The 106817-nt window shown below is 65.7% G+C and carries 114 protein-coding genes and 2 tRNA genes (2 of these 116 running past the window's edge); 48 read left to right on the plus strand and 68 right to left on the minus strand.

Annotation, left to right across the window (positions count from 1 at the left end; genetic code table 11):
- Positions 1-501: the 5' portion of a pyridoxamine 5'-phosphate oxidase family protein gene (locus ShzoTeo12_RS16775; protein ID WP_318910531.1), read on the minus strand. Its footprint begins 222 nt before the window's first position; only the first 501 of its 723 coding nucleotides appear in the window; the start codon lies at positions 499-501; the stop codon falls past the left edge of the window.
- Positions 502-542: 41 nt separating this feature from the next.
- Between ShzoTeo12_RS16775 and ShzoTeo12_RS16780 the strand changes: the two genes are divergently transcribed.
- The gene (locus tag ShzoTeo12_RS16780; RefSeq protein ID WP_318910533.1) at positions 543-1982 is read left to right on the plus strand and encodes a PLP-dependent aminotransferase family protein; all 1440 of its coding nucleotides are present in this window, start codon (positions 543-545) and stop codon (positions 1980-1982) included.
- Here the strand turns inward: ShzoTeo12_RS16780 and ShzoTeo12_RS16785 are convergent.
- From ShzoTeo12_RS16785 to ShzoTeo12_RS16795, 3 genes are all read right to left on the minus strand, one after another.
- A complete protein-coding gene (locus ShzoTeo12_RS16785) occupies positions 1957-2682 on the minus strand; it encodes a type 1 glutamine amidotransferase (RefSeq protein WP_318910535.1) in 726 nt (241 codons plus the stop codon). The genes ShzoTeo12_RS16780 and ShzoTeo12_RS16785 overlap by 26 nt on opposite strands.
- A gap of 73 nt (positions 2683-2755) precedes the next feature.
- Positions 2756-3184, minus strand: a complete 429-nt coding sequence (locus tag ShzoTeo12_RS16790) for an RbsD/FucU family protein (RefSeq protein ID WP_318910537.1) — start codon at positions 3182-3184, stop codon at positions 2756-2758.
- The gene (locus ShzoTeo12_RS16795) at positions 3184-4413 is read right to left on the minus strand and encodes an ROK family transcriptional regulator (protein WP_318910538.1); all 1230 of its coding nucleotides are present in this window, start codon (positions 4411-4413) and stop codon (positions 3184-3186) included. The genes ShzoTeo12_RS16790 and ShzoTeo12_RS16795 overlap by 1 nt, the downstream gene beginning before the upstream one ends.
- 286 nt (positions 4414-4699) lie before the next feature.
- Between ShzoTeo12_RS16795 and ShzoTeo12_RS16800 the strand changes: the two genes are divergently transcribed.
- From ShzoTeo12_RS16800 to pyrC, 5 genes are all read left to right on the plus strand, one after another.
- Positions 4700-5725: a sugar ABC transporter substrate-binding protein gene (locus ShzoTeo12_RS16800; protein ID WP_119257288.1), complete on the plus strand. Its 1026-nt coding sequence runs from the start codon at positions 4700-4702 to the stop codon at positions 5723-5725.
- Positions 5726-5985: 260 nt separating this feature from the next.
- Positions 5986-7086 (plus strand): ABC transporter permease, encoded by a 1101-nt coding sequence (locus tag ShzoTeo12_RS16805; protein ID WP_318910540.1) that lies wholly within the window; start codon positions 5986-5988, stop codon positions 7084-7086.
- Positions 7086-7862, plus strand: coding sequence for an ATP-binding cassette domain-containing protein (locus ShzoTeo12_RS16810; RefSeq protein WP_318910542.1), 777 nt, complete (start codon positions 7086-7088; stop codon positions 7860-7862). The genes ShzoTeo12_RS16805 and ShzoTeo12_RS16810 overlap by 1 nt, the downstream gene beginning before the upstream one ends.
- Complete coding sequence (locus ShzoTeo12_RS16815; RefSeq protein ID WP_119257291.1) at positions 7859-8482, plus strand: nucleoside triphosphate hydrolase; 624 nt, start codon at positions 7859-7861, stop codon at positions 8480-8482. The genes ShzoTeo12_RS16810 and ShzoTeo12_RS16815 overlap by 4 nt, the downstream gene beginning before the upstream one ends.
- Before the next feature lie 58 nt (positions 8483-8540).
- Positions 8541-9581, plus strand: coding sequence for a dihydroorotase (gene pyrC, locus ShzoTeo12_RS16820; protein ID WP_318910544.1), 1041 nt, complete (start codon positions 8541-8543; stop codon positions 9579-9581).
- Positions 9582-9584: 3 nt separating this feature from the next.
- Here the strand turns inward: pyrC and ShzoTeo12_RS16825 are convergent, their stop codons facing one another.
- Positions 9585-10346, minus strand: coding sequence for a Crp/Fnr family transcriptional regulator (locus ShzoTeo12_RS16825; protein ID WP_318910545.1), 762 nt, complete (start codon positions 10344-10346; stop codon positions 9585-9587).
- Between the two features lie 177 nt (positions 10347-10523).
- On the opposite strand from ShzoTeo12_RS16825, the gene ShzoTeo12_RS16830 reads away from it, so the two are divergent.
- The gene (locus ShzoTeo12_RS16830; RefSeq protein ID WP_318910547.1) at positions 10524-10895 is read left to right on the plus strand and encodes a hypothetical protein; all 372 of its coding nucleotides are present in this window, start codon (positions 10524-10526) and stop codon (positions 10893-10895) included.
- A gap of 17 nt (positions 10896-10912) precedes the next feature.
- Here ShzoTeo12_RS16830 and ShzoTeo12_RS16835 read toward each other — a convergent pair whose 3' ends face one another.
- Positions 10913-11362: a DoxX family protein gene (locus ShzoTeo12_RS16835; RefSeq protein WP_119257295.1), complete on the minus strand. Its 450-nt coding sequence runs from the start codon at positions 11360-11362 to the stop codon at positions 10913-10915.
- Between the two features lie 179 nt (positions 11363-11541).
- On the opposite strand from ShzoTeo12_RS16835, the gene ShzoTeo12_RS16840 reads away from it, so the two are divergent.
- Positions 11542-11841, plus strand: a complete 300-nt coding sequence (locus ShzoTeo12_RS16840) for a SelT/SelW/SelH family protein (RefSeq protein ID WP_318910549.1) — start codon at positions 11542-11544, stop codon at positions 11839-11841.
- 56 nt (positions 11842-11897) lie between these two features.
- Here ShzoTeo12_RS16840 and ShzoTeo12_RS16845 read toward each other — a convergent pair whose 3' ends face one another.
- The gene (locus ShzoTeo12_RS16845; RefSeq protein ID WP_119257297.1) at positions 11898-12284 is read right to left on the minus strand and encodes a BA14K family protein; all 387 of its coding nucleotides are present in this window, start codon (positions 12282-12284) and stop codon (positions 11898-11900) included.
- A gap of 147 nt (positions 12285-12431) precedes the next feature.
- Between ShzoTeo12_RS16845 and ShzoTeo12_RS16850 the strand changes: the two genes are divergently transcribed.
- Together ShzoTeo12_RS16850 and ShzoTeo12_RS16855 are read left to right on the plus strand one after the other, a co-directional pair.
- Positions 12432-13862 (plus strand): phosphomannomutase, encoded by a 1431-nt coding sequence (locus tag ShzoTeo12_RS16850; RefSeq protein WP_318910551.1) that lies wholly within the window; start codon positions 12432-12434, stop codon positions 13860-13862.
- 91 nt (positions 13863-13953) lie between these two features.
- Positions 13954-14040: transfer RNA gene (locus tag ShzoTeo12_RS16855), tRNA-Leu, on the plus strand.
- A gap of 29 nt (positions 14041-14069) precedes the next feature.
- On the opposite strand, the gene ShzoTeo12_RS16860 is transcribed toward ShzoTeo12_RS16855, so the two are convergent.
- A complete protein-coding gene (locus tag ShzoTeo12_RS16860) occupies positions 14070-14231 on the minus strand; it encodes a hypothetical protein (RefSeq protein ID WP_162911416.1) in 162 nt (53 codons plus the stop codon).
- 1 nt (position 14232) lies between these two features.
- Between ShzoTeo12_RS16860 and ShzoTeo12_RS16865 the strand changes: the two genes are divergently transcribed.
- Complete coding sequence (locus ShzoTeo12_RS16865; protein WP_245424849.1) at positions 14233-15375, plus strand: HPP family protein; 1143 nt, start codon at positions 14233-14235, stop codon at positions 15373-15375.
- 90 nt (positions 15376-15465) lie between these two features.
- Entirely contained in the window at positions 15466-16818 is a 1353-nt protein-coding gene (gene gdhA / locus ShzoTeo12_RS16870) for an NADP-specific glutamate dehydrogenase (RefSeq protein ID WP_318910552.1), read from the plus strand.
- A 79-nt stretch (positions 16819-16897) separates the two neighbouring features.
- Here gdhA and ShzoTeo12_RS16875 read toward each other — a convergent pair whose 3' ends face one another.
- Positions 16898-17422 carry a hypothetical protein gene (locus ShzoTeo12_RS16875; RefSeq protein ID WP_318910554.1) on the minus strand — a complete coding sequence of 175 codons (525 nt, stop codon included), beginning with the start codon at positions 17420-17422 and terminating at the stop codon, positions 16898-16900.
- A 154-nt stretch (positions 17423-17576) separates the two neighbouring features.
- Positions 17577-18002 carry a nucleoside diphosphate kinase regulator gene (rnk, locus tag ShzoTeo12_RS16880; RefSeq protein WP_119257301.1) on the minus strand — a complete coding sequence of 142 codons (426 nt, stop codon included), beginning with the start codon at positions 18000-18002 and terminating at the stop codon, positions 17577-17579.
- Positions 18003-18337: 335 nt separating this feature from the next.
- Between rnk and ShzoTeo12_RS16885 the strand changes: the two genes are divergently transcribed.
- The 4 genes from ShzoTeo12_RS16885 to ShzoTeo12_RS16900 all read left to right on the plus strand — a co-directional run bounded on the left by ShzoTeo12_RS16885 (position 18338) and on the right by ShzoTeo12_RS16900 (position 21280).
- Complete coding sequence (locus ShzoTeo12_RS16885) at positions 18338-18940, plus strand: carbonic anhydrase (protein WP_318910556.1); 603 nt, start codon at positions 18338-18340, stop codon at positions 18938-18940.
- 2 nt (positions 18941-18942) lie between these two features.
- A complete protein-coding gene (locus tag ShzoTeo12_RS16890; protein ID WP_318910557.1) occupies positions 18943-19290 on the plus strand; it encodes a DUF488 domain-containing protein in 348 nt (115 codons plus the stop codon).
- A gap of 107 nt (positions 19291-19397) precedes the next feature.
- Positions 19398-20564, plus strand: coding sequence for a cystathionine gamma-synthase (metB, locus tag ShzoTeo12_RS16895; protein WP_318910559.1), 1167 nt, complete (start codon positions 19398-19400; stop codon positions 20562-20564).
- A gap of 11 nt (positions 20565-20575) precedes the next feature.
- On the plus strand, positions 20576-21280 hold the full coding sequence (locus tag ShzoTeo12_RS16900) for a 5-formyltetrahydrofolate cyclo-ligase (RefSeq protein ID WP_318910560.1): 705 nt from the start codon (positions 20576-20578) through the stop codon (positions 21278-21280).
- Here ShzoTeo12_RS16900 and ShzoTeo12_RS16905 read toward each other — a convergent pair.
- From ShzoTeo12_RS16905 to ShzoTeo12_RS16915, 3 genes are all read right to left on the minus strand, one after another.
- On the minus strand, positions 21244-22521 hold the full coding sequence (locus tag ShzoTeo12_RS16905; RefSeq protein WP_119257306.1) for a CynX/NimT family MFS transporter: 1278 nt from the start codon (positions 22519-22521) through the stop codon (positions 21244-21246). The two genes, ShzoTeo12_RS16900 and ShzoTeo12_RS16905, sit on opposite strands and share 37 nt — an antisense overlap.
- Complete coding sequence (locus tag ShzoTeo12_RS16910; RefSeq protein WP_318910561.1) at positions 22518-23195, minus strand: FadR/GntR family transcriptional regulator; 678 nt, start codon at positions 23193-23195, stop codon at positions 22518-22520. Before ShzoTeo12_RS16910 ends, ShzoTeo12_RS16905 begins: the two co-directional genes overlap by 4 nt.
- A gap of 199 nt (positions 23196-23394) precedes the next feature.
- On the minus strand, positions 23395-24426 hold the full coding sequence (locus tag ShzoTeo12_RS16915; RefSeq protein ID WP_318910562.1) for a trans-3-hydroxy-L-proline dehydratase: 1032 nt from the start codon (positions 24424-24426) through the stop codon (positions 23395-23397).
- Positions 24427-24612: 186 nt separating this feature from the next.
- On the opposite strand from ShzoTeo12_RS16915, the gene ShzoTeo12_RS16920 reads away from it, so the two are divergent.
- Complete coding sequence (locus ShzoTeo12_RS16920) at positions 24613-25278, plus strand: GntR family transcriptional regulator (protein WP_119257309.1); 666 nt, start codon at positions 24613-24615, stop codon at positions 25276-25278.
- Positions 25279-25399: 121 nt separating this feature from the next.
- The gene (locus ShzoTeo12_RS16925; protein ID WP_318910563.1) at positions 25400-25933 is read left to right on the plus strand and encodes a TIGR02281 family clan AA aspartic protease; all 534 of its coding nucleotides are present in this window, start codon (positions 25400-25402) and stop codon (positions 25931-25933) included.
- Here the strand turns inward: ShzoTeo12_RS16925 and deoA are convergent.
- Genes deoA through ShzoTeo12_RS16960 form a run of 7 tightly spaced genes read right to left on the minus strand, consistent with a single transcriptional unit; the run spans position 25923 to position 32840 of the window.
- On the minus strand, positions 25923-27239 hold the full coding sequence (gene deoA, locus ShzoTeo12_RS16930) for a thymidine phosphorylase (protein ID WP_318910564.1): 1317 nt from the start codon (positions 27237-27239) through the stop codon (positions 25923-25925). The genes ShzoTeo12_RS16925 and deoA overlap by 11 nt on opposite strands.
- A 1-nt stretch (position 27240) precedes the next feature.
- Positions 27241-28002, minus strand: a complete 762-nt coding sequence (gene deoC / locus ShzoTeo12_RS16935) for a deoxyribose-phosphate aldolase (RefSeq protein ID WP_318910565.1) — start codon at positions 28000-28002, stop codon at positions 27241-27243.
- The gene (locus tag ShzoTeo12_RS16940; RefSeq protein ID WP_318910566.1) at positions 27995-28807 is read right to left on the minus strand and encodes a purine-nucleoside phosphorylase; all 813 of its coding nucleotides are present in this window, start codon (positions 28805-28807) and stop codon (positions 27995-27997) included. The genes deoC and ShzoTeo12_RS16940 overlap by 8 nt, the downstream gene beginning before the upstream one ends.
- Positions 28804-29196 carry a cytidine deaminase gene (locus ShzoTeo12_RS16945; protein ID WP_318910568.1) on the minus strand — a complete coding sequence of 131 codons (393 nt, stop codon included), beginning with the start codon at positions 29194-29196 and terminating at the stop codon, positions 28804-28806. Before ShzoTeo12_RS16945 ends, ShzoTeo12_RS16940 begins: the two co-directional genes overlap by 4 nt.
- A 1-nt stretch (position 29197) precedes the next feature.
- On the minus strand, positions 29198-30169 hold the full coding sequence (locus ShzoTeo12_RS16950; RefSeq protein WP_318910570.1) for an ABC transporter permease: 972 nt from the start codon (positions 30167-30169) through the stop codon (positions 29198-29200).
- A 5-nt stretch (positions 30170-30174) separates the two neighbouring features.
- On the minus strand, positions 30175-31308 hold the full coding sequence (locus ShzoTeo12_RS16955; RefSeq protein WP_119257316.1) for an ABC transporter permease: 1134 nt from the start codon (positions 31306-31308) through the stop codon (positions 30175-30177).
- Entirely contained in the window at positions 31305-32840 is a 1536-nt protein-coding gene (locus tag ShzoTeo12_RS16960) for an ABC transporter ATP-binding protein (RefSeq protein WP_119257317.1), read from the minus strand. Before ShzoTeo12_RS16960 ends, ShzoTeo12_RS16955 begins: the two co-directional genes overlap by 4 nt.
- A gap of 157 nt (positions 32841-32997) precedes the next feature.
- Between ShzoTeo12_RS16960 and ShzoTeo12_RS16965 the strand changes: the two genes are divergently transcribed.
- A complete protein-coding gene (locus ShzoTeo12_RS16965; protein ID WP_318910572.1) occupies positions 32998-33222 on the plus strand; it encodes a SlyX family protein in 225 nt (74 codons plus the stop codon).
- Between the two features lie 57 nt (positions 33223-33279).
- Here the strand turns inward: ShzoTeo12_RS16965 and ShzoTeo12_RS16970 are convergent, their stop codons facing one another.
- From ShzoTeo12_RS16970 to ShzoTeo12_RS16980, 3 genes are all read right to left on the minus strand, one after another.
- Positions 33280-34272: a BMP family lipoprotein gene (locus ShzoTeo12_RS16970; protein ID WP_119257319.1), complete on the minus strand. Its 993-nt coding sequence runs from the start codon at positions 34270-34272 to the stop codon at positions 33280-33282.
- A 231-nt stretch (positions 34273-34503) separates the two neighbouring features.
- Positions 34504-35154 carry a peptide-methionine (S)-S-oxide reductase MsrA gene (gene msrA / locus ShzoTeo12_RS16975; protein WP_318910575.1) on the minus strand — a complete coding sequence of 217 codons (651 nt, stop codon included), beginning with the start codon at positions 35152-35154 and terminating at the stop codon, positions 34504-34506.
- Positions 35155-35179: 25 nt separating this feature from the next.
- Positions 35180-35494 (minus strand): hypothetical protein, encoded by a 315-nt coding sequence (locus ShzoTeo12_RS16980; protein ID WP_318912469.1) that lies wholly within the window; start codon positions 35492-35494, stop codon positions 35180-35182.
- Positions 35495-35729: 235 nt separating this feature from the next.
- Between ShzoTeo12_RS16980 and ShzoTeo12_RS16985 the strand changes: the two genes are divergently transcribed.
- Both ShzoTeo12_RS16985 and ShzoTeo12_RS16990 read left to right on the plus strand, forming a co-directional pair.
- Positions 35730-35819: transfer RNA gene (locus ShzoTeo12_RS16985), tRNA-Ser, on the plus strand.
- A gap of 102 nt (positions 35820-35921) precedes the next feature.
- Positions 35922-37091 (plus strand): nucleotide sugar dehydrogenase, encoded by a 1170-nt coding sequence (locus ShzoTeo12_RS16990; protein WP_318910577.1) that lies wholly within the window; start codon positions 35922-35924, stop codon positions 37089-37091.
- Here ShzoTeo12_RS16990 and ShzoTeo12_RS16995 read toward each other — a convergent pair whose 3' ends face one another.
- From ShzoTeo12_RS16995 to ShzoTeo12_RS17025, 7 genes are all read right to left on the minus strand, one after another.
- The gene (locus ShzoTeo12_RS16995) at positions 37092-38774 is read right to left on the minus strand and encodes an aconitase X (RefSeq protein ID WP_318910578.1); all 1683 of its coding nucleotides are present in this window, start codon (positions 38772-38774) and stop codon (positions 37092-37094) included.
- 16 nt (positions 38775-38790) lie between these two features.
- Positions 38791-40041: an NAD(P)/FAD-dependent oxidoreductase gene (locus ShzoTeo12_RS17000; RefSeq protein ID WP_318910580.1), complete on the minus strand. Its 1251-nt coding sequence runs from the start codon at positions 40039-40041 to the stop codon at positions 38791-38793.
- A 7-nt stretch (positions 40042-40048) separates the two neighbouring features.
- Positions 40049-40771 carry an amino acid ABC transporter ATP-binding protein gene (locus ShzoTeo12_RS17005; protein ID WP_119257324.1) on the minus strand — a complete coding sequence of 241 codons (723 nt, stop codon included), beginning with the start codon at positions 40769-40771 and terminating at the stop codon, positions 40049-40051.
- Positions 40764-41414 (minus strand): amino acid ABC transporter permease, encoded by a 651-nt coding sequence (locus tag ShzoTeo12_RS17010; RefSeq protein ID WP_318910583.1) that lies wholly within the window; start codon positions 41412-41414, stop codon positions 40764-40766. The genes ShzoTeo12_RS17005 and ShzoTeo12_RS17010 overlap by 8 nt, the downstream gene beginning before the upstream one ends.
- A gap of 12 nt (positions 41415-41426) precedes the next feature.
- Positions 41427-42092, minus strand: coding sequence for an amino acid ABC transporter permease (locus ShzoTeo12_RS17015; protein WP_318910585.1), 666 nt, complete (start codon positions 42090-42092; stop codon positions 41427-41429).
- 70 nt (positions 42093-42162) lie between these two features.
- A complete protein-coding gene (locus ShzoTeo12_RS17020) occupies positions 42163-42972 on the minus strand; it encodes a transporter substrate-binding domain-containing protein (protein ID WP_318910587.1) in 810 nt (269 codons plus the stop codon).
- 179 nt (positions 42973-43151) lie between these two features.
- Positions 43152-44669, minus strand: a complete 1518-nt coding sequence (locus ShzoTeo12_RS17025; protein WP_318910589.1) for an aldehyde dehydrogenase (NADP(+)) — start codon at positions 44667-44669, stop codon at positions 43152-43154.
- Positions 44670-44816: 147 nt separating this feature from the next.
- Between ShzoTeo12_RS17025 and ShzoTeo12_RS17030 the strand changes: the two genes are divergently transcribed.
- Positions 44817-45854 carry an Ldh family oxidoreductase gene (locus ShzoTeo12_RS17030; RefSeq protein ID WP_318910591.1) on the plus strand — a complete coding sequence of 346 codons (1038 nt, stop codon included), beginning with the start codon at positions 44817-44819 and terminating at the stop codon, positions 45852-45854.
- A 254-nt stretch (positions 45855-46108) separates the two neighbouring features.
- Here the strand turns inward: ShzoTeo12_RS17030 and ShzoTeo12_RS17035 are convergent, their stop codons facing one another.
- From ShzoTeo12_RS17035 to ShzoTeo12_RS17070, 8 genes are all read right to left on the minus strand, one after another.
- Positions 46109-47071: a dihydrodipicolinate synthase family protein gene (locus tag ShzoTeo12_RS17035; RefSeq protein ID WP_119257331.1), complete on the minus strand. Its 963-nt coding sequence runs from the start codon at positions 47069-47071 to the stop codon at positions 46109-46111.
- A gap of 123 nt (positions 47072-47194) precedes the next feature.
- A complete protein-coding gene (locus ShzoTeo12_RS17040) occupies positions 47195-47899 on the minus strand; it encodes a GntR family transcriptional regulator (RefSeq protein WP_119257332.1) in 705 nt (234 codons plus the stop codon).
- Positions 47900-48084: 185 nt separating this feature from the next.
- Positions 48085-48714, minus strand: a complete 630-nt coding sequence (upp, locus tag ShzoTeo12_RS17045) for a uracil phosphoribosyltransferase (protein WP_064332141.1) — start codon at positions 48712-48714, stop codon at positions 48085-48087.
- 105 nt (positions 48715-48819) lie between these two features.
- Positions 48820-49776, minus strand: a complete 957-nt coding sequence (locus tag ShzoTeo12_RS17050) for an adenosine deaminase (RefSeq protein ID WP_413251158.1) — start codon at positions 49774-49776, stop codon at positions 48820-48822.
- A gap of 8 nt (positions 49777-49784) precedes the next feature.
- Positions 49785-51014, minus strand: a complete 1230-nt coding sequence (locus tag ShzoTeo12_RS17055) for a phosphopentomutase (RefSeq protein WP_318910596.1) — start codon at positions 51012-51014, stop codon at positions 49785-49787.
- Positions 51015-51122: 108 nt separating this feature from the next.
- Positions 51123-51710, minus strand: coding sequence for a TadE/TadG family type IV pilus assembly protein (locus ShzoTeo12_RS17060; protein ID WP_245424850.1), 588 nt, complete (start codon positions 51708-51710; stop codon positions 51123-51125).
- Positions 51710-52318 (minus strand): TadE/TadG family type IV pilus assembly protein, encoded by a 609-nt coding sequence (locus ShzoTeo12_RS17065; protein WP_318910599.1) that lies wholly within the window; start codon positions 52316-52318, stop codon positions 51710-51712. The genes ShzoTeo12_RS17060 and ShzoTeo12_RS17065 overlap by 1 nt, the downstream gene beginning before the upstream one ends.
- A 122-nt stretch (positions 52319-52440) precedes the next feature.
- Entirely contained in the window at positions 52441-52854 is a 414-nt protein-coding gene (locus ShzoTeo12_RS17070) for a pilus assembly protein N-terminal domain-containing protein (protein ID WP_318910600.1), read from the minus strand.
- Between the two features lie 321 nt (positions 52855-53175).
- On the opposite strand from ShzoTeo12_RS17070, the gene ShzoTeo12_RS17075 reads away from it, so the two are divergent.
- From ShzoTeo12_RS17075 to ShzoTeo12_RS17115, 9 genes are all read left to right on the plus strand, one after another.
- Positions 53176-53379, plus strand: a complete 204-nt coding sequence (locus ShzoTeo12_RS17075; protein ID WP_119257337.1) for a Flp family type IVb pilin — start codon at positions 53176-53178, stop codon at positions 53377-53379.
- Between the two features lie 112 nt (positions 53380-53491).
- The gene (locus ShzoTeo12_RS17080; RefSeq protein WP_318910602.1) at positions 53492-53998 is read left to right on the plus strand and encodes a prepilin peptidase; all 507 of its coding nucleotides are present in this window, start codon (positions 53492-53494) and stop codon (positions 53996-53998) included.
- A 111-nt stretch (positions 53999-54109) separates the two neighbouring features.
- On the plus strand, positions 54110-54928 hold the full coding sequence (gene cpaB, locus ShzoTeo12_RS17085; RefSeq protein ID WP_119257338.1) for a Flp pilus assembly protein CpaB: 819 nt from the start codon (positions 54110-54112) through the stop codon (positions 54926-54928).
- A gap of 14 nt (positions 54929-54942) precedes the next feature.
- On the plus strand, positions 54943-56400 hold the full coding sequence (locus ShzoTeo12_RS17090; RefSeq protein WP_119257339.1) for a type II and III secretion system protein family protein: 1458 nt from the start codon (positions 54943-54945) through the stop codon (positions 56398-56400).
- Positions 56401-56435: 35 nt separating this feature from the next.
- Positions 56436-57149: a CpaD family pilus assembly protein gene (locus ShzoTeo12_RS17095; protein WP_318910604.1), complete on the plus strand. Its 714-nt coding sequence runs from the start codon at positions 56436-56438 to the stop codon at positions 57147-57149.
- Between the two features lie 2 nt (positions 57150-57151).
- A complete protein-coding gene (locus ShzoTeo12_RS17100) occupies positions 57152-58438 on the plus strand; it encodes a CpaE family protein (RefSeq protein WP_318910606.1) in 1287 nt (428 codons plus the stop codon).
- Between the two features lie 38 nt (positions 58439-58476).
- Positions 58477-59964 carry a CpaF family protein gene (locus tag ShzoTeo12_RS17105; RefSeq protein WP_318910608.1) on the plus strand — a complete coding sequence of 496 codons (1488 nt, stop codon included), beginning with the start codon at positions 58477-58479 and terminating at the stop codon, positions 59962-59964.
- An 18-nt stretch (positions 59965-59982) separates the two neighbouring features.
- Positions 59983-60993: a type II secretion system F family protein gene (locus ShzoTeo12_RS17110; RefSeq protein ID WP_119257343.1), complete on the plus strand. Its 1011-nt coding sequence runs from the start codon at positions 59983-59985 to the stop codon at positions 60991-60993.
- 10 nt (positions 60994-61003) lie between these two features.
- Entirely contained in the window at positions 61004-61978 is a 975-nt protein-coding gene (locus ShzoTeo12_RS17115; protein ID WP_318910610.1) for a type II secretion system F family protein, read from the plus strand.
- An 82-nt stretch (positions 61979-62060) separates the two neighbouring features.
- Here ShzoTeo12_RS17115 and ShzoTeo12_RS17120 read toward each other — a convergent pair whose 3' ends face one another.
- The gene (locus ShzoTeo12_RS17120; protein ID WP_318910612.1) at positions 62061-62876 is read right to left on the minus strand and encodes a tetratricopeptide repeat protein; all 816 of its coding nucleotides are present in this window, start codon (positions 62874-62876) and stop codon (positions 62061-62063) included.
- A 132-nt stretch (positions 62877-63008) separates the two neighbouring features.
- Here ShzoTeo12_RS17120 and ShzoTeo12_RS17125 point away from each other — a divergent pair, with 132 nt between their 5' ends.
- From ShzoTeo12_RS17125 to ShzoTeo12_RS17135, 3 genes are all read left to right on the plus strand, one after another.
- Positions 63009-64400, plus strand: a complete 1392-nt coding sequence (locus tag ShzoTeo12_RS17125; RefSeq protein WP_318910613.1) for a M17 family metallopeptidase — start codon at positions 63009-63011, stop codon at positions 64398-64400.
- 91 nt (positions 64401-64491) lie between these two features.
- Entirely contained in the window at positions 64492-64842 is a 351-nt protein-coding gene (locus ShzoTeo12_RS17130) for a MarR family transcriptional regulator (RefSeq protein ID WP_119257347.1), read from the plus strand.
- Positions 64843-64861: 19 nt separating this feature from the next.
- The gene (locus ShzoTeo12_RS17135) at positions 64862-65719 is read left to right on the plus strand and encodes an NlpC/P60 family protein (protein WP_318910614.1); all 858 of its coding nucleotides are present in this window, start codon (positions 64862-64864) and stop codon (positions 65717-65719) included.
- On the opposite strand, the gene ShzoTeo12_RS17140 is transcribed toward ShzoTeo12_RS17135, so the two are convergent.
- Genes ShzoTeo12_RS17140 through ShzoTeo12_RS17150 form a run of 3 tightly spaced genes read right to left on the minus strand, consistent with a single transcriptional unit; the run spans position 65716 to position 67905 of the window.
- Positions 65716-66060, minus strand: coding sequence for an ArsC family reductase (locus ShzoTeo12_RS17140; protein ID WP_318910616.1), 345 nt, complete (start codon positions 66058-66060; stop codon positions 65716-65718). The two genes, ShzoTeo12_RS17135 and ShzoTeo12_RS17140, sit on opposite strands and share 4 nt — an antisense overlap.
- A gap of 47 nt (positions 66061-66107) precedes the next feature.
- Positions 66108-66728 (minus strand): YitT family protein, encoded by a 621-nt coding sequence (locus ShzoTeo12_RS17145; protein WP_318910617.1) that lies wholly within the window; start codon positions 66726-66728, stop codon positions 66108-66110.
- Positions 66729-66735: 7 nt separating this feature from the next.
- Entirely contained in the window at positions 66736-67905 is a 1170-nt protein-coding gene (locus tag ShzoTeo12_RS17150; protein ID WP_318910618.1) for an amino acid aminotransferase, read from the minus strand.
- 208 nt (positions 67906-68113) lie between these two features.
- Between ShzoTeo12_RS17150 and ShzoTeo12_RS17155 the strand changes: the two genes are divergently transcribed.
- Complete coding sequence (locus tag ShzoTeo12_RS17155; protein WP_245424851.1) at positions 68114-68956, plus strand: endonuclease/exonuclease/phosphatase family protein; 843 nt, start codon at positions 68114-68116, stop codon at positions 68954-68956.
- On the opposite strand, the gene ShzoTeo12_RS17160 is transcribed toward ShzoTeo12_RS17155, so the two are convergent.
- Both ShzoTeo12_RS17160 and ShzoTeo12_RS17165 read right to left on the minus strand, forming a co-directional pair.
- Positions 68928-70388 (minus strand): phospholipase D-like domain-containing protein, encoded by a 1461-nt coding sequence (locus tag ShzoTeo12_RS17160; protein WP_318910620.1) that lies wholly within the window; start codon positions 70386-70388, stop codon positions 68928-68930. The two genes, ShzoTeo12_RS17155 and ShzoTeo12_RS17160, sit on opposite strands and share 29 nt — an antisense overlap.
- A gap of 119 nt (positions 70389-70507) precedes the next feature.
- On the minus strand, positions 70508-71566 hold the full coding sequence (locus ShzoTeo12_RS17165) for a succinylglutamate desuccinylase/aspartoacylase family protein (RefSeq protein ID WP_318910621.1): 1059 nt from the start codon (positions 71564-71566) through the stop codon (positions 70508-70510).
- A gap of 130 nt (positions 71567-71696) precedes the next feature.
- On the opposite strand from ShzoTeo12_RS17165, the gene ShzoTeo12_RS17170 reads away from it, so the two are divergent.
- A complete protein-coding gene (locus ShzoTeo12_RS17170; protein WP_318910623.1) occupies positions 71697-72266 on the plus strand; it encodes a methylated-DNA--[protein]-cysteine S-methyltransferase in 570 nt (189 codons plus the stop codon).
- Here ShzoTeo12_RS17170 and ShzoTeo12_RS17175 read toward each other — a convergent pair.
- The 4 genes from ShzoTeo12_RS17175 to ShzoTeo12_RS17190 all read right to left on the minus strand — a co-directional run bounded on the left by ShzoTeo12_RS17175 (position 72263) and on the right by ShzoTeo12_RS17190 (position 75340).
- Complete coding sequence (locus ShzoTeo12_RS17175) at positions 72263-73129, minus strand: sigma-70 family RNA polymerase sigma factor (protein ID WP_318910624.1); 867 nt, start codon at positions 73127-73129, stop codon at positions 72263-72265. The genes ShzoTeo12_RS17170 and ShzoTeo12_RS17175 overlap by 4 nt on opposite strands.
- Positions 73119-73580, minus strand: coding sequence for a carboxymuconolactone decarboxylase family protein (locus tag ShzoTeo12_RS17180; protein ID WP_318910625.1), 462 nt, complete (start codon positions 73578-73580; stop codon positions 73119-73121). The genes ShzoTeo12_RS17175 and ShzoTeo12_RS17180 overlap by 11 nt, the downstream gene beginning before the upstream one ends.
- 173 nt (positions 73581-73753) lie before the next feature.
- Positions 73754-74953: a CmlA/FloR family chloramphenicol efflux MFS transporter gene (gene cml / locus ShzoTeo12_RS17185; RefSeq protein WP_318910627.1), complete on the minus strand. Its 1200-nt coding sequence runs from the start codon at positions 74951-74953 to the stop codon at positions 73754-73756.
- Positions 74954-75100: 147 nt separating this feature from the next.
- On the minus strand, positions 75101-75340 hold the full coding sequence (locus ShzoTeo12_RS17190) for a hypothetical protein (protein ID WP_318910628.1): 240 nt from the start codon (positions 75338-75340) through the stop codon (positions 75101-75103).
- 206 nt (positions 75341-75546) lie between these two features.
- Here ShzoTeo12_RS17190 and ShzoTeo12_RS17195 point away from each other — a divergent pair, with 206 nt between their 5' ends.
- The 6 genes from ShzoTeo12_RS17195 to ShzoTeo12_RS17220 all read left to right on the plus strand — a co-directional run bounded on the left by ShzoTeo12_RS17195 (position 75547) and on the right by ShzoTeo12_RS17220 (position 82388).
- On the plus strand, positions 75547-76176 hold the full coding sequence (locus ShzoTeo12_RS17195) for a DUF6088 family protein (RefSeq protein WP_318910630.1): 630 nt from the start codon (positions 75547-75549) through the stop codon (positions 76174-76176).
- Positions 76177-76555: 379 nt separating this feature from the next.
- The gene (locus tag ShzoTeo12_RS17200) at positions 76556-76894 is read left to right on the plus strand and encodes a hypothetical protein (RefSeq protein WP_318910632.1); all 339 of its coding nucleotides are present in this window, start codon (positions 76556-76558) and stop codon (positions 76892-76894) included.
- A complete protein-coding gene (locus ShzoTeo12_RS17205) occupies positions 76891-79986 on the plus strand; it encodes a class I SAM-dependent DNA methyltransferase (protein ID WP_318910633.1) in 3096 nt (1031 codons plus the stop codon). The genes ShzoTeo12_RS17200 and ShzoTeo12_RS17205 overlap by 4 nt, the downstream gene beginning before the upstream one ends.
- Positions 79983-80639, plus strand: coding sequence for a hypothetical protein (locus tag ShzoTeo12_RS17210; RefSeq protein ID WP_318910634.1), 657 nt, complete (start codon positions 79983-79985; stop codon positions 80637-80639). The genes ShzoTeo12_RS17205 and ShzoTeo12_RS17210 overlap by 4 nt, the downstream gene beginning before the upstream one ends.
- A gap of 28 nt (positions 80640-80667) precedes the next feature.
- Positions 80668-81471: a hypothetical protein gene (locus ShzoTeo12_RS17215; RefSeq protein WP_318910635.1), complete on the plus strand. Its 804-nt coding sequence runs from the start codon at positions 80668-80670 to the stop codon at positions 81469-81471.
- Positions 81472-81548: 77 nt separating this feature from the next.
- Positions 81549-82388 carry a hypothetical protein gene (locus ShzoTeo12_RS17220; RefSeq protein ID WP_318910636.1) on the plus strand — a complete coding sequence of 280 codons (840 nt, stop codon included), beginning with the start codon at positions 81549-81551 and terminating at the stop codon, positions 82386-82388.
- A gap of 588 nt (positions 82389-82976) precedes the next feature.
- Here the strand turns inward: ShzoTeo12_RS17220 and guaA are convergent.
- The 13 genes from guaA to ShzoTeo12_RS17285 form a co-directional block, all read right to left on the minus strand.
- The gene (gene guaA / locus ShzoTeo12_RS17225; RefSeq protein WP_318910637.1) at positions 82977-84539 is read right to left on the minus strand and encodes a glutamine-hydrolyzing GMP synthase; all 1563 of its coding nucleotides are present in this window, start codon (positions 84537-84539) and stop codon (positions 82977-82979) included.
- Between the two features lie 54 nt (positions 84540-84593).
- The gene (locus ShzoTeo12_RS17230; protein ID WP_318910639.1) at positions 84594-85238 is read right to left on the minus strand and encodes a 5'-methylthioadenosine/S-adenosylhomocysteine nucleosidase; all 645 of its coding nucleotides are present in this window, start codon (positions 85236-85238) and stop codon (positions 84594-84596) included.
- Positions 85235-85684 carry a PaaI family thioesterase gene (locus ShzoTeo12_RS17235; RefSeq protein ID WP_318910641.1) on the minus strand — a complete coding sequence of 150 codons (450 nt, stop codon included), beginning with the start codon at positions 85682-85684 and terminating at the stop codon, positions 85235-85237. The genes ShzoTeo12_RS17230 and ShzoTeo12_RS17235 overlap by 4 nt, the downstream gene beginning before the upstream one ends.
- 94 nt (positions 85685-85778) lie before the next feature.
- Complete coding sequence (locus ShzoTeo12_RS17240; RefSeq protein WP_318910642.1) at positions 85779-86234, minus strand: TspO/MBR family protein; 456 nt, start codon at positions 86232-86234, stop codon at positions 85779-85781.
- Between the two features lie 44 nt (positions 86235-86278).
- Positions 86279-87373: a DUF1513 domain-containing protein gene (locus ShzoTeo12_RS17245; protein ID WP_318912470.1), complete on the minus strand. Its 1095-nt coding sequence runs from the start codon at positions 87371-87373 to the stop codon at positions 86279-86281.
- Positions 87374-87381: 8 nt separating this feature from the next.
- Complete coding sequence (locus ShzoTeo12_RS17250) at positions 87382-88506, minus strand: imelysin family protein (RefSeq protein WP_318910643.1); 1125 nt, start codon at positions 88504-88506, stop codon at positions 87382-87384.
- A gap of 6 nt (positions 88507-88512) precedes the next feature.
- Positions 88513-90048, minus strand: a complete 1536-nt coding sequence (locus ShzoTeo12_RS17255) for a di-heme oxidoredictase family protein (protein ID WP_318910644.1) — start codon at positions 90046-90048, stop codon at positions 88513-88515.
- Between the two features lie 45 nt (positions 90049-90093).
- Positions 90094-91371 (minus strand): imelysin family protein, encoded by a 1278-nt coding sequence (locus ShzoTeo12_RS17260; protein WP_318910645.1) that lies wholly within the window; start codon positions 91369-91371, stop codon positions 90094-90096.
- 197 nt (positions 91372-91568) lie between these two features.
- A complete protein-coding gene (locus ShzoTeo12_RS17265; RefSeq protein WP_318910646.1) occupies positions 91569-92858 on the minus strand; it encodes an RsmB/NOP family class I SAM-dependent RNA methyltransferase in 1290 nt (429 codons plus the stop codon).
- A 77-nt stretch (positions 92859-92935) separates the two neighbouring features.
- On the minus strand, positions 92936-93295 hold the full coding sequence (locus ShzoTeo12_RS17270) for a septal ring lytic transglycosylase RlpA family protein (RefSeq protein WP_119257498.1): 360 nt from the start codon (positions 93293-93295) through the stop codon (positions 92936-92938).
- Positions 93296-93660: 365 nt separating this feature from the next.
- Entirely contained in the window at positions 93661-94533 is an 873-nt protein-coding gene (locus tag ShzoTeo12_RS17275; RefSeq protein ID WP_318910647.1) for an SDR family oxidoreductase, read from the minus strand.
- On the minus strand, positions 94530-95675 hold the full coding sequence (queG, locus tag ShzoTeo12_RS17280) for a tRNA epoxyqueuosine(34) reductase QueG (protein WP_318910649.1): 1146 nt from the start codon (positions 95673-95675) through the stop codon (positions 94530-94532). The genes ShzoTeo12_RS17275 and queG overlap by 4 nt, the downstream gene beginning before the upstream one ends.
- 10 nt (positions 95676-95685) lie before the next feature.
- Positions 95686-96378 (minus strand): glutathione S-transferase family protein, encoded by a 693-nt coding sequence (locus ShzoTeo12_RS17285; RefSeq protein ID WP_119257368.1) that lies wholly within the window; start codon positions 96376-96378, stop codon positions 95686-95688.
- 190 nt (positions 96379-96568) lie between these two features.
- Here ShzoTeo12_RS17285 and ShzoTeo12_RS17290 point away from each other — a divergent pair, with 190 nt between their 5' ends.
- Positions 96569-97375 carry an undecaprenyl-diphosphate phosphatase gene (locus ShzoTeo12_RS17290; RefSeq protein WP_119257369.1) on the plus strand — a complete coding sequence of 269 codons (807 nt, stop codon included), beginning with the start codon at positions 96569-96571 and terminating at the stop codon, positions 97373-97375.
- Positions 97376-97413: 38 nt separating this feature from the next.
- Here ShzoTeo12_RS17290 and ShzoTeo12_RS17295 read toward each other — a convergent pair whose 3' ends face one another.
- The 7 genes from ShzoTeo12_RS17295 to dnaN all read right to left on the minus strand — a co-directional run bounded on the left by ShzoTeo12_RS17295 (position 97414) and on the right by dnaN (position 102461).
- Entirely contained in the window at positions 97414-97563 is a 150-nt protein-coding gene (locus ShzoTeo12_RS17295; protein ID WP_162911418.1) for a hypothetical protein, read from the minus strand.
- 254 nt (positions 97564-97817) lie between these two features.
- Positions 97818-98798, minus strand: a complete 981-nt coding sequence (locus ShzoTeo12_RS17300; RefSeq protein WP_318910651.1) for a complex I NDUFA9 subunit family protein — start codon at positions 98796-98798, stop codon at positions 97818-97820.
- 119 nt (positions 98799-98917) lie between these two features.
- Entirely contained in the window at positions 98918-99205 is a 288-nt protein-coding gene (locus ShzoTeo12_RS17305; RefSeq protein ID WP_119257371.1) for a DUF1330 domain-containing protein, read from the minus strand.
- Between the two features lie 16 nt (positions 99206-99221).
- On the minus strand, positions 99222-99920 hold the full coding sequence (gene pyrF / locus ShzoTeo12_RS17310; protein WP_162911419.1) for an orotidine-5'-phosphate decarboxylase: 699 nt from the start codon (positions 99918-99920) through the stop codon (positions 99222-99224).
- Positions 99921-99922: 2 nt separating this feature from the next.
- Positions 99923-100504: a histidine phosphatase family protein gene (locus ShzoTeo12_RS17315; protein WP_318910654.1), complete on the minus strand. Its 582-nt coding sequence runs from the start codon at positions 100502-100504 to the stop codon at positions 99923-99925.
- Between the two features lie 9 nt (positions 100505-100513).
- Positions 100514-101116: a phospholipid N-methyltransferase PmtA gene (pmtA, locus tag ShzoTeo12_RS17320; RefSeq protein WP_119257374.1), complete on the minus strand. Its 603-nt coding sequence runs from the start codon at positions 101114-101116 to the stop codon at positions 100514-100516.
- 226 nt (positions 101117-101342) lie between these two features.
- Positions 101343-102461 (minus strand): DNA polymerase III subunit beta, encoded by a 1119-nt coding sequence (gene dnaN, locus ShzoTeo12_RS17325; protein ID WP_318910657.1) that lies wholly within the window; start codon positions 102459-102461, stop codon positions 101343-101345.
- A gap of 232 nt (positions 102462-102693) precedes the next feature.
- Here dnaN and rsmI point away from each other — a divergent pair, with 232 nt between their 5' ends.
- The 5 genes from rsmI to ugpE all read left to right on the plus strand — a co-directional run.
- A complete protein-coding gene (rsmI, locus tag ShzoTeo12_RS17330) occupies positions 102694-103620 on the plus strand; it encodes a 16S rRNA (cytidine(1402)-2'-O)-methyltransferase (RefSeq protein ID WP_318912471.1) in 927 nt (308 codons plus the stop codon).
- Positions 103610-103978, plus strand: a complete 369-nt coding sequence (locus ShzoTeo12_RS17335; RefSeq protein WP_318910660.1) for a YraN family protein — start codon at positions 103610-103612, stop codon at positions 103976-103978. The genes rsmI and ShzoTeo12_RS17335 overlap by 11 nt, the downstream gene beginning before the upstream one ends.
- Before the next feature lie 103 nt (positions 103979-104081).
- Entirely contained in the window at positions 104082-105380 is a 1299-nt protein-coding gene (locus tag ShzoTeo12_RS17340) for an extracellular solute-binding protein (RefSeq protein ID WP_318910661.1), read from the plus strand.
- Positions 105381-105546: 166 nt separating this feature from the next.
- Positions 105547-106428: an ABC transporter permease subunit gene (locus ShzoTeo12_RS17345; RefSeq protein ID WP_318910663.1), complete on the plus strand. Its 882-nt coding sequence runs from the start codon at positions 105547-105549 to the stop codon at positions 106426-106428.
- A gap of 13 nt (positions 106429-106441) precedes the next feature.
- Positions 106442-106817, plus strand: partial view of a sn-glycerol-3-phosphate ABC transporter permease UgpE gene (gene ugpE, locus ShzoTeo12_RS17350; RefSeq protein WP_119257380.1) — the 5' portion only. Its footprint extends 467 nt past the window's final position; the window shows 376 of its 843 coding nt (coding positions 1-376); its start codon is at positions 106442-106444; its stop codon lies beyond the right edge, outside the window.

Here is a 106817-nt window from a genome sequence, read left to right on the forward strand (position 1 = left end):
CGCCTCGTCTATCGGCATGGCGATGATCGTCGTCGCCTTCGCCTCCTGCGGCGTGATGGGACGCAGCAGCGCGCTGCGCTGCGGATAGAACCGGTCGATGACGTCGCGCATCGCCTCGTTTTTCTCCTCAGGGTCTTCCACCAGCCGCGCGGTGCCGAAGCACATGGCGGAGCGGTAGTTGGCCGAATGGTTGAAGCCCGAGCGGGCGAGGACCAGTCCGTCTAGATGTGCGACGGTGAGGCAGGCGGGCGTGCCGGCCTTCAGGTGCCGCAGCATGCGGCTTGCCGAAGAGCCGTGCCAGTAGAGCGTGTCGCCCTTGCGCCAGAAGAGCGTCGGCGTGGCATAGGGCTGCCCGTCGATGACATAGGCGACATGACAGAGCATGGCCGCGTCGAGAACGGCGTGCACGGCCTCGCGGTCATAGCTGGCGCGCTCGTGCATGCGCCTGACGCGGTTGCGCGGGGTGACGGGATAGGTGGCGGTTTCGGTCTCGACGCTCATGCGGCTCTTGCCTTTCAGGGAATGGAAGGCCAGGGTGCATCATGGCATTGGATCGAAAAAGTACCAATTCAAGGCAAAGAATTCAGGCCAATCTTCCGGACTGGTCGTCGCTCGTTCCCGTGCTGCCGGCGGCGGGGCGGCGCACGCCCGCGCTCTACCGCGAGCTGCGCCGGCTGATTGAGGCGGGCGACATTCCGCCCGGCAGCAAGCTGCCGCCGTCGCGCGATCTCGCGCAGCGCCTGAAGACGTCGCGCGGCAGCGTCGTCGCGGCCTTCGAGATGCTGATCGCGGAGGGCTATGCCGTCGCCCGCACAGGGGCCGGCACCTTCGTCGCCGACCGCGTGCCCAGCATGAAGCCCGCCATGCTCCCGGAGGCGGAGGTCGTCGAGCCGAAGATGCCGCTTCCCGGCACGCTGGGCGTCGCCATGGCGGATGCGCGCACGCTGAACATCTTTCGCACCCTGCTTTCGCGCCATCTGGCGCGGCCGGGGCCGGAACATTTCCAATATGGCGATCCGCGCGGCGGGCTTGCGCTGCGCGAGGCGATTGCCGCCTATCTCCGGCAGGCGCGCGGCGTCCGCTGCGAGGCCCGCTCGATCATCGTCACGACGGGCACGCAGCAGGGTCTTGACCTCGTCATTCGCAGCGCCCTTTCCCCGGGCGACCGCGTGATGGTCGAGGATCCCTGCTATCCGAGCGCCCGCGCCGCCTTCGCCGGCAACGGCCTTCATCTTTCGGGCCTTGCCGTCGATGCGGAGGGGGCCGATATCGCCGGCGCGGTGGCCGGCGCCCGCGCGGCCTACGTGACGCCCTCGCACCAGTTTCCGCTCGGCGTGACCATGAGCATGCGCCGCCGCCTCGCCCTCGTCGACTGGGCGCGGGCGACGGGCGGCTGGATCGTCGAGGACGACTACGACAGCGAGTTCCGCTTCGCCGGCCCGCCGCTCGCCGCCATGCAGGGCATGGATGACAGTGGCCGGGTGATCTATCTCGGCACCTTCTCCAAGGTGCTCTTCCCGGGGCTCCGCCTCGGCTATGCCGTCATTCCCGATCCGCTGCTGGAGACTGTAATGGCCCTGCGCAGCCGCAGCGACCGCAGCCCGCCGACGCTCGCCGAGGCGGCGCTGACCGACCTCATCCGCGAAGGCCATTTCGCCGCGCATCTGCGCCGCGCCCGCCGCCGGGCGCAGGCGGCGCGCGATGCACTGGTCGCGGGGTTGCTCCAGGCGGGAAACCTTTCGGTGGACGTGCCCGATCAGGGCCTCCATCTCGTCGCCGGCCTGCCGGAAGCGCTCGGGGACCTTGCCGCGGTCGAGATCGCCCGGCGCGCCGGGCTCGGCGCCCGCGCCCTTTCCGCCATGGCCGTCACCCGCCCGCCGCGGCAGGGCCTCGTGATCGGCTTTTCGGGCTTTGCGCCGGATGTGCTGGGCGCGGCGGCGCGGCGCTTCGCGGACGCTATGCCACGCGGCGGGCTTCGGTGACCTTGATCGTGGCGACCCAGGCGCGGGCGAGCGCAAGGCCGGTGGCCTCGGCAACCGGGCCGCTCTCGGCGGCGAGCGCGGCGCGCCGCTCCAGCCAGCCGGGCGCAAGGCGTGCGATATGGTCCGGGAAGATCCGCACCCATTCCTCGACCACGTCGCGATTCGCCTCGAAATGGAACTGCGTGCCGTAGACGGCGCGGCCGAGGCGGAAGGCCTGGTTCTGCGCGGCATCGTTGGTGGCGAGCCGCACCGCGCCCTCCGGCAGGGAGAAGGTGTCGCTGTGCCACTGGAAGATCGGGAAGGCGCCGGCGGCGGCGGAAAGCACCGGGTCGCCCGCGCCGTCCTTCGTGAGCGCGATGGTGCACCAGCCGAATTCCGGCGCGGTGCCGATATGGTTCGCCGCGCCATAGGCCCGCGCCAGCAGCTGGCTGCCGAGGCAGACGCCGAGCACCGACTTATCCGCCTCGCCGAAGCGGCGCATCAGGGCGGCAAGCGCCGGGAGATAGGTGTGGCTTTCGTCGTCCAGCGCGTTCTGCGGCCCGCCCATCACGACGATGGCGTCATGGCCGCTTTCGTCCGCCGGCAGCAGGTCGCCGGCATGGGGCCGGCAGATGTCGAGCTCCGCGCCCGCTTCGTCGAGCGCCGCGCCGATCTGCCCGAGCAGCGTCACCCTGTCGTTCTCCACCACCAGAACCCGCATGCCGAACTCCCTTTCGATGTCGCGCGAGACAATCACGTCGCACCGCTTCGTTCAAGGGGAGAGCAAGACGGTATCACGGATAGATCACGCCCTTGCGCAGGATGACATTGGCATAGAGCCGCGGCTCGCTCGTCTGGACGATGGTGTGGGCGGCGCGCACGCGGTTGTAGAAGTCGGCACCGACCAGCGGCACCACGGCGCGATCCGGCTCGCGCCGCGCGCAGCAGTCGATGATCTCGCGGTGTACGGGCTCCAGCCGGTCGCGTTCCTGGCGATAGGTGGAGCGGAAGATCGCCTCCTCGACGAAATCGTCGACGGGCAGGACCGAAAGCACGGCATCGAGCGCGGGGATCAGCGCCACGCCGTCGAGGCGCACCAGCCGGCGCGCATGCTCGACGCCCGGATAGTTGCCGTCGACGATGGCGATCTCGTCGCCGTGGCCCATGGCGCGCAGCGTGGCGAGCAGGTCGGGGCTCAGGATGGGATCGAGGCCTTTCAGCATCAGGCAAGCTCCTTGAAGAGAACGTTCTGGTCGGGAAGATAGCGGGAAAAGAGCGGCAGGCTGGCCCCTCCGATCGAGCGGGCGCTGCTGCCGACGGCGCCCTCGGCGATCTCGGGCAGGGTGACGCCCTGAAGGTCGAGCCGGTCGATCGCAGCCTTGGTCTCGGCGACGACGCGCTCGCGCACCCATTCGGGAAAACCCCCGTCGATGATGACGGCGGAAAAGTCGATGACCGAGGCCGATGCGACGACCGCCTGGGCGAGCGCCGCCGCCATGTCGTCGATCCAGATGTCGAGCGGCGCGCCGAAGTCGATCCAGCCGTCCGGCGAATACCAGAGCGGCGTGGGGTCGATGCCGTGCTGGCGCAGCAGGTTTTCGAGGCGGTAGATCGAGGCGATCTTGAGGAGCTGCACCGTCTCGCCGTCGCGGCCCTGTACGGGAAGCGGGCCGATAGCGCCCGCCGTGCCGGTGCGGCCGGTGAAGAGCGCCGAGTTCAGCACCACGCCGCCGCCGATGAAGGAGCCGATGAAGAGATAGAGGAAATCGGGATATTGCGGGCCGCGGCCGAAGACGAGCTCGGCCGCGCAGGCGCTCGTCGCGTCGTTCTGCAGCATGACCGGATAGGGCACGCGCCGGGCGATCTCCGCCCCGAGGTCGACGCCGCGCCATTGGTCCATGTCGGCCTGCGGCGCGCCGACCTCGCTGGCCCAGCTCCACAATTCGAAGGGCGCGGCGACGCCGAGGCCGGTGATGCGGGCGCGCTCGTCCGGTGTGATTGCGGACTCCAGCTCGGCAAGCCCTTCCTCGACGAAGGAGAGCAGCGCGCCGGGCATGGGATAGGGGTAGGTGCGGCGCACCTGCCGGCGGATGCCGCCGACGAAATCCATCATCACGAGGTCGGCGCTGCGGCGGCCGATCTTCAGCCCGAAGGAATAGACGGCATCCGGGTTGAGCAGCATGGGCACCGAGGGCTGGCCCACCTTGCCGCGCATCGGCGCGCCGCGCACCAGCAGCCCTTCGGCCTCCAGCGCGCGCATGATGACGGTGACGGTCTGGGCGGAAAGGCCGCTGCGCCGGGCGATCTCGGCCTTGGAGAGGCTGCCGTGCCGGCGCACCAGCGACATGACGAGCCGCTCGTTATAGGCGCGCACGCGCACCTGGTTGGCGCCGCCGCTCGGATCGAGGATTTCGGCCGGCGCGGCGGGTGCCGTCGCAGCGTGCTTTCTCATCGTCTCCTCCCGTGCCGGTTGGCGCCATGCGCCGATCCCGGTCCTCTTACCGGCTGACGCTCCGCTCTTCCACCGGAAACGATGCAGCCAGGGCTTCCACCCCTTCTTTGCCCGCAGCATGCCACATCGAATTAATAATTCAATTCGATTTATTTATTGACAGGCATTTCTTTTGGTGGTCTCATCACCATCGGAAGCACGGTTGGCCGGTGGAGGAACCGCCGGCTCCTGCGACCGGATGCCCCCAGGAGAGGGGCGCATCCCGTTCCGTCCTTGGGAGGATTACATGAAGAAGACCATCGTTTCCGCCGCTCTCGGCGCGCTTGCGCTCGGCGTGGCCTTTTCCTCGCCGGCTTCCGCCGCCGATGTCAGCGCCTGCCTGATCACCAAGACCGACACCAATCCCTTCTTCGTCAAGATGAAGGAAGGCGCCGAAGCCAAGGCCAAGGAACTCGGCGTCACGCTGAAGGCCTATGCCGGCAAGATCGACGGCGACTCGGAAAGCCAGGTCGCGGCCATCGAGACCTGCATCGCCGACGGCGCGAAGGGCATCCTGATCACCGCATCCGATACCAAGGGCATCGTTCCCTCCGTGCAGAAGGCGCGTGACGCCGGCATGCTGGTCATCGCCCTCGATACCCCGCTCGAGCCGCTCGACGCCGCCGACATGACCTTCGCCACCGACAACCTGCTCGCCGGCGAGCTGATCGGCAAATGGGCCGCCGCCACGCTCGGCGATGCCGCCAAGGACGCCAAGGTCGCCTTCCTCGACCTGACGCCCTCCCAGCCGTCGGTCGACGTCCTGCGCGACCAGGGCTTCATGAAGGGCTTCGGCATCGACGTGAAGGACATCAACAAGATCGGCGACGAGGACGATCCGCGCATCGTCGGCCACGACGTGACCAACGGCAACGAGGAAGGCGGCCGCACCGCCATGGAAAACCTCCTGCAGAAGGATCCGACGATCAACGTCGTGCACACGATCAACGAGCCGGCCGCCGCCGGCGCCTATGAGGCGCTGAAGGCCGTCGGCCGCGAGAAGGACGTGCTGATCGTCTCCGTCGACGGCGGTTGCCCGGGCGTGCAGAATGTCGCGGACGGCGTCATCGGCGCGACCTCGCAGCAATATCCGCTGATGATGGCTGCCCTCGGCATCGAGGCGATCAAGAAGTTCGCCGATACGGGCGAGAAGCCGAAGGCCACCGAAGGCAAGGACTTCTTCGACACGGGCGTCGCGCTCGTCACCGACAAGCCGGCAGAGGGCGTCGATTCCATCGACACCAAGGCCGGCAAGGACAAGTGCTGGGGCTAAGCCCCGGCGCCGGCCCGGCATGACCGGGCCGGCCATCCGCCACGGACGGATCGGGTGGTGATTTCCGGGCAAGCGGCCCCGAACGCACCCTTCTTTTGACAATCGCGAAAAGACGTGGGCACCCTTTCAGGGCGAATGGCGGCAAGGCCGCATTCGCAGGGGAGGACCGCTTCCGGGCGGCAGGTGCGCGCAATGCGTCCGTGCATCATTTCATCCGGCAATGCCGCGACGGTCGGCACACGGAAGGGAGGAACAGGATCATGAGTGAAACGACGGCGGCCTCGCAGGGCGTACAGTCCTCGCAGCCATCACAGGAATTCGAGAAGGTGCTCACCGGCAGTTCGACGCAGGTGGCCTCCTTCGATACGAACGACAAGACGGCCATCCAGAAGTTCCAGCATTTCCTGCACGGCAGTCCATCGGCCGTGCCGCTGATCGTGCTGGTGCTCTCGGTGGCGGTGTTCGGCGCCGTTCTCGGCGGCAAGTTCTTCTCCGCCTTCACGCTGACGCTCATCCTCCAGCAGGTGGCGATCGTCGGCATCGTCGGCGCGGCGCAGACCCTGGTCATCCTGACGGCGGGCATCGACCTGTCGGTCGGCGCGATCATGGTGCTGTCGTCCGTCGTCATGGGCCAGTTCACCTTCCGCTACGGCCTGCCTCCGGCGCTTGCCGTTGTCTGCGGCCTCGCCTGCGGCGCGCTCTGCGGCTACATCAACGGCCTGCTCGTCGCCCGCATGAAGCTGCCGCCCTTCATCGTCACGCTCGGCATGTGGCAGATCATCCTCGCCTCGAATTTCCTCTATTCGGCCAACGAGACGATCCGCTCGCAGGATATCGCCACGAACGCGCCGCTGCTGCAGGTCTTCGGCAACAACCTGAAGCTCGGCAACGCCGTCTTCACCTACGGCGTCATCGCGATGGTGCTGCTCGTCGCCGTCCTCTGGTACGTGCTCAACCACACCGCCTGGGGCCGCCATGTCTACGCGGTCGGCGACGACCCCGATGCGGCGGAGCTTGCCGGCGTCAACGTCAAGCGCATGCTGGTCTCGGTCTATACGCTGTCCGGCCTCATCTGCGCGCTCGCCGGCTGGGCGCTCATCGGCCGCATCGGTTCGGTCTCGCCCACCGCCGGCCAGTTCGCCAATATCGAATCCATCACGGCCGTGGTGATCGGCGGCCTCTCCCTCTTCGGCGGGCGCGGCTCCATCCTCGGCATGATCTTCGGGGCGCTCATCGTCGGCGTCTTCTCGCTCGGCCTTCGCCTCATCGGCACGGACCCGCAATGGACCTATCTCCTGATCGGCGTCCTCATCATCTCGGCAGTCGCAATCGACCAGTGGATCAGAAAGGTAGCAGGCTGATGGCTCTCGAACCCATTCTCACCGCACGCGGTCTCGTCAAGCGCTACGGCCGCGTTACCGCCCTCGACAATGCCGACTTCGACCTCTATCCCGGCGAAATCCTCGCCGTGATCGGCGACAACGGCGCGGGCAAGTCCTCGATGATCAAGGCCATTTCCGGCGCCATCACGCCGGATGAGGGCGAGATCAGGCTCGAAGGCAGGCCCGTCACCTTCCGCTCGCCCATCGAGGCACGCAAGGCCGGCATCGAGACCGTCTACCAGAACCTCGCGCTCTCGCCGGCGCTCTCGATCGCCGACAACATGTTCCTCGGCCGCGAAATCCGCTCGCCGGGCGTCATGGGCAGCGTCTTCCGCAAGCTCGACCGCAGCGCGATGGAGAAGTTTGCCCGCGACAAGCTGTCCGAACTCGGCCTGATGACGATCCAGAACATCAACCAGGCGGTGGAAACGCTCTCTGGCGGTCAGCGCCAGGGCGTGGCCGTGGCCCGCGCTGCTGCCTTCGGCTCCAAGGTCATCATCCTCGACGAGCCGACGGCGGCGCTCGGCGTCAAGGAGAGCCGGCGCGTGCTGGAACTGATCCTCGACGTGCGCCGGCGCGGCATTCCCATCGTGCTCATCTCGCACAACATGCCGCATGTCTTCGAGGTGGCGGACCGAATCCATATCCACCGCCTCGGCCGCCGACTGACCGTCATCAATCCCAAGGACTACACCATGTCCGACGCCGTCGCCTTCATGACGGGGGCGAAGGTGCCGGAGGCCGTTGCAGCATGATTTCGCCTGCCACGATCGTGGATGCAGTCCTGCGGCGCGCGGGAGATGCGCGCCGCTTCCTCGTCGGCCTCGCCGGCCCGCCCGCGGCCGGCAAGTCGACGCTGGCGGAAGCCCTCCGGGAGGGCCTTGTCGCGAAGGGCGAGAGCGCCGAAATCCTGCCGATGGACGGCTTCCACATGGACAACGGCATCCTCGCCGCGCGGGGCCTGCTGCCGCGCAAGGGCGTGCCGGAGAGTTTCGATGCCCGCGGCTTCATCGATATCGTCCACGCCCTGAAACGGGCGGAGGGCGAGGTGCTGGTGCCGGTCTTCGACCGTTCGCGCGAGATCGCCATCAATGCCGCCCGCGCCATCCCGCGGGAAACGCGCTTCATCCTCGCCGAAGGCAACTACCTTCTCTTCAAGGATGCGCCGTGGGACAGGCTCGACGGCGTCTTCGATTTCACCATTTTCGTCGGCCCGCCCTATGCGGTGCTGGAGGAGCGGCTGCGCCAGCGCTGGCTGGGTTACGCGCTGCCCGAGGACCAGATCGGCTGGAAGCTCTACGGCAACGACCTGCCGAACGGAAAACGCATCCTGGAGAATTCCCGCCCCGCCGATCTCCATATCGACCTTTTTTGAGGAATTGTCGGTCGTCTCTCCGGGTGCTATCGCAACTCCAGAGACTGGAGACACGCCGATGACCACCGAAATCACCATCCGCCGGCCTGACGACTGGCACCTGCACCTGCGCGACGGCGCCATGCTCGAAGGCGTGATCGGCGATACCAGCCGCCACTTTGCCCGCGCCATCATCATGCCGAACCTGGTGCCGCCGGTCGTTACCACCGCTGACGCCACGGCCTACCGCGACCGCATCCTCGCCGCCGTGCCGAAGGGTGATCGCTTCGAGCCGCTGATGACGCTCTATCTCACCGAGCACACCAATCCCGACGATGTGGAAGCCGGCTACAGGAGCGGTCTCATCCGCGCTGTAAAGCTGTACCCCGCCGGCGCGACGACCAATTCCCATGGCGGCGTGCGCGACATGGATAAGGCGATGCCCGTGCTGGAGCGCATGGCAAAGATCGGCCTGACGCTCTGCGTGCATGGCGAGGTCACGACGCCCGAGGTCGACATCTTCGACCGCGAGGCGGTGTTCATCGAGACGGTGCTGGATCCGCTGCGAAAGCGCCTGCCCGAGCTGCGCGTAACCATGGAGCATGTGACGACGAGGAACGGCGTCGACTACATCAAGGCGGCGAAGGAAAACCTCGCCGGCTCGATCACCACGCACCACCTGATCATCAACCGCAACGCCATCCTCGTCGGCGGCATCAAGCCGCATTACTACTGCCTGCCCGTCGCCAAGCGCGAGGAGCACCGGCTGGCGCTGCGTGCTGCCGCCACCTCCGGCGACAGCCGCTTCTTCCTCGGCACGGACAGCGCGCCGCATGTCGATCCCCTGAAGGAATGCGCCTGCGGCTGCGCCGGCGTCTATACCTCGATCAACACGATGAGCTGCCTTGCCCACGTCTTCGAGCAGGACGGCGCGCTCGACAGGCTTGAAGCCTTCGCCTCGCTGAACGGCCCGGCCTGGTACGGCCTGCCGGCGAACGAGGAGACGATCCGTCTCGTCAGGCGCGAGGAGGCCGTGGCCTTCCCCGCGAAGATCGAGACCGGGGCGGGGCCGGTGACGGTGTTCGACCCGATGTTCCCGCTGCATTGGGATGTAGCCTAGCGATCAGATGAAGGGCCGCGGTCCACGCTGCAGCCCCTCCCACCCAGCCAGTGCCAGAAGGCCGTCGGGATCGAGGATTTCGCAGCCCCGGTCCTGCCAGCGCATCAGCTTGCGGTCCGCCAGCTTGCGCAGCGTCTTGTTCGTATGGACGAGCGACAGGCCGAGCGTGTCGGCGACATGCTGCTGGGTGATCGGGACGACCCGCTTGCCGCCGCTCATGCCGGATAGGTGGGCGCGCTGGTGCAGGAAGGAAATGAGATAGGCGGTGCGCTCCAGCGCCGTGCGCCGCCCGACGCTGAGCAGGTGCTCGTCGAGGATGCTTTCCTCCTGCGCCGCGATCCAGGTAAGATCGTAGGCGAGCGAGGCATGGCGCTCGAAAAGCCGTCCCAGCTTGGAGCGCTCGAAGAGACAGAGCGTCACGGATGTCAGCGCCTCGACGGAGTGGTCCATCTCCCCCATCAGGCTGCCCTGGAGGCCGATGAGGTCGCCGGGCAGCACATAGTTCATGATCTGCCGCCGCCCGTCCGGCAGCAGCTTGTAGCGGAACGCCCAGCCGGAGAGCACGGTGAAGAGATGGGCGCTATGCATGCCCTCGACGAGGATCGTCGCGCCACGCTCGGCAGACAGTTCCCCGCTCTTGAACTGCGAGACGAACTCCAGTTCCTTCGCTGAAAAATCGCGGAAATCCGGAAGACTGCGCAGGGGACACTGCTGGCAGGGCGTGCGCCATCGGGTTTTCTGGTTGGCCGCCGTTCCGCTCGCCATCGTGCCTCCGCTCTCGGGACTGGCCATGCAAACGCGGCACGCGCGCGCTTGTTCCATCGCGCAGGCACTATGTCTTATTTAAATGACACCCTCTGCCCCCCGGCCCACAGTCCGCCCTCCCGAGCCGCTCCCTTCGCGGCTCCACATGGATGACACATGGATAGGAGTGCGGGCGCCATGAAGCCTTCTCTACCGCACATCTTGATCGCCGAACGCGAATTCCTGATCGCGCTCGATGCGGAGTATCTGATCAAGTTGGCACTCGATTGCCGTATCACGCTGCTCCGGCCGGAGCAGGTCGACCAATGGGATGCGGCGGCGCTGGCGGATGTCGATCTCTGCCTGTTCGATGTGCCGCTCGACGCCTCGCCGGCCGCAAGGCGCATCGAACGGCTGGTCGAGGCGCGCGTGCCGCTGCTGTTCACCAGCCTCGGCGATCTGCATGCCGGCGGTGTGGAGGGCTTCGAGGTCATTCCCGTCGCCCGCAAGCCCTATGACGGCGAGACGCTGCTTGCGCTCGTCCGGGAACGGCTGCGGCAAACGCCGTAGCCGTTCCGTAAGGCCGATCAGAACTGACGGCCGAGCTTTGCGTCGACGGAATGGCCGTTGGCGCCGCGGATCGCGAAGAACAACAGGATGAGCGTCCAGAGGATCGATTTCTCGGCGCCCATCACGCCTTCACCCTGCACCACGCCGTGGAAATAGATGGTGACGGCCAGCACGATCGTCGCGGCGAAGGCGGCCGGACGCGTGAAGAGGCCGATCGCGATGAGGATGCCGCCGAAGAACTCGGTCGCCGAAAGCAGCGGCGACCAGAAGGCGCCCGGATAGAAGCCGAGGCTCTCCACCATGCCGCTCGCGCCGAAGGGGTTGAGGATCTTGCCATAGCCGTGGGTGGCGAGAAGCAGGCCGGCGGCCACGCGCAGGATCGTTTCGGCGCCGTCATGCAAGGCGGCATAGAGACCGCCCAGCGCGGGAACGATGAGGCGGGGACGGTTGGTGGCAAGCTCGGTCATGGAGGCTCCTGTCGGAATGTTGCAGTGCGGCATCTCTCGGTGATGAAGCCGGCTGCGGCAAGATGTCCCGCGACAAAACTTGATAAATTAAGGTGACATTTACGTGAGCGGCCGCCACGCGCGGCGTGCCAAGCGCGGCCTCCTGCTATATGCTGCGCGGATCGAAGAGGGAGATCGGCATGTCCGGGCAGAAGCCGCGCGTTTCCATATTGTATTGCACCCAGTGCAACTGGTTGCTCCGCGCCGGCTGGATGGCCCAGGAGCTGCTGTCGACCTTCTCCGATTCGCTCGGCGAAGTGGCGCTCATTCCCGGCACCGGCGGCAATTTCGAGATTCATGTCGGCGAGACGCTCGTCTGGGAGCGCAAGCGGGACGGCGGCTTTCCCGGCCCGAAGGAGCTGAAGCAGCGCGTGCGCGACATCATCGAGCCGGAGCGCGATCTCGGGCACACCGACCGCGCCGGCAGCGACCATCCGTGAAACGAAAACGGCGGGCCGGAGCCCGCCGTTCATCGGTGCCGATCTGGCCCCATGGCTTACCGGTAGGGCGAATAGCACACCCGGTAGATGCCGCGGCCCGCATGGTAGCGATTGCTGCCCGGGTCATAGGTGCGGTAGCGGTTGAGGCACCAGCGCACATGCGCGCTCCGCCCGCCGCCATAATAGCGTGGGCGCTCGTAGCGCGGGCGATAGTAGCGCCGCTCATAGCCGTAATAGGGCCGGTAGTGGTGACGCCGGTAATAGGGGCGGCGTTCCCAGCCGCAGCCATAGCCGACGCAGAACTGGGCCTCGGTGACGTTGTTCTGCGCCTGTGCATTCATGGCCGGCACGGCGAGCGGAGCGGCCTCGGCCGCCCCCATGGGCGCGATTGCGGAGGCGATGCCCATTGCGCAACCGAAAACGAGATTTCGAATCTTCGACATGTGATCCTCACTGTTTCTGGCGGGATATTTCCCGGTCACGTCCCTGTTTTGTATTACGTTCACGCATTTTGTTTTATTCATGATCGCGGCCCCGCATGAAGGGGATGTATCGCCGGATTTTCGATCCGCAAGAGGCGTGAGGACAGCATGAGCCTGAAATTCGGAACCAGTGGCCTGCGCGGCCTGTCGGTGGATCTGGAAGGGCCGGCGAGCGCGCTCTACGCCACGGCCTTCGCGCGCCATCTCCTGGCGGCGGGCCTTGCCCGGCCGGGCGACGAGATCCTGGTCGGTCGCGACTTTCGCGCCTCCAGCCTCGCCATTTCCGCCATCGCCATCGCCGCGCTGCGCAAGGCGGGCCTTGCTCCGCGCGATTGCGGCGTGCTGCCGACGCCGGCGCTGGCTTTGCTCGGCCTTCAAGGCCGGGCCGCCTGCCTGATGGTGACCGGCTCGCACATTCCCGCCGACCGCAATGGCATCAAGTTCTACCGGCCGGACGGCGAGATCGACAAGGCGGACGAGGCGGCGATCACCGCCGCCGCCGAGGCGATCCGCGCCGAAGGCACGGTCTTCGACGCCGCTGAGGAAAGCGCGGAGGATCGCCACGAGGCCGCCATGGCGCTCTATGGCGAGCGCAACCGCAGGCTTCTGCCGGAGGGCAGCCTCTCCGGCCTTCGCGTCGGCGTCTACCAGCATTCCACGGTAGCGCGCGATCTCTTCGTCTCGGTGCTCGCTTATTACGGCGCGGATGTCGTCGCGCTCGGCCGGTCGGAGAGCTTCATTCCGGTGGATACCGAGGCCGTCTCCGCCGAGACCGTCGCGCTCCTGCAGCAGTGGGCGCTGGAGTATGGCCTGCATGCGATCGTATCTGCCGACGGCGACGGCGACCGGCCGCTCGTCGCCGACGAGACCGGCGCGCCGATCCGCGGCGACCTCGTCGGCCTCATCGCCAGCCGCTTCCTCGGCGCAAGCGTCGTGGCGACCCCCGTTACCTCCAATTCCGGCATCGAGGCCGCGGTCGGCGGCAGGGTGCTGCGCACGAAGGTCGGCTCGCCTTATGTGATCGCCGCGATGAACGAGGCGGTCGCCGCGGGCGGGAAAGCCGTTGCGGGGTTCGAGGCCAATGGGGGAACGCTGACGGCGACGCCCTTCACGGTGAACGGCGAAACGCTCGCGCCGCTGCCGACCCGCGACAGCCTGATGCCGATCCTCGCCGTGCTGGCGCTGAGGGCGGCCGAAGAACGCCCGCTCTCGCAGATCGCCGTGGGCTTTGCGCTGCCGGCCGCCGCGAGCGACCGGCTGGAGAATTTTCCGGTCGAGACGAGCGCCGCGCTGATGGCGGAGCTGCGGTCGGGCGCCGGCCCGCTCGCTGCGTTCCTGGCGCCCATCGGCGTGCCCCGGAAGGTGAGCGACATCGACGGGCTGCGCGTGACGCTGGAGGATGCAAGCGTCATCCATTTCCGCCCCTCCGGCAATGCGCCGGAAATGCGCTGCTACGTGGAGGCCGCCGACGAGACCGCCGCCGCTCGCCTGCTGGAGGCCGGCCTTGCCCGCATCCGCGAATGGGCGATGAGCCGCTGAGCGGCTTTTCGAAGCTTTTCGCCAAGCTGTTGCGAAAACTTCAAAAAGCCTGTTGACACCGGCGGGCGGGCCTTCTACATGGCTCTCCGTCGCCCAGATGGCGGAATTGGTAGACGCGCCAGCTTCAGGTGCTGGTACTCGAAAGGGTGTGGAGGTTCGAGTCCTCTTCTGGGCACCAAATTCCCGTTCCGGATTTTCCGGAATATGTCAAAAAGCCCGGCCTTGCCGGGCTTTTTTGTTGCCCTGCGGCAGGCTCGCACCGCTTCTTTTCCGGCAAAGCAGAATCTTCCCCTCGCGCCCTTGCGTGACGGGCGCGATCGGCACATAAGCCTTGAAAATAATCAACTGCCTTTCTGACATCAGGATCATCGTGGGCCAATCTCAACACGATGCCCGAAAAGCGGGCATTCTGTCTAAATTCCGGCTGTTCAGTCCCATTCTCGCCGGCGCCACGCTCAAGGAACGCCTCATCGGCTGCCTCGGGGCCCTGATCGGTATTTGCCTCACCGGCCTCGTCTGCGGTTATTTCATGGGCAACGATGTCCACCTGCCGCTGATCGTCGCGCCCGTCGGCGCCTCGGCCGTGCTGCTCTTCGCGGTGCCGGCAAGTCCGCTGGCCCAGCCCTGGTCCATCGTCGGCGGCAACACGATTTCCGCTTTCGTCGGCGTGACGGTGCTGACGCTCGTCAAGGATCCGGCCATCGCCATCGGCCTTGCCGTGGCGCTTGCGATCCTCGCCATGTCGCTCACCCGCTCGCTGCATCCGCCGGGCGGCGCGGCGGCGCTCACCGCGGTCATCGGCGGGGCGGCGGTCACCCGGGCCGGTTTCTGGTTCCCGCTGGTGCCGGTCGCCCTCAATTCGATGATGCTGGTCGCCCTCGGCATCGTGTTCCATCGCCTTTCAGGACGGCAGTATCCGCACCGCCAGACGGTCGCCCCCGTCAATACGCACAAGACGGCCGACCCGCCGGCCGCCTTCCGCGTCGGCTTCAACACCGAGGATATCGACGCCGCCGTCGCCAACCTCAACGAGACGCTCGACATCAGCCGCGCCGACCTCGACACCCTGCTGCGGCAGGTCGAGCTGCAGGCGCTGCTTCGCCAGCGCGGCGAGCTCACCTGCGCCGACATCATGTCCCGCGACGTGGTGACGGTCGAGGCGGGAGCCACCGCCGACGAGGCGCGCACGCTCCTCCTCGATCACGATATCCGCACGCTGCCGGTGCTCGACGGCGGCCGTCTGGTCGGCACGGTGGGGCTGCGCGAACTCGCCGCAATAGTGCCCTCCGCCCATCTGCCGGTGTCCGAGGCCGCGACGGCAAGTCCCTCGGATCGGGCGATCGGCCTTATCCCGCGCCTCACCGACGGCATGATCCACGCCGTGGTGGTGATCGACGAGGCGCGCCGCGTCGTCGGCATCATTTCCCAGACCGATCTTCTGGCCACGCTCGCAAAGAGCCTTTCCCAGACCGGCTCGCCCGCCCTGATGGGCGGCCATGGACAGGGGATCTGAAAATGCCCGCACGATGTCATCCCGCCGCACGGCAGAGCGGCGGCGCCATTCAGAAAATGTAAGACCGAGAGAGACGAAAGGAGTGTCGCCATGGCGACTGTCGACGAGAAGCTTGAACCCATCCTTGCCCAGGTGCTGCAGCGCAACCCGGCGGAACCGGAATTCCACCAGGCGGTGCGCGAAGTGCTGGAAAGCCTCGGCCAGGTCGTCTCCAAGCACCCCGGCTACCTGACGGACGCGCTGATCGAGCGCATCTGCGAGCCGGAGCGCCAGATCATCTTCCGCGTGCCGTGGATCGACGACAAGGGCCAGGTGCAGATCAACCGCGGTTTCCGCGTGCAGTTCAATTCGGCGCTCGGCCCCTATAAGGGCGGCCTTCGCTTCCACCCCTCCGTCAATCTCGGCATCATCAAGTTCCTCGGTTTCGAGCAGATCTTCAAGAATGCGCTGACGGGCCTGCCGATCGGTGGCGGCAAGGGCGGCTCGGACTTCGATCCGAAGGGCAAGTCCGACCTCGAGATCATGCGCTTCTGCCAGTCCTTCATGACCGAGCTGCACCGCCATCTCGGCGAGCACACGGACGTGCCGGCCGGCGACATCGGCGTCAGCGGCCGCGAAATCGGCTGGATGTTCGGCCAGTACAAGCGCCTCACCAACCGCTTCGAAGCCGGCGTCTTCACCGGCAAGGGCCTCAGCTACGGCGGCTCGCTGGTGCGCAAGGAGGCGACCGGCTACGGCGCGGTCTACTTCACCCAGGCCATGCTCTCCACCAAGGGCACCGACTTCTCCGGCAAGCGCGTCACCGTCTCCGGTTCGGGCAATGTCGCGATCTACGCCATGGAACAGGCCATCGCCTATGGCGCCAGGGTCGTCGCCTGCTCGGACAGCAGCGGCTACATCGTCGACGAGGAAGGCATCGACCTCGATCTCGTCAAGGACATCAAGGAAGTGCGCCGCGAGCGCATGTCGGAATATGCCCGCGTCAAGAAGGGCTCGCATTTCATCCCGACCGGCAAGGGCTCGATCTGGGACGTGCCCTGCGACGTCGCGCTGCCCTGCGCCACGCAGAACGAGCTGTCCGGCAAGGATGCCCGCACGCTGATCAAGAACGGCGTGATCGCCGTCGCCGAGGGCGCCAACATGCCTTCGACCCCGGACGCCGTGCGCGCCTTCCAGGAGACGGGTGTGCTCTTCGGCCCCGGCAAGGCGGCCAATGCCGGCGGCGTCGCAACCTCGGCGCTGGAAATGCAGCAGAACGCCAGCCGCGACAGCTGGAGCTTCGAGACCGCGCGCGCGCGTCTCGGGCAGATCATGGAAGGCATCCACAACCGTTGCGCGGCGACGGCCGAGGAATACGGCGCCAAGGGCAACTACGTGCTCGGCGCCAACATTGCCGGCTTCACCCGCGTGGCCGAAGCCATGCGCGCCCAGGGCGTCATCTGATCGCCCGAAGCGTTTTCGCGTTTCTCCGAATCGCGAAAACGCTTCGCACTTTTGCTGGAAATGCTCTGGCCTTCCGGCCTCATGCAGCCGACGGCCCCGGACCCGGTCCGGGGCCGTTTTCGTTGGCGGCGACGAAGCCTCGCCCCGCAAGCCCGCCCGCAACGAGCCGGAACGCCGGCCGGGCGTCGGGCGTAAGGTCGGGTATCTCCGCGGCGGCCGGCTGATAGTGCACCTTTTCCAGCACCAGCCAGTCGCGCCGCTCTTCCGGCCGGTCGAAATGGATCGTTTCGCCCTCGCGTAGCCCGAGGAGGGCAAGGCCGTAGAAGGTGGTGACGGGCAGGAAGGCGCTGCCCGGCGCATAGACGCGCGGCAGGCAGAGCGTGCGGCTGTCGGTCAGCCCGCTGGCGCAGCGGAAGGTGATGCGCGCATCGACCGTCGCAAGCCCCGCCGGCAGCGGGGCATCCAGCGGCAGGCGTCCCAGCGAAAGCTTGCGCTTCAGCAGCCTGAACCATTCGTCCGTCAGCGGCGGCCGGTCGTGCAGCAGCTTTTCCAGCACATAGCCGTCCCGCGCCGTGAGCAATCCGGGATCCCGTCCCATCGTCATTCTCCATCCTGCCCGCGTTTGTGCGGGGTGTCCTCTTTCATGGTGGAGACGCCCCCTGGCCGCGCATGCGGCGCAGGGGGTCACGATCCTGCGACGAGGCAACCTCCGATGCGCCCGGACTGGGAAAAGGACAGGAACTTCATGGCGAAGGGCCTTACGAGGCGCGGGCCGTGTCCGGCGCGCCGGCATGGACGGCGATGACATTGAGACGGCGCACGCGCCCGTCCCGGGCGGCCCATTCGATGGACTGACCGGCGGAAAGGCCGAGAAGGGCGGCGCCGACCGGCGTCAGCACGGAAATACGCTGGCGCGAAATGTCGGCATCCTTCGGGAAGACGAGCTCGGCGGTCTGCGGCGCCTCGTCGTCGATCTGGAATTCGGCGGTCGAGCCGATGCGCATGACGCCCGGCGCCATGCGGGCGTCGTCTACGACCTTCGCCCGGTCGAGCTCGGCGGCAAGCTGCTCGGCAGCGTGCGGATCGCGCTCGGCCAGCATGTCGGCGAGGTTGGAAAGACGCGCGTGCTCGGAACGGGCGATGGTGATGGAGGGCCGGCGGCCCTTGGTCTTGGTGGCGGTCATGGTGGCCTCGCACGGGTCCGTGCGGCCCGGAGGGCTCGCAGGAGTGAAGAAAACTGGAAAATGATGTCGCGCTATTTCGGCGCGGTTCTCGAAAATCACGGAACCGCTATCGCCCCACGGCCGGGGCGCGACGCGACCAAGCCGAGGGGCTAGTATCCTGCGAGAGGAAACAACCGTTTCAGAAATCGGGCGAGGTCGTGCGTCGTCATCATGCCCTTATGATGGGGTGAGGGCAGGGGCAAGTCAAGCGCCGCCCCTGCGACGCCCTGCCGGTTTGACAGAAGCCAGCTATGGGCGAAAGATCGCGGCCGATCCCCCCGAAAGAAAGGCAGAGCATGATCGAGGACCTTTTCGTCAGGAACAGAGCGTGGTGCGCCGAGCGCAAGGCGGAGCGGGCCGACTATTTCGACCGCCTCTCCAACCTGCAGCAGCCGGAATATCTCTGGATCGGCTGTTCAGACAGCCGCGTGCCGGCCAATGTGATCGCCGGGCTGGAGCCGGGCGAGGTCTTCGTGCATCGCAATGTCGCCAACCTCATCCATCCCGCCGACCTCAACATGCTGTCGGTGGTCGAATATGCCGTGCACCAGCTCGGCGTGAAGCACATCATCATCTGCGGGCACTATGGCTGCGGCGGCATCCGCGCGGCGGTCAGCGGCGAGCGCTTCGGGCTGATCGACCATTGGCTCCAGCCGGTGCGCGACGTGGCGGACCGGCGCTTCGAATGCCGGGAATGCGGAAGCTGGAGCGATGCCGACCTCGACCGGCTCTGCGAGGCCTCGGTCGCCGCGCAGGTCGAGCGCCTCGCCCGCACGCCGACCCTCCAGGCGGCGTGGCAGGCCGGGCGGGACGTATCCATTCACGGCTGGGTCTACGGCCTGAAGGACGGGCTGCTTTCCGACCTTCAGTGCACGGTGCGCGGCGGAAAGGGCGGTTAGCCATGTTCCTGCACATCAAGCGCGTCTATGACGAGCCCGGCCCCGATGACGGTGAGCGCATCTTGGTCGACCGGCTCTGGCCGCGCGGCCTTTCCAGGGAGAAGGCGGCGTTCGACGAGTGGATGAAGGACGTCGCGCCGACGCCCGCCTTGCGCAAGTGGTTCGACCACAGGCCGGAACGCTGGGCCGAATTCCAGAAGCGCTACCGCGAGGAGCTTGCCGATAATCCGGCGGTGGCGGCCCTGCGCGAACATGTCGCAGCCGGCCCCGTCACGCTGCTCTACGGCTCGCGCAACCGCGAATTCAACCACGCGGCCGTGCTTGCCGACTTCCTGAGGGAAAATCCGTGACGTATGCGCTTGACTGCAATTTTCTTGCGGTCAAACGGCAATAAAATTCATTTGTCAGGGGTCGGCATCGCCGCCATTTTTCTCCTTCAACATGAGGAGCAGCATCGATGTCCGAGCGAACGGCAGTCGAAGTTCAACCGGAAACCGTTGCCGCGGCGCATGGCGTTGCGAGCGATACCGCCTTCGGCGCGATCGCGCCGCCGCTCTATCTTTCCAGCACCTACCAGTTCGCCGATTTCGACACGCCGCGCGCCTATGATTACGGCCGCGTCGGCAATCCGACGCGCGATCTGCTGGCCGAGGCGATCACCAAGCTGGAAGGCGGCGCAGGCGCGGTGCTGACGCCGAGCGGCATGGCCGCCGTCGATCTTCTCATCGGCCGGCTTCCCGTCGGCAGCCTCGTCCTTGCGCCGCACGATTGCTATGGCGGCACGATGCGGCTCCTGAAGGCGCGTGCTGAGCTCGGCCAGATCCGGCTGCGGCTGGTCGACCAGTCGGACATGGAAGCCTTCAAGACGCGGCTCTGGGACCATCCGGCGCTGGTGCTGATCGAGACGCCGAGCAATCCGCTGATGCGCGTCGTGGATATCGCGGCCCTTTCCGCCTTTGCCAAGGCCGCGGGCGCGCGCGTCGCGGTCGACAACACCTTCCTGTCGCCGGCCCTGCAAAAGCCGCTGTCGCTCGGCGCGGATTATGTGCTGCATTCGACGACGAAGTTCCTCAACGGCCATTCCGACGTCATCGCCGGCGCGGTGATCGCTGCGGATGCCGAGGAGGCCCGGGCGCTGCGCCACTGGGCCAATGTCACCGGGGCCATCGCCGCGCCCTTCGATTCCTGGCTGACCCTGCGCGGCCTTCGCACGCTTTTCGCCCGCATGGCGGGGCAGGAGAGAAACGCGATGGCGATCGCCGAACGGCTCGTCGCCCATCCCGCCGTCGCCCGCGTGCACTATCCCGGCCTTGCCGATCACCCCGATCACGCGCTTGCCGCAAGACAGCAGCAGGGTTTCGGTGCCATGATGAGCTTCGAGCTTGCCGGCGGCGAGCCGGCGGTGCGGCGCTTCGTGCGGGCGGTCCGGGTCTTCACGCTGGCCGAATCGCTCGGCGGGGTCGAAAGCCTCGTGGCGCATCCGGCGACCATGACCCATGTCGACATGGGCGCTGACGCCCGGGCCCGGGCCGGTATAGGCGACGGGCTGCTCCGGCTTTCCGTCGGGCTCGAACATGTCGATGATCTTCTGGCCGGGCTCGAGGCGGGCCTTTCGGCCTGCTGAGGAGAGGCGCGATGGCCGATGACGATACGCCCGGCAGCTTTGCATCCCCGGCCTGTTTCCTGCACGAGGTCGACCCGGCCTATTCCGGCCTGCCGGGACCGCTCGACCTGCAGGCCTGGACGGACGTCAACCGCTGGCGCAAGGCCGAGCGGGAACGGCTGATCGCCGCGCGCCTCGAGGTGCCCGCCGAGACGCGGGCCGGCTGGACAGAGGCCATCGCCGCCGGGGTGCTCGCGGAAATCGGCGATGTCGAGGGACGCATCGTCAGCGCCTACTGGCCGTTTCGCGGTGAGCCGGACCTTCGCCCCTTCATGGAAGAGATCGCCCGCCGCGGCGGGCGCACCGCCCTGCCCGTCGTGGTCGAAAAGGGCCGGCCGTTGGCGTTCCATCTCTGGCAGGCCGGCGAGGCTTTGGCACGCGGCGTCTGGAATATTCCCATCCCGGCGGAGCAGCGGCCCTGCATGCCGGATGTCGTGATCGCCCCCGTGGTCGGCTTTGACCCCACCTGCTACCGGCTCGGCTATGGCGGCGGCTTCTTTGATCGCACGCTCGCTTCCCTTCCGGCCCGCCCGCGCGTCATCGGCGTCGGCTACAGCGCGGCGAGAGTCCCGACGATCTATCCGCAGATGCACGACATCCCGATGGACCTGATCGTCACCGAAGCGGGCGCCGTCCGCCCTCAGGCGGACGTTTCCACCGTGCGGGCATTGACGTAGAGCGCCCGCCCGGCGAACCAGCCGTTGATCGCCGCGCCGATGCCGAGCAGCACGATGAGCACCGCGCTCCAGCCGAAACTGCCCGTCCAGCCACGGATGAGGCCGACGATCAACGGGCCGATGGCGGCAAGCAGGTAGCCGACGCACTGCGCCATGCCGGAAAGATGCGCCGCCATGTGCGAATCGCGCGTGCGCAGTACGATGACGGTCATCGCCACCGCGATCAGCCCGCCCTGGCCGATGCCCTGCAGCACGGCCCAGAACCAGACGGTGGAAAGCGGCGCGAAGAGCAGGCCGAGAAGCGCGACGACCGCGAAGCCGCAGAGCGTGACGTTGATCAGCCGCTGGTCCTTGCCGCGCACGGCAAGATGCGGCGCGACGAGGCAGGAGGCCGCCTGCACCATGACGGAGACGGAGACGATGGCCCCGGCGGTCACGCCGTCCAGCCCCCGTTCGCGCAGGATCGGCACCAGCCAGCCGAAGACGCAATAGGCGAGCGCCGATTGCAGGCCCATGAAGAGCGTGACGTGCCAGGCGAGCCGGTCGCGCCACAGGCCCTCTACCCGGAAGCCGGTGCGCTTGACCTGCCGGCGGCTGGCAAGGACCTGCGGCAGCCAGAGCAGCGCCACCAGCAGCGCCGGCAGCGCCCAGATCGCCAGTGCCCCGTCGAGCGAGCCGCCGAGCGCGTGTTCGACGGGCAGCGTCAGGCCGGCGGCGCTTGCCGCGCCCGCGCAGAGCGCCATCGTGTAGCAGCCGGTCATCAGCGCCGCCCGGTCCGGGAAGTCGCGCTTGACGAGGCCGGGCAGCAGCACGTTGCCGACGGCGATGCAGCCGCCGGCCAGCGCCGTGCCGAGAAACAGCAGCGGAATGGAGGAAAGGCCGCGCAGCGCCGTGCCGAGCGCGAGGATGACGACGACGCCGAGCAGGGTGCGCTCGGTGCCGTAGCGCTGGGCAAGGCGCGGGGCGAGCGGCGAGAACAGGCCGAGGCAGACCACGGGCAGCGTCGTCAGCAGGCTGGCGCCGGTCGGCGAAAGGCCGAGCACGTCGCGGATCTCCGGCAGCAGCGCCGAGGCGCTGGAAAAGACCGGCCGCAGGTTGAAGGCGATCAACACGAGGCTGGCGCCGAGCAGGAAGCGCGCCGCCGAACTTGGCGGACGGTGCGGCTCGGGTGCGGGCACGCTGTCGGCTTCGGCGTCGATCAGGTCGATGGAGCCGGGATCGTCGGGGAGGGGATGGGTCATGAAAGCAGCAACCGGTCGAGAGATGAAAGGATGGGAGCCATGAAGCGGCGCACGGCGGCATCCGCCGCGTCCGGATTGCCGCTTTCGATGGCGTCGATGATGGCGGCATGCGCCGCCATGTCGGGTTCGGGCAGGTCTTCGCCAAGGCTCGCCTCGATGGTTTCGGCGAGCAGCGTGGAGAAGAAGTCGTACATGCCGATCAGCACCGCATTCTGCGAGGCGGCGATCACGGCCTGGTGGAAGGCAAGGTCGCGGGCGATGAAACCCGCCCTGTCACCGCCGTCGGAATTGCCGCGCGCGGCAAGGAGGGTGCGCAGGTGAGCGACGACGGCCGGCGTGCGGCGAAGCGCGGCAAGCCGCGCCGCTTCCGCATCGAGCGCCAGCCGCGCCTCGAACTGGTCGCGAAGCCCGGCATGGCGCGCCATGGCGAGCGGGCGCGTCGTGTCGGCGGCGGACAGCACATAGGTGCCGGAGCCCTGCCGCGTCTCCAGAATGCCCTGCGAAACGAGGACACGCACCGCCTCGCGCACGGTGCTGCGGCTGACGGAGAGCATCGCCGAAAGCGTCGCCTCGTTCGGCAGCTTGTCGCCGACGGCCCAGCGGCTGCCGAGGATTTCGGCGCGGATCGCCTCGGCCGCCGTGTCGGCGAGATTGGTCTTGTTGAGGGATTGCATGGATAATCACCAAGTCATCAGATGACTTGGTGATTATCGCGATTGTGCGGAAAGGTCAAAGCCATTCTGCTGGCTCCGACGTTTCCTTCTCCCTGCGGGGGAGAAAGGGAGGGGACAATGCCGGACTCCATAGGGGGTAGCTCCGGCCTGGACGGGAGAAGCCGCGCCGGATTTATTTTCCGGCCGGCCGCATCGGCCGTTACTGCTTGCGCGGCCAGGTGTCGGCGAGGCGGTAGCCGGCAGGCCACGGATCGTCGGGATCGAGCATCACCTGGCTGGTGCCGGTGATCCAGGCGTGGCCGGAGATTTCCGGCACGATGGCCGGGCGGCCGCCGACGGTGGTCTCGCCGACGATGCGGCAGTCGAAGCGCGAATCGATGATCGAATAGCCGGAGAAGGACTGGCCGACCTTGATCTGGCCGCGGGCATGCAGCAGCGCCATACGGGCCGAGCAGCCGGTGCCGGTGGGCGAGCGGTCGAGCTTGGCCGGCTGGATGACCACCGTGTTGCGGCCATGCAGCGCGCCGTCGCGCTCTTCCACCGGCAGCGTGAGTTGGCAGAAGGAGATGTGGTTCCATTCCGGGTTTTCCGGATGGGTGAAGCCGAGCTGCTCGTTGGCGGCCTTGGTGATGCGGATGCCGGTTTCGGCCAGTTCCCGCGCCTCGTCCGGCGTCACGGCAAAGCCGAGCGCACGCGCATCGGCGAAGACGAAGCTGTCGCCGCCATAGGCGGTGTCCACGGTGAGCGTGCCGAGGCCTTCCACTTCCAGCTTCGCATCCAGCTTGTCGGCAAAGGACGGCACGTTCGTGACGGTGATGCGCTCGGCCTTGCCGTTGCGGCAGGCGGCGACGACATTGACGAGCCCGCCCGGCGCTTCCAGCACCATATGGGTCTCCGGCTCGACCATCGGCACGATACCGCTGTCGAGCAGCACGGTGGAAACGCAGATCGAGTTGGAGCCGGACATCGGCGGCGTGTCCTCCGGCTCCATGATGATGAAGCCCATCGTGGCGCGCGGGTCCTTCGGCGGCACGAGGAGGTTGATGTGGCGGAAGACGCCGCCGCGCGGCTCGTTCAGCACGAAGTTGCGCAGGGTCTTGTCCTCGGCGATGAACTTGCGCTGCTCCCACAGCGTCTTGCCGGGCGGCGGGGCGACGCCGCCGACGATGACGTCGCCCACCTCGCCCTCGGCGTGGCAGGAAACGATATGGATGACCTTGCTGCTGCGCATGGCATTCTCTCCGGTTCGCGGTTGTTGCGCGCCGGGAGGGGTGCCTGCGGCGCATTCGCTCCTTCATAGAAAAATTGGATCCAATGTACAATGCGGTTTCTGCCGGCTGCGGAACAAAGCCGTTCTGTTGCTCCGTTTCCGGTTTCGACCTATGACCGTAACCTCAATTCATCGGGGTGGGATGTGATGAAATTTTCTGCCGTCGATGTCCGGCAGGCCGCTTCGGCCGCCGACATCGTCTACGAGGCCCTGCGCAGGGCGATCATCGAGGGGGAGATTGTCGAGGGCGAGAGCCTGCGCCAGGAAGAGCTTGCGCGGATGTTCAACACCAGCCGCATTCCCGTGCGCGAGGCGCTGTCCCGGCTGGAGCAGCACGGCCTCATCACCACCCAGCGCTACAAGGGCGCCGTCGTCGCCGGTCTCTCCATCGAGGAGATCGCCGAGATCTTCGAGTTCCGCGCGCTGATCGAGGCCGAGGTCATGCGCCTCGCCGTGCCTAATCTCGACCGGGAAACGCTGGAGAAGGCTGCGCAATATTGCAGCGAGTTCGACCGGGAAACGGACCCGCACCGCTGGGGCGAGATCAACCGGCTTTTCCACTACACGCTCTACGAAGCTTCGCAGCGCCCCTATTATCTGCAGAACGTGCGCTCCTCGCTCGACCGCATCGACCGCTACCTGCGCGCCCAGCTCACCTTCACCAACGGCGTGCCTCGTGCCGGCCGCGAGCATGAGGCGATCCTCGCCGCCTGCGGGAAGGGCGATGCCGATCTCGCCTCGCGCCTGACGCGGGACCACATCCTCGATGCCGGAAAATCGCTGATGACCTTCCTGCGCGAGCAGCGTGGCTGATTAACCAGTCGTTTACCAAGCCGGCGAAAGATCGTGGAGAGGGGCGCCCTTTGGCGCGCCTTTTGCCGCCCGTTAGCCGGTGGCGTGCTATTTCGGGACAGATCCTTCCGGAGACCGTCCCATGTTCGTTCGCAGCCTCGTACTTCTCGTCGGTTCGGCCATCGCCGCCGCCACCTTCGTGCCCGGTCTTGCGACCCGCTATCTCGACCAGAGCGCAACCGCTTCGCCGGCGCAGGTCGAGAAGGCATCCGTGCCGGCGGCCGACGCGGCGCGCTACACCGGCAACCGCAGCGCGGTGATCGGCGCCGATGCGAACGGCCATTTCACCGGCCTGTTCTCCATCAACGGTCGCAAGGAAGAGGGCATGGTCGATACGGGCGCCAGCATGGTCGCCCTCAATGTCTCGACGGCCCAGCGTATCGGCATCGACAAGGCGAATCTCGATTTCCGCTATGCCGTGGAAACCGCCAACGGCAAGGCGCGCGCCGCCTATGTCCGCCTCGACCGGATCGAGATCGGCCCGGTGAGGATCGAGAATGTCGGCGCGATGGTGCTGGACGACAAGGCGCTCTCCGGCACGCTGATCGGCATGAGCTTCCTGAAGGGCCTCGCCTCCTACAAGGTCGAGGACGGCCGGCTGCACCTCACGCGCTGATGCGCGTGCGTATTTCGGGCAGTGCCGCCGGGGCGTCCGGCGTGATCCGATAGAGGCCGGCAAGCCGTTCGGCGGCCCGGGCCGCATCGGCCGCGCTCGCCGCATGGACGCGGCCGATCTCCTCACCCTTTTCCACCTTCGTTCCGAGCGGGCGTAGCCGGTCGAAGCCGACGCGGTGGTCGACCGCGTCGTCGGGCCGGCTACGCCCGCCGCCGAGCTCGATGACGGCAAGGCCGATGCCGCGCGTATCGCAGGCGGAAAGATAGCCGGCTTGCGCGGCGACGACGACAGGGCGGATGACCGGGGCCGACGCCAGGTGGGCGTCCGGTCTTTCCATGATATCGGCCGGCCCGCCCAGCGCGTGCACCATTCGGCCGAAGGTTTCCGCCGCCGCGCCGCTTGCGAGCGCTCCGGCCGCCTTCCCCTCTGCGGTGGCAAGGTCCGTCTCCAGTCCCGAGAGCACCAGCATTTCCGCGGCGAAGGCGAGGACGACGCGCTCCAGCCTTGTCCCGGCCTTCCCGCCCTTGAGAAAGGCGATGCAATTGGCGATCTCCACCGCATTGCCGGCGGCATCCGCCAGCGGCTGGTTCATGTCGGTGATAAGCGCGGCGGTCCTGACGCCGGCGCCGTTCGCCACCTCGACCAGCGAGCGGGCGAGCGTCTCTGCCTCCGCCGCATCCGTCATGAAGGCGCCGTTGCCGACCTTGACGTCGAGAACCAGCGACTGGAGACCCGCCGCGAGCTTCTTGGAAAGGATGGAGGCGGTGATCAGCGGCACGGAATCGACCGTCGCCGTCACGTCGCGGATGGCATAGATGCGCTTGTCGGCCGGCGCGAGCGCCGCCGTCTGGCCGATGATCGCGCAGCCGATATCCTTCACCGTGCGGCGGAAGCGCTCGGCGGTCGGCATGATCGTGTAGCCGGGGATCGATTCCAGCTTGTCGAGCGTGCCGCCGGTATGGCCGAGGCCGCGGCCGGAGATCATCGGCACGGCAAGGCCGCAGGCCGCCGCGATGGGCGCCAGCATCAGCGAGACATTGTCGCCGACGCCGCCGGTGGAATGCTTGTCGGCAATCGGCCGGTCGATGCCGGACCAGTCGAGCACGTCGCCCGAATCGCGCATCGCAAGCGTCAGCGACACGGTCTCCTCGCGCGCCATGCCCTTGAACCAGACCGCCATGGCGAAGGCCGCGACCTGCCCCTCGGAGACGCTGCCATCCGTGATGCCTGCGACGAAGCCGGCGATCTCCTCGCGGGAGAGCGGCTCGCCGTTGCGTTTGCGGCGGATCGTCTCCTGCGGCAGCATCTCAGTAGCTCGCAGGCGCCGCCGGCGCGGGCCGACCGCCGAGCACGGCGAGAATGTCGTCGAGGAGGCCGGAGGCGCCGAAGCGGAAGGTTTTCGGCGTCGCCCAGCTTTCTCCCAAGATCGCGGCGGCGAGTGCGAGATAGTCACCCGCATCCGCCACGGTGCGCACGCCGCCCGCCGGCTTGAAGCCGACCGGCTTGCCGCTCGATTTGATGGCGTTCAGCATGATCCCGGCGGCCGGCAACGTGGCATTCACGGCCGCCTTGCCGGTGGAGGTCTTGATGAAGTCGCTGCCGGCGGCGATGGCAAGGTCGGAAGCCTCGCGGATCAGGGCCGGGTCCTTCAGTTCCCCGGTTTCAAGAATTGTCTTGAGAAGAACGGGCGGCGGGCAGGCGGCTCTTACGGCCGCCACCATTTCCGTCACGGCCTCTTCGTCGCCGGCAATGAAGTCGCGATAGGGAATGACGAGGTCGATCTCGTCCGCGCCGTCGGCGATCGCCTGCCGCATCCCGGCGACGACGGTGGCGACCGGCAAGTCGCCGGAGGGGAAATTGACGACGGTCGCGATCTTCACCGCATGGCCGGCGCCGAGGATGCCGCGCGCCTGCGCCACGAAGCGCGGCCAGATGCAGATGGCGGCAACCGGGCCGAACGGCGTCTGTGCCTTCGCGCAGAGCGTCTCGATGGCGGCTTCGTCGCAGGTGTCGGTCAGGTCGGTCAGGTCGAGCAGCGAAAGGGCTGCCTTCGCCGTATCCTCATGCATGGTCGTCGTCTCCGCCCGCGATCATCCCGGCGAGGATGGCGGCAAGCCGCTTTCCGCCGATCGGGGCCATGTCCTTGGTTTCGTGATGGCTGAGCTCGGCGCCCGTCATGCCGGCGCCGAAATTGGTGATGACCGAGGCGGCCGCGACCCTGAGGCCGATATGCCGTGCGATCAGCACCTCCGGCACGGTCGACATGCCGACGGCATCCGCGCCGAGGACGCGGGCCATGCGGATCTCCGCCGGCGTCTCGAAGCTCGGCCCGGAGAACCACATGTAGACGCCGCTCGAAAGCGGGATGTCGAGCTTCGCCGCCGCCGCCTCCATGCGCGCGGCAAGGTCCGCGTCATAGGCATTCGTCATGCCGACGAAGCGGTCGTCGCTTTCGAGACCGATCAGCGGGTTGGTACCGGAAAAATTGATGTGGTCGGAAATGCGCATCACCGAGCCGGGCGGCATGTCCTCGCGCAGCGAGCCTGCCGAATTGGTGAGGATCAGCGAGGTGACGCCGAGCCCCTTCAGCACCTCGATGGGCGTGCGCATGGCATTGGCGTCGCCCCGCTCGTAATAGTGCACCCGGCCGGACAGCATGACGACCGGCACCGCGCCGAGAAAGCCGATGACCATTTCGCCGGCATGGCCGGAGACGCTGCTCTGCGGAAAGCTCGGCAGATCCGAATAGGGGATGCGCAACGGATCGCGCACGGCCTCTACCAGCTTGCCGAGGCCCGAGCCGAGCACGATGCCGTAGCGCGGCGCGACGCCGCCGAGGCGGGAGATCAGGAGGTCGGTCGTTGCCGCGCTCATCCGATCGTGTCCGTCGCAAAGCCGTGCGGCAGCAGGTCTTCCATGGTCATGGTCTTCTTCACGCCGGTCTCGTCGCACAGATAGATCGGCGTCTTCGCCGCGGCGAATTCCGCGATCTTCTGCCGGCAACCGCCACAGGGCGGGCAGAGCGGCAGCTTTTCCGCGATCACCGCCATCTCGACGATCTTCCTGTTGCCGGCCATGATCATCTGGCTGATCGCCGTCGGCTCGGCGCACCAGCCCTGCGGGAAGGAGATGTTCTCGATATTGGCGCCGGCATAGATCTTGCCGTCCTCGGCGCGGATCGCCGCGCCGACCGGGAACTTGGAATAGGGCGCATAGGCGAGGCGCATGGCCGCGCGCGCCGCCTCGAAGAGGTCGTGGGACATTTCATCGCTCCTTGACGTAGGGCACGCCGCCGGCCTTGGGCGGAATGGCCTTGCCGATGAAGCCTGCGAGCAGGATCACCGTCAGGATATAGGGCAGCGCCTGCATGAGCTGCACCGGCACCTTGCCGATCAGCAGGAAGGCATAGCCCTGGTAGCGGATGGCGAAGGCGTCGAGGAAGCCGAAGAGCAGGCAGGCGAAGAGGATATTCTTCGGCCGCCACTTGGCAAAGATGAGGGCGGCGAGCGCGATATAGCCCTTGCCCGCCGTCATGCCCTTGGTGAAGCCGGCATTGGCGGCCAGCGACAGGTAGGCGCCGGCAATGCCGCACAGGATGCCGCAGCAGATGACGGCGCGGTAGCGCAGCCAGAGCACCGAGATGCCGGCCGTGTCGACCGCGCTCGGATTCTCGCCGACGGCGCGCAGGCGAAGGCCGAAGCGCGTGCGATAGAGGATCCACCAGCTCACCGGCACCATCAGGAAGGCGAGCCAGGTGAGCGGCGAATGGCCGGAAAGCAGGCCCGAATAGATCGGGCCGAGGATCGGCACGTCGCGGACGGCATCCGCGAAGGGCAGTCTGATCGTGCCGAAGCGGCCGCTGTCGGAAAGCGCCGGCGTGCGCCCGCCCTGGCCGAACCAGGCCTGGCCGAGGATGACGGTGGCGCCGGCGACGACGAAATTGATGGCGACGCCCGAGACGATCTGGCTGCCGCGCTGGGTGATCGAGGCATAGCCGTGCACCAGCGAGAGCAGCACGGAAATGAGGATGGCGGCCGAAAGCCCCATCGCCACCGATTGGGTAAGATAGGAGACGGTGCCCGCGGCGAAGGCCGCGCCCAGCATCTTGCCTTCGAGGCCGATGTCGAAGACGCCGGCCCGCTCGGTGAAGAGGCCGGCAAGCGCTGCGAGGATCAGCGGCGTCGAAAGGCGGACGGTCGATTGTGCCAGCTCGATGATGACCTGAAAGAAATCCATGGCGATCAGGCTCCCTTGGTGGCGGCGACGTCGCGCGTCTTCGGCGAGAGGCCGAGGATGATCCGCGTGATGGCCGGACGGAACATGTGCTCGAGCGCGCCGGCGAAGAGGATCACGAGGCCCTGGATGATGACGATCATGTCGCGGGAGATGGAGGGCATCTCGAAGGAGATCTCCGCCCCGCCCTGGTAGAGCATGCCGAAGAGGAGGGCGGCGGGAATGATGCCCGCCGGATGCGAGCGGCCCATCAGCGCCACGGCAATGCCGACGAAGCCGGCGCCCTGCACGAAATCGAGCTGCATGCGGAACTGCTCGCCCATGATCGGGTTCAGCGCCATCATGCCGGCTAGGCCGCCGGAGATCATCATGGTGATGATGATGATCCGCGATTCCTTGATGCCGGCATAGCGCGCGGCGGCGGGGCTGTGGCCCATGGTGCGCATCTCGTAGCCGAGCTTCGTGCGCCAGATCAGCACCCAGACGCCGAAGGCGGCGACAAGCGCCAGCAGGAAGGAGATGTTGAACGGCGCGGTGCCGACGGAAAGCCCGAAGATATTCATCAGCCAGTCGAGCTTGGGAAGCTGCCCGCCCGCTTCGAAGGTGCGGGTTTCGAGCGACATGGAGCCGAGCGGCTTGAACACCTTGTTGAGCAGGTAGTTCATCAGGCTCGCGGCGATGAAGTTGAACATGATCGTCGTGATGACGATATGGCTGCCGCGCTTGGCCTGCAGCCAGCCGGGGATCAGCGCCCAGAGTGCGCCGAAGAAGGCGGCGCCGGCAATGGCGATGGGGAAGAGCAGATACCAGGGCAGCGTATGGTCGAAGGCAAGGCAGGCCAGCGTCACGCCGATGCCGCCGATATAGGCCTGCCCCTCGCCGCCGATATTGAAGAGGCCGCAATGGAAGGCGACCGCCACGGCAAGGCCGGTGAAGATGAAGGTCGTCGTATAATAGAGCGTGAAGCCGATATATTCGCCGCGGCCGAAGGCGCCGTTGACCATGTGGTAGGCGGCCTGCAGCGGGCTCTCGCCGACGATCAGCACGACGAGGCCGGAAATCAGGAAGGCGACGGCGAGGTTGACCAGCGGAATGAGGCCATATTCCGCCCAGGCCGGCAGCTTCGCATAGGGAACACTCATTCGGCGGCCTCCTTCGAGCCTTCCACGCCGGCCATCAACAGGCCGAGTTCTCCTTCAGAGGCATCGGGGGCGCGCTCGCCGACGACGCGGCCGGCGAACATCACCAGGATACGGTCGGACAGCGCGCGGATCTCGTCGAGCTCGACGGAGACGAGCAGCACGGCTTTGCCCTGGTCGCGCATCTCGATGATGCGCCTGTGGATGAATTCGATGGCGCCGACATCGACGCCGCGCGTCGGCTGGCCGATGATCAGCACGTCGGGCCCACGCTCCATCTCGCGCGCCAGCACGATCTTCTGCTGGTTGCCGCCGGAAAAATTGGCGGTCTTCAGCCGCGGGTTCGGCGGGCGGATATCGTAGGCGGCGATCTTCTCCTCCGCCTCGGCGCGGATTGCGTCGATGTCGAGCAGCAGGCCCTTCCGGTATTTCGGATCGTCGTGATAGCCGAGGATGGCATTCTCGCTCTCGTCGAACTTCAGGACGAGGCCGACATGGTGGCGGTCTTCCGGCACATGGGCGAGGCCCCGCTTGCGCAGTTCCGCCGGATCGGCATTGCCTGTCACGTCGATGGGGCTGCCATTGAGCAGCACGGTGCCGGCCCGGGCGCGGCGGATGCCGGAGATCGCCTCCAGCAGCTCCGACTGGCCGTTGCCTGCAACGCCGGCGATGCCGACGATCTCGCCGGCGCGGATATCGAAGGAGACGTCGTCGACCATGGTGACGCCGCGGCTGTCGCGCACGGTGAGGTTCTTCACCGAGAGCTTGACGTCGGCGGGCCTGGCCTCGCCTTTCTCGACGCGCAGGAGCACGCGGCGGCCGACCATCAGCTCGGCCAGTTCCTCGACGGAGGTTTCCTTCGTCGTGCGCGTCGCCACCATCTCGCCGCGGCGCATGACGGAGACTTCGTCGGTGATCGCCATGATCTCGCGCAGCTTGTGGGTGATGAGGAGGACCGTCTTTCCCTGCTCCTTCAATTGCTGGAGGATGCGGAAGAGATGGTCGGCCTCGGCCGGCGTGAGCACGCCCGTCGGCTCGTCGAGGATGAGGATGTCGGCCTTGCGGTAGAGGGCCTTGAGGATTTCCACGCGCTGCTGGATGCCGACCGGCAGTTCCTCGATCACTGCGTCGGGATCGACCTCCAGCGCATATTCCTTCTCCAGCCGCTTCAACTCGGCGCGTGCCTTGGTGATGCCGGCATTGAGGATCTGGCTCTCCTCCGCGCCGAGCATGATGTTCTCCAGCACGGTGAAGTTCTCGACCAGCATGAAGTGCTGGTGCACCATGCCGATGCCGGCCGCGATGGCGGCGTTGGGGTCGCGGATATCGGCCGTCTGCCCGTTGATCACGATGTCGCCGTGGTCGGCCTGGTAGAAGCCGTAGAGGATCGACATGAGGGTGGATTTTCCGGCGCCGTTCTCGCCGATGATACCGTGAATGGTGCCTTTGCGGACCTTCAGGTTGATGTTCCGGTTGGCGTGGACGAGGCCGAAGCTCTTGTCGATGCCCTTTAGTTCGATTGCCAGTTCGTTCATGACGATCCACTCTTACGGGGATTCGGGGCCGGCGGCCGTGGGCCGATCGGTCTTAGTCTTGTTGCTTCCGCAGCGCTTGTCCAGTCCGATTGCGGGTGCCGTCCAGGGCCGCTATAGCTCGTTCGACCGGCCCCGACCGACGAGGAGAGCCCCGACCATGTCCCATTCTTCCCTAGACAGCCAGGCCGAGCGCATCGCCCGCCTGGAGGAGCATGTCGCCCATCAGGCGCAGACGATCGAGGAGCTTTCCGACCAGCTCGCCGAGCAATGGCGCGTCGTCGAGCAGGTGCGCTCGAAGCTCGACCGGCTCACGGAACGTTTCCTCGCATTGGAAGAGGGGTCTCTCGATGCCCCGGCCATTACCCGCCCGCCGCATTATTGAGCAGGCAGAACGGAATCGGCCCGCCTGCGTCGCCGCAAGCGGGCCGTTCGACAGGCCTTAGTAGGGGCAGGTCTCGTCCGACATGTAGTCGTGTACCTTCACCGTGCCGGCAATGATGTCGGCGCGCGCCTTGTCGATGGCGGCCTTCATTTCCGGAGTGATGAGCGGGGCGTTGTTCTCGTCCATGGCGACGTCGACGCCGTTTTCCTTGAGGCCGAGCACGTTGATGCCGGGCTGGAACTTGTCTTCCTTGGCCGACATGAAGGCATCGTAGACGGCGACGTCGACGCGCTTGACCATCGAGGTCAGGACCTTGCCGGGATGCAGGCCGTTCTGGTTGGAATCGACGCCGATGCCGAGCTTGCCGGCATCCGCCGCGGCCTGCAGGACGCCGACGCCCGTGCCGCCGGCAGCGTGGTAGACCACGTCCGAACCCTGGTCGAACTGCGACTTGGCGATCTCGCCGCCCTTGACCGGGTCGTTCCAGGCGTCCGGCGTCGTGCCCGTATAGGCTTCGAGGACGTTATAGTCCGGGCCGAGGGACTTCGCGCCGCCGATATAGCCGCAGGCGAACTTGTGAATCAGCGGGATGTCCATGCCGCCGACGAAGCTGACGGTCTTGGTCTTGGACGCCATGCCGGCGAGGATGCCGGCGAGCCACCCGCCCTCTTCTTCCTTGAAGACGACCGAGCGGACATTCGGCTTGTCGAGCACCATGTCGATGATGGCGAACTTGGTGTCGGGATATTCCGCCGCGACCTTCTCGAGCTGCGCGGCCCAGGAGAAGCCGGCCATGACGATCGGATTGTTGCCGTCGCTGGCGAAGCGGCGCAGGGCCTGCTCGCGCTGCGCGTCGTTGGCGATCTCGAAATCGCGGTATTCGATGCCCGTCTCGGCCTTGAACTTTTCCGCGCCGTTATAGGCCGCTTCGTTGAACGACTTGTCGAACTTGCCGCCGAGGTCATAGATGATTGCCGGCTTGATGTCCGCGGCGAGCGCGCTGGCCGACATGGCGGCCGTGGCAAGAAGGGTGAGAAGGGTCTTTTTCATTGTTCAGCCCTGTTCGCTATTGATCTTATAGGGACCTTCCGCGCAGCGCATGACAGGCGCGCGACGGAGCCACCGACCCGTTCCCTTGGGTCAGGCTGGCGGCATCCTTGCACGCCTCTCGGAAAAATTCACCAGAAATTTTTCAGTTGGTAAAAAATGCGGGGCCGCTGCGATCGGAGGTGGAAAACCTCGTTCGCGGCGGCCCGAACCTGTTGAAAAAGCCGGCCATGTTCAGCCGATGGCGCAGGAGACCCCCGTGCCGCGCAAGCCGCAGTAACCGCCCGGATTCTTGGCGAGATACTGCTGGTGCACATCCTCGGCGAAATAGAACGGCCCGGCCTTCCCGATCTCCGTGGTGATGCGGTCCGTCCGCCCCGCCGCCGTCAGCGCCGCCTGGTAGACGTCGCGCGCACGCCGCGCCGTCGCAAGGTCCGCCTCGTCCTCGAGATAGATCGCCGAGCGGTACGTCGTGCCGATATCGTTGCCCTGGCGCATGCCCTGGGTCGGGTCGTGCGCCTCGAAGAAGGCCTTCAGCAGGGTTTGCAGCGAGACCTCGGCGGGATCGTAGACGACGAGCACCACTTCCGTATGGCCGGTCAGGCCGGTGGTCGTCTCGTGATAGGTCGGGTTGGGCGTGAAGCCGCCGGAATAGCCGGCCGCCGTCACCCAGACGCCGGGGATCTGCCAGAGCAGCCGCTCGGCGCCCCAGAAGCAGCCCATGCCGAGCAGCACGGTCTTGAAGCCCGCCGGATAGGGCCCCTTCAGCGCGCGCCCGTTGACGAAATGCGTGGCGGATGTCGGGATGGGCGCGTCGCGCCCGGGAAGCGCCGCCTCGGGCGCGGGCATGACGGTCTTCTTGTTGAACATGTCGATCAGGAACATCGGGGTCTCCTGCAGGGATGTGGTTTCAGGCCGTGAAGCGGCCCGCGACGGGCGGCCGCCTGTAGGCGATCACCCAGAAGAACAGCGAAAGAACCAGGAGCACCGCGAAGGCGGGCTGCGAGAGCACCCACAGCGCGGCCGGGTCCCAGGCATAGGGGAACTTGCGCATGATGCCGTCGGCGACGAGGGCGATCGTATCGGGGCTTGCCGTGCTCCAGGCGACGGCGAGCGGCGTTAGCACCGGTTCGGAAGCCGAGACGGACTGGATCGCGTCGATCGTGCCCGCCATGACGGCGATGACGAGGGCAACGAGACTGAGGGCTCTGAGCACGAACCGTATCATCGCACCCTCCCGGTGCCGCCTGCCGGAGCCGGAATCCGCTCCGCTTCATTCCTGCCTATAGATAGGAAGACGGCCCGGTTTGCGCAATCCTTCACGGCGGAACGAATAACCTTCAAGAATCTGTCAGAAAGCGGTTGATCCTGCGTGAAACCTCGGTATATATCGCGCCGTCTCGCCGGAATGGAAACAGGAAAGCGACCCGCGCCGGACTGACCACCGGCAGCGAGCGGACGGACAGGTGGCCGAGTGGTTGAAGGCGCACGCCTGGAACGCGTGTATAGGGGAAACTCTATCGAGGGTTCGAATCCCTCTCTGTCCGCCATCATTTCCCCTTGATCCGATAACGGGCTTGAAAACCATTTCGGCTTGATGCCTAGTCGGCTGCAACCGCAGTACAAGTCTTCAGTTTCCAGACGGATTGTTCATGGCCAATATCTCCGTGGCCGGCATCGGATATGTCGGTCTTTCCAACGCCGTGCTTCTTGCTCAGCACAACGATGTCATCGCTTACGACCTCAACGAGCAACGTGTCGCGCAACTGAACGCCGGTATCTCGCCCATCGCCGATGCGGAGATCGAGGATTACCTGCGCACGAAACCGTTGCGTCTCAAGGCCACGAACGACAAGGTGGGAGCCTTCGCAAAAGCCGACTTTGTCATCGTCGCGACGCCGACCAACTACGATCCGACGAGCAACTACTTCGACACGAGCAGCGTGGAGGCGGTGATCGAGGACGTGCGGCAGGTCAATCCGAACGCCACCATCGTCATCAAGTCCACCATTCCCGTCGGCTATACCGCCTGGCTGCGCGAGGCGCGCAAGGACGAGCGCATCGTCTTCTCGCCGGAATTCCTGCGCGAGGGCAAGGCGCTCTACGACAACCTCCATCCATCGCGCATCGTCATGGGGGCGGACACGCCGGAGGCGCGCCAGTTCGCCGGGCTGCTCCAGCAGGGCGCGGTGAAGGAAGACGTGCCGGTGCTCTTCACCGGCTCGGGCGAGGCGGAGGCGATCAAGCTCTTCGCCAATACCTATCTCGCCATGCGCGTCGCCTATTTCAACGAGCTCGACAGCTATGCCATGACCCATGGCATCGACACGCGGCAGGTCATCGAGGGCGTCGGGCTCGATCCGCGCATCGGCCAGCACTACAACAATCCGTCCTTCGGCTATGGCGGCTATTGCCTGCCGAAGGATACGCGCCAGCTTCTCTCCAATTTCAGCGACGTGCCGCAGAACCTGATCCGCGCCATCGTCGACGCCAACACGACGCGCAAGGATTTCCTCGCCGCCGACATCGTCGGGCGCGATCCCGAGGTCGTCGGCGTCTATCGCCTCACCATGAAGAAGGATTCGGACAATTTCCGCGAATCCTCCATCCAGGGCATCATGAAGCGCATCAAGGCGAAGGGCATCCCCGTCATCATCTACGAGCCGGATTTCGCGGAGGATACGTTCTTTCGCTCCGAGATCGTGCGCGATCTCGAGGACTTCAAGCGCCGCGCCGGCGTCATCATCGCCAACCGGCGCGCCGAAGAGCTCGATGACGTCGCGGACAAGGTCTATACGCGCGACGTCTTCGGGCGGGACTGATCAGGAAAGCCAGGCCGGCAGGCGCGGCGGCACGCGGCCGGTCAGCGCCGCCTCGATGCAATCGGCAAGGTTGCCGAAACGCACGGTGCGGCCGGAAAGGCCCGGGCCGTAATGGGCATATTTGCCGGAATTGGTGATGAGCGTGCGCGTCTTCGGCGGGAAGACCGGCTCGGAGATCGAGCACCAGCACAGATCTGGCAGGACCTGCACGCCGCTGGCCCTCAGCCGCGCCAGCACGTCGCCCGCCTCCGCCATGATATCGCGTCCCGCCGTGACGATCACCGCAACGCTCTCGTGCCGCTTGCGGTCGCCAAGCGCATCGGCCAGCGCGCGACATTCGGAGGCCGAGGCATGCGGGCTGCCGATGGCGACGAGTTCCACCTCGGCCGGTCCGTCGTTGAACATCCGCCAGACTTCGACCATGTCGGCGCGGGTTATCGAAACCCGGTCGGCGTCGGCAGCGGCAGCGCCGTCCGCCTCGGGCGTCACGCCCTCGATATGCAGCATCGGCGCGGCGGAGGTGGTGCCGAAGGCGGCGCAGAGCGCCTTCAGGTCGTCGCGCGTCGGCTTTGCGGCGGCAAGGCCGGTGAGCAGCGGAATGCGGTCAGGCGCGGCGCGGCCGGCGAGATAGCCGACGAGCGGCCAGAAGGCGTCGTCCACATTTTCCGGCAGCGTCACGTCGATCACGCGCTTGGCCTTGCGATGCTCTTCGAGATAGACGCCCGACAGCGGCGCACGGCCGGTGAGCGCGATGCAGAGATCGAGGAAATCCGGGTGCTTGGCCGTGCGTGCGCCGAGCACGGTATTGGCGAAGATCACAGCATTGGATTCCGCCCAGGCGATGGCCTCGCCCGTCTTTGGCGCGCTGTCGAGAAGGTAGGGGGAACAGGTGAAGGTCGGGCGGCAGCCCATGCGCACATAGGCGTCGGCAAGGCGGGCGGCCGGGTCGCCGAAATCATGCGGCACGCCCTGCTTTTCCCAGCTCGCCCGGTCGACGGAAATGGCGTTCATCGTGGTCGGCACGCGCACCTTCGCGCCCATGTCGGCCATCTTTTCCGCAAAGGTGAGATTGGCAGGGCTGGCATAGATGCAGCCGTCGATATGGCCCTGCACCACGTCGACCAGCTTCGTCGCGCCCTGCTGCGCGGCCATGGCGGCGGTGATGCGCAGGGCAAGCTGCACGGCAACGCCGTCGCGGCCATCAAGCATGGCGTGGTCGTCTTCGGTGAGGTCGAGCGCGGCGGTGGCCGGCGGGGCGACGGGGATGGTGAGCCCGTCCGCTTCTATGCTCGTCTGACCGATCCTCGCCGTCTTCGCGCGACAGAGCGCATCGAAGGCGTCGTGTGACAGGCGCAGCACCGGCAGTTCCTTGCCGAACATTTCCGCGGCAATCAGCGCGCCGAGCGTCAGCACGTCCTCGGCCTCGCTGAAGATCAGCGCCGCCGGCGCACGGCCGGTCAGCGCGAGGTCGAGCAGTACGCCGGAACCCGTGCAGGAACCACGGCTCGACGGCATCATCAGGATGCCGCCGGTGATGGTGGCGCCATGCAGCGGATGGTGCACGTCGATGACCCGGCCCGTCGCCGGATCCACGCCGCCCCAGAAGCTCAGCGCCTCCCCGGCTGCGATGATCGGACCGGAGGCTGTTCCGGCAAGGATGCTGCGGGCGGAGAGGTCGGCCATGGAGCGGGTCCTTCGGCTAGAAACGTTGCGGCGAGAAGGAGGCGATGTCGATCGCCGTCTTTCCATCGGTGAGGAGGTCGGCGACGAGGCGGGCGGTGCCCGCCGATTGGGTGAGGCCGAGATGACCATGGCCGAAGGCGTAGACGACATCGGGCGTCGCGCGGGCGCGGCCGATGGCCGGCAGGCTGTCGGGCAGCGAGGGGCGGAAGCCCATCCACTGCACGCCGCCCTCGGGCTTCAGGCCCGGCAGGAAGGCGCGCGCCCTTTCCAGCATGGCTTCCGACCGGCGGAAGTTCGGCGGTAGCTTCAGTCCGCCAAGCTCCACCGCGCCGCCAACGCGGATGCCGGTCGAAAGCCGGGTAACGACGAAGCCATGGCCGCCGAAAGTGACCTGCGTGCGCAGGTCAAAGGCGTCGGCCGGCAGCGTCGTGTTGTAGCCGCGCTCGGTTTCGAGCGGGATGTTTTCGCCCAGCGAACGGGCGACCTGATGCGAGAAGGCACCGGCCGCGAGCACGACCTTGCGCGCCCTCACCGTCCGGCCGTCCGTCGTGCGGATTTCCACGCCGCCCTCGATTGGGTGCAGGCTGGAAACCTCGGCGCGCTCGATCCTGCCGCCCCTGGCGCGGAAATGATCGGCCAGCGCCAGCGTGTAGAGCTTGGGGTCGGCGATCGAGTACCAGCCGGGCGTGAAGGTGCCATGGGTAAAGCGCGGCGCAAGGCCGGGCTGGATCGTCGCCATCTCGGCGGCGCCCATATGACGGAATTCGATGCCGTGTTCGGCGCGCGCCTTCCAGCCGGGCAGCGAGGCGTCGAGCTCGGCCTGGCTTTCATAGACCTGCAGATTGCCTTCCTTGCGCAGCATGGAGAGCGTGCCGGTCTCGGCCAGGAACGGCTCCAGCTCGGCCTTGGAAAGGTCCATCAGCGCGGTCTGCGCGGTCATGGAATGGGCGACGCGGCTTGCCGAGCAGGCACGCCAGAAGCGGAACATCCACGGCGCGATCTGCAGCGCATAGGATGGCGGCACGGAGAGCGGCCCGAGCGGATCGAGCAGCCATTTCGGCGCCTTCTTCAGGATGCCGGGAGACGCGAGCGGCAGGATGTCGGTGAAGGCGAAGGCGCCGGCGTTTCCGGCGGACGCGCCGGCCGCCGGGCCCTCGCGTTCGAGGACGGTGACGGCAAGGCCCCGGGCCTGCAAGGCGATGGCCGCGGAAAGGCCGACCACGCCGGCGCCGATGACGACGACGCCGGGCTCGATTTCAGTCTGCATTTTTGCCTCAGTGGGTAGCGGCGAGGAACGCCTGCAATTCCGGGTCCTTCGGTGCGCCGAAGAGTTCTTCCGGCGGAGCGATCTCGGCCATCACGCCCTTGTGGAAGAAGGCGACGCGGTCGGAGACTTCGCGGGCGAACTTCATTTCGTGCGTGACGCAGATCATCGTCATGCCCTCGGAGGCGAGCATGCGCAGCGTGTCGAGCACTTCGCCGACGAGCTGCGGGTCGAGCGCCGAGGTCACTTCGTCGAACAGCATGTAGGCCGGCGACATGGCGAGCGCGCGGGCGATCGCCATGCGCTGCTGCTGGCCGCCCGACATGCGGCTCGGATAGACCTTGAGCTTGTCGCCGAGGCCGACATGGGTGAGTTGCTTGACGGCCATCGCCTCGGCTTCGGCCTTGGACTGGCCCAGCACCTTGACCGGCGCCAGCATGACGTTCTCCAGCACCGTCAGGTGCGGGAAGGCGTTGAACTGCTGGAACACGATGCCGAGCTTGCGGCGCAGCTTGTTGAGGTCGGTGCCCTTGGCATGCACATCCGTGCCGTCGACGACGATGCGGCCGGCGTCGATGGTCTCCAGACCGTTGATGCAGGTGAGCAGCGTCGACTTGCCCGAGCCCGAACCGCCGATGATGGTCAGGACCTCGCCCTTCTGGACGGTGAGGTTGATCCCCTTCAGGACTTCGAGCTGGCCGAAGGATTTGCGGACGTTTTCGATCTCAATCATTGGACCACCGTCTTTCGAGATACCCGCCCAGCCGGGCGATGGGGAAGCTGATGATGAAGTAGATGGCGCCGCAGATGAGCAGGATGAACAGCGGTTCCTGCAGGCGCGTGACGAGGATCTGCGAAGCGCGCAGGAGCTCGATCAGGCCGAGCCAGAGCACGAGGGCGGAGTCCTTCATGACGCCGAGCGTCAGGCCGATCCAGGCGGGCAGCGAGACGCGCGTGGCGAGCGGGGCCACGATGTAGCGCATGTCCTGCCACCAGGTCATGCCGAGCGAGCGGGCCGCGCGGCGCGTGGTTGGCGGAACGGAGGAAATGCCGCCGCGCACGATCTCGGTGCAATAGGCCGCCGTATAGAGCGACAGCACCACGCAGGAGGTGGTGAAGGGCGCCCAGCCGAGCTTCATGATCGACTGCAGCGCGTTGCCGAGCACGAGCTGGATGAGCAGCGGCACGGAACGGAAGATGTCGAGCAGGAAGGTGAGCGGCATCGACCAGTAGGAGCCGGCCTGGTTGCGGATGACGCCGAAGATGACGCCGAGGATGGTTCCGGCAAGCACGGAGACGGCGGTGACGGCAAGCGTCATCAGGGCGCCTTGCGCGAGGAAGCCGAGATCGGCCCAGGTGAGAGCGGTATCGAACATGGTTTACCCCTCTCAGTAGCGGAACATGCGCGCGGCGGCGAGGCGTGCCGCCAGCGTCACGATCTTGGCGATGACGTAGTAGATCACCGCCGCGAGCGCGAAGAACTCGAAGGTGCGGAACGAACGGGCGTTCAGTTCCTGCGTGATGCCGGCAAGGTCCGTGTTCATGCCGACGGTGACGCCGAGCGAGGTCATCAGGATCGCCCAGACCATCTGGTTGGTGGCCGGCAGGAAGGCGACGCGCAGCATCTGCGGCAGCACGATGTAGCGGAAGGCCTGCAGCGAGGTCATGCCGAGCGATCGGCCGGCCCGCGTCTGCGTCTCCGGGATCGCCTTCAGCGCGCCGCGGAAGTTCTCCGCGAGATAGCCGGCATTGTTGAAGGCGATGCCGACCAGGAGCGCCGTATAGGGGCTGAGGTGGATGCCGAAATTGCCGAGGCCGAAATGGGCCATGTAGATCTGGAAGAGGGCCGGCGTGTTGCGCGCGATTTCGACCCAGGCCGTGGCGAAGCCGCTCAGGATGCGGTTGCCCGACAGCCGGAAGAGCGTCAGCGCCAACGCGACCACCAGGCCGATGGCCATGGAAAGCAGGGCGATCTGCAGCGTCACCAAAGCACCGTCCAGCATCTGCGGGAGGGCCTTGAACGCCTGATTCCAATGGAAATTGTAACTGAACATGTGCCGTCTCACCCTTCGGAAACGATCAGCGGCGCGGAAGAGGCTTCCGCGCCGCCTTCAAAACGGCAGATTAGCGATAAACGCCGTTGATCGAAAGGGACGGTACCTCGCCACCAACCCACTTTTCGTAGAGTTCGTTGTAGCGGCCGGTGCGAACCTGCTGATTGATGAAGAGGTTCAGGTAGTTGATCAGGCCGTATTCTTCGCGGTTGGTGAAGAGCGCGACATAATCGATATCGTAGGGAGCGTTGCCGACGACGGAGATGCCGGCGAACTTGCCGCTCTTGACGTTGGACTGGGCAACCGTCGAGGTGGAGACCGTAGCGTCGATCTGGCCCTGGCTGAGGGCGAGGAAGACGTCAGCCTGGGTCTGGTACGGACGGAATTCGCCGACGCCCCATTCCTTGACCGACTTTTCGAGCGCGATGGCTTCGAACGTGCCGGCAGTGGCGCCGACCGTCTTGCCCTTCATGTCCTCGAAGGACTTGACGCCCGACTTGTCGTTGGCCGTGACGGCCATCTGGAAGGCGAAGTAGGGAACGGTCATGCCGACGGTCTTGGCACGCTCCAGCGTGTCGGAGGTCGAGGCGACGCCGACGTCGACGCGGCCGGACATCAGAGCCGGGATACGTTCCGGGAAGGGCGTTTCGACGATCTCGGCCGTGACGCCGAGCGCCTTGGCGAGGTCGTTGCAGTAATCGACGTCGAAGCCGATCGGGTTGTTGTTCTCGTCACGCGAGCCCATCGGCGGGAAGTCGAGAACGACGGCGCAGCGCAGCGTGCCGGACGAGATGATGTCGTCCAGCTTGTCGGCCTTGGCCGGGCTGGTCAGAGCGGTGGCGGCAACGAGGCCGAAGGCGAGGACCGAGGTCTTCTTCATTACTCTCTCCCTGGATTGATCTGGCAGTTCACGCGGGCGGAGGTCCGTCCTGCGCCAAGAGCGTAAACCCGTCTCATAAAATACAAAAAATATACAAAAAGTATATCCCTATCGGAGAAAATAAATGGGCCGGGTCTCCCTCGCGGAAAACCCGGCCCGGTGTAAGCCAGCGGCTTGAATCAGTTGAGGAAATCCTCAGGCAGCAGGCCTTCCGGCATGTTCTGGTAGGAAACCGGGCGCAGGAAACGGCGGATCGACATGGTGCCGACGCTCGTCGCGCCGAAATTCGTCGAGGCCGGATAGGGGCCGCCATGCACCATGGAATCGACCACTTCCACGCCCGTCGGGAAGCCGTTGATCAGAACGCGGCCGGCCTTGCGCTCGAGGATCGGACGCAGGCGCTTCGCATCGTCGAGGTCGCCGGCATCCATGTGGATGGTCGCCGTGAGCTGGCCCTCGAAATTGCGGGCAAGCTGCTGCATCTCGTCGACCGAGGAAACGCGCACGACGAGGCCGAGCGGGCCGAAGACTTCTTCGGAGAGCGCATGGTCGGCAAGGAACTGCTCGCCGGAGATCTCGAAGAGGTTCGGAAGCGCGTCGCGGCCGGCGGAGTCGGAGGTGAAAAGCGGCTTGACGGTGTTGCGGCTTTCAAAGCGCGCCTTGCCGTCGTGATAGGCCTTGGCGATGCCGTCGGTCAGCATGGTCTGCGCGCCGACCTTGCCGAGGGCTTCGACGGCGGCGGCCGTGAAGCGGTCCGCATCCGGGCCGTCGGCGACGATGGCGATGCCCGGATTGGTGCAGAACTGGCCGGCGCCCATGGTGAGCGAGCCCGCCCAGCCCTGGCCGAGGCCTTCGGCGCGGGCCTTCATGGCTTCCGGCAGCAGGAACATCGGGTTGACCGAGCCGAGCTCGCCGAAGAACGGGATCGGCTCGGGACGGGCGGCGCAGAGGTTGAAGAGCGCGCGGCCGCCGGCCAGCGACCCGGTGAAGCCGACAGCCTTGATCAGCGGATGCTGCACGACGGCTTCACCGACCTGGCGGTTACCGCCTTGGATGAGCGAGAAGACGCCCGGATGCACGCCGGTCTTCTTGATGGCGGCGAGCACGGCCTCGGCGACGATCTCGCCGGTACCCGGATGGGCCGAATGGCCCTTGACGACGACCGGGCAACCGGCAGCGAGCGCGGCGGCGGTGTCGCCGCCGGCCGTGGAGAAGGCGAGCGGGAAGTTGGAGGCGCCGAAGACGGCGACCGGGCCGATCGGCCGCTGGACGAGGCGGATCTCCTGGCGCGGGGCCGGCTGGCGGTCCGGCAGGGCGGCGTCGAAGCGGCGGTCGAGATAGTCGCCCTTCTCGATATGGTCGGCGAAGAGGCGGAGCTGGCCGGTGGTGCGGCCGCGCTCGCCCTGGAGGCGCGCGACCGGCAAGCCGCTTTCCTGGGTGCCGATCTCGGTGATGGCGTCCGCACGGGCCTCGATCTCGTCGGCGATGGCGCGCAGGAAAGCGGCCCGCTCGGCGCGCGAGGAATAGCCGTAGCTGAGGAAGGCTTCCTCCGCGGCTTCCGCCGCTTTGTTCACCAGATCGACCGTGCCGACGGCGAAGGTATGGGCGGGACCATGGGCCGGCGAGGAGGTGAAAGTGCCGTTGCCGTCCAGCCATTCGCCTGCGACGAGGTGTTTACCGTTGGGGGTGAAAGCCATTTGACGTACCTTTCTTGCGGAATGATGCTCGCCCGATATAGGAAGCGGCGGGGCGAATTGCACTTGTCGAAATCTTGTATACTCTATGTATGCAAATGTTCAATCGCCAACCTGCAAAGGTTGGCACCAGCCGTTGAAGAGAGAAAGATGACGCAAACCACCACTCTGTCGATTGCCGCGCTTCAGGAACGGGTCGAAGCCATCTTCCTTAAGGCTGGCCTGAACGGCGTGCAGGCCGGCGCGCTTGCCCGCGTCATCGTCGCCGGCGAGCGGGATGCCTGCAAGTCGCACGGCATCTACCGCATCGAAGGCGCGCTTCGCACCGTCAAGGCCGGCAAGGTCAAGCCGGATGCCGTGCCGGAACTCGACGGCAACGAGGGCTCGGCCATCGTCAAGGTCAACGCCAAGGGCGGCTTTGCCAATCCCGCCTTCGAGCTCGGCGTCCCCGCCCTTGCCGAGCGTGCCCGCAAGCTCGGCATCGCCGCGCTCGTCATCAACGACTGCACCCATTTCTCCGCCCTCTGGCCGGAAGTCGAGGCCGTCACCAGTGAAGGCCTTGCCGGCCTCGTCATGTGCCCGAGCTATGCGACGGTCGCGCCGACGGGTGGCAACAAGCCGCTGCTCGGCACCAATCCCTTCGCCTTCGGCTGGCCGCGCCCGAATGGCTCGCCCTACGTCTTCGACTTCGCCACCTCCGTCGCCGCTCGCGGCGAGATCGAGCTGCACCGCCGCGCCGGCAAGCAGCTTCCCGAGGGCTGGGCGATCGATGCCGACGGCAACCCGACGACGGACCCGGAAGCCGCGCTCGCCGGCGCCATGCTGCCCTTCGGCGGCCACAAGGGTTCGGCCATCGGCACGATGATCGAGCTTCTGGCCGGCATCATGATCGGCGACCTGACGAGCCCGGAAGTGCTCGACTATCTCGGCACGACGACGCTCGCCCCCTTCCACGGCGAGCTCATCATCGCCATGTCCCCGGAAGCCTTCGCCAAGGGTCGCCCCGGCGACCCCTTCGCCCGCGCCGAAACCCTCTTCGAGGCTATCGTCGGCCAGGGCGCGCGCCTGCCCTCCCAGCGCCGCTTCGTCGCCCGTACGAAGTCCGAAACGGAAGGTATCACGCTGACGGCCGCCGAGGTGGGACAGCTCGACCACCTGCTGGAAAAGGGGCTGGACGCGATCGCCTGATCGCGCCCTCCCTTCGCCTGCCACCAAAAGAAAAGGCCCTCCTCGCGGAGGGCCTTTCAGTTTTCCCGCATGCCGTGCCCACCGCTGTCGTCATCCTCGCCTTGTGCCGAGGATCTGCCAACGCATTGAAAGAATGGAGACGTTGCAGATGCTCGGGACAGGCCCGAGCATGACGGAGGGGGCTACACCTGCGGCAGGAATCAAAAAGGCCCTCCTTGCGGAGGGCCTTTCTCTCATTTGGGAAGGCTTGAAGATCAGGCCTTGTACTTCTGCACGGCGCCCGGCAGCTTGCTCCATTCGCCGTACCAGGTATCGAACAGCTTGAGCTGGGATTCGACATAGCCGCGCTGGCTCTCGGAGAGGGCGTCGGTCTCGTTGAAGTGCAGCGTGTATTCCTTGTCGCCCTTCAGAACCATCATGTGCTTGAAGTAGAGGACGAGGTCCGGGCCTTCGTCGAAGGACGAAAGAACGGCGAGCGCCGATTCCAGTTCCAGCGCGCGGGCGCGGGCATCCGCATCGCCCTTGGCGGCAGCCTGGGCGAGGGCGCACATGTGCAGCACTTCCTTCGGCAGCACGCAGCCGATGCCGGTGATCGCGCCGACGGCGCCGCAATCGACGAAGCCGGTGAAGACGCAGGTGTCGACGCCGATCATCAGCGAGACGTCATCGTCGCGGCTGGTGATGTTCTCGGCCGCATAGCGCATGTCGGCGGCGCCGCCGAATTCCTTGAAGCCGACGAGGTTCTTGTGGTCCTCGCGCAGGGCGAAGAACAGGTCGGCGCGGGTGGCGAAGCCATAATAGGGGCTGTTGTAGATGACAGCCGGCAGGTCCGGGGCAGCCGACAGGATCGCCTTGAAGTGGTTCTTCTGGGCGGCGACGACGGAGCCGCGGGAAAGAACGCGCGGGATGACCATGAGGCCCTGCGCGCCGACCTTCTGGGCGTGGGCGGCATGGGCGACGGCCGAAGCCGTGTTAACGGCGCCGGTGCCGACGATGACCGGGATGCCGGCCTTCACGAGGCGCTCGACGCCTTCCATGCGCTGCTCGTCCGTCAGGAGCGGCCAGTCACCCATGGAGCCGCAATAGACGACGGCGGACATGCCCTTCTCGATAAGCTCCTTGCCCTTGCGGACGAGCTGGTCGAAGTCCGGCGTGCGGTCGTCCTTGCAGGGGGTCATCAGGGCGGGAATGACACCGGAAAAAATCTTGGCCTTCATGTCGATCTCCTTTGGGCGGTTCGGTCGGGCGGTCGGCCGGCACCTTGCACGAAGCCTCCCCCTCTCTCGATGATGGTTATAGCAGCTTGTATTTTATTTGTCGACAAGAAAAATACACGGCGGTCACAGGGCGATGTCGAGCCTGTCGTTGCGGTTGAAGAGCTTCTGCACCTGCGCGACGATCTGCTCGGCATGGGCCTTGCCGAGCTGGTCGGCCTTCTCCACGTCGCGCGCCTCGATGGCGGCGAGGATGGCGGCATGCTCGTCCACGAAGAGCTGCGGGAACTGCTCGTCGTAAGACTGGTAATAAAGCCGCAGGATCCTCCGGCCCTCGTCCAGCAGCCGGCGGAACAGGCTGGTGAAATAGGGGTTGCGGCCGGCCTCGGCGATGGCGGCATGGAAGGCGGCGTTGTTGGCGATCATGCCCAGCGTGTCGCGCTCGGCGAGCGAGCGGGCGTAGTCCTCGTGAAAGCCGCGGATGATGGCGAGGTCTTCCGGGCGGTGATACTGCGCCGCAAGCCGCGTCGTCACCCGGTACATCAGCACCAGCGCGTCGAAGAAGGTGTGGAGGTTGAGGAAGTCGATATTCGCGACCATGGTCGAGCGGTTCGGCAGGGTCTCGATCAGCCCCTCGCCGGCCAGCCGCACCAGCGCCTCGCGGATCGGCGTGCGCGACATCTTGAACCGCTCGGCAAGCTGCACCTCGTCGATCGGGCTGCCGGGGGCGAGCTTCAGATCGAGGATCTCGTCGCGCAAAAGGTCATAGACCAGTTTGACGCCGGAGCCGCGCTTTCGTTCGGGCAGGGAGCTGGAATCGGTATCGGTCATTGAAAATCCCCTTGTCGACAAAAGAAATACAATTCTCTGCCTGCGCTATCAATCGTTTAAAGTGGGCATTTTGACGAAACGCTCGTCAAGCCCGCCCGGCAGGCGGCGGCAAAAGAAAAGGCGGGGTTTCCCCCGCCCGTTTCGCAATCGAGTGACGCGGCCTTCAGGCCGGCCGGCGGATGCGCCTATTTCGTGCCGTACATCCGGTCGCCGGCATCGCCGAGGCCGGGCACGATATAGCCCTTCTCGTTGAGCTGGCGGTCGATGGAGGCGGTATAGACCGGCACGTCCGGATGGTGCGCGCGGAAGCTCCTGATGCCTTCGGGCGCGGCCAGCAGGCAGAGGAAGCGGATATTCGTCGCGCCGCGGCTCTTCAGCGTGTCGATGGCGGCGATAGCCGAATTGCCGGTCGCCAGCATCGGATCGACGACGATGACGAGGCGCTCGTCGATGCTGTCGGGCGCCTTGAAGAAATATTCGACCGCCTCCAGCGTCTCGTGGTCGCGGTAGACGCCGATATGCGAGACGCGGGCCGAGGGCACCAGTTCCAGCATGCCTTCCAGCAGGCCGTTGCCGGCGCGCAGGATCGAGGCGAAGACCAGCTTCTTGCCTTCCAGCACGGGGGCGTCGATCTCCTCCAGCGGCGTTTCGATCCGCGCGGTGGTCAGCTCCAGGTCGCGCGTGACCTCGTAGCAGAGCAGCGTGGAGATTTCGCGCAGCAGGCGGCGGAAGCTGCCGGTCGAGGTTTCCTTCTTGCGCATGATGGTCAGCTTGTGCTGCACGAGCGGGTGATCGATGACTGTGACGCCGTCCATGGCCAACCTTCCGAAAGTAAGTGATGCCTTCTTTTTCCACGGAACGGCCGGAACCTGCAAGAGAAGAGAGCCGCCTGGAGGCAACATCCCCAGCCCGCTTGTGCCTCACAGCGCGGAAAGAAGCCTCTGCCGGGTCGGCTCGTCGACGAAGGCCGCCTCGATCGCGGTCCGCGTCATGCCGAGGATGTCCGCGTCGCTGAGACCCATGATCGTCGAGGCGACCTCGTATTCGCGGGCAAGCGAGGTGTGGAAGAAGGGCGGGTCGTCGGAATTGAGCGTGACGCGCACGCCCGCCTCATGCAGCGCCCGCAAGGGATGATTCCGGAAATCGGCAAAGACGCCGAGCGCGACATTCGAGCCGGGGCAGACCTCCAGCACCACGCCCTCGTCGGCCAGCCGCTTCACCAGCGCCGCATCCTCGATGGCGCGCACGCCGTGGCTGATGCGCGAGGGGCGGATATGGTCGAGCGCGTCGCGCACGCTGAAGGCGCCGGAAAGCTCGCCTGCATGGATGGTTATGCCGAGGCCGGCGTCGCGGGCGATGTCGAAGGCGCGGGTGAAATCGGCGACGCGGTGCATGCGCTCCTCGCCGGCAAGGTTGAAGCCGGTGATCAGCGGATGCGGCCGGCGCGCGGCATATTCGGCGGCCCTGACCACCCGCTCCGGCCCGAAATGGCGGATGCCTACGATAAGGAGCCGCGTCTCGATGCCCGTTTTCACCTTCGCCCGCTCCGCACCCTCGGCAAGGCCGGCTATATAGGCGTCGGCGCCGATGCCAACGGCGTCGCCCTGGTCCGGCGAGACGATCAGCTCGCTGTAGATGGCCCCGGCTCCGGCGATCTCACTGAGATAGGTTTCGGCAAGCAGCGCGTAATCCTCCTCCGTGCGGAAGAGATTGGCGGTCGCGTCGTAGCTGGCGACGAAGCTCGTGAAATCCTGCCAGGCATATTCGCCGTCCCGGATGAAGCCGGACGTGTCGATGCCGTAGCGCCGCGCCTGCGAGAGCGCGAGGGCAGGGGGCGTCGCGCCTTCGATATGGCAATGCAGCTCCGCCTTGGGCATGGCTTTGGTCACAGGAAGCTCCTTCCATGCGGGCCGGGCGCGATGCCGAGATGCCGGGCGATGCTTTCGCCGATATCGGCGAAGGTCGTGCGGGTTTCGAGGAGGCGTGAGCGGATGCCCGGGCCGAAGCTCATGATCGGGACGCGCTCGCGCGTATGGTCGGTGCCGCGCCAGGTCGGGTCGCAGCCATGGTCGGCGGTGAGGATGACGATATCGCCGGGCTTCAGCTTGCGGTCCACTTCCGGCAGGCGCCGGTCGAAGGCCTCCAGCGCCGCCGCATAGCCGGCCACGTCCCGCCTGTGGCCATAGAGCATGTCGAAATCGACGAAATTGGTGAAGACCAGGTCGCCGTCCTTCGCCTCGTCCATCACGCGAAGCGTCGCGTCGAACAGCGCCATGTTGCCGTTCGCCTTGGTCAGCGTGCCGATGCCTTGGTGGGCGAAGATGTCGCCGATCTTGCCGACGGCGTGCACCATGCGGCCGGCTTCCACCAGCCGGTCAAGCAGGGTCGGCTCCGGCGGCAGCACGGAATAGTCGCGGCGGTTGCCGGTACGCTCGAAGGTCTCCGGCGTCTCGCCGATGAAGGGCCGGGCGATGACCCGGCCGATGCGCCCGCCCGGCCGCGCGTCGAGGATTCCGCGCACCGTCTCGCAGAAGGCCAGCAGCCGGTCGAGGCCGAACGAGCCCTCATGCGCGGCGATCTGGAAGACCGAATCGGAGGACGTGTAGCAGATGGGCTTGCCGGTGCGCCGGTGCTCCACGCCGTGCCTTGCGATGATGTCCGTGCCCGAGGCGTGGCAATTGCCGAGGATGCCGGACACCTTGCCGGCGGCGCATATCGCTTCGACGAGCTCGGGCTCGAAGGCATAGCCCTCCGCCGGGAAGTAGCCCCAGTCGAAGGAGACCGGCGTGCCGGCGATCTCCCAGTGGCCGGACGGCGTGTCCTTGCCGTTGGAAACCTCGCTGGCCGCGCCGTGATAGCCGAAGACGCGCGGCGGCACGTCCATGCCGGTTGGAAAGAAGCCGGTCGCCGCGCGCGCCGCATGCAGCAGCCCGAGCGCCGACATGTTGGGAAGGTGGAGCGGCCCCTGTCTCAGCCCCGGCCGGTCGGCGGCCCCCGCCGCGCAGAACTCGGCGATGTGGCCGAGCGTGTTGGCGCCGAGATCGCCGAAGGCCGCCGCATCCGGTCCGCCGCCGATGCCGAAGGAATCGAGAACGAAGAGAAAAGCCCGCGCCATATGTCACCCGTCGATCGTTCGCGCCGCCCGCTTGCACGGCGGCTGGACTGTCTGACATGGCATGCCCGCCGAGCGGCGTTCAAGGAAAATCCGTCGCGGGGAGGCGCGTCAGCAATCGCCGCAGGCGATTGCCGTGCCGGTGCGCTGGCGGAAATAGCTCGTCTTGGAGAGATTGATCTTGTTGATGTTCGAAGCGAGCCCCGGCGCCATCAGGAAGAGCGTATGCGGCACCGAGAATTCCGTGCGCACGATGAAGGTGCCCTTCGCGTCCATCTCGGTGGGAAGGGTCACCGGCGTTCCCTTGGCATAGGGAACGGCGGATGCCTGGTCGCGCGACCAGGCGACGGTCGCCTTGCCGCTGCTGTCGATGGCGATGCCGGTGATCTTCAGCGAGTAACCGTCCTGCGAGAAGGGCGCGACGATGTTCTTCGTGACGTCCTTCATCGAATCCAGCGTGGTCTTGTTCGTCGTCTCTGTCCGGGTCAGGAGGTCGGAAACGGTGCTCGAGGCGCGGCTGATCTTGCGCGACATCGTCACCGCGACGGTGATCTCGAAGGCGCCGATATAGGTCATGAGGAGCAGCGGCGCGACGATGGCGAATTCGATGGCGCCGACGCCGCGGCGGTCGTCCACAAAGCGGCGCAGGTGCCGAAGGAGGCCCGATCCCGATCCGGACGTCGCCATGGTCTTGCCCATCACGGATAGTCCTCGCTCTGCATGATGACGGTCGCCACCATCAGGTAGTTCTGCCGCGAGCCGTCGGCGGCGCGGATGTTGGACAGGATCGGGCGGACGAGATCGGTTATGACGTCCCAGCGATAATAGGCGCGGACGATGTTGATCGTCTTCTTGCCGCCGGGATCGAACTTGAAGTCCTTGGTGCTGAGATCGCCGTCGACGAGCGGCACGGTGGACGGAATATCGGAATATTTGTCGAAATGGCGCACGTCGAGGAACAGCTTGTCCGGCTTTGCCACCTCCGTCGCCGAGCAGGGCATCAAAATCTTGATCTCTTCGCAGAACGCCGTGCGGAACTGCGCCTCCGTCGTGGCGTTCGTCGCGGCCGAGGCGGCGCGGATCTCGCCGGTGCGGATCTTGCGCGCCATCGTGTCGGTGGCGTTGGCGAGCAGCTGGTCGCCCATGAAGGCCACGAAGGTCTCGATCGAGGCGAAGACGATGACGAAGAAGGGAATGGCGAGGATCGCGAACTCGATCGCCGTCGCGCCGTCGCGGCGCCGGAGGAGGCGTCGGAACAGGCCCTTAATCGGCCGCCGCCGGGGGGCTGTGTCATGATCGAGCGACATCGCGAGCGGTTCCCAAGGATCGAGAAGGCCAGACTAGGCGGCAGACCCTTTATATTTCGTGTGTGCGGCCGTGAAGATTCGACCGGTTTCCCGCATCAGGACGCCCGAAGCGGGACTGCGGCTCAGTTGCTGCCGGCCGTCTTGCTGGCATGCTGCTCGCAATTGGGCGTGCAGGAGAGGACGGAGCGGTCCGTCTGGCGGAAGACGCGCACCGTATTGCCCTCGTCGATCGATACGAGGACGCGCTCGTCGACGATGGCGTTGCCGTCCGCATCGAGCAGCACGAGATTGGTGGTCCCGAAGTTGCGACCGGTGAGCACGATGGTCTGGGCGTCGGCGACGGTCGCGTCCGCCACCGCCGCATTTCCGACGATGACCTTGCTGACCGGACGATCGAGCCGCAGGACGCGGGCGTGATCCATATAGACGCGCAGGAATTGCTCCTGCGCTGCCGCATCAGTGGCCGCCGACAGCAACACGAAGGCGGTCGTCGCAAGCGTTGCTGCACCCGCAGCGAAGGTCCGGTCGCGTCCCATAAACAGTCATCCCGATAAAGAAACGCCCACAGCATCGCCAAGAATGGTGAATGAAGGTTTAAGCGGAAGTCCGGCATTCTCGATTCAACCCTGGCGCTCAGGGCGCGTTCTTGCGGCGAAAACGGCCGAAGCGGCGAAAGAGCGTGCAAATACCGGCATTTTACGCATCGTTAACCCTAAATCCAGCGACCTCTTCTTAAGGTTTCGGTAACCCAACTCTTTAAGTCGATGGAAATGGCCTGCCTGTAGGTTGCAGTCATCCGAACAACGGAAACAGTTGGCGGACGTGCTGAACCAACATCGTGGAGCTAGGAGAATACCATGACCAAGATTTTCGCTCGCCTTATGAAGGACGAGTCTGGCGCAACCGCCATCGAATACGGCCTGATCGCCGCCCTGATTTCCGTCGCCCTCATCGCCGGCGCCAGCGCGCTTGGCGGCTCGCTGAATAACCAGTTCACGGGCCTGTCGAAGAAAATGAACATCGGCGCGGACGGTACGACCAAGACCGCCCCCACCAACTAAATGAAACTTGCTTGATGAGAAAGCCGCCTTTCATGCAAAGGCGGCTTTCTGTTTTCAGGATTATCTTTCCTGAAACCTGCCAGATGCATTCTGCTTCAAAATGGAGATCATCATGACTCAGGCGATCATCTTTGTGGTTTTCCCGCTTTGCCTGGCAGTTGCCGCCTGTTCAGATTTCCTCACGATGCTCATTCCAAACCGGGTGTCTGCAATCCTTCTTGCATCGTTTTTCATTGTGGCTCCCCTCGTCGGTCTCGGTATGACAGAGATCGCGATGCATCTTGCAGCCGGTGCCATCGTCTTTTCGGCGTGCTTCGCGCTGTTCGCCTTCAATGTGATGGGTGGTGGCGATGCGAAGCTTCTGACGGCGAGCGCGGTGTGGTTCGGCCTGACATTTTCGCTAATCGAATTTCTAGTCTATGTGTCATTCCTCGGCGGTGTCCTGACCTTGGCTATCCTGTCGCTGCGGGCGCACACCAACTCCATTCTCGCCAGCGGCCTGCCTGTGCCTGACTCCCTCGTCATGGCGAAGAAGATACCCTATGGCATCGCCATCGGCATCGGGGCCTTCATGGCCTATCCGTCTTCCCCGCTGATGCTCGCCGCGCTCGGCGGTTGAGGGCGGCGTCAACCTGCCGTTAACCATAGCTGTAAGGCGCTTATTAACCATAATTACACCATTGCCGGTCAATGTGGGCTGACAGGAGACTCCGCAGCTCAGGGAAACCACATGAAACCGGCACGAATCATCATTCTGGCAGTCGCCGTCGTCTCGGCGGGCGTGGCAGGATTTCTTGCCTTGCAGGTTGCCCGCGGCGGCCCCTCGGTGATCGAGACGCAGACCGTCGTGGAGCGCGAGCCCACGATCAACGTGCTCGTCGCCAAGGAAAGCCTGCCGGTCGGCGCGCGGCTCAATCCCGATGTGGTCGCCTGGGCGGCCTGGCCGGAAGGCTCCGTCGTCGAAGGCTTCATCACCGACAAGAGCCGGCCGGATGCGATCGAGACGCTCAAGGGCGCCATCGCGCGCATGCCGATCTTCAACGGTGAGCCGATCCGTCAGGAGAAGATCGCCGATTCCTCGAGCCGCATCATGTCGTCGCTGCTTCCCGCCGGAAAACGGGCCGTCGCGACGGAGATCTCGGTCGCGACCGGTGCCGGCGGCTTCATCCTGCCCAACGACCGCGTCGACGTGACCATGGTGCGCAAGGGCGATTCGGGCGCCTATCTCACCGAGACGATCCTGTCGAACGTCCGCGTCCTCGCCATCGACCAGCAGATCCAGGAGAATCCGGACGGTTCGAAGGCAGTCGTCGGCACCACCGCGACGCTCGAATTGACCCCCGACCAGACCAAGGTGATCGCCGTCGCCCAGCAGATGGCCGAGCGCCTGTCGCTGGCGCTGCGCAGCGTCGCCGACGCCCAGGAAGCCGATACCGGGGCAGCCGATTATCTCCTCAGCGGCGGCGCGGGCCGGCCGCAGATCCAGGTGATCAAGACCGGTTCGATCGTCAACGGCACCACTGCCGCCGCCGCAACCGCAGAGCAATGAGCAGGAGCTGACCCGTGTTTGCAATCACAAGGATTTTTCGGGCTTCTGTCGCGGGCGGGCTGAGCTTCTGCCTGGCCTTTGCCGGTCTCCCGCTTCCCGGCCAGGTCGCCGAGGCGGCAACGTCGTCGATCATCCGCATCCAGGAAAGTGGCGCGGGCGTGCGCAAGTCGGTGCGCCTCGGCCTCAACAAGGCCATCGTCGTGGACCTGCCGACCGACGCGCACGACATCCTCGTCGCCGATCCGGTCAAGGCGGATGCCGTCACGCGCACCTCGCGCCGCATCTATCTCTTCGGCAAGGAAGTCGGCCAGACCAACATCTTCGTCTTCGGCCCCAATGGCGAGGAGATCGTCAGCATCGATCTCAATGTGGAGCGTGATGTCAGCGGGCTGCAGACGCAGCTGCGCCGCTTCATCCCCGATTCCGATATCCAGGTGGAGATCATCTCCGACAACATCGTGCTCTCCGGCTCCGTGCGCACGCCGCAGGATGCCACCCAGGCGGTCAATCTCGCGCAGATCTTCCTCAAGGGCGGCGAAGCGACCACCCGCACGGTGGTCTCGCAGGGCAACAACGGCGATTCGGCGATCTTCGGCGAAGGGCGCCAGACCTCCCAGGTCGTCAACATGCTGCAGATCGAGGGCGAAGATCAGGTCACGCTGAAGGTGACGGTCGCCGAAATCCGCCGCGAGGTTTTGAAGCAGCTCGGTTTCGACAACACCTTCAGCCGCGTCAACAAATCCGGCTCCAGCCTGGACACGCTGGTTTTCAATGCTGCGGAGGACGGCCTGTCGGGCACTGTTGCGGGAAATATCGGCAAGTTCGGCATCCGGGCGGCCCTGAGCGCGCTTGAGCAGGCCAAGGCGATCCGCACCCTGGCCGAACCGACCCTGACGGCGGTATCCGGCCAGTCGGCAACCTTCAATTCCGGCGGCGAGAAGGTGTTCTACATCTCCGACCGCAACGGCGGCGTCACGACGACGACTTATCAATACGGCATTTCGCTCGGCTTCACGCCGACCGTGCTTTCCTCCGGCCGCATCGGCCTGCGCATCCAGACCAAGGTGTCGGAGCCGGTTGTCTCGGGAGCGAACACTGCAGAATACCGCCGCCGCGACGCCGAGACCGTCGTCGAGCTGCCGTCCGGCGGCTCCATCGCGCTGGCCGGCCTCATCCGCGACGATGTCCAGCAGACCGTGTCCGGAACGCCGGGCGCCTCCAAGGTGCCGGTCCTCGGCGCGCTGTTCCGCAGCAAGTCCATCGAGCGCAACGAGACGGAACTGGTGATCATCGCCACGCCCTATCTCGTCAAGCCGGTCAACCGGAACGCGCTGGCCCGGCCAGACGACAATTTCAATCCGGCGAATGACGCGGCAAGCGTCTTCCTCGGCCAGGTAAACCAGCTCTACGGCCGCAAGAACGGCCTGCCGGCCCAGCGCTACGAAGGTAGCGTCGGCTTCATCTACAAGTGATCGGGTGCGACGTGACGAAGGGACGGACCCAGCCAATGGCAAACGAAATGCACACCACCCGCACCAGACGTGGCCGCACCAGAAATGGCCGCACCCGGAACGGCCGCACCGTCGCCGTCTTCGCCGTGGCGGCGCTCGCCGTCGCCCTTGCCGGCTGCGCCGACCGCCGCGCGACGGGCTCGCTGCCGGATGATTACCGCACGCGCCATCCCATCGTCGTCGGCGAGCAGGAACGCACCATCGATATCCCGATCGCCACCGGCGCCAGCCAGCTGACCCGTGGCCAGAGCGAGGTCATCGCCGGCTTTGCCTCCGGCTACTCCGCCGACTCCTCCGGCATGTTCCGTGTCATCCTGCCGCGCGGCGCGCGCAACGACGCCGCGACATCGGTCGCCGGCCGGCAGATTCGCAAGCTGCTCGGGCGCCACGGCATACCGGCCCGCAAGATCATGATCGAAAGCTATTCCGCCACCGATCCGGACGAGGCGGCGCCGATCCGTCTCAGCTATTTCGCCATCGCGGCCTCGACGCAGGCTTGCGGGCAATGGCCGGAGGACCTGACGATCAATACCTTCGAGAACAAGAACTACTACAATTTCGGCTGCGCCACGCAGAACAACCTTGCCGCCCAGATGGCCGATCCGAACGACCTTCTCGGCCCGCGCCGCATGACGCCGGCCGACGCGACGCAGCGTGGCGAGGCGCTTGAACGATACCGCGGCGCCTATACCGAACTGAAGGAAATGTGACGATGAGCACGGTCGACTACACCTTCACGAGCGAAGCCGCGCAGGACCAGGCGGACGAGGCCGTGCGTCCGACGGACCTCGAGGCCGTGCGCCCGCTGCCGCGCATCTCCGTGCACGCCTTCTGCGAGAGCGAGGCCATGCTGCGCACCATGGAACGGTGCGGGCAGGACCGGCGCATGACGAAGGTCAGCCTGCGCATCTCCAGCGCAAGCATCGCCGCGGCGGCCAACATGTTCGCCAGCGCGCCGACGCCGAACCTCCTGATCCTCGAGACTTCGGCGGAGCCGCACGCCATCATGGACGAGCTCGCGCCGCTCGCCGAGGTCTGCGATCCCTCCACCAAGGTCATCATCGTCGGCCGTTACAACGACATCGCGCTCTATCGCGATCTCATCCGCAACGGCATTTCCGAATATATGGTCGGCCCGATCGGCATGGCCGAGGTGCTGAACGCCATGGCGGCGATCTTCATCGACCCGGAGGCCGAGCCCCTCGGCCGCTCGCTTGCCTTCATCGGCGCCAAGGGCGGTGCGGGTTCCTCGACCATCGCGCACAATTGCGCCTTCGACATCTCCAACCTGTTCCAGACCGAGGTGATCCTCGCTGACCTCGACCTGCCCTACGGCACGGCGAATATCGACTTCGACCAGGACCCGCCGCAGGGCATTTCCGAGGCGATCTATGCGCCGGACCGCCTCGACGAGGTCTTCCTCGACCGCCTCCTGACGAAATGCTCGGAGCATCTTTCGCTTCTGGCCGCCCCCTCGATGCTGGATCGCGCCTACGATCTGGAGCGGGGCTCCTTCCAGCCGGTCCTCGAAGTATTGCAGCGCAGCGCGCCGGTGACGGTGCTCGACGTGCCGCATGCCTGGTCCGAATGGACCCGCACGCTGCTGTCCGAGGTGGACGAGCTGATCATCACGGCGACGCCGGACCTTGCGAGCCTGCGCAACGTGAAGAACATGCTCGACGCGCTGAAGAAGCTCAGGCCGAACGACAAGCAGCCCCACCTGATCCTCAATCAGGTCGGCCTGCCGAAGCGCCCGGAAATCGCCCCGGCGGATTTCTGCGAGCCGCTCGGCATCGAGCCGGTCGCGATCATCCCCTTCGACGCGCAGCTTTTCGGCACGGCCGCCAACAGCGGCCGCATGATCGCGGAAATGGACCGCAAGTCGCCGACCGCGGAAACCTTCTCGCAGATCGCCCATCTCGTGACGGGCCGTGCGACGGTGAAGAAACCCAAGAAGGCCGGGCTCGGCAAGATGCTGGGCCTGATCGGACGCAAGTAGGCCCCGAAGGGGCGATGCAACAGACTGGATGACGTGGCATGTTCGGCAAACGGGGCAATGACGGTTTCGGCAAGAGCGGCGTAGCGGGCCAGATGCCCCATGCCGCGCCTTCGGCCGCCGCGACGGTGACGGCCGAACGGCCGGCCGCGCCCGCGCCCGTGGCCCAGCCCGTCTTCGAGCCGGCGCCTGCGCCGGTGGCGGCTCCGGCCCCCGCGCCCGCCGCTTCCAGCCGCCGCCGCTCGCCGCGCACCGAAGATTATTACGATACCAAGAGCCAGGTCTTCTCCGCGCTGATCGATACGATCGACCTGTCGCAGCTCGCAAAGCTCGACACGGAAAGCGCGCGCGAGGAAATCCGCGACATCGTCAACGACATCATCACGATCAAGAACTTCGCGATGTCGATCTCCGAGCAGGAGGAACTGCTTGACGATATCTGCAACGACGTTCTCGGCTATGGCCCGCTGGAGCCGCTGCTGGCGCGCGACGACATCGCCGACATCATGGTCAACGGCGCCGGCAAGACCTATATCGAAGTGGGCGGCAAGGTGCAGGAATCGGAGATCCGTTTCCGCGACAACGCCCAGCTCCTCTCGATCTGCCAGCGCATCGTCAGCCAGGTCGGCCGCCGCGTCGACGAATCGAGCCCGATCTGCGACGCTCGCCTTCCCGACGGCTCGCGCGTCAACGTCATCGCCCCGCCGCTCGCCATCGACGGCACCGCGCTCACCATCCGTAAGTTCAAGAAGGATAAGCTGACGCTCGACCAGCTCGTCCGCTTCGGCTCGATCACGCCGGAGGGCGCGGCGCTGCTGCAGATCATCGGCCGCGTGCGCTGCAACCTCGTCATCTCCGGCGGCACCGGCTCGGGCAAGACGACGCTGCTCAACTGCCTCACCAACTATATCGACCGGGACGAGCGGGTCATCACCTGCGAGGACTCGGCCGAACTTCAGCTCCAGCAGCCGCATGTCGTGCGTCTCGAAACCCGCCCGCCGAATATCGAGGGCGAGGGCGAGATCACCATGCGCGATCTCATCAAGAACTGCCTGCGCATGCGTCCCGAGCGCATCATCGTCGGCGAAGTGCGCGGACCGGAGGTCTTCGACCTCCTGCAGGCGATGAACACCGGTCACGACGGCTCGATGGGCACGATCCATGCCAACACGCCGCGCGAATGCCTCTCCCGCATGGAATCGATGATCGCCATGGGTGGCTATACGCTGCCGGCCAAGACGGTGCGCGAGATCATCGCGGGCTCCATCGACGTCATTATCCAGGCTTCGCGCCTGCGCGACGGTTCGCGCCGCATCACCCACATCACCGAGGTGGTCGGCATGGAAGGGGACGTCATCGTCACCCAGGACCTGATGCGCTTCGACATGCAGGGCGAGGACGCCAACGGCCGCATCATCGGCAAGCATATGGGCACCGGCATCGGCAAGCCGCACTTCTGGGAGCGCGCCCGCTACTTCAACGAGGACAGGCGCCTGGCGGCAACGCTCGACGCGATGGAAAAGCCGTAAGGGCAGGGGGTAGCGCGGATGTTCGGGCTGGATATCACCATCGTTGCGATCTTCGCGCTGGCGGCGCTCTCCACCGCCGGCCTTGCCTATGGCGTGCTCTTCTCGCGCATCGAGGCGGAGAAGAAGACCGAAAGCCGCTTCCGCCGCGTCCAGTCCGCCGAAACAGACCAGAACAAGGCCAAGGCGGCGCGCGACCGCATGCAGGAACTCTCCAAGCGCCGCAAGTCGGTGCAGGAATCCCTGAAGGACCTCGAAAAGAAGCAGCAGGAGCAGACGCGGCGCATCGCCACGACCCTGAAGGCCAAGCTGATGCAGGCGGGCCTATCGATCACGCCCGCCAAATTCTACGTCTTCAGCGCGATCTTCGGCCTCTTCGCCTTCGTGCTGACGCTCGTGGCCGGCGCGGGGCTTCTCATCTCGCTCGGCGTCGCCTTCATCATGGGGGCGGGCCTGCCGCGCTGGCTCGTCGGCTTCCTCGTCAAGCGCCGCATGAACAAATTCCTCGAGGAGTTTCCCAATTCGCTCGACGTGATGGTGCGTTCCATCAAGTCCGGTCTTCCCCTGACGGATGCGCTGCGGCTGATCGCGGCCGAAGGCCAGGAGCCGGTGAAGACGGAATTCCGCAAGGTCGTCGAATCCCAGCAGGTCGGCCTCAGCGTGCCGGAAGCCTGCGCCCGCATGTTCACCAATATCCCGCTGCAGGAAGTCAACTTCTTCTCGATCGTCATCGCCATCCAGAGCCAGGCGGGCGGCAATCTCTCCGAAGCGCTGGGCAACCTTTCCCGCGTCCTGCGCGAGCGCCGCAAGATGCGCGCCAAGGTCAACGCTCTGTCGATGGAGGCGAAAGCCTCGGCGGCGATCATCGGCGCCCTGCCGTTCATCGTCGCCTTTCTCGTCTACCTGACCTCGCCGGACTACATCATGATCCTGTTCCAGGATCCGCGCGGCCATCTCATCCTTGGCATTTCCGGCTTCTGGATGTCGATCGGGATCCTGGTGATGCGCAACATGATCAACTTCGACATCTAGGGCCGAGACCATGGTCGCCACGCTTACCGATCCCGCCATCCTGCTGCCGGCCTTTGTGATGATCGCCGTGCTGGCGACCTTCTACACGCTGGCGGCGCCCTATCTCGACCGCGGCGACCTCGGCAAGCGCATGAAGGCGGTGGCGCTGGAGCGCGAGCAGATGCGCGCGCGCGAACGGGCGCGCCTCAACACGCAGGCCGTCCAGAGCAAGGCGTCGCTGCGCGCCCAGCACAACACCTCCGTGCGCCAGGTCGTCGAACGGCTGAACCTGCGCGAGGCGCTCGTCGACGCCAACACGGTGAACCGGCTGAAGCAGGCGGGCTATCGCTCGCAGAACGCCCTCAACATCTTCCTCTTCGCGCGCTTCGTCCTGCCCTTCGTCTTCCTGACGCTTGCCGGCTTCTACATCTTCTATCTCGGCCTCCTCGCCGACAAGCCGCTGCCGATGCGCATCCTCGCCACCGTCGCCATCGGCTATCTCGGCTTCTACGCGCCGAACATCTTCGTCTCCAACCAGGTGTCGAAACGCCAGAAATCGATCCGCCGCGCCTGGCCGGATGCGCTGGACCTCATGCTGATCTGCGTGGAATCGGGCATTTCCATCGAAGTCGCCTTCAAGCGCGTCGCCGATGAGATCGCCATGGCCTCGCCGGAACTGGCCGAGGAGCTGGTGCTGACCACCGCCGAGCTCTCCTTCCTGCAGGAGCGGCGGGTGGCCTATGATAACCTCGGCACCCGCATCGGGCTCGACACGGTCAAGTCCGTCACGCAGGCCCTCATCCAGGCCGAGCGCTACGGCACGCCGCTCGCCCAGGCGCTGCGCGTGCTGGCGCAGGAATGCCGCGACCAGCGCATGAACGAGGCGGAGAAGAAGGCGGCCGCCCTGCCGCCGAAGCTGACCGTGCCGATGATCCTGTTCTTCCTGCCGGTGCTCGTCGCCGTCATTCTCGGCCCCGCCGGCATCCAGGTTTCCGACCGCTTCTGAAGGCGGCCAATTAGACGAAAAACGCCCCGGTCGAGCAATCGGCCGGGGCGTTGGCGTCTTGGGAGGGACGCTGGGATAAGCTTCAGTTGGTGCTGCCGCTGTCGTCCGCGGCGAGCTTCTTCCAGGCGTTCTGCTGGGTCAGCATGGAGCGCAGATAGGTGACATTGGCTTCGGCCTGCCCGGCGGTCAATTCCTGCCTTGCGATGGTCTCCGCCTCCTGGAACCGCCCCTGCAGGCCGACGGTGAGCGCCAGGTTCTGGCGCACGCCGCTGTCGGCGCCGGGCTGGCCGGCGGCCGAGCGCAGATAGGTCTCCGCCGTCTTCAGGTCCCGCGTCAGGAGATAGGACATGCCGAGATTGGAGAGCACGGACGGCTCGTTCGGCCGCAGGTCGAGCGCCTCGCGGTAGCGCTGGCGGGCCTCGCCCGACCGGCCGAGCTGGTCGAGGATCGCGCCTTCGGCCGATTTCAGCTTCCAGTCCGGCCGGTCCGGCGTCTGGGCGCGCAGGATCGTGTCGAGCGCCTGCTGGAGCTGGCCGGCCGCCGCCTGCGCCTTGCCGTAGGCGGCCAGCACTTCACGGTTGTCGGGATTGCTGATGGCGACCTGCTGCATGACGGCGAGCGCCTGGTCGTTGCGCCCGTTCATGCGCAGGACGCTGGCATAGTTCATGCCGGTCTGGGGATCGCGCGGGTTCTTCTCGTAGGCCTTGCCCATGCTGTCGGCCGCGCCGCGCAGTTCCGTCGCGTTCATCGCGCCGACCGGCTTGGATGTCGTGGGGATCGAGCCCGTGGTCGGGTTGTTCTTGCTGGCGCAGCTCGCCACCGCCACCGTGATGGCGAGCAGCGCCGCCCCTCTCAGAAGCGCCGAGCGAAGTGACGAACGCGTGCGGCTGATAGCCATGATCGGTCCCCGAAGCGATTTTCGCATCCCCGCGGCGTCAAGAATCACGCCGCAATCTCCACTCAAGCAATAATCTGTTAACCCTAACAGAGTGTTAATTGCCCGATTCCCGGCTCTCTCCAAAGGTTCGCCATGGCCCCCTTCCAGTTCATCGACCGGCCCTCTCCCTTCAACACGAAAGGCGGCAGGACGCTGCCGATCTTCGCGATCACGCCGGCCCATATCGAAACCGGCACGATCGACCCGATCGCGCTCGACTGGGCGAAGAAGGCGGGCTTCAAGGCAGAATCGGGTGCGCTGCTGATGGTGCCGACGGCCGACGGCCATCTCGGCGGGGCGCTGTTCGGCCTCGGCAGGAACCCGTCCGACGCGCCTTTCCTGACGGGCAAGCTCGCCCGCACGCTGCCCGCCGGCGACTGGCATATCGAGACCGCGCCGCTGACGGCCAACCGCCTCGCCCTCGGCTACGGTCTCGGCAGCTACCGTTTCGAGCGCTACAAGGCCTCGGCCTCCGAGGCGCCGACCCTGCTCATCCCGACCGACGCGGACGCCGCCGACATCAAGCGCCAGCTCGCCGGCGTCTTCCTCGCCCGCGACCTCATCAACACGCCGACCAACGATATGGGCCCGGAAGCGCTGGAAGACGTCTTCCGCGCGCTCGGCGAGCACTACAAGGCGAAGGTCTCGGTGATCGCGGGCGATGATCTTCTCAAGGAGAACTTCCCCCTCATCCACACGGTCGGCCGCGCCTCGGAGCAGGCGCCGCGTCTCCTCGAACTGCGCTGGGGCAAGAAGGGCCACAAGCGCGTGACGCTCGTCGGCAAGGGCGTCTGCTTCGACACAGGCGGCCTCGACATCAAGCCGGCCTCCTCCATGCTACTGATGAAGAAGGACATGGGCGGCGCGGCCAATGTCATGGGCCTCGCACTGATGATCATGGACGCCAAGCTGAAGGTGGACCTACGTGTGCTGCTGCCGGTGGTCGAGAACTCGATCTCGGCCAATGCCTTCCGCCCCGGCGACATTTACAAAAGCCGCAAGGGCCTGACCGTGCAGATCGACAATACCGATGCCGAGGGCCGGCTGATCCTTGCCGACGCGCTCGCCTATGCCGACGAGGAGGAGGCCGACCTCATCGTCGACATGGCAACGCTGACGGGCGCCGCCCGCGTCGCGCTCGGCCCGGACCTGCCGCCCTTCTTCACCGACGACGACGACCTTGCCCACGACCTCACCGAGGCGAGCCTTGCGGTCGACGATCCGATGTGGCGCATGCCGCTCTACATGGGCTACGACAAGGACGTCTCCGCCCGCATCGCCGACCTCACCAACGCCCCGTCCGGCGGCATGGCCGGCTCGATCACGGCCGCGCTCTTCCTCAAGCGCTTCGTCACGCGCAACCGGCATTGGGCGCATTTCGACATCTATGCCTGGGCGCAGGCCGAGCGGCCACATTCGCCGGTCGGCGGCGAGGCGCAGGCGATCCGCGCGCTCTACCACCACCTGCGCGGCATGACCGCCTGAGCTTTCCTTCGGGCGGTTGATACGGTAGCGTAACGATCGCGGGAAGCCGATGGTCGCGCCCGCGATTGCGCCAGCAACGCCCGGAGGACCCGTGCCGCTCGATCTCACCCCCTCGCAGGCGCTCGGCCTCTGGCACGCGGTCGCCGTGGAGCAGGTCCGCGAGGACGGACGGGACCTGACCCTGCGCCAGCTCGCCATCCTTCTGGAGATCTATCTTGTGCCCCCGCCGCATACCGTGCGGGGGCTCGCCGCGAAGCTCGGTGTCACCAAGCCGGTGATCACCCGCGCGCTCGACACGATGGGCGAGCAGGGGCTCGTCACCCGCCTGCGCGACGAGCGCGACCGCCGCAACGTCGTCATCAAGCGCACCGTCGAGGGGGCACTCTATCTCGAACATCTCGGCGATGTTATCATCGCCAGGGCCCGCGCCCAGAATTCCTGAAGGCTTCCGCGAGAACATCATGAACGCCCTGCCAGACCGCCGCCTCAACGCCTTCCGTCCGGACCTCGCCGAAGAAGCCCTCAAGGGCACCGTCGCCGCCGGGCGCTATGTGACGGGCGTGCCGGCCCGCATCGCCGTGCCCGTCGCCGCCCTTCGACCCCGGCCGGACGAGGCCGCCGGCATCGACACGCAGGTCCTGTTCGGCGAGGGCGTGCGCGTGCTCGACCGCGCCGCCGGCTGGGCCTGGGTTAAGTCGGATTTCGACGGCTATGTCGGCTACCTGCCGGAAACCGCGCTGGATGCGGCCGCGGCGCCCGCCACCCATGTCGTCGGCGTGCCGCGCACTTTCGCCTATACCGGCCCGGACCTCAGGACACCCGCCGCCTTCGTGCTTTCCATCGGAAGCCGGCTAACGATCGTCGGCGAGAGCGAGACGCGCGGCACGCGCTATTTCACGCTGGAAGGCGGCCAGTCCGTCATTGCCGGCCATTGCCTGCCGGCCGGCGGGACGGCGGGCGGCGACTATGTCACGATTGCCGGCCGCTTCCTCGAAACGCCCTATCTGTGGGGTGGCCGCTCCGGCTTCGGCCTCGACTGCTCGGCCCTCGTACAGCTTTCCATGATGATGGCGGGGCGAAGCGCCCCGCGCGATTCCGACATGCAGGCCGCTGGCCTCGGCGCGCCCGTCGCGCGCGAGGAACTGCGGCGCGGCGACCTCGTCTTCTGGAAGGGTCATGTGGCGATCATGGAGGACGAGACGACCATCATCCATGCCAACGGCCATACGATGAGCGTCGCCCGCGAGCCGCTGGCCGCCGCCGTCGAGCGCACCGCCTATCTCTACCAGCAGCCGACAGGCTATCGCCGTCCGGTCTAGAATAACGTCTCGTAGATCTCCGGCTTGAAGCCGGCCGTAAGCTGCCCGTCGCGGTCGAGGATCGGGCGCTTGATCATGGACGGCTGGGCGATCATCAGCGCGATGGCCTTCTTCCCGTCGAGGTCCTGCTTGTCGCCGTCCGGCAGGGCGCGGAAGGTGGTACCGGCGCGGTTGAGCACCGTTTCCCAGCCGAGCGCATCGACCCAGCGCGCAAGGCTCGCCTCGTCGATGCCTTCCGCCTTGTAGTCGTGGAAGCGATAGGCGATGCCCCTGGCGTCGAGCCAGGTGCGGGCCTTCTTCATCGTGTCGCAGTTCTTGATGCCGTAGATCGTGACGGTCACGCGTCTCTCCTCATGTCATGTGCCGCTTTCATAGAGCGCCGCGGAGGTCACGTCACCCCGAGATAGCGGCCGGGGCGGTGATTGATGGCGAGCGTCATGTTGACGACGACGGCGCCGAGCACCGAAAGCGCCAGCCGGTCCGCCGGGATGACGAAGAAGGCCGCGGCGAGGATGGCAAGGTCGACGCCGAGCTGGAAATAGCCGGCGCGCAGGCCGAACCGGTCCTGCAGGTAGATCGCCAGCACATTGATGCCGCCGAGCCCGGTGCGGTGGCGGAAGAGGATGAGCAGGCCCGTGCCGGAAAGCGCGCCGCCCATCACCGCCGCATAGAGCGGATCGAGATGGGAGAAGCCGATCAGGCCGGATGTGAGCCGGGTAAGGATCGAGACCAGCGTTACCGCGGCGAAGGTCCGCAGTGTGAAGGCCCAGCCGAGCTTGTGCAGGGCAAGCACGTAGAAGGGCAGGTTGATGGCGAAGAACAGCCACCAGAAGCCGCTGCCCGTCGCATATTGCAGGAGGAGGGCAAGGCCCGCCGTGCTGCCGGCGAGCAGCACGGCCTTGGTGTAGATCACCACGCCGAGCGCCACGAACATCGTGCCGACGACAATGGCGATGACATCCTCGTAGACGGAATGGCGCTCGGGCGGGGCAGCTGTCTCGGCCGTCATCGCGTCCTCACAGGCTCAGGAACTTCTCGATGACGGCGTCGACCTCCGCCGTCTTCAGGCCGGCAATGTTGATGCGGCCGGAGGTCGGCATGTAGATGGCGTGCTCGGCCCTGAGCTTCATCACGTCCGCCTCCTCGAGCGGCAGCAGCGAGAACATGCCCTCCTGCTCGCGGATGGCGGTCAGCACCTGCCAGCGCCTCGAAAGGCCCGCGGCAAGGCGCTCGCGGATCGCGGTTATGCGCAGCCGCATGGATTCGAGCTCGGCCTTCCAGTCCGCCATCAGCGCCTCGTCGCCGAGGATCATGCTGACGACCGCGGACCCGTGGTCCGGCGGCATGGAATAGCTGACGCGGGCGAGCGCCGCGAGATTGCTGCGCACGGTCAGCGCCGTCTCGGCGCTGCCGCAGACGGCATAGATCGCCCCGGTGCGCTCGCGGTAGAGCCCGAAGGACTTCGAGCAGGAAACGGCGACCAGCGCCTCCGGCACGGCGCTGAGCAGGATGCGCAGGCCCGCCGCGTCCTCGTCGAGGCCGCGGCCATAGCCCTGATAGGCGATGTCGATGACCGGCAGCAGGCCGCGCTCGGCAACGAGCGCTGCAACGGCGCGCCATTGCTCGGTATTGAGGTTCGCCCCCGTCGGGTTGTGGCAGCTCGCATGCAGCAGCACGGCATCGCCCGGCGCGGCGCCGGAAAGCGCCTCCATCATCCGCTCGAAGAGAACGGCCTGCGAAGGGATGTCGAAGAAGGGATAGGTGACGACCTCCAGGCCGGCGGCCGTGAAGATGCTGGCATGGTTCGGCCAGGTCGGCAGGCCGAGCCAGATGCGCCGCGTGCCCGTGCGCGCCATGAGGTCGCCGGCAAGGCGCAAAGCGCCCGAGCCGCCGGGCGTCTGCAGTCCGGCGGTCGCGCGGCCGCGGCCGGCCTCGCCCGTCGTCAGCGCCCACAGGCGTTCGAGGAAGACGGGATCGCCTTCCGGCCCGACATAGGCCTTGGTCTGCTGGGTCTCGACGAGGCGGCGCTCGGCCTCCTTGACCGCGCGGAAGACCCGCGTGACGCCCGTTTCGTCGCGATAGACGCCGACGCCGAGGTCCACCTTGCCGGCGCGCTCGTCCGCCCGGAAAAGGCCGATCAGGGCAAGCAGCGGATCGTCGGGCTGGCGGGTGAGGGCATCGAACATGGCCGGTTTCCTGTCTGGCTGGAGGGTGGAACCGGTTTAGGACAAATCGCCCGAAAATTCGACCATGATATTGCGGGCAAGGCGCAAGACGCTTGCATTGCCTCCCGGGCGCCGCGCCGCCCCGACTTTTCGGAACCTTCTTGCCGCAGGGCGGTTGCCGAGAGGAAGCCCGCCCCCATATGATGGGAGGGTGCACGAGGAAGGTCCATTGGACAGGAACGGCAAGATCACGTCGGCCGCGCTGCTTGCGGCCATTCGCAATCGCCGCGGCCACCGGCCGCCGGAAAACAATCGCCCGGGCGACACCGTCATCGCGTCCTACAACGTGCACAAATGCGTCGGCGTCGACCGGCGCTTCGATCCCGAGCGCACGGCGAGCGTGATCGCCGAGATGAATGCCGACATCATCGCCATCCAGGAGGCGGACAAGCGCTTCGGCGAGCGGTCGGGCCTGCTGAACCTGGAGGCGCTGGAGCGCGACTGCGGCCTCGTGCCGGTGCCGATCAACGCGCTGTCCTCCTCCGGCCACGGCTGGCACGGCAACATGATCATGATGCGCAAGGGCGTGGTGGGCGGCGTGCGGCAGCTGAAGCTGCCGGGCGTCGAGCCGCGCGGCGCCCTCGTCGTCCATCTCGACCTGCCGGTGGGAAAGCTGAGGCTCGTCGCCGCCCATTTCGGCCTGTTGAAGCGCTCGCGCGAGCAGCAGGCGATGGCGATCCTCGCCTCCGTCGCGGAAGAGGAGGAGATGCCGACCCTTCTCGTCGGCGATCTCAACGAGTGGCGCGTCGGCCGGCGCTCGTCGCTCTCGCGCCTGCAGCCGACCTTCGATCCGGCCTCCGGCGCGGTGCCGAGCTTTCCTTCCCGCTTTCCGGTTCTGGCGCTCGACCGGGCGCTCGGCCATCCGCACGACCTCGTCACCTCCGTCGAGGTGCACGATTCGCCGCTGGCGCGCGTGGCGTCCGATCACCTGCCGATCAAGGCCCATATCGACCTCAAGGTCGTCTGGGAGCGTGCCGGCGCGTCTACAGATAGGGCGAGCCGAGCCATGTGATGCGCTCGACGAGGCGCTGGGCGAAGGGCCGCGCATTGAGCGCCTCCAGCGTGACCTCCTCGGCATTCGACAGCGCGGCCGTGATGCGCCCGGTGATGCGGTCGGCGAAATCCGGGTCGATCACCTCGATATCCACCTCGAAGTTCAGCCGCAGCGAGCGCGGATCGATGTTCGACGAGCCGACATAGGTCCAGATGTCGTCGATGACCGTCAGCTTGGAATGGTTGAAGGCGCCGGAGGCGCGCCAGATGCGGCAGCCGTATTTGAGCAACTGGTCGAACTGTGCGGTCATGGCGAGGTCGACGAGCTTGAGGTTGTTGGCCGAGGGCACGACGATGTCGATCTCCACCCCGCGCCGCGCCGCCGTGACCATCGCGCTGATCAGTTCGCGGTCGGGCAGGAAATAGGGCGACATGATGCGGATCTGTTTCTTGGCGACCGACAGCGCGCCCATCAGCATGCGGTGGTTGGTCTCCAGGCTCTTGTCCGGCCCGGAGGGCACGACGCGGGCGAGCATGCCGGTATCCGGCGCGTCCGGCGGCGGCGGAATGCGCCAGGCCTCGCCGGAAAGGTCGTCGCCGCCGGAAAAGCGCCAGTCCTCGTAGGCGATGCGGAAGAGGTCGCTGACGACGGGGCCGGTGAGGCGGAAATGGGTGTCGAGCGCCGCGGCCTGCCCGGCGAATTCCGCGCAGAAACCGGCGCGGATGTTGAGCCCGCCGGTAAAGGCGGTGGTGCCGTCGACGATGAGGATCTTCCGGTGGGTGCGCAGGTTCGCATAGGGCAGGCGCAGGCCCATGACGATGTTGCCGTTGAACACGTCCGTCGGCACCTTCGCGCGTTGCAGCTCCGAGACGATGGAGGGAATGGAATAGCGCGCGCCGACCGCATCGATCAGCACGCGCACCTCGACGCCGCGCGCGACCGCCGCCGACAGCGCCTCGACGAAGCGCTCGCCGGCCTTGTCGCGGTCGAAGATGTAGGTTTCGAGCAGGATGGAGCGCTCGGCGGCGGCGATGGCGGCGAGCATTGCCGCATAGGCCTCGTCGCCGGTCGAGAGCACCGCGATGCGGTTGCCCGAAGTGAGCCGGCAGCGGCCGACGGCGTCGCCAAGGCGCTGCATGGCGGCGAGCGCCCCGCCGAAGCGCACCTGCATATGGGCGTTGGAGACGTCGTATTCGTCGAGATGGTGCCAGCCGGCGGCGAGCAGGCCCTCGCGGCCGAGATTGAGGGTCTTTCGCCGGATGCGGTTCACGCCGCCGACGGCATAGATCAGCGCGCCGACCACCGGCGACAGCACGATGACGCCGACCCAGCCGATCGCCGCGCGCACTTCCTCCTTCGTCATCGTCGCATGGATGGCGGCGGGAACGCCGAGCACGATCGACAGCGCGACGAGGATATGCGGCCAGTAGGCGGAGAGCGTCTCAAACATGATGCGTGCGGATCATCCCAAGGCGGCAAGCTCTTTTGCTGCTTCTATATATTGCTTCGGACGATACGAATGCGAGGGGGAAGGCCATCCCCCGCGCGAAGATTTTTGTGGGCCCCCCGTCAGTCTTCCAGCGTGCCCGGCTTGCGGTCCCTGCGGGTGGCTTCGCGGCAGGCGATCTTCATCAGGTCGTCGCCCCGGCGCGCGTAGCGGGCCGAGCAGCGCGTGGCGATCAGCCCGTCATGGCCGGCCGTGACGGCGAGCGTGCCGCCGGGCTCGCCCGGCCGGACGATGAGGGTGGCGATGAGGTCGCCGGCCTTCACCTCGTCGCCGATATCGCGGTGGAAGAGCACGGTGCCGGGCTCGGGCGCCTTGACCATCTCGATATTGTCGAGCGGCACGGCGGGTCCCGCATAGGGCTTCGCTTCATGCGCCGGATCGGTGACGACGCCGCGGCCGGCGAGGAAGGCCCAGAGACCGTCCGCATCGTGCCGCGCCATGTCGGGATAGACGTCGCGCCGGCCGCGCAGCTCGACGGTGACGGCAAGGCGGCCGGGTACGCTCTTCAGCTTGTCGCCACCCTGGCGCTTGAAGGCATGGCCGACGGCCTCCTCGAAGGCGGTGCTTTCGCCGTCCGAAAGGAACACGGCCTCCATGTCGAGGGCCGATGCCAGGTCCGCCGCCTCGGGCCAGAAGGCCTCGTCGATATAGGCATATTGCAGGGATTCGTCGTCGCAGTGGAGGTCGAGGACGAGGTCCGCGCCGAGCGCCGTATGGAGCAGCGTCCGCTTCAGCCGGTCGGCGGCGCTGCGGCTTTCGAATGTTTCGAGCAGCGTATCCCGCCCGGCAAGTGCCACCAGCGGGAAATCGCGGTTGAAATTGGTGCGCGAACCGAGATCGAAGCGGCCCTCCATCTCGCCGAAATGGTACTGGGCAAGGCCGATCGGGTTGGCCTGCGGCACGACGGTAATGTCGCCGCGGATCGCGCCTTCGCCATCCGCCTTCCGCAGGCGTTCCAGCAGGAAGTGAAGGAGCGCCGTGCCGGGCAGCTCGTTGGCATGCAGCGCCGCCTGGATATAGGCCGAGGGTGCCGCGCTGTCGCTGCCCTTGAAGCGGAAGACCGGCACGCGCCATTCGATGCCTGCCGTATCCCCGCCAATGATGATCTCGGAACGCTCCACGCCGTTTCTCCTCAAATCGTTTGCCGCGTTATGCGAATTGGTTGCGGATGGCGCAAGCCCCGGCAAGAAACGGGTTGAAACCGGCCGGGCAAAGCCCGATCTTGTGGCAAGACGGGAACGGGAGCCGAAAATGACCGGCAAGACCCAGTATCATATCTTCGAAACGGCGAGCGGACCCTGCGGCATCGCCTGGACGGCGGCGGGTGTCGTGCGCTTCCAGTTGCCCGGCGAGGACGCCGCCAGGACGCAGCGCCTGCTGCTGCGCCGTCTCGAAAATGCCGAGGCCGCCGAGCCTGCCGAGCCGCCGCCGGCCATCGCTCGCGCCATCGAAGCCGCGCAGCGCTATTTCGCCGGCGAGGAAGCGGATTTTACCGACGTGCCGCTCGATCTTGCCGGCCAGAGTGAGTTCTTCCGGGCGATCTACGATGCCGCGAGGCGCGTGCACTGGGGCGAGACGACGACCTACGGCACGATCGCCCGCGATCTCGGCGCAGGTCCCGAAGGCGCGCGCGAGGTCGGCCAGGCCATGGCGAAGAATCCCGTCGCCCTCATCATCCCCTGCCACCGGGTGCTGGCTGCCGGAAACAAGGTCGGCGGCTTCTCGGCGCCCGGCGGCGCATCCTCCAAGGTGAAGATGCTGGCGCTGGAGGGCATTTCCTTCGCCCCGCCGGAGCCGGCGCAGCAGTCGTTCGGGTTTTAGGCAGGCTGCGTCAGGCTCGTCAGCTTGTCCGGATTACGGGTGATGTAGATCGCGGCGATGCGTCCTTCGACGATTTCCACGGCCGTGGTCTGCATGTGCCCGTCGATGCGGCTTACGAAGCCGGGCAGGCCATCGATCACGGCATGGCCCAGGAATTCCATCCGCGCGCCCAGCTTCCGCGACAGCCCGAGAAAGAGGCGGACCAGCCGGTCGACGCCCTGGATGGCGTTCGGGAAGGTGAGCACCTTGCCGCCGCCATCCGAGCGCAGCGTCGCGTCCGTCGCCAGCATGGAGCCGAGCGCGTCGGCGTCACCGACGCGGCAGGCCTCGAAGAAGGCGCGCGTCAGCGCCTCGCCGTCCTCGCGGGGGATTTCATAGCGCGGCTGGTCGATCCGCACATGGGCGCGGGCCCGCGCCGCAAGCTGCCGGGTGGCCGCCGGGCTGCGCTTCAGTGTTGCCGCGATGTCGTCGAGCGGCTGGTCGAAGACGTCATGCAGCAGGAAAGCGGCGCGCTCCAGCGGCGAAAGCCGTTCCAGCGCCATCATGAGCGTGAGGGTGATGTTGTCGGCGCGGGTTTCGTCGTCCGCCGGCTCGATCAGCGGTTCGGGAAGCCATATGCCGGGATAGGTCTCGCGCCGTGCGCGGGCGGATTTCATCGCGTCGAGGCAGAGACGCGAGACGATGCGGGTCAGCCATGCGGCGGGCTCGGTCACCGCCGCGCGGTCGCTGCGGTGCCAACGCAGCCAAGCTTCCTGCACGACGTCCTCCGCTTCCGCGTGCGAGCCGAGCATACGATAGGCAAGGCGCAGCAGCCGCGGCCGCTGCGCCTCGAAGACGTCCGTTGCCGGGTCGTCACGCCGCATGGCGCCGGTCGACCGGATGCTCGGCGCGGAAGCCGACCTGCACGCGGTTCCAGACATTGATCGCGCCGATCGCGACGGAAAGCCATGCCTGCTCGTCGGGCGTGAAGGCGGCCTCGAGGGCTGCCCAGTCCTCGTCCGGCGCATGCGTTTGCGCCACCAGCGTCAGCGCTTCCGTCCAGGCCAGCGCCGCCCGTTCCCGCTCGCTATAGAGGGAAGAGTCGCGCCAGCCGGCCAGCAGATGGAGCCGCATCTGGTCTTCGCCGTCCTTCAGGGCCTCGCCGACATGCATATGGATGCAATAGGCGCAGCCGTTGATCTGCGAGGCACGCACCTTGACGAGATGCAGCAGGCTCGCCTCCAGCGGGCTGGCCTTGAGAGCGGCTTCCAGCGCGTACATCGCCCTGAAGGCAGGTTCGGCGCGTTTGAAATAATCGGTCATGCGAGCGGACATTCCAGTCTCCTTTTCGATCCTACACCGCCATGACGACGCAGGAAGGCAGGATGTGACATGGAGCTGCGGATTTTTTTACGTCCATGGCCACGAGCGCAAGCCGGCGCCATTGCATAAGGGGGAAATCGAGATCAAGGGGGCGGGGCAGCCCGAGGACTGCCCCGCCCGGATTTTCAGTCGCGCAGCGAGCGCCTTGTCAGGCGGGCAAGCATGAGCAGGGTGGCCGCCGCCATCAAGGCCGCATAGCCCGCCAGCGGCCAGACGGTGGTGCCGTCGAGCAGCACGACCGCGGCCGTGCCCGCAATGCCGGTGATCAGGCTCTGTACGCAGAAATGCAGCGCGACTGCGGTGCCGGCGGCATGGGCGAAGGCCTGCAGCGCGCCGTTGGCGGAGACGGATGCCGTCAGCACGATGCCGACCGCCATCAGCCACATCGGCGGCATGAGGCTCCAGAAGGACGCCCCCAGCAGGTGTTGCCCGAGGACCAGCAAGGCTGCGCCGGAGAGCAGCAGCGCCATGCCGCGCACCGTGCAGCCGGCAATGCCCCAGCGCTCGACAAGCCTTTCCGCAAACCGCGCCGTCGCGATCATGACCAGGGCGGCGGTCGCGAAGGCGAGGCTGAAGCCCAGTTCGGAAAGGCCGGCGCCATCCATCAGGATACGCGGCGCGGTCGAGAAGAAGACGAAGAACGTCCCCATGGCCGCGCCGAAGGCGAGCGTGTAGGTCCAGAAGGCAGGGCTCGCCAGCACGGGACCGAAGGCGCGCTTCTGCGCCATCGCCTCGACGGGGCGCGTCTCGTGCCATTTCGGCAAGGCCACGAACAGCATCGCGATCGCGGGAAGGGCGAGCGCGACGAACAGCGCCTGCCAGCCGAAGGCCCGCGCGATCAGCGCGCCGGCAATCGGCCCGAGGGCCGGAACGAAGGCCAGCATGGCATTCATCAGGCTGTAGATGACGGCGCTTTCCGGCCTGTCGGCATAGACGTCGCGGATCGTGGCGAAGAGCGCTACGAGCGCCGCCGAGGCACCGATGGCCTGCACGAGCCGTAACGCCACGAACAGCGGCGCCGAGGTCGTGATGGCAAGGCCGAGGGAGGCGGCGGCGAAGATCACCGCCCCCGCGATCAGCACCGGCCGGCGGCCGATACGGTCGGAGAGCGGGCCGAACAGCACCTGCCCGACGCCGAGCGCGATCATGTACACCGTCAGGGTGAGCTGCACCACGTCCGGTGTCGTCCGCAGGATCGCGGGCATGGCGGGAACGACCGGCAGGTAGATGTCCATGCCGAGCGAAGCGAGAATGTTGAAGGGAGCCAGCAGCAGCAGCGCTGCCGGCAGGCTGTAGGTCCACGCGCGTGGATCACGAATACGCATGATTGATCATCCGCTGAATGAGAAATCCGGCGGCGTCTGCGCTGTAGTCTGAAAGGGTTCAGCAGAACGCCGCAACAACAAGGTTGTCGTTGCGGCTTATTTCACTGCTTTCTTGGATCCCCGCATGCGAGCCCCCGTTATTCCCACTCAATTGTTTGCGCTATAGATTAAGCCATTGAAAAACAAAGCGAAAAAATATTTTTGAGGGCCATATGCCGTTGCACCCACTGTCAAAAAGCTATCCCTCTTGAAATCATTGGGTTTTTTCAGCTGTTTGGCTCGAAAAAATTTTCGCCATCTATCGCTGGTGACGGTCGCCTCTTCAGTTCGCGGAACAGACGGCGAATGTCCTCGCAAGAGCTGCATCATACCGACTCGCGATTCCATTTTCCATCCTGCTTGGGAGATTCGGAAAGCGATCAGGGGAAATAGTCCGGTATGAGGGGAAAGCCTTCCCCTGCGGCCGAGCCCAAGGTCTCGGCCGACCCCTTCTGCGGGGAGACCCCGCAACGCCCCCTTTGCTGGAGACCGGCTATTCATAGCAGGATTCGCAGACCTTGAATGTCAGAAAAACATACGCTATTTTCTGACACATGAAAACGCTGGTCACATCGGTTCCCGATCGGATTATGAAGCGCGTCCGCTCCAGCGGTCGCGGCGGCGTCTTCACGCCCAGCGACTTCCTCGACGTTGCCGCACGCGCAGCGGTCGATCAGGCTCTTTCGCGACTGGTCAAGAACGGCGCGCTGCGTCGCCTAACCCGTGGCCTGTATGACTACCCCAAGCTCCATCCGAAACTCGGTCAGCTCTCTCCCACGCCCGATGACATCGCGCAGGCGTTGGCGCGTGAGACGGGATCGCAGGTGCAGATCGCTGGCGCCCGGGCCGCGAACGCCCTCGGCCTGACGACGCAGATGCCGGCGAAGAACACCTACCTGACCGACGGGCCGTCCCGGCGCGTGGTGCTGGGCAAGCGCGTGGTCGACCTTCGGCACGCATCCCCCAAGCACCTGATCGCTCCCGGCAGCCCGGCGGGCACCGTCGTTCAGGCGCTCCGGCATGTGGGTCCGCTGCGCGCCACCGATGTCGCGCAGGTCGCGGCTCATCATCTGTCGGCCTCCGACAAGAAGACCCTCGCAGCCTCCGCCACTCAGGCTCCCGCCTGGATGCGGCCCACGCTCGCCTCGATCGCCAGCGCAGATTTGGCCGGAAGCAATGGATAAGGTCGCCCTGCTTCCCGGCAGGGACCGCGCCGCCGTCTTCTGGGAACCAGGCGCAGCCCGCGGGACGGCGAATACGATCGTCGGAAAAGGACTCCCGGGTCGGTTAGATGCTGCTTGGTAAGCCCGCATGTCCTTGGCCGCACTTGCTCGACTGGACATATAAGCATATAGAACATATACAGAACTAACACGGGGTGCACCCCGTGTTGATCCGGGGCCAGTTCCATACTAATGTCGCCTAATGCGTTATACTCAGAGCCAGATTCGTGAATTGCTATCCATTTCGGTGGATGCCTTTCGCGCGTGGCGGGACGCCATTCCCGCACTGGCCCTACACAAAGGGCATGCCCCCAGCTTCACCCCGGGGGATGTTGTCGCCATGGCGATCGTCGCTGAACTCGTCAGGGATTTCGGAGTGCGCGTAGGGACGGTCGGCAACCGTTTTGATGAGTTGTTCAAGGAGTGCCGAGGGAGGTCCTGGCTCTCGCTTGAAAATTGCGTCACCTTGATCGACGCTGAGAGTTTTCGTTTGGTCGACGTAAACTTGGCCCGCCAGCACTCTCCGGATACTTCCACCCTTTACATTCCTTGCGCACCGATCATTGCGCGACTGCGCTCGGTACTCACGGCAACAGAAGTCGACCAAGTTCAGGGCCATCTGCAGTTCCCCCCGACCTCTGTTACCGTGCGGCCGGAACGGCGTGGGACACGAACATGACTACCTTGGCAACCGCGCTGGCGCCGGAGTGGAAGGACCGACTGGGCCTCGCGCATCGGCGCGCGCCCGAGCTTTACGAGTCGTCTGACGCTGTAAGCGACGTACCACATGCACCCGCTATTCGGGCCGCCCTCGATGAGATGGGCGTGTCCGCTATCTTTTGTGTTCAAGGCGTTCCAACTGTCGCTATCCTCGAGGCGGATCACTACGACCGTGCTGCGGTAATCGACCTTCACGGCGCATTATGGAATCAAGGGCTGGCCAGTCTGCTTTTGGTCATTGCCGAAGATACGCTCAGAGCATTCTCGCTCGCTCGTACTCCGCTTAGCGATCCTGGCAACGCCTTCGAGACCCGCTGCCTCATTGAAAGCCTGAGCCTGACGGCCGAAGCGCTAAAGTTCCAGAATCTCATATACGGCGCGGAATCCGGGCGTCTCTGGAAGGACTACGGCGAATACTTCCCGCCCAAAGAGCGTATCGACCAGGTTCTTCTAGATAATCTGAATGCATCCCACGGCCTCTTGCAAGCTGCTGAACTAGCCCCCGACGCGGCGCAGGCATTGCTTATTCAGGCAATGTTTATCGCCTATCTTGAAGACCGTGAGATCGTAACGCCGGCCTATTTCGCGGCGGTTTCCGAGAAAAGTGCCGAGAGCTTCTCAGCGCTATTGGAAACGGGCGACGTTGATCTTTTCCGGGCTCTGTTTCGAACCCTTCATGCAGACTTCAACGGCGACCTGTTCGTAGCACCCTGCTCCTTCGAGCCCAAAGGCGAAGTGCCAGAAGTCTCGCCCGCGCATCTCGCGGTCTTGGCTCGGTTCCGCTCGGGGCGCGAGGAGATGGCACATTCGGGCCAGCAGCGCTTTTGGGGCTATGACTTCCGCTACATCCCAATCGAGTTGGTCAGCGCGGTCTATGATCGCTTTCTCGGTGAACGTGAGGCCGAACGCCGCGCGAATGGTGCTTACTACACCCCCATGTTCCTCGCTGACACGGTCGTTTCCCAAGCTTGGGAAATGCTGCCGGACGCGTTTCGGACAACCGGGAGCTTTCTCGATCCGGCCTGTGGCTCAGGCGTTTTCCTTGTCCGCTCGTTCCAGCGGCTTTGCGAGCATTGGCGTGCCAAGCGCAAGACGCAGACAATCTCATGGAAGACGCTGCTATCGCTACTGAGCCAGATTCACGGCTGGGACCTCAATGGTGGTGCTGTTCGCGTCGCTGTGTTTTCGCTCTACGTCGCTTTGCTCGAAGAGGTTTCGCCGCGCGACATCCGCAAGCTCATTACCCGGGGAAAGCTCCTCCCAGAACTTTGGGGCAAGACCCTTGTCTGCCGCGACTTTTTCGACGTACCGCCGGAGAGTGCGCAGTACGAAGTCATTATAGGCAATCCGCCTTGGACTAGCCGCCGCGGTCCCGCGCGCTCGTCCGTGCAGTGGAGTAAAAAGACTGGCCATCCTATGCCGGGAGGCGAGGACGCATGGGCATTCACCTGGAAGGCTCTCTCGCATCTCGCTGACGGCGGGCTGATCGCGTTCTTGTTGCCCGCGATGGGTTTTTTGCACAACCATGCTCAAAACACCGTTGAAGCACGTGACGCATTCTTCCGGAAATCCCGCGTCCGCCGTGTCATTAACTTCGCAGACCTTCGGTTTCAGCTTTTTGAGAAGGCTCATCGCCCCACCGCTTTGATCATATACGGCAGCGCCAAGCCCGACAGTTTCCCATATCGGTTCGACTATTGGGCGCCGAAGGCTGACCTCAACCTCCGCATCAAGCGGGTCATCACCCTGAGCAGCGCCGACAAGGCAATACTCGGGGTCGGCACGGTTCTGGATAATCCGCTGATCTTCAAACAGCGGCTCTGGATGCGTGAGCCTGACGCCAAGCTCTTTGGCTACCTTGGGCGGCTCCCCAAACTAGGAGCCTTCGTCAGCGATTACGGCAGCCTGAGCCGACGCCGCGAAGAGCCGGGCGATAGATGGGTGATCGGGCAAGGCTATCAACCATTCAACGAGGACAGCGAGAGCGACGCGCCTCCTCTCGTAAGCGACTATGTCGGGCGCCTCCCTGACCTCCCGATTACAGCCTATTCGCGTTTGGCTCAGGCGGCGGGGGGGTTGCAATCCGCCGCCTCGTCGACAGTTCGTCGCCGCGGATTCGAAGCGGGCTTCAACGGTACGCGCATCCTTATCCCTCGCGGGGTGGAGACATCGCAAAATCGCCTCCGAGCCGCCTATTGCGACGAACCGCTCACCTTTCAGGATATCTTACAAGCGATCGTGGTGCCGGCCGGCCAGAGCGACCGTGCAAAGATTCTGACTGCAATCCTCAATAGCCGCATCGCGGTCTGGTACGCCTTTCACGGCACCGCTTCATTCGGGTCAGACCGCCCGGAGGTCAAGCAAGCCGATCTCCTGCGATTGCCGTTTCCATCACCTGCCGATGTCCCAGACGAAGGCGCGGCGGCGCAGGCAGCTCTTAAGCTGATTGCGATTGTGGACGATGCACGCGAACGCTCCAATGAGCCCTTCTCGATGCAGGTCGACGAAAGCGAAATACTTCGGCAGATCGACCGCCTCGCATACCAGTATTTTTGTCTGTCGCCGGATGAGATTGCGTTGATCGACGATACCGTCGAAGCGGTTCTGCCCGCGCTTCAACCTCATGAAGGCCACTTCCCCAAGCTTTGGGGAGCGCCTAACGAAGCACAGCGGGCGCAATATGCGCGTACCTTGGCGGCCAGCCTTGCGGACTGGTTCAGAGACAAGAAGATCGATGCTCGTCTCGTCGCGCGCGGGGCCGATGTAGCGATACTTCGCCTGCATCTAGGCGGGCATGAAGACTACGCCGAGGATACGACGGGAGAACTTAGCGAGGTTCTCGGGCAACTGGCGGCGCATATCCATAGGCCGCTCGACGGCAATTTCCAGCTTATGCCGGATCTCAGGGTTTTCGTTGGCGACTGCCTGTATCTCATCAAGCCGATGCAGATGCGCTTCTGGCTGCGCTCCACGGCGCTCGCAGATGCCGATGGAATAACGCTCGATCTTCAGCAAGCCGCGTCTGTGCGGCAACGGCGGAGTGCTGATTGATGCTGATCGGCGATATGGAGGGGTGGGTCGACAGTTTCGTTTCCTTTGATGATCGCTTCCTCGAGAGGATCGCCGCGGCTTTTCCTGCTTGCATGGCCGTTCTCCCGGAACAGCCTGGGGAAGATGACATCACCATCAATCTCGTCGATCGCCTGGCAAAGGACGCCGTCGTGCGTAGGTTGTGCCATTGGGTCGAATACCAGTTCGAGCCGTTCGGCCTTGCTCCTGACGGATCTAAATATAGCAAAGGCATCATCGATATCGCCGTGCTGTTCGACTGGGAGCGGGAGCGCTACCTGGCCTACGAGTGCAAGCGGCTTAATGTGATCCACGCTGGAAATCGTAGCTCCTTGGCGACCGCATACGTCACGCAAGGCATGATGCGTTTCCTCACGGAGCAATATGCGGAAAATCTGCCCGTTGGTTGCATGCTTGGCTATGTGCTCGACGGGGACGTGACCTTCGCCCAAGCGCGGCTTGCCGGCGCTATCGGTGGACATGTCCCCCTCGCGCTCATTGACGGACCTGCGCCGTTGGCTGCAGTCGAAGCCATAGAACGCTTTCGCACGCGGCATACCCGCCCAGCCGGCTCAGAAATCGAGCTTCGGCACGCGCTGTTTTCGAGATCACCAGTGATCGAACCAGCCGCCTGACGAACCGGGCATTGGCGAGGATAGGCCCTTGGATAGCAGCATAATCGTCGAGAATGCGATCAGCACTCTCGCAAATACGATGAGAATCTATGGTGAAGCGCACATGCGCTTTGGCGATCTGTTCAAGATCGATCCCGAAGAGGCGATTAATAACATCGATCGCTCTTTCGAGATGATGCTTGAGAGCTTCCATACGCTTTATGATGTGTCGAAGCACCTCTTCCCATATTTTGAGCATGGGGACACTGCCCTTTTGATCGCGGTGAGAAACGCCATCTATCATCGTGATCACCCGCTGTTTCGGAGCCTGCGGTGGCGCCTGCACCTTGATAGAGGTGGAGTGGAACGCTGGCTCGGCGCCTCCTTTTTGCTTGCAGGGCACCCCACGCGTCACGGCGCCCCGATCCGGATATCCCATCATGTGAGGTTGGACGACTTGGACGCGCGCCTCGATCCGTCGCGCGCATCCCCTTATCTCGACACCTTTGTAAACGCGACGAAGGCCGCAGACCGATCTACGCTGATTGATTCTCAGTTGGGACTTCCGGCGATCCGCGAATTTCGCTGTCGACACAGATACCCTGACGATCAAACCTATCTCGATCTAGGACCGATTTTTGTCTCGGCCATTTGCAGGGTGTTCAAGGCAATGAACGCCGCGGGCATCAATTTCAGAGATTTCGACGCCAGTACTTATGTCGGTCCGTTCACCACGGAAATCGCGGTCGATCTCTCCAGCCAAGACTTCAAGCAATTGCGTTTGCGCGGTTGGGGACCGCTGGACCTCATCCCTATTCCCATCGAGGACAGGCATGAACACGGAGTCGAGTGAAGGGGGAAAGCCTTCCCCCGCGGCCGAGCCGAAGTCTAGACCGCCCCCTTCTGCGGGGACGCAGGCGTAAAATTACGATGGAACAGGAAGACGATTTTCTCGCCTCGAAATATGTCGAGTACCGCAAGGCTTGCAGGGAAGCCGTGGCATTTACGCCCTTCATGCCCTATGGCTGGTTCAAACCGCCCCAGACAGTCCGGCTGGATAGCGAGTTCGGCCTTCAGCAAATGGCCTATCGCGATCTCGCGGATGATGCCGCACGCGACCTCGCAAACGGGATCAATCACCTGATCGGCCTCACCACGCGTCTGGAAGCATGGGGCAGCGTCATCGAAGCGCTTGATGTCCAGCAGACGAACCAATTGCTGCATGAGTTCGTGCAGGATCTGGCTTCAACGGCGCTGCTCAGCCCATACACGCTCAAGGCCCGGTTCTTCTTTGCGGTCGCGCATCTGTCCCATCAAGCGAACCGGGTTTCCCAGGGAAACGAATGGGCGGATGATCTTACCGCTCTGCCGGAGGACTGGGGCATCAAGGAAGAGGTGGCGGTCAAGGCCGCAAAACCTTGGCGCTCCTGGAAGAAATTGAACCGGGCGCTCAACACCGTCGACATGGGCGACTACAAGACCGCCACGGATGATTTCCGGAGTAAGCACACCCACAGGTTCACGTCACGGGTCGAGCTTGGGCTATCCCAATCTATCAAGCGCATTTGGGCAAAGGGCGAAAAAGCGCCCTCTTATGGAATCGGGGGCTCGCCGCCGCTTAAACTGGACGCGGTTGTCCAGGAACTTAAAACCCAATGCGTCCGCCTGTCAGCCTGCTACGCTGAGTTTCAGAAGCTTGTCGCGGAGCAGAGCGAGGCATTGTTCGGGAATACCGCGGACCCGCGAGAGTGCGGACGGGCTCTGCCGTGACGGGTTAAGGGTCGGGAGAGGGCTTCCGGCACCCATCGCGGAGAACCGCGATGTTTCGACATGACGGCACGGCGCCTGGCGAATGGTGATAATCTCGGTAAGCTCGGAAGCTAGCCACTCGACGAGTGAACCGCGTTCACGTTTCAAGAACTGCCCCCAGCCAGCCGCCAACGTGAGATGCTGCCTGAGGTCGCAAGTTTGCTTTTAAAAATCGCAGCTTAGCGGATGTTTGGCCGCGTAATTTTGGCGCCTATACCGTCAGGTAAAATGACCAACGCCGAAACCGATATAATCCATTTAAATCAAAATCCTAGGTAGATATAATATACCGTCAGATCATATCTTGGCCTGACGGTATATAAATTTCATTCGCACAGCGGGTCGTCCCGCACCGTCAAATCTACCGTCAAATTTTTTCGCTACTCTCTATGGAGTAGCTACGAAAACAAAAGAATTCTATTAAATCAAACCGTTATCAGAAACGGGCAATCAATTGATGATCGAAACCCCATGATCAACGGAAACCCCTGATTTTCCCGCCTTTTCTACGATATTCCACGCTATAGCCGCCGATCGCCGCCGATTCCCCTACTCCCACTCGATCGTGCCCGGCGGCTTCGACGTCACGTCGTAGACGACGCGGTTGATGCCGCGGACTTCGTTGATGATGCGGGTGGCGGCGCGGCCGAGGAAGTTCATGTCGTAGTGGTAGAAATCGGCGGTCATGCCGTCGACGGAGGTGACGGCGCGGAGCGCACAGACGAATTCGTAGGTGCGGCCGTCGCCCATGACGCCGACGGTCTGGACGGGCAGCAGCACGGCGAAGGCCTGCCAGATCTTGTCGTAGAGGCCGGCCTTGCGGATCTCGTCGAGATAGATGGCGTCGGCTTCGCGCAGGATCTCCAGCTTGTCGCGGGTGATGCCGCCCGGGCAGCGGATGGCAAGGCCCGGACCCGGGAAGGGATGGCGACCGATGAACGAATCGGGCAGGCCGAGTTCGCGGCCGAGCACGCGCACTTCGTCCTTGAAGAGCTCGCGCAGCGGCTCGACGAGCTTCATGTTCATGCGCTCGGGCAGGCCGCCGACATTGTGGTGCGACTTGATCGTGACCGAGGGGCCGCCGGTGAAGGAGACGCTTTCGATGACATCAGGATAGAGCGTGCCCTGGGCGAGGAATTCCGCGCCGCCGAGCTTGCCGGCCTCTTCCTCGAAGACCTCGATGAACAGGCGGCCGATGATCTTGCGCTTGGTTTCCGGGTCGGAAACGCCTTCCAGCTCGCCGACGAAGCGGTCGACGGCGTCGACATGGATGAGGTGCAGGTTGTAGTGCTCGCGGAACATGGCGACGACGTCGGCCGCCTCGTTCTTGCGCATCAGGCCATGGTCGACGAGGATGCAGGTGAGCTGCGCGCCGACTGCCTCATGGATGAGGAGGGCCGCGACGGATGAGTCGACGCCGCCCGAAAGGGCGCAGATGACGCGCTTGTCGCCGACCTGCTCGCGGATCGCTTCCACGGCGCGGGCGCGGTAGGCGGACATCGACCAGTCGCCCTTGATGCCGGCGATCTTGTGCACGAAGTTGGAGAGCAGCTTGGCGCCATCGGGCGTGTGCACCACTTCCGGGTGGAACATCGTCGTGTAGTAGCGCTTCGCCTCGTTGACGCAGATGGCGAAGGGGGCGTTTTCGGAAACGCCGATGATCTCGAAGCCTTCAGGGGCGACGGTGACGCGGTCGCCGTGGCTCATCCAGACCGGATATTTCTTGCCGACGTCCCAGAAGCCTTCGAAGAGCGGGCTGTCCTTGAGAATCTCCACATCGGCGCGGCCGAATTCGCGGGCATGGCCACCCTCGACGGTGCCGCCGAGCTGGGTAGCGAGCGTCTGCTGACCGTAGCAGATGCCGAGGATCGGCAGGCCGGAATCGAAGACGATCTGCGGTGCGCGCGGGCTGCCCTGGTCGAGAACGGAAGCGGGACCGCCGGAGAAGATGACCGCCTTCGGCTTCATGCGGTGGAAGGCTTCCTCCGCCGACTGGAAGGGGATGATCTCGCAATAGACGCCTGCTTCGCGCACGCGCCGCCCGATGAGCTGCGTCACCTGGCTGCCGAAATCGATGATGAGAACGCTGTCGGGATGGGCTGTCTGGGTCATGGCGAGCCTTTAAAGAATATCCTTGCGGCGTGCAACGGGGAAAAAGCCGGTTTCTCAGCCTTTGAGCACGAGCGTTCCGTCGGCGGCAGTGGTTTCCAGCCTGTCGACGGCGGCGGCGAGCCTTTCGTCGATCACATGCAGGTATTCCGTCCAGTCGCCGATATGGGTGAGCTCGGCCTTGCCGTCGGAAATGCCGCGAAGCGCGACAAGCCGGACGCCGAAGGCCTGGCAGGCGCGCAGCTCCGCATAGGTCTCCATTTCCACCATGTCCGCGTCGATGGCGGCATAGGCGGGGCCGGAAACCACGTTGGCGCCCGTCGAGAGCCGGGCTTCCGGCAGGCCCGGCACATGCACGGTCAGCGGCACCTCCGCCGGCAGGTCGAGGAAGGGCGTCGCGCCGCGGGTGAAGCCGAGGGGCGAGGCATCCATGTCGCGATAGGAAACGGAGGTGGCCTGGTAGACGCCGGCCTGCTTCAGCCCCGCCGAGCCGGCTGAGCCGAGCGAGACGACGAGGTCGGGCAGGTTCCCCTCCGCCTCCAGGTGGCAGAGGGCGAGCGTCAGCTGCACGGCGGCCTCGACGGGGCCGACGCCGGTCATCAATGGCGTCATGCGAGCCCTGAGATGCGGGCCGTATTCGGCGTCGACGGCCATGACATAGAGGATGCGGTAGCGGCCGGCGGTCTTGAGGACGAAGCTCATTCGGTGATGTCCTCCCGCCCGCGCACCACCATCATCGTGCCGGTCATCGACGCGATCAGCTTGGCCGGCCCGTCTGTCAGGGCATAGCCGCGCCCGTCGGCGACGATGATGTTGCTGCCCGGCTTGGTGACTTCGCCGCGGAACAGGAAGCGCTCGCCCCGCCCCGGCGACAGGAGGTTGACCTTGAACTCGATGGTGAGGATCGAGGCATCCGCATCGATGACGGTATAGGCGGCATAGCCGCAGGCCGTGTCGAGCGCGGCGGAAATGATGCCGGCATGCAGGAAACCGTGCTGCTGCGTCAGCTTCTCGTCGAAGGGCAGCTCGATTTCTACCGTGCCGTGGGAAATGCGGGTGAGCTCGGCGCCGATCAGCCGCATGGCGGCCTGCCGTTCGAAACTTCTCGAGACGCGGTCGGCGAAACCCGACGGAGGAAAGCCTGTCATGATCCCACTATCGCCGGAACGCCGGCCCTGAACCGAAGGTGGCCGAGGTTTGCACGGCGCATGCTGCACTGCAAGCGCCGGGCGGCGATATCCCTCAGTTGAGGACAAGAATCGCGCCGTTGAGCGCCGTCGCGAAGAGGACCCAGGCGAGATAGGGCAGGAAGGCGAGGGCCGACGGGCGGTCCTGCCGCCAGGATGCGGCGATGAAGCCGGCGACGGCGATATCGAGGGCGAGGATGACGATCATCGCCGATGCCGGATCCTCAAGGCCGAAGAATACCGGTGTCCAGGCGAAGTTGAGGATGAGCTGCGCGAACCAGAACCGCATGGCCATGGATCGGCGGAATGCAAGCCAGGTGCGGGCGCCCACCACGCCGATGATCAGGTAGAGGATGCTCCAGACCGGCGCGAACAGCCAGTTGGGCGGGTTGAAGGCGGGCTTGGCGAGCGAGGCATACCAGCCGCCGGGAACCGTGTTGGCGCCGATGACGAGGCCGCCGCCGAGAACGAGGATGATGAAGGCGAGATAGACGAGGGGTTTGTTGCTCATGCCCTCAGAGCTAGTGCGCGCCGTGCCTTCGTCCAGAGCGGCGGTCAGCGCTGTGGCATCAGGCCGGCAATGTGCTGGTCCCAGGCGACATCCGCGCGCCGGCCGGCAAAACGGCCGTCATAGGAGGAGACGGCAAAGCCGTGCGGCGCGGCGGCGATGCCGGCGGCATCCGCGACCGCCTCGTCCCTGACGACGCGGCCGGTCTTGGCCTCCAGCACGACGAAGCGTCCGCCGTTCGGCGAGGTGAGGCCGACGAGCCCCTCGCGCCGGTTGACGGCGATGGCGCCGACATAGTTGGCAAGGCCGATCGTGGTTTCTTCCGGAAGGTCGATAAAGGCGAGGTCCTCGCCCTTGCCGAAATGGCCCACGAGCGGCGGCAGGTCGTTGCGCGGCCCCTCGTACTGGCAGGCGAACCAGATGCGGCCTTTGTCGTCGAGGTCGATATGGCGCGTGGAGAGCTGGCGCAGCTTCTCCGGCAGCGCGTGGCGCTCGACAAGTGCTCCCGTCGCCGCGTCGATCAAGGCGAGCGAGGGCTCCATATGGTCGAGATTGAGCTTGGTACGGCCGAAATCCGGATGGGTCTCGATGCCGCCGTTCGCCGCGATCAGGAACCTCCCGTCGTCGCTGACGGAAAGGTCGTGCGTGCCGATCCCGTAGGTCGAGTATTCGCCGATGCGGCGGTAGCCATCGCGGGCGTCGTAGAGGCCGATGACGCCGCGATTGGCGTCGAAGTCGTTCTCGCTGGCATAGAGCAGCCTGCCGTCCGGCGAGAAGCAGCCATGGCCGAAGAAATGGCGCTCCTGCGCGGCGGCGATGGTGCGCGGCTCCGCCTGGCCGCTCCGGTCGATGACGAGCGCGAAGGTGCCGGGACGGCGGGCGAAGGCGACGAGATGGTTCGTCGCGGGCGAAAAGGCCATGCCGTGGCTGCGGGCGGGAAGCGCCGTGCGGTCGATCACCGTCCCGTCCTCGGCCAGCACCGCGATGCCGAAGCGGCCGTCGCTGCCCATATAACCGGAGGCGAAGACGGCGTCGGTGCGGGCGAGCGCGAAGGCCGGGCCGGCGCCGAGCGACGCAGCGAAGGCCGTGCCCGCCATGCGCAGGAAGGCACGGCGGTCGAGCGCGGCGCTGGGCAGGCCCATGGCTTCCATCAGTCGCCGTCCGCGAAGGAGAAGCCGGCGCCGAGGCCGATCGCGCCGCCGAAATCACCGTTGAGCGCCAGGATCAGGTCGCGGGTATTGGTGAGGAGGAAGCCGATCTTCTTCTCGTCCGCCGGCGTGGAGACGGCCTTCTCGATGTCTGGGTCGACGGTCTGTGCGACGCCGCGTAGTGCCTTCATCGCGAAATCGACATTGCCGCTGAGCGACGTGCGGCCGGGATCGACGAATTCGGCGATGCCGGACCGGTCGAAGAGCGTCTGCAGGCCTTCGAGATTGGCGTCGATCGAGGTCCAGGTGTTGCCGGAGCGCCAGAAGACCGCCGATTTCGGCCGCGGCGTGCCGCCCTTGCGGTAGAAGGTCTCGATGCGCTGGTCGCGCACCGCTTCCGTCCCGTGCACGAGAATGCCGAGCAGGGCGGTCATCGCCTCCCGGCCGGTGCGGAAGACGGGGTTCTGCGGTCCCGGATGCTTCCAGTGCTGCTGGACGCCGTCGGGCGCGTCCCAGGCCGCCGTGAGCTGCCCGGCCGTCGTCTCGATATGGCTGGCGACGGCGGCGGCGTAGCGGCAGCGGAAGCTTTCCGGCGTCTTTGTAAGGTCTTCGGAACCCGTGCCGTAGAGCGCGAATTCAAGCGCGCCGAACCCCTGGATGGCGACGCTCTTTTCGCCCATTGCCGCGGCCTTGGTGTCCGCCTCGTCCGCCTTCTGGAGCAGCGCCTGCACCTGCTTGAGGCCGGTGCTCTTGCGGTCGGGGTAGAAGAGGATGCGCTCGAAGCGGTTGTCATCGAGAACGGGGCCGATGCGCACCATCTCGATGCGGCCCCAGTCCGCGACGGCCTGCCGGAAGGCGTCGTCCACTGCCTTGCGCGAATCGTCCGAAGGCGCCTTGCAGAAGGCGGTCGTCGCCTCGGCCAGCTCGCCGGCGGATGCCTCGAATGCCCGGTAGCCGGGGCGGATGACGTCGTCGACGGCATGGGTCATGACGCCGACGACGCTCTCGTCGGTGAGCTCGGGCGGCGCGGCCGTCGCCTCTTCCTGCGCCATGGCCGGAAGGGCGGTGGAAAGCATCAGGCTTGCCCCGGCAAGGGCGGCGAAACGCAGCAGGGATGAACGCAGCATCGGCATCTACAGGCTCTCCAGGAAGGTCAGAAGGGCGTCCCGGTCCTGCTTTTCCAGCGCGGCGAAGCGGTCGCGCGCCGCCTGTGCCTCCCCGCCGTGCCAGAGAATGGCCTCGGTGAGGTTGCGGGCGCGCCCGTCGTGCAGGAAGAACGTATGGCCGTTGACGGTTTTTGTAAGGCCGATACCCCAGAGCGGCGGCGTGCGCCACTCCCTTCCGGTCGCAACGCCCACCGGCTGCCCGTCCGCAAGGCCTTCGCCCATGTCGTGCAGCAGGAAATCGGAATAGGGCCAGATGAGCTGGAAGGCATGGGCCTTGTTGCCGGCATCGCGCCGGGTCACGAATTTCGGATGGTGGCAGGAGACGCAGCCGGTCTCGTAGAAGACCCGCTTGCCGGCGAGCGTTTCGGGGAAGCTCGCCTTGCGCCGCGCCGGCACCGCGAGGTTCTCGGCATAGAAGGTGACGAGGTCCATGACCGGCGGCGGCGCCTCGGCATCGCCAAGGCGCTTCTGCACGCCGTTGGGCCGTTCGAGGCAGGCGGTCTGGGCGGGGGTGCAATCGCCGTCGTGGAGCGGCACTTCCGGCGTCGATATGCCGATGTCCATGGCGAAGGCCTCGGCGCTCTGCTGGCGCACGGTGGCGGCTTGCGCCTTCCAGCCGAACCGGCCGAGCGTCTTTCTGCCGGTGGCCGGGTCGATGGCGACGGCGGCCTTGCCGCTGATGCCGTCGCCGTCCGCGTCGTCGGGATCGGCCAGCGCCAGGATGTCGGCCTCGTGGATCGCCTGCACGAGACCGAGGCCGAGCATCGGCTGGGTGACGCGCGGCGAGAGCGTCGTCGCCGGATCGAGGTCGCCATAGGCGAGGTCGGTGATGGAATAGGTGGGGCGGCGCAGCCTCACGACCTCGCCGCCGGCAAGCGTCACCGGCTCTTCCCTGTAGTCGATGGCCATGTGGCCCTCGGCCTTGAGGCCGGGAATGGCCTGGTCCTGAAGCTGGCGGCCGTAGATGGGGTCGGGCAGGCTCATCGCATGGAAGCTCTTCAGCGCCGCCTCTTCCTCCGCCGTCGCTGCGGGCCGGGCAAGGCGCAGGAACATCGAGGTCGCGTCCGCCGCGCCCTCCGGCGGATGGCCGCGCCCGTCCTTGATGTGACAGGACTGGCAGGAGCGCGCGTTGTAGAGCGGGCCGAGCCCGTCGGAGGCCTGCGTGGAGGAGGGGGAGGAGACCCAGAGTTTCTGGAAGAGCGCGTTGCCGAGCTTGAAGGTCCCGCGCTCCTCGAAGGTGATGTTCTCCGAGAAATGCGAGAAGCTGTTCACGTCGACGCTCGCAAGCGAGGTGGCGGCGCCGGCGGACATGGCCTCGTATTGCTCGGCCTTGGAGAAATCCGTCGCCAATGCCGTCACGGCGGCGACGCGCTTCAGGTCCTTCGCGGAAAGGTCTTCGCGCTCACGGGTGGCCGAATACGCGCTGCCGATGACGAAAACGCCCGCCGCGACGGTGAACGCGGCGGAAACCGCGAGCAGGCGACGGGCGGGGCGTTCTGTCATTGCTGGATCGGGCCGCCGTTCATGCGCGGCGGCCCGCCTTCTATCTTATTTGAAGACCGCGCCAGGATTGTCCAGGCTGTCGGAGCCTTCAAGCTCGATCTTGCCGAGGTCGAGCGCCGTGATGACGCGCTCGATTGTCTTCGTCTGGTCGATCAGGCTGTCGATGGCGGTCTGGACGACCTTGTTGCCCTCCGCATTGCCTTCGCCGATCATCTGGTCGTAGGCTTCGCCGCCTTCCGCACGGTCCACCAGCGCCTTGAAGGCGGTGTGGCTGGCGTCGAGCTTGGCCGTCATCTCCTTGTCGAGCGCGGCGTCCTTCTCGGCGACGAGCTCGTGCAGCGACGGACCGGTCAGCTTGGAGCCGTCCGGACGGGTATATTCACCCGTATAGACGGTCTGGATGCCGACGACGTCGTAGTAGTGCGAGTTGTGCGTATTGTCGGAGAAGCAATCGTGCTCTTCTTCCGGATCGTGCAGCAGGAGGCCGAGCTTCATGCGCTCGCCGGCGAGTTCGCCGTAGGAGAGCGAGCCCATGCCGGTCAGCATGGCGGTGATGCCGGCCTTCGGGTCGGCCGTCACGTTCTTGGTGGCGTCGCCGTCCGGCGACCAGGCCGTGACCATGTCCTGAAGGTCGGAGACGAGCAGCGAGGAGGCGGCCTTCAGGTAGGCGGCGCGGCGGTCGCAATTGCCGTTGGTGCAATTGGCCGTGTCGTAGTCCGTCGCCGGGCGGTTGCCGGCGCCCGCACCCGTGCCGTTGAGGTCCTGGCCCCACAGCAGGAATTCGATGGCGTGGTAGCCGGTCGCCACGTTCGCTTCGACGCCGCCCGCTTCATGCAGTTCCTGCAGCACTTCCGGCGTGATCGTCGTGGCGTCGATCGCCTTGCCGGCGATTTCCAGCTTCGGATTGGCTATGACATTGGCGACGAAGAGCGCGTTCTCGTCGCTTTCCGTGCCGTAGCTCGGGTCGACATAGTCGATCAGGCCCTCGTCGAGCGGCCAGGCGTTCACCTTGCCTTCCCATTCATCGACGATCGGGTTGCCGAAGCGGTAGGCTTCCGTCTGCTGGTAGGGCACGCGGGACTTGAGCCACGCCTCGCGCGCCGCCTTCAGCGTGTCGTCGCCGGGCTTGGCGATGAGGGCGTCGATTGCCGCGTCGAGCGCCTTGGCGGCGTCGAGCGCATCGGAATACTTGGCGTGGGCGATGTCCGTATAGTGCTTGACGATCGCAGCCGGATCGGCGGCCGCATGGGCGGAACCGATGGCAAGGCTGGACGCCGCGGCAGCAAGCGCAAAGGCGGCCGCGCGAAGGAAGGAAGTGGTCATGACGTCTCCTGGTGTCCTGTTTGACGTGTCCCCCCGACACCGGAGCAGCGGCGAACGCCGCCCGGATGGCCCGGCGGTCGGCCGGGTTCGGGTAATTCAGGCCTCGCTGTCATGGACCAAATAAAAACTGGTGTCAAAGTGTATAGTTTAGAATGGTTTCAACCTGTTGCGCCGCTTTTTGACGGAGCACAAGGAATTCAGCCTTTGCGGCCCATGGCGCAGAAGAAGAAACCGTCCGTGTCGGTGGAGGCGGGCGTCAGCGTCACGGTCCTGCCGTCGCGCGAGCGGGGCTGCGGCCTGTCCGCGCCGAAGAGCGCCTGCCAGGTCTCCATGACGGGCAGGATCTCGAAATCGGAATTGGCCTTGCAGAAGCCGCGGACCTGTTCCTCGTTCTCCTGCGGCAGGATGGAACAGGTGACGTAGATGAGGCGGCCGCCGGGGCGCACGAAGGCGCTGGCATTGGCGAGGGCTTCCTGCTGCTGGGCGAGGCGTTCCTCGAGGTTCTTCTCGGTGAGGCGCCACTTGGTGTCCGGCCGCCGGCGCCAGGTACCGGTGCCCGTGCAGGGCGCGTCGACCAGCACGCGGTCGAAGCGCGCGGTCATGGGGGCGAGGCCGGCAAGGTCCTCGTGGACCTGGACATTGCGCGTGCCGGCGCGCTTCAGCCGCTCGATGATCGGGGCGAGGCGCTTGCGGTCGGTGTCGTAGGCGTGGACCTGGCCCTTGTTGTGCATGGCGGCCGCCATGGCGAGCGTCTTGCCACCGCCACCGGCGCAGAAGTCGAGCACCTGCTCGCCCTCCCCGGGCACGACGAGATCGGCGACGATCTGCGAGCCCTCGTCCTGCACCTCGAACCAGCCCTTCCGGAAGGCGAGGTCCGCGGTGACGTTGGGAAGGCGCGACGGGCCTTCGCCGGCCGGAATGCGGATGCCCTGCCTTGCGATGGCGGAGGCCAGCGCGCCGTTGCGCTCCAGCGCCTTCAGCACCTTGTCGCGACCGGCCTTGAGCGTGTTGGCTCTGAGGTCCAGCGTCGGCCGGCCGGCGAGCGCTCTTGCTTCCGCCAGCCACTCGCCGTCGAAGTTCGTCTCGAAGGACGGCTGGATCCATTCGGGAATGTCGCCCTGCACATGGAGCGGGGCCGTGGCGAGGTCGCGGGCGTGGAAGGCGGCAAGCGCGTCCTGCGAAAGCGGCTGCGGGGCGAAGCGGTCGCCCTCGAACTCGGCGGCAAGCGCCTCGGGGGCAAGTCCCCACTGGCGCAGGAGTACGGCATGGCCGAGGGCGGTGGGGCTGTCGTCGTCCATCAGGAAGGCGTGCGACAGTTTCATGCGCAGCGCGTCGTAGACGATATTGCCGATCGCGGCACGGTCGCCGGAGCCGGCGAAGCGATGGGAAAGGCCCCAGTCCTTGAGCGCATCGGCGACGGGGCGCCGCCGCGTCTCGATATCCGTCAGAACCTCGATGGCTCCCGAGAGCCGCCCACCCAATCGCATCCGTCTACTCCGTTTTGCGTCGTGGTAGCGGCGGAATGCGCGAAGGGCAAGCCGGGCGCCGCAGATTCCGCGGAGCGTCAGCCGATGACTTCGTAACAGATCTTGGCGTGGCCCGAGCGGATCATGCCGATGTTGGAGGCTGCTGCCTTGGAAAGGTCGAGCACCCGGCCGCGGATGAACGGGCCGCGATCGTTGATGCGGACGACGACGCTCTTGCCGTTGTTCGAATTGGTGACCTTCACCTTGGTGCCGAAGCGCAGGCTCCGGTGGGCGGCGGTCAGCATGTTCGGGTTCATCCGTTCGCCGGAAGCGGTGCGCGAATGCAGCGCATACCACGAGGCGCGGCCGCAGCCGGCGGCTTCAGCTTCGGAGAAAGTAACGAATGTCGAGGAGGCGGCGAGGAGGGAGGCAAGGGCGAGGCTGGAGAGCTTGAGCATCATGTATCGGACGACCTTCCGGGAAAGTTGCGGTTTTCCACTGTGTTGATCGCCCTATGAGGAAGCAAAAGTGGCGAAAACGTGCCTCAACCCGCCACAAGTGCCGGCAAGCGGCCCTCCGATATACAGTCCATCGCCCACGATGGATTTTTAACCTTGGTTAACGGGGCAGGAAAAGCGCTTGCGAATCAGTCGCTAAACTGGATCGACTTCGAAGTTGGAATGTCTGTGCGGCAATCCTGCAAATTTTCGGAAAAAACTTTCAATATTAGCAATTTCTGCGCAGGAATTCGGAGGCGAAAATGGGGCAGATAAATTATAGGTTGTAGAAAATCGCAAAACGGGCCGCGCGGGCCCGTCCTCCGTCAGCCCCGCCAGCGCCCGGACGAGAGAAGCTCGGCGAGCGACTGGCGGTAGTTCGGGAAACGGAATTCGAAGCCCGCAGCCTTCAGTTTCGCGTTCGAGACGCGCTTGTTCTCTCCGTAGAAAGACCGGGCCATGGGAGAAAGTTCCGCCGTTTCGAAAGGAATGTCCGGCGGGGTCGGCAGGCCCATCAGCCGGGCGGCTTCCGCGACCACGTCCTGCGGCGGGCCGGGCTCGTCGTCGGTGATGTTCCAGACGCCGCCGAGATGTCGCTCGGCAAGGAAGAGCGCGGAGCGGCCGATGTCCTCGACGCGGATGCGGTTGAACACCTGGTCCTGCTTGATCAGGCGGCGGGCGGTGCCTTCCTCCATGTTGCGCAGCGCGTTGCGGCCCGGCCCGTAGATGCCGGCAAGGCGCAGCACGGCGACAGGAAGGCCGGAGGCCGCGCCATGGGCGAGCCAGCGCTCCTCCGCCTCGACCCGCTCGACGGAGCGGGCGGAAACGGGGTTCAGCGCGGTCCCCTCATCGACCCAGCCGCCCTTGTGGTCGCCATAAACGCCGACGGTGGAGAGATAGCCGGCCCATTCGAGCTTCGGCATCAATTGCGAAAGCGGGGGAACGCCGGCGCGGAACAGCGGATCGCCGTCGCGGCCGGGCGCGATGGACTGCACGACATGGGTGGCGTGGGCCATGTCGGCGGCGAGGTCGGAGGAAATCGTGCCGTCGAAGAGGAGGGGCGTCATGCCGAGGCTGCGCAGCGCCTCCTCCTTCTCCGCCGAGCGCGTCGTGCCGGAGACGGTGAAGCCGGCGGCCAGGAAGGTTTCGCCGATGGCCTTGCCGGAAAAGCCGGCGCCGAGGATCAGGAGGTGCTTCATGGTCTTTCCGCCTTCGCTCTTGCATATTCCGCGCGCACGCCCTCGTCCGCGTCATCCGCCCTTCCTGCCGCAAATTCCGCGAATTCGGAAGCCGTCATCAGGCGGGAAAGCGCCCATGCGGCCATGCCGCGCACCACGGGCGCGGCATCGTCGGCAAGGCGGATGCAGGTTTGGATAAGGTCGCGGTCGCCGGAATTGCCGGCGGCGATCAGCACGTTGCGGATGAAGCGGTCGCGGCCGATGCGCTTGACGGGCGAGCCGGAGAAATGGGCGCGGAAGCCGGGATCGTCGAAGGTGAGGAGATCGGCGATGGCGGGCGCCTTCAGCTCCTCGCGGGCGACGAGCTTCATCTCGGAGGCGGCCGCGGCGAACTTGTTCCAGGGACAGGCGGCAAGGCAATCGTCGCAGCCATAGATGCGGTTGCCGATCCTTTCGCGGATGTCCGGCTCGATCAAGCCTTTGTGCTCGATCGTGAGATAGGAGATGCAGCGCCGCGCATCGAGCTTGTAGGGCGCCGGGAAGGCATCGGTCGGGCAGGAATCGAGGCAGGCCCGGCAGGAGCCGCAATGGTCGCGCTCCGGTTCGTCGCGGAGGAGGTCGGCGGTGGTGAAGAGGCTGCCGAGGAAGAGCCAGGAGCCGTGCGTGCGGCTGACGAGGTTGGTGTGCTTGCCCTGCCAGCCGAGACCGGCGGCGGCGGCCAGCGGCTTTTCCATGACCGGTGCGGTATCGACGAAGACCTTGACGTCCGCCCCGCCGCGCGCGGCAAAGCGCGTCGCCACTTCCTTCAGCCGGCCCTTGATGATGTCGTGATAGTCGCGGTTCTGCGCATAGACGGAGATCGCCGCGCGGTCCGGCATGGCGAGCACGGCGCGCGGATCGTGCTCCGGCCCGTAATTCATGCCGAAGAGGACGACGGAGCGCACGTCGCTCCACAGGACGCGCGGATCGGCCCGGCGCGCCTCGGTCTCCGCCATCCAGTCCATCGTGCCGTGGTAGCCGGCGGAAAGGAAGTCGGCGAGTCGTGCCGGCGCCTGGGGAATAGAATCGGGGCCGGTGATGCGACAGAGGTCGAAGCCTTTGTCCGCCGCCTCCGCCTTGAGGAAGTCGGTCAGGCGGCGCCGGAGCCTGTCGTCGCCCGACATGGCGTCATCCTCAGAAGTCGAGGTCCGCGTAATGCGAGACCGGGGTCACGCCGCGCACGCGCTCGGCGAGCAGCGGGCGGAAGGAGGGGCGGGATTTCAGCCGCTGGTACCAGTCCTTGGCCTGCGGCGCGTCCGTCCAGTTGATCTCGCCCATATAGTCGAGAACGGAGACGGCGGCGGCGGCGGCAAGGTCGGCATAGCTGAGCCGGTCGCCGGCAAGATAGGTGCGCGAACCGGCAAGCCAGGAGAGATATTTCATGTGCTGGCGGATATTGGCGCGCGAATTGCGCAGGATCTTGCTGTCCGGCGGGCCACCGCCCTGGTCGGAGGTCATCTGAAGCTTGAAGATGCGCTCGCGCACCAGGGGCCGCGTCACGTCCTGCTCCATCTTCTGCAGGAACCATTCGGTAAGGCGGCGGATTTCCGCGCGCTGGAACGGGTCCTCGGCAAGCAGCCGCCGGTCGCGCTTGAGGACGCCATGGGTCTCGTCGAGATATTCCGAAATGATGCTCGCGCCACAGAGCGCCCGCATGCTGTCGTCGACATAGACGGGCAGCGTGCCGGCCGGGTTGAGCGCCAGGAAGTCGCGCCGGTTTTCCCAGGGCTGCTCCTCGGCAAGCTCCGTCTGGAAGCCGTATTCCGCCAGGATCAGCCGGACGAAACGGGAGGCGGAGGACATCGGGTGATGATAGAGTGTGGGCATGGACGCTGCTTTACTGGTCTTGCGGAAGGGGTTGCCCCGGGCCCTGGCGCGCGTGCGGCGCAGATCCGGATCACGGCTGATTTGACGAACCTATAGAAATTTGATGGTACAAACACAAGCGAATCGGGCTTTTTGCCGTATGCCCGGTTTCGTTTCGTGCCTTTCCTTCCTCCCATCCCAAGGAACATCCATGGCAGACCAGTCCATCGTCAGCGCCCTCGTTCTCGGCCTAATCGAGGGCTTGACCGAATTCATCCCCGTCTCTTCCACCGCCCATATCCTGCTCGCCGGGCATTTCCTCGGCTTCAAGTCGCCCGGCAACACCTTCGCGGTGTTGATCCAGCTCGGCGCGATCCTCGCGATCCTGTCGGTCTACAGCGCCAAGCTGCTGCGCATCGCCTTCGCGCTGCCCTCGAGCCCGGAGGCGCGGCGCTTCGTCATCAGCATCCTCGTCGCCTTCCTGCCGGCTGCGGTGATCGGCGCGCTGGCGCATGATTTCATCAAGACGGTGCTTTTCGAGACGCCGATGCTGATCTGCGTCGTGCTGATCGTCGGCGGCGTCATCCTCTATGCGATCGACCGCATGCCGCTGACGCCGCGCTATACGGATGCGATGAAGTACCCGCCGTCGCTCGCCTTCAAGATCGGTCTTTGCCAGTGCCTCGCGATGATCCCCGGCACCTCGCGCTCGGGCGCGACAATCGCCGGCGCCCTCCTGATGGGCACCGACAAGCGCTCGGCGGCGGAATTCTCGTTCTTCCTGGCGATGCCGACCATGGTCGGCGCCTTCGCGCTCGACCTCTACAAGAACCGGGACGCGCTTTCGTCCGACGACGTGCTTCTCATCGGCGTCGGCTTTGCCGCCGCCTTCGTCGCGGGCCTCTTCGTCGTGCGCTCGCTGCTCGACTTCGTCTCGCGGCGCGGCTTCACGCTGTTCGCGATCTGGCGGATCGTCGTCGGCGTGCTGGGCCTTGCGGCGCTTCTGATCTGGGGCTGAAAGGCCGGCTTCGGCCGGCCCGACGGGCTGGCCGGGGCTTACTTGACCGAAGCGGTCGTGCAGGGATCGACGCCATAGGCCGGCGAGCAGCCGTGCTTGCTGGCGGAGACCGTCGTGGGCGCGGCAAAGGACCCGGCCACGATGATCAGAGCCGAAAATCCGAAGAAGATTGCAATTGCCTTGCCCATTTGCGCCGGAAGCCTCTTGAAGTGCTGAAATGCGCCGTGTCCGTCTCTTTTGCATGACGCGGCGGGGGCGGTGTTTATTCGCAGGTCCCGTTACAATCAATATCGCGACATGCTGAATCGGGCGTAAATGCCGCAACGCTTTTTTGAACCGCTGCATAAGTGCAACAGCAGGCCGAAGCGCTTTGAAAAAAAACGGACCGGCCGCCGCGGAAAGCCTCCCGCGGCGGCCGGTTCTGCATTTCCAAAAGGGGCGATCAGGCCGTGCGGTCGATCTTGGTGAACTGGCCCTGCGGGCGGTAGCGCACGAGATAGCTCGGCAGGATCGCCTCTGCGAGGACCGGCTCGATGCCGAGGCCTTCCAGCGTGCGGCCTTCCTTGCGGGCAGCCTCGGACACCATGTTGTCGGCGCGCAGCAGCTTGACCTGGTCGGAGGTCAGCGGCGGCTTGACGAAGGGGATCAGCGAGGCGATGGAGCCGATCAGCGACGCGATGCCGAAGGGCAGCGCGACGAGCGGGCGCTTGCGGTCGACGATGCGCAGCATCGTTTCGAGACACTGGCGGAAAGTCAGCACTTCCGGGCCGCCGAGCTCATAGACGCGGCCGCGCCCGATCGTGCCGTCCACCGAGCGGGCCACCGCTTCGGCGACGTCGTTCACATAGACCGGCTGGAACTTCGTGTGCCCGCCGCCGATGAGCGGCAGGGCCGGCGCGAAGCGTGACATCTCGGCGAATTTGTTGAAGAAGCCGTCTTCCGGGCCGAAGACGATGGACGGGCGCAGGATCACGGCGTCCGGCACCGTGCGCATGACCGCCGCCTCGCCGCGCGCCTTGGTGCGGGCATAGGAGGAGGGGGAGTTCTCGTCCGCGCCGATGGCGGAGATGTGGGTGAGCTTCGCGCCGACGGCACGGGCCGCTTCCGCCACCGCGCGGGCGCCGAAATCCTGAACGGCATCGAAAGTGTTGCGGCCGGTCTCGAAGAGCACGCCGACGCAGTTGACGACATGGTCGGAGCCTTCGACGGCGCGATCGACGGACTGGCGGTAGCGCAGGTTCGCCTGGACGAAGGAGATCTGGCCGACGCCGCCGATCGGCTGCAGGAAGCCGGCGAGGTCCGGGCGGCGCACGGCGACGCGGATGCGGTAGCCGCGGCGCGCCAGCGCGCGCACCACATGACGCCCGACGAAGCCCGAGCCGCCGAAGACGGTGACGAGCGGCGGAAGGTTGGACAAGGTCATGAGGCTGCTCCTGGAGACTAGGATAGGTAGGTAGGGCCTACATAGCCCAAACAACCGGCAAGGTGAAGCGCGGCGAAGCGTCTCTCATGCCGGATTTGCAAGGGCTTGCGGCCGGGGGGTCAGAGGCCTTCGACGACCACCATCTCCGCATCCGCCACTTCCTGGCGGATCGCGGCGGCGATCTGGTATTCCGGTGAGTTGTAACAGTCGACGGCGGCCTGCAGCGAGGGGAACTCGATGATCACGTTGCGGGCGCGCACGCGGCCCTCAAGCTGCGCGAAGGCGCCGCCGCGGGCGATGAAGTTCGCCCCGTATTTCTCGAAGGCCGGCTTGGCGGCGGCCACGTAGTCCTTGTAGCGCTCGGGATCGCGCACATCGACCTGTGCAATCCAGTAACCCTTGGGCATGTCTGTCTCCCTCTTGTTATGCTGTAAGCGCGCCATCCATCTCGGCGAGGATCGCCTTTGTGGCCGCAAGCGGATCGGCGGCCTTGACGATGGGGCGGGCGACGACGAGATGGCTGGAGCCGGCCTTCAGCGCATCGGCGGGCGTCATCACGCGCTTCTGGTCGCCAAGCTCCGCGCCGGCGGGGCGGATGCCGGGGGTGACGATGGCCATGTCGGAACCGACGACCTTGCGCACGGCGCTCGCCTCTTCGGCCGAGCAGACGACGCCGCCCATGCCGGCGATGCGCGCCTGTTCGGCGCGGCGCAGCACCAGCGTGTGCGGATCGTATTCATAGCCGGCATCGATGACGTCCTTGGCGTCCATGGAGGTCAGCACCGTGACGCCGAGCAGGCAGAGGTCCGAGCCCTTCGCGGCGGAAACGGCGGCGGCCATCGCCTTCGGATAGGCGTGCAGCGTCAGCATGGACATGCCCATCTTCACGATGTTCTCGACGCCCTTGGCCACCGTGTTGTCGATGTCGAGCAGCTTCATGTCGAGGAAGACCTTCTTGCCGTCCTTGGCAAGGTCGCGGGCGAATTCCAGCCCGCCGGCAAAGACGAGCTGGTAGCCGATCTTGTAGAAGAGGGCGGTGCTGCCGAGCGTCCGGACCACCTTTTCCGCCTCCGCGATGGTCGGTACATCGAGGCCAACGATCAGGCGGTCGCGCGCGGACATGGTCAAAACCCTTTCCAAGATTCCATTGCCGTCCAGTCGCATGTGACGCTGCGGTCCGCAAGCCGGAAAGCGAAAAGATTACCGCCGCCCGCCGGCTGGTCTCTGTCGCGACGGATGGGCGTGCCGTTGAGGCGGCATTTCAGTAGCGTGCCGACGCCACCATGGCCGACGAAGGCGATGGGAACCGTGGGGTCATGCGCCGCAAGCACCCGCTCGACGGCCGCGACGATACGGGCCTGCGCATCCACGGCCCGCTCCCAGCCGTGAAAGCTTTCCTGCGGGTGGGCGAAGAACCAGTTCGCGGCCTCTTCGAAGGCGTCCGGCGGCAGGAAGCCGGTGGCGGAGCGGTCGTTCTCGCCCATGGCGTGGTCCGTCTCGACGGGCACGCGGCCGGCGGCGAGGATGTCCGCCGTCTCGACGGCCTTGCGCTCCGTGCTCGCGACGAAGCGACCGATCCGCCCCGCCCAGTCGGACGCTGCGGCCAGAGCGGCGCGCTCCCGGCCACGTCCTGACAGGCCCCAGTCGGGCACCGGCACGGCCGGGTCGATGGCGACCTGCGGATGGGTGATGTAGAGCGCGAACATCGCCGCCGCTCAGTGCGTGCGGCGGTAGGTCCAGAGCTGCGCCGGCGGGATGTTGCGCACGACGAAGTCGAGATGGGTGATCTGGTAGCGATCCGGCATGGCGACGACGGGGGAGAGCGGGCCATAGGAGATCTGCACCACCGGCCGGCCGGCCGGGATGCGGGCGAGCAGGTCCTCGATCAGCGCGACGCGCCGGTGCATGGGGAAATTCAGCAGCGGCACGGCGGAGATGACGCTGTCGAAGGTGGCGTCGCGCAGCTCGCCAAGCGTCCTGTCGAGATCGAAGGCGTCGCCGTTGATGAAGTTGACGCCGTGAAAGCGCTCGACGAGGTGATTGTAGAAATCCGTCGAGAATTCCACCGAGGTCAGCTTGTCCGGCGTGATACCGGCCTGCAGGATCGCCTTGGTGATGACGCCGGTGCCGGGACCGAGCTCGAGGACGGGCAGGCCCGAGGCCGGGTTGACGACGCTCGCCATGCGGCGCGCGGTGACGGAGGATGTCGGGATGATGGCGCCGACCGCCTTGGTGTTGCTCACCCAGCCCTTGAAGAAGCGGATCTCGTCGTCGAATTTCCTGCCGAGCCGTTCCTTCACCTTCACGCGCAACGTCATGTCGTCTCCCCCTTCATGGTAGCATTTCCGAGGCCGGCGGCAGGTTTCATCCCGTCCGCATGGTTCGGCCCCGCCGAATATGTGACGCGGTTTGCGTCAAAAACAAGTCTGATTGCGCCGCCACCGGCAAGTTTCTCGAAGATGGCGGTATTGCCTTTTGCAAAAAAGAACCCGCCGGGCGACCGGCGGGTTCCTCGAACGGTTTCCCGATGCCGCGACGGCCGGACTACACGCGCATCGGCATGAGCACGTAGAGCGCGTCGTCGCCGGCAAGGTCGCGCACCAGCGTCGGCGAACCCGGATCGGCCAGCATGAAGACGGCTTCCGTGCCGGAAAGCTGCGCGGTGATGTCGAGCAGGTATTTCGCGTTGAAGCCGATCTCCAGCGGGTCGTTCTCGTAGCCGACCGCCAGCTCTTCCGTCGCGCTGCCCGAATCCGGGTTGTTGACGGTGAGCGTCAGCTGGCCTTCGGTCAGCGCCAGCTTCACGGCGCGGCCGCGCTCGGAGGAAATGGTGGAAACGCGGTCGACGGCCTGCGCGAAGGACTGGCAGTCGATCTTCAGTTCCTTGTCGTTGTTGGTCGGGATCACGCGCTGGTAATCCGGGAAGGTGCCGTCGATCAGCTTGGAAGTCAGCACGATGGAGCCGATGGTGAAGCGGATCTTGGCGTCCGACACTTCCACGGTCACGGTGAGGTCGGGGTTATCGACCAGCTTCTGGAGTTCACCGACCGTCTTGCGCGGAATGATGATGCCCGGCATGCCCTCGGAGCCCGATGGGGCGTCCACGTCGGCGCGGGCCAGGCGATGGCCGTCGGTGGCGACGGCGCGCAGCTTCAGGTCGCCCTTGCTCTCGATCGTGTGGATGAAGATGCCGTTGAGGTAGTAACGGGTTTCCTCTGTCGAGATCGCGAACTGGGTGCGATCGATCAGCATCTTGAGGTCCGTCGCCTTGAGGCGGAACGTGTGCGAGAAGCTGCCGGCAGTAAGGTCAGGGAAGTCGGACTGCGGCAGGCACTGCAGCGAGAACTTCGAGCGGCCCGAAGCGACCGTCATCGACGCGCCGTCAGCGCTCGTCGCCAAGAGCACTTCCGAACCGTCGGAGAGTTTTCGCACGATGTCGTAGAGAAGGTGGGCGGGAACGGTCGTCGCACCGGCCTGTTCCACCTGCGCCGGCGTCGCCTCGGTGATCTCGAGGTCGAGGTCGGTCGCCTTCATGTCGAGGCTGGCGCCGTCGGCCCGCAGCAGCACGTTCGAGAGGATCGGGATCGTGTTGCGCCGTTCGACCACGCGATGGACGTGGTTCAGCGACTTCAGAAGATTGGACCGCTCGAGAGTAATGCGCATGGAACTGTACCGCTTTCGACCGCTAGCCCGCCGGAACCCGGCGCGGCATTGCCTTGAAGGTCCGGCAGGCGCCGGAAGATGTGGACGGGCAAAATGGCAGAAGTTCCGGCCCGATTGCAAGTGCTAACGGTGCAGCACACACGATAGTCAACCGCCGGACCTTGCGGGGGCATCCGCGCTCGCCCATAAGGAGGGAAAAGTGCGGCCATTCGTGGCCGGAAAGGGACTGACGATGCGGGATGAAGGCGTGGCAAGCGGGGCAGGGGATGGCGCGAAAAGCTTCCGCCTCCACAATGCCATGATCCCCGCCCGGCCGCTGGAGCCGGCGCTCTATCTCGTCGCAACGCCCATCGGCAATCTCTCCGACATCACGCTGCGCGCGCTGGAAACACTGGCCGGCGCGGATGTGCTCGCCTGCGAGGACACGCGCGTCACCCGCGTGCTGCTCGACCGCTACGGTATCGTCAACCGGCCCTATGCCTATCACGAGTACAATGCGGACGAGGCAGGCCCCCGCCTCATCGCCGCGCTCGAAGCCGGAAAATCCGTCGCCCTCGTCTCCGATGCGGGAACGCCGCTCGTCTCCGATCCCGGTTATCGCCTCGCGCTGCTTGCCATCGCGGCCGGTCACCGCGTCGTGCCGATCCCCGGCGCATCCGCCCCGCTCGCAGCCCTCGTCGGCTCGGGCCTGCCGAACGACGCCTTCTTCTTTGCCGGCTTTCTGCCGTCCAAAGACAAGGCGCGCCGCGACCGTCTCGCGGAACTGGCGACTGTTCCCGCAACGCTCCTCTTCTTTGAATCGCCCCACCGCATCGCCGCGACGGTCGCCGCCGCCGCCGATGTGCTGGGCGAGGCGCGCGCGGCCTGCGTCTGCCGGGAACTCACGAAAACCTTCGAGGAATTCCGCCGCGGCACGCTGGGCGAACTCGCCGCCCATTATGGGGACGGCGCTTCCGTGAAGGGTGAGATCGTCTTCGTCATCGGCCCGCCGGGCGAGGCGGCCGCGCCTGAAGCGGAGGATGTCGACCGGTTGCTGACGATGCTCGCGAAGGACATGTCGACCGGCAAGGCGGCGACCGAGGCGGCGCGCCAGACCGGCCTGCCGCGCAAGGACCTCTATCAGCGCCTTCTCGACCTTAAGGACGCCGATGGGCAATAGGACGGCGGACCCGAACCGGCTGAAAGCCTTCCGCCGGGGGCACGTCTCCGAATATCTCGCCGCGCTCTATCTTCTTTGTAAGGGCTATCGCATCCGCGCCATCCGCTACCGCACGAAACTGGGCGAGATCGACATTGTCGCCCGGCGCGGCGATCTCGTCATCTGCGTCGAGGTGAAAGCCCGCCGCGATGTCGACAGCGCCGTTTTCGCCGTCACCGGAACCGCGCAGCAACGCATCCGCGCGGCAAGCGAGATCTGGCTTTCCCGCCAGCCGGACGCCCATCGCTTGTCCTTACGATATGATATCGTTGCGGTCCTGCCCTGGCGGCTTCCGAAACACCTTCCGGATGCGTTTTGATTGAAAAGAAAATGTAACGAAACTGACATGAAAGCGTAACGCGTCTGTCATCGGCCGCCCTTAGTGCACCCCTCACACCAAGTCCGGTGAAGAGGAGCAACTCATGTTCAAGCCGCTTTCCCTCGCAGGTTTCGCACTCGCAATTTCCGCCACGACGTCGATGGCCGCCACCAACATCACCTGGTGGCACGGCATGGCCGGCCGCAACGGCGAGGTCATCAACGAAGTCGCCAAGAAGTTCAACGACGCCCAGTCGGCCTGCGCCATCACGCCGGTTTCCAAGGGCACCTACGAGGAAGCGCTCGCTTCCGGCATCGCCGCCTTCCGTTCGGGCGAACAGCCGAACATCCTGCAGGTCTTCGACGCCGGCGCGGCAACGATCATCAATGCTCCGGGCGCCGTCATCCCGGCCGAGGACCTGATCACCCAGGCCGGCTACAAGTTCGACCGCGAAGCCTTCATCGAGGGCGTGCGCTACTTCTACGCCGCCCCTGACGGCAAGTTCGTCGGCATGCCGTTCAACTCCTCGGCGCCGATCATGTATGTGAACACCGAAGCGCTCGAAAAGGTCGGCGTCGAAGCGCCGAAGACCTGGGAAGAGTTCGAGGCGATCGCCCCGAAGCTGAAGGAAGCCGGCTACCTGCCGCTCGTCCAGTCGCAGCTCACCTGGCAGTTCACGGAAAACTTCTTCTCGCGCCACAACATCCAGTTCGCGACGAACAACAACGGCTACGACTCGGTCGCCGATACCAAGATCAACATGACGGACCCGAACCTCGTCATGATGTTCACCAAGCTCAAGGCCTGGGCTGACGAAGGCTACTTCGGCTACTACGGCGCCGGCTGGAACGACAACCAGAAGCTCTTCGAAGACGGCAAGGCCGCCTTCTGGATCGGCTCCTCGGGTTCGTTCGGCGGCCTCCAGAAGACCGCGCAGAAGCCGTTCACCGCGACCTTCCTGCCCTATTGGCAGAGCGTGAAGGGCGCCGGCACCAACACCTTCATCGGCGGTGCGGCCCTCTTTGCCATGTCCGGCAAGCCGGAAGCCGAGAACAAGTGCACGGCCGACTTCTTCCAGTTCCTGACCTCGCCGGAAGTGCAGAAGTTCTACCATGAGGCCACCGGCTACGTCGCCATCACCAAGGCGGCCTACGAGCTGGCGAAGTCCGAAGGCTACTACAAGGAGAAGCCGGTCGCCGAAGTCGGCATCCAGCAGCTCATGCTGCCCTCGGGCGAATGGTCGAAGGGCTACCGCCTCGGCTTCTACCCGCAGATCCGCGAGATCATGGAGCGCGAATACGGCCGCATCTTCGCCGGCGAAACCTCGGTCGAGGACGCCCTGAAGACGATCGAGACCGAAGCGAACGATCTGCTCGCCCGCTTCGCCAAGACCGCCGGCTGATAGGTCCGCGTCCGGCAGGCTCTCATCCGGCCTGCCGGCCACTTTCTCCCCGCAGGCGGGGAGAAGGGACAAGCCGCAACATTGCCTCTCCCACTCCCCGTTGGCGGGGAGTGGGTTGGGGTGAGGGGCAATCGCCCGCTTCTCCCGTTCTTTCAAAGGCCACGCCATGAAGCGCGTCCAGTTCTCCTCGCCCTTTCTGCCCTATCTCTTCCTTGCGCCGCAGATGGCGATCATCTTCGTCTTCTTCTACTGGCCCTCGATCCAGGCGATCCAGTCGTCCTTCTACCTCGAGGACCCCTTCGGCTTCGGCTCCACCTTCGTCGGCCTCTCCAACTATTCGGACGCGCTCGGCTCCGTACAGTACCAGTCGATCGCCCGCTTCACGGTCGTCTTCACGGCGCTGGTGACGTTCCTGTCGCTCGGGATCGGCATGCTGCTCGCCGTCAAGGCGGATGCGGTGCTGAAGGGCAGCTCCGCCTACAAGACGCTGCTGATCTGGGTCTATGCCATCGCCCCGCCGGTCGCCGGCCTCATGGGCATGATGTTCTTCGACCAGCATATCGGCCCGCTGGTGAAGTTCGCCGCCCTCTTCGGCTGGGACATGAAGGTCGGCCTCAACTACAACGACACCGCGATTGCGATGATCATCGTCTCGGTCTGGAAGCAGATCCCCTATAATTTCATCTTCATCCTTTCGGGCCTGCAGAACATCCCCGCCTCCGTGCGGGAAGCGGCCACCATCGATTGCCGTTCCGGCTTCCGCCGCTTCTGGACGATGACGCTGCCGCTGCTCGCACCCACCGCCTTCTTCCTGCTCATCATCAACATGACCTACGCGCTCTTCGACACGTTCGGCATCATCGACGTGATGGTGAAGGATAAGGCCGCCAACAACCCGATCACGCTGGTCTACAAGGTCTATATGGACGGTTTCCGCGGCAACGACCTCGGCGGCTCCTCGGCCCAGTCCGTCATCCTGATGATCGTCGTCTTCGTGCTCACCGTCTTCCAGTTCCGCTTCATCGAGCGGCGCGTGCACTACAATTGAGAGGACGCCCGCGATGAACCGCATCCGCCTTTTCGATCATCTCGTCCTCATGCTCGGCGTCTTCGTCATGGTGGCGCCCGTCGTGGTCGCCTTCATGACCTCCACCCACGATGCCGCCGACATCCACCGTAACGGCCTGTCGCTCACCTGGGGCGGCAATTTCGCCGAGACCTACAATACCGTGCTGACCCGCAAGGGCGGCTTTACCGGCGAGATCACCGGCGCGCGCATGATCTGGAACTCGCTGATCCTCGGCGTGGGCTTCGCCGCCGGCAAGATCGTCCTTTCCATGCTCGCCGCCTATGCCATCGTCTATTTCCGCTTCAGGCTCGGCACGCTGTTCTTCTGGATGATCTTCACGACGCTGCTGCTGCCGCTCGAAGTGCGCA

The sequence above is a fragment of the Shinella zoogloeoides genome (assembly GCF_033705735.1).
In the GTDB taxonomy this organism is placed as follows: domain Bacteria; phylum Pseudomonadota; class Alphaproteobacteria; order Rhizobiales; family Rhizobiaceae; genus Shinella; species Shinella zoogloeoides_A.

What these genes read in the sequence shown, in the direction of transcription:
- ShzoTeo12_RS16780 (WP_318910533.1), top strand. Translation starts at nt 543, where the DNA reads ATGGCATTGGATCGAAAAAGTACCAATTCAAGGCAAAGAATTCAGGCC.
- ShzoTeo12_RS16785 (WP_318910535.1), bottom strand. Translation starts at nt 2,682, where the DNA reads ATGCGGGTTCTGGTGGTGGAGAACGACAGGGTGACGCTGCTCGGGCAG.
- ShzoTeo12_RS16790 (WP_318910537.1), bottom strand. Translation starts at nt 3,184, where the DNA reads ATGCTGAAAGGCCTCGATCCCATCCTGAGCCCCGACCTGCTCGCCACG.
- ShzoTeo12_RS16795 (WP_318910538.1), bottom strand. Translation starts at nt 4,413, where the DNA reads ATGAGAAAGCACGCTGCGACGGCACCCGCCGCGCCGGCCGAAATCCTC.
- ShzoTeo12_RS16800 (WP_119257288.1), top strand. Translation starts at nt 4,700, where the DNA reads ATGAAGAAGACCATCGTTTCCGCCGCTCTCGGCGCGCTTGCGCTCGGC.
- ShzoTeo12_RS16805 (WP_318910540.1), top strand. Translation starts at nt 5,986, where the DNA reads ATGAGTGAAACGACGGCGGCCTCGCAGGGCGTACAGTCCTCGCAGCCA.
- ShzoTeo12_RS16810 (WP_318910542.1), top strand. Translation starts at nt 7,086, where the DNA reads ATGGCTCTCGAACCCATTCTCACCGCACGCGGTCTCGTCAAGCGCTAC.
- ShzoTeo12_RS16815 (WP_119257291.1), top strand. Translation starts at nt 7,859, where the DNA reads ATGATTTCGCCTGCCACGATCGTGGATGCAGTCCTGCGGCGCGCGGGA.
- pyrC (WP_318910544.1), top strand. Translation starts at nt 8,541, where the DNA reads ATGACCACCGAAATCACCATCCGCCGGCCTGACGACTGGCACCTGCAC.
- ShzoTeo12_RS16825 (WP_318910545.1), bottom strand. Translation starts at nt 10,346, where the DNA reads ATGGCGAGCGGAACGGCGGCCAACCAGAAAACCCGATGGCGCACGCCC.
- ShzoTeo12_RS16830 (WP_318910547.1), top strand. Translation starts at nt 10,524, where the DNA reads ATGAAGCCTTCTCTACCGCACATCTTGATCGCCGAACGCGAATTCCTG.
- ShzoTeo12_RS16835 (WP_119257295.1), bottom strand. Translation starts at nt 11,362, where the DNA reads ATGACCGAGCTTGCCACCAACCGTCCCCGCCTCATCGTTCCCGCGCTG.
- ShzoTeo12_RS16840 (WP_318910549.1), top strand. Translation starts at nt 11,542, where the DNA reads ATGTCCGGGCAGAAGCCGCGCGTTTCCATATTGTATTGCACCCAGTGC.
- ShzoTeo12_RS16845 (WP_119257297.1), bottom strand. Translation starts at nt 12,284, where the DNA reads ATGTCGAAGATTCGAAATCTCGTTTTCGGTTGCGCAATGGGCATCGCC.
- ShzoTeo12_RS16850 (WP_318910551.1), top strand. Translation starts at nt 12,432, where the DNA reads ATGAGCCTGAAATTCGGAACCAGTGGCCTGCGCGGCCTGTCGGTGGAT.
- ShzoTeo12_RS16860 (WP_162911416.1), bottom strand. Translation starts at nt 14,231, where the DNA reads ATGATCCTGATGTCAGAAAGGCAGTTGATTATTTTCAAGGCTTATGTG.
- gdhA (WP_318910552.1), top strand. Translation starts at nt 15,466, where the DNA reads ATGGCGACTGTCGACGAGAAGCTTGAACCCATCCTTGCCCAGGTGCTG.
- ShzoTeo12_RS16875 (WP_318910554.1), bottom strand. Translation starts at nt 17,422, where the DNA reads ATGACGATGGGACGGGATCCCGGATTGCTCACGGCGCGGGACGGCTAT.
- rnk (WP_119257301.1), bottom strand. Translation starts at nt 18,002, where the DNA reads ATGACCGCCACCAAGACCAAGGGCCGCCGGCCCTCCATCACCATCGCC.
- ShzoTeo12_RS16885 (WP_318910556.1), top strand. Translation starts at nt 18,338, where the DNA reads ATGATCGAGGACCTTTTCGTCAGGAACAGAGCGTGGTGCGCCGAGCGC.
- ShzoTeo12_RS16890 (WP_318910557.1), top strand. Translation starts at nt 18,943, where the DNA reads ATGTTCCTGCACATCAAGCGCGTCTATGACGAGCCCGGCCCCGATGAC.
- metB (WP_318910559.1), top strand. Translation starts at nt 19,398, where the DNA reads ATGTCCGAGCGAACGGCAGTCGAAGTTCAACCGGAAACCGTTGCCGCG.
- ShzoTeo12_RS16900 (WP_318910560.1), top strand. Translation starts at nt 20,576, where the DNA reads ATGGCCGATGACGATACGCCCGGCAGCTTTGCATCCCCGGCCTGTTTC.
- ShzoTeo12_RS16905 (WP_119257306.1), bottom strand. Translation starts at nt 22,521, where the DNA reads ATGACCCATCCCCTCCCCGACGATCCCGGCTCCATCGACCTGATCGAC.
- ShzoTeo12_RS16910 (WP_318910561.1), bottom strand. Translation starts at nt 23,195, where the DNA reads ATGCAATCCCTCAACAAGACCAATCTCGCCGACACGGCGGCCGAGGCG.
- ShzoTeo12_RS16915 (WP_318910562.1), bottom strand. Translation starts at nt 24,426, where the DNA reads ATGCGCAGCAGCAAGGTCATCCATATCGTTTCCTGCCACGCCGAGGGC.
- ShzoTeo12_RS16920 (WP_119257309.1), top strand. Translation starts at nt 24,613, where the DNA reads ATGAAATTTTCTGCCGTCGATGTCCGGCAGGCCGCTTCGGCCGCCGAC.
- ShzoTeo12_RS16925 (WP_318910563.1), top strand. Translation starts at nt 25,400, where the DNA reads ATGTTCGTTCGCAGCCTCGTACTTCTCGTCGGTTCGGCCATCGCCGCC.
- deoA (WP_318910564.1), bottom strand. Translation starts at nt 27,239, where the DNA reads ATGCTGCCGCAGGAGACGATCCGCCGCAAACGCAACGGCGAGCCGCTC.
- deoC (WP_318910565.1), bottom strand. Translation starts at nt 28,002, where the DNA reads ATGCATGAGGATACGGCGAAGGCAGCCCTTTCGCTGCTCGACCTGACC.
- ShzoTeo12_RS16940 (WP_318910566.1), bottom strand. Translation starts at nt 28,807, where the DNA reads ATGAGCGCGGCAACGACCGACCTCCTGATCTCCCGCCTCGGCGGCGTC.
- ShzoTeo12_RS16945 (WP_318910568.1), bottom strand. Translation starts at nt 29,196, where the DNA reads ATGTCCCACGACCTCTTCGAGGCGGCGCGCGCGGCCATGCGCCTCGCC.
- ShzoTeo12_RS16950 (WP_318910570.1), bottom strand. Translation starts at nt 30,169, where the DNA reads ATGGATTTCTTTCAGGTCATCATCGAGCTGGCACAATCGACCGTCCGC.
- ShzoTeo12_RS16955 (WP_119257316.1), bottom strand. Translation starts at nt 31,308, where the DNA reads ATGAGTGTTCCCTATGCGAAGCTGCCGGCCTGGGCGGAATATGGCCTC.
- ShzoTeo12_RS16960 (WP_119257317.1), bottom strand. Translation starts at nt 32,840, where the DNA reads ATGAACGAACTGGCAATCGAACTAAAGGGCATCGACAAGAGCTTCGGC.
- ShzoTeo12_RS16965 (WP_318910572.1), top strand. Translation starts at nt 32,998, where the DNA reads ATGTCCCATTCTTCCCTAGACAGCCAGGCCGAGCGCATCGCCCGCCTG.
- ShzoTeo12_RS16970 (WP_119257319.1), bottom strand. Translation starts at nt 34,272, where the DNA reads ATGAAAAAGACCCTTCTCACCCTTCTTGCCACGGCCGCCATGTCGGCC.
- msrA (WP_318910575.1), bottom strand. Translation starts at nt 35,154, where the DNA reads ATGTTCCTGATCGACATGTTCAACAAGAAGACCGTCATGCCCGCGCCC.
- ShzoTeo12_RS16990 (WP_318910577.1), top strand. Translation starts at nt 35,922, where the DNA reads ATGGCCAATATCTCCGTGGCCGGCATCGGATATGTCGGTCTTTCCAAC.
- ShzoTeo12_RS16995 (WP_318910578.1), bottom strand. Translation starts at nt 38,774, where the DNA reads ATGGCCGACCTCTCCGCCCGCAGCATCCTTGCCGGAACAGCCTCCGGT.
- ShzoTeo12_RS17000 (WP_318910580.1), bottom strand. Translation starts at nt 40,041, where the DNA reads ATGCAGACTGAAATCGAGCCCGGCGTCGTCGTCATCGGCGCCGGCGTG.
- ShzoTeo12_RS17005 (WP_119257324.1), bottom strand. Translation starts at nt 40,771, where the DNA reads ATGATTGAGATCGAAAACGTCCGCAAATCCTTCGGCCAGCTCGAAGTC.
- ShzoTeo12_RS17010 (WP_318910583.1), bottom strand. Translation starts at nt 41,414, where the DNA reads ATGTTCGATACCGCTCTCACCTGGGCCGATCTCGGCTTCCTCGCGCAA.
- ShzoTeo12_RS17015 (WP_318910585.1), bottom strand. Translation starts at nt 42,092, where the DNA reads ATGTTCAGTTACAATTTCCATTGGAATCAGGCGTTCAAGGCCCTCCCG.
- ShzoTeo12_RS17020 (WP_318910587.1), bottom strand. Translation starts at nt 42,972, where the DNA reads ATGAAGAAGACCTCGGTCCTCGCCTTCGGCCTCGTTGCCGCCACCGCT.
- ShzoTeo12_RS17025 (WP_318910589.1), bottom strand. Translation starts at nt 44,669, where the DNA reads ATGGCTTTCACCCCCAACGGTAAACACCTCGTCGCAGGCGAATGGCTG.
- ShzoTeo12_RS17030 (WP_318910591.1), top strand. Translation starts at nt 44,817, where the DNA reads ATGACGCAAACCACCACTCTGTCGATTGCCGCGCTTCAGGAACGGGTC.
- ShzoTeo12_RS17035 (WP_119257331.1), bottom strand. Translation starts at nt 47,071, where the DNA reads ATGAAGGCCAAGATTTTTTCCGGTGTCATTCCCGCCCTGATGACCCCC.
- ShzoTeo12_RS17040 (WP_119257332.1), bottom strand. Translation starts at nt 47,899, where the DNA reads ATGACCGATACCGATTCCAGCTCCCTGCCCGAACGAAAGCGCGGCTCC.
- upp (WP_064332141.1), bottom strand. Translation starts at nt 48,714, where the DNA reads ATGGACGGCGTCACAGTCATCGATCACCCGCTCGTGCAGCACAAGCTG.
- ShzoTeo12_RS17050 (WP_413251158.1), bottom strand. Translation starts at nt 49,776, where the DNA reads ATGCCCAAGGCGGAGCTGCATTGCCATATCGAAGGCGCGACGCCCCCT.
- ShzoTeo12_RS17055 (WP_318910596.1), bottom strand. Translation starts at nt 51,014, where the DNA reads ATGGCGCGGGCTTTTCTCTTCGTTCTCGATTCCTTCGGCATCGGCGGC.
- ShzoTeo12_RS17060 (WP_245424850.1), bottom strand. Translation starts at nt 51,710, where the DNA reads ATGGGCAAGACCATGGCGACGTCCGGATCGGGATCGGGCCTCCTTCGG.
- ShzoTeo12_RS17065 (WP_318910599.1), bottom strand. Translation starts at nt 52,318, where the DNA reads ATGTCGCTCGATCATGACACAGCCCCCCGGCGGCGGCCGATTAAGGGC.
- ShzoTeo12_RS17070 (WP_318910600.1), bottom strand. Translation starts at nt 52,854, where the DNA reads ATGGGACGCGACCGGACCTTCGCTGCGGGTGCAGCAACGCTTGCGACG.
- ShzoTeo12_RS17075 (WP_119257337.1), top strand. Translation starts at nt 53,176, where the DNA reads ATGACCAAGATTTTCGCTCGCCTTATGAAGGACGAGTCTGGCGCAACC.
- ShzoTeo12_RS17080 (WP_318910602.1), top strand. Translation starts at nt 53,492, where the DNA reads ATGACTCAGGCGATCATCTTTGTGGTTTTCCCGCTTTGCCTGGCAGTT.
- cpaB (WP_119257338.1), top strand. Translation starts at nt 54,110, where the DNA reads ATGAAACCGGCACGAATCATCATTCTGGCAGTCGCCGTCGTCTCGGCG.
- ShzoTeo12_RS17095 (WP_318910604.1), top strand. Translation starts at nt 56,436, where the DNA reads ATGGCAAACGAAATGCACACCACCCGCACCAGACGTGGCCGCACCAGA.
- ShzoTeo12_RS17100 (WP_318910606.1), top strand. Translation starts at nt 57,152, where the DNA reads ATGAGCACGGTCGACTACACCTTCACGAGCGAAGCCGCGCAGGACCAG.
- ShzoTeo12_RS17105 (WP_318910608.1), top strand. Translation starts at nt 58,477, where the DNA reads ATGTTCGGCAAACGGGGCAATGACGGTTTCGGCAAGAGCGGCGTAGCG.
- ShzoTeo12_RS17110 (WP_119257343.1), top strand. Translation starts at nt 59,983, where the DNA reads ATGTTCGGGCTGGATATCACCATCGTTGCGATCTTCGCGCTGGCGGCG.
- ShzoTeo12_RS17115 (WP_318910610.1), top strand. Translation starts at nt 61,004, where the DNA reads ATGGTCGCCACGCTTACCGATCCCGCCATCCTGCTGCCGGCCTTTGTG.
- ShzoTeo12_RS17120 (WP_318910612.1), bottom strand. Translation starts at nt 62,876, where the DNA reads ATGGCTATCAGCCGCACGCGTTCGTCACTTCGCTCGGCGCTTCTGAGA.
- ShzoTeo12_RS17125 (WP_318910613.1), top strand. Translation starts at nt 63,009, where the DNA reads ATGGCCCCCTTCCAGTTCATCGACCGGCCCTCTCCCTTCAACACGAAA.
- ShzoTeo12_RS17135 (WP_318910614.1), top strand. Translation starts at nt 64,862, where the DNA reads ATGAACGCCCTGCCAGACCGCCGCCTCAACGCCTTCCGTCCGGACCTC.
- ShzoTeo12_RS17145 (WP_318910617.1), bottom strand. Translation starts at nt 66,728, where the DNA reads ATGACGGCCGAGACAGCTGCCCCGCCCGAGCGCCATTCCGTCTACGAG.
- ShzoTeo12_RS17150 (WP_318910618.1), bottom strand. Translation starts at nt 67,905, where the DNA reads ATGTTCGATGCCCTCACCCGCCAGCCCGACGATCCGCTGCTTGCCCTG.
- ShzoTeo12_RS17160 (WP_318910620.1), bottom strand. Translation starts at nt 70,388, where the DNA reads ATGTTTGAGACGCTCTCCGCCTACTGGCCGCATATCCTCGTCGCGCTG.
- ShzoTeo12_RS17170 (WP_318910623.1), top strand. Translation starts at nt 71,697, where the DNA reads ATGACCGGCAAGACCCAGTATCATATCTTCGAAACGGCGAGCGGACCC.
- ShzoTeo12_RS17175 (WP_318910624.1), bottom strand. Translation starts at nt 73,129, where the DNA reads ATGCGGCGTGACGACCCGGCAACGGACGTCTTCGAGGCGCAGCGGCCG.
- ShzoTeo12_RS17180 (WP_318910625.1), bottom strand. Translation starts at nt 73,580, where the DNA reads ATGTCCGCTCGCATGACCGATTATTTCAAACGCGCCGAACCTGCCTTC.
- cml (WP_318910627.1), bottom strand. Translation starts at nt 74,953, where the DNA reads ATGCGTATTCGTGATCCACGCGCGTGGACCTACAGCCTGCCGGCAGCG.
- ShzoTeo12_RS17190 (WP_318910628.1), bottom strand. Translation starts at nt 75,340, where the DNA reads ATGGAATCGCGAGTCGGTATGATGCAGCTCTTGCGAGGACATTCGCCG.
- ShzoTeo12_RS17195 (WP_318910630.1), top strand. Translation starts at nt 75,547, where the DNA reads ATGAAAACGCTGGTCACATCGGTTCCCGATCGGATTATGAAGCGCGTC.
- ShzoTeo12_RS17200 (WP_318910632.1), top strand. Translation starts at nt 76,556, where the DNA reads ATGGCGATCGTCGCTGAACTCGTCAGGGATTTCGGAGTGCGCGTAGGG.
- ShzoTeo12_RS17205 (WP_318910633.1), top strand. Translation starts at nt 76,891, where the DNA reads ATGACTACCTTGGCAACCGCGCTGGCGCCGGAGTGGAAGGACCGACTG.
- ShzoTeo12_RS17220 (WP_318910636.1), top strand. Translation starts at nt 81,549, where the DNA reads ATGGAACAGGAAGACGATTTTCTCGCCTCGAAATATGTCGAGTACCGC.
- guaA (WP_318910637.1), bottom strand. Translation starts at nt 84,539, where the DNA reads ATGACCCAGACAGCCCATCCCGACAGCGTTCTCATCATCGATTTCGGC.
- ShzoTeo12_RS17230 (WP_318910639.1), bottom strand. Translation starts at nt 85,238, where the DNA reads ATGAGCTTCGTCCTCAAGACCGCCGGCCGCTACCGCATCCTCTATGTC.
- ShzoTeo12_RS17235 (WP_318910641.1), bottom strand. Translation starts at nt 85,684, where the DNA reads ATGACAGGCTTTCCTCCGTCGGGTTTCGCCGACCGCGTCTCGAGAAGT.
- ShzoTeo12_RS17240 (WP_318910642.1), bottom strand. Translation starts at nt 86,234, where the DNA reads ATGAGCAACAAACCCCTCGTCTATCTCGCCTTCATCATCCTCGTTCTC.
- ShzoTeo12_RS17245 (WP_318912470.1), bottom strand. Translation starts at nt 87,373, where the DNA reads ATGGGCCTGCCCAGCGCCGCGCTCGACCGCCGTGCCTTCCTGCGCATG.
- ShzoTeo12_RS17250 (WP_318910643.1), bottom strand. Translation starts at nt 88,506, where the DNA reads ATGCTGCGTTCATCCCTGCTGCGTTTCGCCGCCCTTGCCGGGGCAAGC.
- ShzoTeo12_RS17255 (WP_318910644.1), bottom strand. Translation starts at nt 90,048, where the DNA reads ATGACAGAACGCCCCGCCCGTCGCCTGCTCGCGGTTTCCGCCGCGTTC.
- ShzoTeo12_RS17260 (WP_318910645.1), bottom strand. Translation starts at nt 91,371, where the DNA reads ATGACCACTTCCTTCCTTCGCGCGGCCGCCTTTGCGCTTGCTGCCGCG.
- ShzoTeo12_RS17265 (WP_318910646.1), bottom strand. Translation starts at nt 92,858, where the DNA reads ATGCGATTGGGTGGGCGGCTCTCGGGAGCCATCGAGGTTCTGACGGAT.
- ShzoTeo12_RS17270 (WP_119257498.1), bottom strand. Translation starts at nt 93,295, where the DNA reads ATGCTCAAGCTCTCCAGCCTCGCCCTTGCCTCCCTCCTCGCCGCCTCC.
- ShzoTeo12_RS17275 (WP_318910647.1), bottom strand. Translation starts at nt 94,533, where the DNA reads ATGAAGCACCTCCTGATCCTCGGCGCCGGCTTTTCCGGCAAGGCCATC.
- queG (WP_318910649.1), bottom strand. Translation starts at nt 95,675, where the DNA reads ATGTCGGGCGACGACAGGCTCCGGCGCCGCCTGACCGACTTCCTCAAG.
- ShzoTeo12_RS17285 (WP_119257368.1), bottom strand. Translation starts at nt 96,378, where the DNA reads ATGCCCACACTCTATCATCACCCGATGTCCTCCGCCTCCCGTTTCGTC.
- ShzoTeo12_RS17290 (WP_119257369.1), top strand. Translation starts at nt 96,569, where the DNA reads ATGGCAGACCAGTCCATCGTCAGCGCCCTCGTTCTCGGCCTAATCGAG.
- ShzoTeo12_RS17295 (WP_162911418.1), bottom strand. Translation starts at nt 97,563, where the DNA reads ATGGGCAAGGCAATTGCAATCTTCTTCGGATTTTCGGCTCTGATCATC.
- ShzoTeo12_RS17300 (WP_318910651.1), bottom strand. Translation starts at nt 98,798, where the DNA reads ATGACCTTGTCCAACCTTCCGCCGCTCGTCACCGTCTTCGGCGGCTCG.
- ShzoTeo12_RS17305 (WP_119257371.1), bottom strand. Translation starts at nt 99,205, where the DNA reads ATGCCCAAGGGTTACTGGATTGCACAGGTCGATGTGCGCGATCCCGAG.
- pyrF (WP_162911419.1), bottom strand. Translation starts at nt 99,920, where the DNA reads ATGTCCGCGCGCGACCGCCTGATCGTTGGCCTCGATGTACCGACCATC.
- ShzoTeo12_RS17315 (WP_318910654.1), bottom strand. Translation starts at nt 100,504, where the DNA reads ATGTTCGCGCTCTACATCACCCATCCGCAGGTCGCCATCGACCCGGCC.
- pmtA (WP_119257374.1), bottom strand. Translation starts at nt 101,116, where the DNA reads ATGACGTTGCGCGTGAAGGTGAAGGAACGGCTCGGCAGGAAATTCGAC.
- dnaN (WP_318910657.1), bottom strand. Translation starts at nt 102,461, where the DNA reads ATGCGCATTACTCTCGAGCGGTCCAATCTTCTGAAGTCGCTGAACCAC.
- rsmI (WP_318912471.1), top strand. Translation starts at nt 102,694, where the DNA reads ATGCGGGATGAAGGCGTGGCAAGCGGGGCAGGGGATGGCGCGAAAAGC.
- ShzoTeo12_RS17335 (WP_318910660.1), top strand. Translation starts at nt 103,610, where the DNA reads ATGGGCAATAGGACGGCGGACCCGAACCGGCTGAAAGCCTTCCGCCGG.
- ShzoTeo12_RS17340 (WP_318910661.1), top strand. Translation starts at nt 104,082, where the DNA reads ATGTTCAAGCCGCTTTCCCTCGCAGGTTTCGCACTCGCAATTTCCGCC.
- ShzoTeo12_RS17345 (WP_318910663.1), top strand. Translation starts at nt 105,547, where the DNA reads ATGAAGCGCGTCCAGTTCTCCTCGCCCTTTCTGCCCTATCTCTTCCTT.